At 63.4% G+C, this 112235-nt stretch carries 115 protein-coding genes, 1 tRNA gene and 2 pseudogenes (2 of these 118 running past the window's edge); 38 read left to right on the top strand and 80 right to left on the bottom strand.

Going from position 1 to position 112235, the window contains the following annotated elements; translation table 11 throughout:
* A protein-coding gene (moaC, locus tag LB535_RS10000) for a cyclic pyranopterin monophosphate synthase MoaC (protein ID WP_140696054.1) crosses the window boundary here: on the top strand, positions 1–258 show its 3' portion. The gene continues 222 nt to the left of window position 1, outside the view; only the last 258 of its 480 coding nucleotides appear in the window; the start codon falls outside the window, past its left edge; its stop codon occupies positions 256–258.
* On the top strand, positions 258–1463 hold the full coding sequence (glp, locus tag LB535_RS09995) for a gephyrin-like molybdotransferase Glp (protein WP_224632040.1): 1206 nt from the start codon (positions 258–260) through the stop codon (positions 1461–1463). Before moaC ends, glp begins: the two co-directional genes overlap by 1 nt.
* A 48-nt stretch (positions 1464–1511) precedes the next feature.
* Here the strand turns inward: glp and LB535_RS09990 are convergent, their stop codons facing one another.
* Together LB535_RS09990 and kynU are read right to left on the bottom strand one after the other, a co-directional pair.
* Positions 1512–2342: an alpha/beta hydrolase gene (locus LB535_RS09990; RefSeq protein ID WP_224632039.1), complete on the bottom strand. Its 831-nt coding sequence runs from the start codon at positions 2340–2342 to the stop codon at positions 1512–1514.
* A 47-nt stretch (positions 2343–2389) separates the two neighbouring features.
* Entirely contained in the window at positions 2390–3637 is a 1248-nt protein-coding gene (gene kynU / locus LB535_RS09985; RefSeq protein WP_224632038.1) for a kynureninase, read from the bottom strand.
* 432 nt (positions 3638–4069) lie between these two features.
* Here kynU and lexA point away from each other — a divergent pair, with 432 nt between their 5' ends.
* Positions 4070–4804, top strand: a complete 735-nt coding sequence (lexA, locus tag LB535_RS09980; protein WP_224632037.1) for a transcriptional repressor LexA — start codon at positions 4070–4072, stop codon at positions 4802–4804.
* Between the two features lie 36 nt (positions 4805–4840).
* Here the strand turns inward: lexA and LB535_RS09975 are convergent, their stop codons facing one another.
* Positions 4841–7306, bottom strand: a complete 2466-nt coding sequence (locus LB535_RS09975; protein WP_224632036.1) for a ComEC/Rec2 family competence protein — start codon at positions 7304–7306, stop codon at positions 4841–4843.
* A 102-nt stretch (positions 7307–7408) separates the two neighbouring features.
* Between LB535_RS09975 and gltX the strand changes: the two genes are divergently transcribed.
* Together gltX and gltA are read left to right on the top strand one after the other, a co-directional pair.
* The gene (gene gltX, locus LB535_RS09970) at positions 7409–8833 is read left to right on the top strand and encodes a glutamate--tRNA ligase (RefSeq protein ID WP_224632035.1); all 1425 of its coding nucleotides are present in this window, start codon (positions 7409–7411) and stop codon (positions 8831–8833) included.
* A gap of 178 nt (positions 8834–9011) precedes the next feature.
* Positions 9012–10340: a citrate synthase gene (gltA, locus tag LB535_RS09965; RefSeq protein WP_095765367.1), complete on the top strand. Its 1329-nt coding sequence runs from the start codon at positions 9012–9014 to the stop codon at positions 10338–10340.
* Between the two features lie 74 nt (positions 10341–10414).
* Here gltA and lpxB read toward each other — a convergent pair whose 3' ends face one another.
* The 13 genes from lpxB to LB535_RS09900 form a co-directional block, all read right to left on the bottom strand.
* Entirely contained in the window at positions 10415–11596 is a 1182-nt protein-coding gene (gene lpxB, locus LB535_RS09960) for a lipid-A-disaccharide synthase (RefSeq protein WP_224632034.1), read from the bottom strand.
* On the bottom strand, positions 11586–12503 hold the full coding sequence (locus LB535_RS09955; RefSeq protein WP_224632033.1) for an LpxI family protein: 918 nt from the start codon (positions 12501–12503) through the stop codon (positions 11586–11588). Before LB535_RS09955 ends, lpxB begins: the two co-directional genes overlap by 11 nt.
* Positions 12490–13326 (bottom strand): acyl-ACP--UDP-N-acetylglucosamine O-acyltransferase, encoded by an 837-nt coding sequence (gene lpxA / locus LB535_RS09950; protein ID WP_224632032.1) that lies wholly within the window; start codon positions 13324–13326, stop codon positions 12490–12492. Before lpxA ends, LB535_RS09955 begins: the two co-directional genes overlap by 14 nt.
* A 15-nt stretch (positions 13327–13341) precedes the next feature.
* Positions 13342–13803: a 3-hydroxyacyl-ACP dehydratase FabZ gene (gene fabZ, locus LB535_RS09945; protein ID WP_095765364.1), complete on the bottom strand. Its 462-nt coding sequence runs from the start codon at positions 13801–13803 to the stop codon at positions 13342–13344.
* Complete coding sequence (gene lpxD, locus LB535_RS09940) at positions 13796–14851, bottom strand: UDP-3-O-(3-hydroxymyristoyl)glucosamine N-acyltransferase (RefSeq protein WP_224632031.1); 1056 nt, start codon at positions 14849–14851, stop codon at positions 13796–13798. The genes fabZ and lpxD overlap by 8 nt, the downstream gene beginning before the upstream one ends.
* 78 nt (positions 14852–14929) lie before the next feature.
* Positions 14930–17287: an outer membrane protein assembly factor BamA gene (bamA, locus tag LB535_RS09935; protein ID WP_224632030.1), complete on the bottom strand. Its 2358-nt coding sequence runs from the start codon at positions 17285–17287 to the stop codon at positions 14930–14932.
* Between the two features lie 218 nt (positions 17288–17505).
* A complete protein-coding gene (gene rseP, locus LB535_RS09930; RefSeq protein WP_224605819.1) occupies positions 17506–18648 on the bottom strand; it encodes an RIP metalloprotease RseP in 1143 nt (380 codons plus the stop codon).
* A 103-nt stretch (positions 18649–18751) separates the two neighbouring features.
* Entirely contained in the window at positions 18752–19567 is an 816-nt protein-coding gene (locus LB535_RS09925; RefSeq protein WP_224632029.1) for a phosphatidate cytidylyltransferase, read from the bottom strand.
* Positions 19568–19579: 12 nt separating this feature from the next.
* Positions 19580–20299, bottom strand: coding sequence for an isoprenyl transferase (locus LB535_RS09920; RefSeq protein ID WP_140545922.1), 720 nt, complete (start codon positions 20297–20299; stop codon positions 19580–19582).
* 31 nt (positions 20300–20330) lie between these two features.
* The gene (gene frr / locus LB535_RS09915) at positions 20331–20885 is read right to left on the bottom strand and encodes a ribosome recycling factor (protein ID WP_095765618.1); all 555 of its coding nucleotides are present in this window, start codon (positions 20883–20885) and stop codon (positions 20331–20333) included.
* A gap of 84 nt (positions 20886–20969) precedes the next feature.
* Positions 20970–21692: a UMP kinase gene (gene pyrH / locus LB535_RS09910; RefSeq protein ID WP_095765617.1), complete on the bottom strand. Its 723-nt coding sequence runs from the start codon at positions 21690–21692 to the stop codon at positions 20970–20972.
* Positions 21693–21860: 168 nt separating this feature from the next.
* On the bottom strand, positions 21861–22970 hold the full coding sequence (locus LB535_RS09905; protein ID WP_224632028.1) for an aldo/keto reductase: 1110 nt from the start codon (positions 22968–22970) through the stop codon (positions 21861–21863).
* A gap of 36 nt (positions 22971–23006) precedes the next feature.
* Positions 23007–23534 carry a nuclear transport factor 2 family protein gene (locus LB535_RS09900; protein WP_224544469.1) on the bottom strand — a complete coding sequence of 176 codons (528 nt, stop codon included), beginning with the start codon at positions 23532–23534 and terminating at the stop codon, positions 23007–23009.
* A gap of 114 nt (positions 23535–23648) precedes the next feature.
* Between LB535_RS09900 and LB535_RS09895 the strand changes: the two genes are divergently transcribed.
* Positions 23649–24575, top strand: coding sequence for a LysR family transcriptional regulator (locus LB535_RS09895; RefSeq protein WP_224632027.1), 927 nt, complete (start codon positions 23649–23651; stop codon positions 24573–24575).
* 53 nt (positions 24576–24628) lie between these two features.
* Here the strand turns inward: LB535_RS09895 and tsf are convergent, their stop codons facing one another.
* From tsf to LB535_RS09870, 5 genes are all read right to left on the bottom strand, one after another.
* The gene (gene tsf, locus LB535_RS09890; protein WP_224632026.1) at positions 24629–25549 is read right to left on the bottom strand and encodes a translation elongation factor Ts; all 921 of its coding nucleotides are present in this window, start codon (positions 25547–25549) and stop codon (positions 24629–24631) included.
* A 121-nt stretch (positions 25550–25670) separates the two neighbouring features.
* Entirely contained in the window at positions 25671–26450 is a 780-nt protein-coding gene (rpsB, locus tag LB535_RS09885; protein WP_095765354.1) for a 30S ribosomal protein S2, read from the bottom strand.
* A 175-nt stretch (positions 26451–26625) separates the two neighbouring features.
* The gene (locus LB535_RS09880) at positions 26626–27237 is read right to left on the bottom strand and encodes a LysE family translocator (protein ID WP_224632025.1); all 612 of its coding nucleotides are present in this window, start codon (positions 27235–27237) and stop codon (positions 26626–26628) included.
* On the bottom strand, positions 27234–27512 hold the full coding sequence (locus tag LB535_RS09875) for a DUF4031 domain-containing protein (protein WP_140841277.1): 279 nt from the start codon (positions 27510–27512) through the stop codon (positions 27234–27236). Before LB535_RS09875 ends, LB535_RS09880 begins: the two co-directional genes overlap by 4 nt.
* Before the next feature lie 82 nt (positions 27513–27594).
* Positions 27595–28425, bottom strand: a complete 831-nt coding sequence (locus LB535_RS09870) for a cell envelope integrity EipB family protein (protein WP_095765616.1) — start codon at positions 28423–28425, stop codon at positions 27595–27597.
* 139 nt (positions 28426–28564) lie between these two features.
* Between LB535_RS09870 and LB535_RS09865 the strand changes: the two genes are divergently transcribed.
* The 4 genes from LB535_RS09865 (at position 28565) to LB535_RS09850 (ending at position 31637) form a co-directional block, all read left to right on the top strand.
* Positions 28565–29029, top strand: a complete 465-nt coding sequence (locus tag LB535_RS09865; protein WP_140627834.1) for a RidA family protein — start codon at positions 28565–28567, stop codon at positions 29027–29029.
* Between the two features lie 8 nt (positions 29030–29037).
* Positions 29038–29766, top strand: a complete 729-nt coding sequence (locus tag LB535_RS09860; protein WP_224632024.1) for a glycerophosphodiester phosphodiesterase — start codon at positions 29038–29040, stop codon at positions 29764–29766.
* A 55-nt stretch (positions 29767–29821) separates the two neighbouring features.
* On the top strand, positions 29822–31036 hold the full coding sequence (locus LB535_RS09855; protein ID WP_224632023.1) for a GNAT family N-acetyltransferase: 1215 nt from the start codon (positions 29822–29824) through the stop codon (positions 31034–31036).
* A 172-nt stretch (positions 31037–31208) separates the two neighbouring features.
* A complete protein-coding gene (locus tag LB535_RS09850; protein ID WP_140627829.1) occupies positions 31209–31637 on the top strand; it encodes an HIT family protein in 429 nt (142 codons plus the stop codon).
* Positions 31638–31728: 91 nt separating this feature from the next.
* On the opposite strand, the gene clpA is transcribed toward LB535_RS09850, so the two are convergent.
* The 3 genes from clpA to LB535_RS09835 all read right to left on the bottom strand — a co-directional run bounded on the left by clpA (position 31729) and on the right by LB535_RS09835 (position 35134).
* Entirely contained in the window at positions 31729–34194 is a 2466-nt protein-coding gene (gene clpA / locus LB535_RS09845) for an ATP-dependent Clp protease ATP-binding subunit ClpA (RefSeq protein ID WP_095765347.1), read from the bottom strand.
* 6 nt (positions 34195–34200) lie between these two features.
* A complete protein-coding gene (gene clpS, locus LB535_RS09840) occupies positions 34201–34527 on the bottom strand; it encodes an ATP-dependent Clp protease adapter ClpS (protein ID WP_036258315.1) in 327 nt (108 codons plus the stop codon).
* 277 nt (positions 34528–34804) lie between these two features.
* The gene (locus LB535_RS09835; protein ID WP_224632022.1) at positions 34805–35134 is read right to left on the bottom strand and encodes a phasin family protein; all 330 of its coding nucleotides are present in this window, start codon (positions 35132–35134) and stop codon (positions 34805–34807) included.
* A 288-nt stretch (positions 35135–35422) separates the two neighbouring features.
* Here LB535_RS09835 and LB535_RS09830 point away from each other — a divergent pair, with 288 nt between their 5' ends.
* Positions 35423–36847: an SPOR domain-containing protein gene (locus LB535_RS09830; protein WP_224632021.1), complete on the top strand. Its 1425-nt coding sequence runs from the start codon at positions 35423–35425 to the stop codon at positions 36845–36847.
* 43 nt (positions 36848–36890) lie between these two features.
* Here LB535_RS09830 and LB535_RS09825 read toward each other — a convergent pair whose 3' ends face one another.
* The 3 genes from LB535_RS09825 to LB535_RS09815 all read right to left on the bottom strand — a co-directional run bounded on the left by LB535_RS09825 (position 36891) and on the right by LB535_RS09815 (position 39639).
* Positions 36891–37589: a molecular chaperone DnaJ gene (locus tag LB535_RS09825; protein WP_224632020.1), complete on the bottom strand. Its 699-nt coding sequence runs from the start codon at positions 37587–37589 to the stop codon at positions 36891–36893.
* A 123-nt stretch (positions 37590–37712) separates the two neighbouring features.
* Positions 37713–38150: a DUF1489 family protein gene (locus tag LB535_RS09820; RefSeq protein WP_095765343.1), complete on the bottom strand. Its 438-nt coding sequence runs from the start codon at positions 38148–38150 to the stop codon at positions 37713–37715.
* Positions 38151–38235: 85 nt separating this feature from the next.
* Positions 38236–39639 carry an L-serine ammonia-lyase gene (locus tag LB535_RS09815; RefSeq protein ID WP_224632019.1) on the bottom strand — a complete coding sequence of 468 codons (1404 nt, stop codon included), beginning with the start codon at positions 39637–39639 and terminating at the stop codon, positions 38236–38238.
* A 169-nt stretch (positions 39640–39808) separates the two neighbouring features.
* Here LB535_RS09815 and LB535_RS09810 point away from each other — a divergent pair, with 169 nt between their 5' ends.
* Positions 39809–40528, top strand: a complete 720-nt coding sequence (locus LB535_RS09810) for a DUF599 domain-containing protein (protein WP_095765341.1) — start codon at positions 39809–39811, stop codon at positions 40526–40528.
* Here the strand turns inward: LB535_RS09810 and LB535_RS09805 are convergent.
* The 5 genes from LB535_RS09805 to LB535_RS09785 form a co-directional block, all read right to left on the bottom strand.
* Entirely contained in the window at positions 40501–41298 is a 798-nt protein-coding gene (locus LB535_RS09805) for a YdcF family protein (RefSeq protein ID WP_224632018.1), read from the bottom strand. The two genes, LB535_RS09810 and LB535_RS09805, sit on opposite strands and share 28 nt — an antisense overlap.
* A gap of 30 nt (positions 41299–41328) precedes the next feature.
* Positions 41329–42894: an amidase gene (locus LB535_RS09800; RefSeq protein ID WP_224632017.1), complete on the bottom strand. Its 1566-nt coding sequence runs from the start codon at positions 42892–42894 to the stop codon at positions 41329–41331.
* Positions 42894–43340 carry a GNAT family N-acetyltransferase gene (locus LB535_RS09795; protein ID WP_224632016.1) on the bottom strand — a complete coding sequence of 149 codons (447 nt, stop codon included), beginning with the start codon at positions 43338–43340 and terminating at the stop codon, positions 42894–42896. The genes LB535_RS09800 and LB535_RS09795 overlap by 1 nt, the downstream gene beginning before the upstream one ends.
* A 3-nt stretch (positions 43341–43343) precedes the next feature.
* Positions 43344–43631: an Asp-tRNA(Asn)/Glu-tRNA(Gln) amidotransferase subunit GatC gene (gene gatC / locus LB535_RS09790; RefSeq protein ID WP_095765337.1), complete on the bottom strand. Its 288-nt coding sequence runs from the start codon at positions 43629–43631 to the stop codon at positions 43344–43346.
* A 216-nt stretch (positions 43632–43847) separates the two neighbouring features.
* Positions 43848–44555 (bottom strand): metal-dependent hydrolase, encoded by a 708-nt coding sequence (locus tag LB535_RS09785; protein WP_224632015.1) that lies wholly within the window; start codon positions 44553–44555, stop codon positions 43848–43850.
* A 116-nt stretch (positions 44556–44671) separates the two neighbouring features.
* Between LB535_RS09785 and ruvX the strand changes: the two genes are divergently transcribed.
* Positions 44672–45154, top strand: coding sequence for a Holliday junction resolvase RuvX (ruvX, locus tag LB535_RS09780; protein ID WP_224632014.1), 483 nt, complete (start codon positions 44672–44674; stop codon positions 45152–45154).
* On the opposite strand, the gene LB535_RS09775 is transcribed toward ruvX, so the two are convergent.
* The 3 genes from LB535_RS09775 to LB535_RS09765 form a co-directional block, all read right to left on the bottom strand.
* Positions 45096–45437, bottom strand: coding sequence for a DUF6105 family protein (locus tag LB535_RS09775; protein ID WP_224632013.1), 342 nt, complete (start codon positions 45435–45437; stop codon positions 45096–45098). The genes ruvX and LB535_RS09775 overlap by 59 nt on opposite strands.
* Complete coding sequence (locus LB535_RS09770; RefSeq protein WP_318012280.1) at positions 45437–45985, bottom strand: hypothetical protein; 549 nt, start codon at positions 45983–45985, stop codon at positions 45437–45439. Before LB535_RS09770 ends, LB535_RS09775 begins: the two co-directional genes overlap by 1 nt.
* A 300-nt stretch (positions 45986–46285) precedes the next feature.
* Positions 46286–47914, bottom strand: a complete 1629-nt coding sequence (locus LB535_RS09765) for a DNA alkylation response protein (protein WP_224632012.1) — start codon at positions 47912–47914, stop codon at positions 46286–46288.
* 200 nt (positions 47915–48114) lie between these two features.
* Here LB535_RS09765 and LB535_RS09760 point away from each other — a divergent pair, with 200 nt between their 5' ends.
* From LB535_RS09760 to dprA, 4 genes are all read left to right on the top strand, one after another.
* Positions 48115–49080 carry an aspartate carbamoyltransferase catalytic subunit gene (locus tag LB535_RS09760; RefSeq protein WP_224632011.1) on the top strand — a complete coding sequence of 322 codons (966 nt, stop codon included), beginning with the start codon at positions 48115–48117 and terminating at the stop codon, positions 49078–49080.
* Positions 49077–50363: a dihydroorotase gene (locus LB535_RS09755; protein ID WP_224632010.1), complete on the top strand. Its 1287-nt coding sequence runs from the start codon at positions 49077–49079 to the stop codon at positions 50361–50363. The genes LB535_RS09760 and LB535_RS09755 overlap by 4 nt, the downstream gene beginning before the upstream one ends.
* Positions 50364–50549: 186 nt before the next feature.
* The gene (gene plsY, locus LB535_RS09750; protein WP_224632009.1) at positions 50550–51131 is read left to right on the top strand and encodes a glycerol-3-phosphate 1-O-acyltransferase PlsY; all 582 of its coding nucleotides are present in this window, start codon (positions 50550–50552) and stop codon (positions 51129–51131) included.
* Positions 51128–52255, top strand: a complete 1128-nt coding sequence (dprA, locus tag LB535_RS09745) for a DNA-processing protein DprA (protein ID WP_224632008.1) — start codon at positions 51128–51130, stop codon at positions 52253–52255. The genes plsY and dprA overlap by 4 nt, the downstream gene beginning before the upstream one ends.
* Before the next feature lie 31 nt (positions 52256–52286).
* Here the strand turns inward: dprA and LB535_RS09740 are convergent, their stop codons facing one another.
* The 3 genes from LB535_RS09740 to LB535_RS09730 all read right to left on the bottom strand — a co-directional run bounded on the left by LB535_RS09740 (position 52287) and on the right by LB535_RS09730 (position 53970).
* Positions 52287–53432 (bottom strand): hypothetical protein, encoded by a 1146-nt coding sequence (locus LB535_RS09740; RefSeq protein ID WP_224632007.1) that lies wholly within the window; start codon positions 53430–53432, stop codon positions 52287–52289.
* Between the two features lie 28 nt (positions 53433–53460).
* Positions 53461–53736 carry a hypothetical protein gene (locus tag LB535_RS09735; protein ID WP_224632006.1) on the bottom strand — a complete coding sequence of 92 codons (276 nt, stop codon included), beginning with the start codon at positions 53734–53736 and terminating at the stop codon, positions 53461–53463.
* A 158-nt stretch (positions 53737–53894) separates the two neighbouring features.
* A tRNA-Lys gene (locus LB535_RS09730) sits at positions 53895–53970 on the bottom strand.
* A gap of 292 nt (positions 53971–54262) precedes the next feature.
* Between LB535_RS09730 and LB535_RS09725 the strand changes: the two genes are divergently transcribed.
* The gene (locus LB535_RS09725; RefSeq protein ID WP_224632005.1) at positions 54263–54718 is read left to right on the top strand and encodes a BA14K family protein; all 456 of its coding nucleotides are present in this window, start codon (positions 54263–54265) and stop codon (positions 54716–54718) included.
* An 80-nt stretch (positions 54719–54798) separates the two neighbouring features.
* Here LB535_RS09725 and LB535_RS29050 read toward each other — a convergent pair.
* The 17 genes and pseudogenes from LB535_RS29050 to LB535_RS09640 all read right to left on the bottom strand — a co-directional run bounded on the left by LB535_RS29050 (position 54799) and on the right by LB535_RS09640 (position 71788).
* Positions 54799–55267, bottom strand: a pseudogene (locus tag LB535_RS29050) (DUF6882 domain-containing protein).
* 29 nt (positions 55268–55296) lie between these two features.
* The gene (glpK, locus tag LB535_RS09715) at positions 55297–56787 is read right to left on the bottom strand and encodes a glycerol kinase GlpK (RefSeq protein WP_224632003.1); all 1491 of its coding nucleotides are present in this window, start codon (positions 56785–56787) and stop codon (positions 55297–55299) included.
* Positions 56788–56879: 92 nt separating this feature from the next.
* Positions 56880–58610 (bottom strand): ABC transporter substrate-binding protein, encoded by a 1731-nt coding sequence (locus LB535_RS09710; RefSeq protein WP_095765319.1) that lies wholly within the window; start codon positions 58608–58610, stop codon positions 56880–56882.
* A gap of 76 nt (positions 58611–58686) precedes the next feature.
* Entirely contained in the window at positions 58687–58974 is a 288-nt protein-coding gene (locus tag LB535_RS09705) for a DUF2160 domain-containing protein (protein WP_224632002.1), read from the bottom strand.
* Positions 58975–58978: 4 nt separating this feature from the next.
* Positions 58979–59887, bottom strand: coding sequence for a carbohydrate ABC transporter permease (locus LB535_RS09700; protein ID WP_224632001.1), 909 nt, complete (start codon positions 59885–59887; stop codon positions 58979–58981).
* Between the two features lies 1 nt (position 59888).
* Entirely contained in the window at positions 59889–60755 is an 867-nt protein-coding gene (locus LB535_RS09695) for a carbohydrate ABC transporter permease (RefSeq protein ID WP_095765316.1), read from the bottom strand.
* A complete protein-coding gene (locus tag LB535_RS09690) occupies positions 60756–61823 on the bottom strand; it encodes an ABC transporter ATP-binding protein (RefSeq protein ID WP_224632000.1) in 1068 nt (355 codons plus the stop codon). It lies immediately after the preceding gene.
* A gap of 10 nt (positions 61824–61833) precedes the next feature.
* On the bottom strand, positions 61834–62913 hold the full coding sequence (locus LB535_RS09685) for an ABC transporter ATP-binding protein (protein WP_224631999.1): 1080 nt from the start codon (positions 62911–62913) through the stop codon (positions 61834–61836).
* A 39-nt stretch (positions 62914–62952) separates the two neighbouring features.
* Positions 62953–64479 (bottom strand): glycerol-3-phosphate dehydrogenase, encoded by a 1527-nt coding sequence (glpD, locus tag LB535_RS09680; protein WP_224631998.1) that lies wholly within the window; start codon positions 64477–64479, stop codon positions 62953–62955.
* Between the two features lie 128 nt (positions 64480–64607).
* Positions 64608–65375: a DeoR/GlpR family DNA-binding transcription regulator gene (locus tag LB535_RS09675; RefSeq protein WP_140545843.1), complete on the bottom strand. Its 768-nt coding sequence runs from the start codon at positions 65373–65375 to the stop codon at positions 64608–64610.
* 126 nt (positions 65376–65501) lie between these two features.
* Entirely contained in the window at positions 65502–66914 is a 1413-nt protein-coding gene (locus tag LB535_RS09670) for a pyridoxal phosphate-dependent decarboxylase family protein (protein ID WP_224631997.1), read from the bottom strand.
* 58 nt (positions 66915–66972) lie between these two features.
* Entirely contained in the window at positions 66973–67704 is a 732-nt protein-coding gene (locus LB535_RS09665; protein WP_224631996.1) for a peptidase, read from the bottom strand.
* 32 nt (positions 67705–67736) lie between these two features.
* A complete protein-coding gene (locus tag LB535_RS09660; protein WP_224631995.1) occupies positions 67737–68531 on the bottom strand; it encodes a transglutaminase domain-containing protein in 795 nt (264 codons plus the stop codon).
* A 20-nt stretch (positions 68532–68551) separates the two neighbouring features.
* Positions 68552–69493, bottom strand: coding sequence for an alpha-E domain-containing protein (locus tag LB535_RS09655; protein ID WP_095765309.1), 942 nt, complete (start codon positions 69491–69493; stop codon positions 68552–68554).
* A gap of 63 nt (positions 69494–69556) precedes the next feature.
* Positions 69557–69916 (bottom strand): four helix bundle protein, encoded by a 360-nt coding sequence (locus LB535_RS09650; protein ID WP_095765308.1) that lies wholly within the window; start codon positions 69914–69916, stop codon positions 69557–69559.
* A 53-nt stretch (positions 69917–69969) separates the two neighbouring features.
* A complete protein-coding gene (locus LB535_RS09645) occupies positions 69970–71382 on the bottom strand; it encodes a circularly permuted type 2 ATP-grasp protein (protein WP_224631994.1) in 1413 nt (470 codons plus the stop codon).
* Positions 71383–71551: 169 nt separating this feature from the next.
* A complete protein-coding gene (locus LB535_RS09640) occupies positions 71552–71788 on the bottom strand; it encodes an Lrp/AsnC family transcriptional regulator (protein WP_027166286.1) in 237 nt (78 codons plus the stop codon).
* Positions 71789–72000: 212 nt separating this feature from the next.
* Here LB535_RS09640 and LB535_RS09635 point away from each other — a divergent pair, with 212 nt between their 5' ends.
* Positions 72001–72420: a DUF4864 domain-containing protein gene (locus LB535_RS09635; protein ID WP_224631993.1), complete on the top strand. Its 420-nt coding sequence runs from the start codon at positions 72001–72003 to the stop codon at positions 72418–72420.
* 78 nt (positions 72421–72498) lie between these two features.
* On the opposite strand, the gene tgt is transcribed toward LB535_RS09635, so the two are convergent.
* From tgt to coaD, 7 genes are all read right to left on the bottom strand, one after another.
* Complete coding sequence (gene tgt, locus LB535_RS09630) at positions 72499–73629, bottom strand: tRNA guanosine(34) transglycosylase Tgt (RefSeq protein WP_224631992.1); 1131 nt, start codon at positions 73627–73629, stop codon at positions 72499–72501.
* Positions 73622–73891 carry a hypothetical protein gene (locus LB535_RS09625; RefSeq protein ID WP_224631991.1) on the bottom strand — a complete coding sequence of 90 codons (270 nt, stop codon included), beginning with the start codon at positions 73889–73891 and terminating at the stop codon, positions 73622–73624. Before LB535_RS09625 ends, tgt begins: the two co-directional genes overlap by 8 nt.
* Positions 73881–74969 carry a tRNA preQ1(34) S-adenosylmethionine ribosyltransferase-isomerase QueA gene (gene queA / locus LB535_RS09620; protein WP_224631990.1) on the bottom strand — a complete coding sequence of 363 codons (1089 nt, stop codon included), beginning with the start codon at positions 74967–74969 and terminating at the stop codon, positions 73881–73883. The genes LB535_RS09625 and queA overlap by 11 nt, the downstream gene beginning before the upstream one ends.
* 89 nt (positions 74970–75058) lie before the next feature.
* On the bottom strand, positions 75059–75508 hold the full coding sequence (locus LB535_RS09615; RefSeq protein ID WP_095765301.1) for a DMT family transporter: 450 nt from the start codon (positions 75506–75508) through the stop codon (positions 75059–75061).
* A gap of 10 nt (positions 75509–75518) precedes the next feature.
* Positions 75519–76031 carry a peptidylprolyl isomerase gene (locus LB535_RS09610; RefSeq protein ID WP_224631989.1) on the bottom strand — a complete coding sequence of 171 codons (513 nt, stop codon included), beginning with the start codon at positions 76029–76031 and terminating at the stop codon, positions 75519–75521.
* Positions 76032–76060: 29 nt separating this feature from the next.
* Positions 76061–76651 (bottom strand): peptidylprolyl isomerase, encoded by a 591-nt coding sequence (locus LB535_RS09605; RefSeq protein ID WP_411969551.1) that lies wholly within the window; start codon positions 76649–76651, stop codon positions 76061–76063.
* 18 nt (positions 76652–76669) lie between these two features.
* The gene (gene coaD / locus LB535_RS09600; protein WP_095765298.1) at positions 76670–77170 is read right to left on the bottom strand and encodes a pantetheine-phosphate adenylyltransferase; all 501 of its coding nucleotides are present in this window, start codon (positions 77168–77170) and stop codon (positions 76670–76672) included.
* A gap of 191 nt (positions 77171–77361) precedes the next feature.
* Between coaD and LB535_RS09595 the strand changes: the two genes are divergently transcribed.
* A complete protein-coding gene (locus tag LB535_RS09595; RefSeq protein ID WP_095765297.1) occupies positions 77362–77514 on the top strand; it encodes a hypothetical protein in 153 nt (50 codons plus the stop codon).
* Positions 77515–77555: 41 nt separating this feature from the next.
* Here LB535_RS09595 and gyrA read toward each other — a convergent pair whose 3' ends face one another.
* Both gyrA and LB535_RS09585 read right to left on the bottom strand, forming a co-directional pair.
* Positions 77556–80342 carry a DNA gyrase subunit A gene (gene gyrA / locus LB535_RS09590; protein ID WP_224544444.1) on the bottom strand — a complete coding sequence of 929 codons (2787 nt, stop codon included), beginning with the start codon at positions 80340–80342 and terminating at the stop codon, positions 77556–77558.
* 163 nt (positions 80343–80505) lie between these two features.
* On the bottom strand, positions 80506–81336 hold the full coding sequence (locus LB535_RS09585; RefSeq protein WP_224631988.1) for an AraC family transcriptional regulator: 831 nt from the start codon (positions 81334–81336) through the stop codon (positions 80506–80508).
* A gap of 85 nt (positions 81337–81421) precedes the next feature.
* Here LB535_RS09585 and LB535_RS09580 point away from each other — a divergent pair, with 85 nt between their 5' ends.
* Together LB535_RS09580 and LB535_RS09575 are read left to right on the top strand one after the other, a co-directional pair.
* Complete coding sequence (locus LB535_RS09580) at positions 81422–81955, top strand: hypothetical protein (protein ID WP_224631987.1); 534 nt, start codon at positions 81422–81424, stop codon at positions 81953–81955.
* Between the two features lie 148 nt (positions 81956–82103).
* Positions 82104–82733 carry a MarC family protein gene (locus LB535_RS09575; protein ID WP_140546758.1) on the top strand — a complete coding sequence of 210 codons (630 nt, stop codon included), beginning with the start codon at positions 82104–82106 and terminating at the stop codon, positions 82731–82733.
* A gap of 97 nt (positions 82734–82830) precedes the next feature.
* Here the strand turns inward: LB535_RS09575 and LB535_RS09570 are convergent, their stop codons facing one another.
* The 3 genes and pseudogenes from LB535_RS09570 to LB535_RS09560 form a co-directional block, all read right to left on the bottom strand.
* Positions 82831–83256 (bottom strand): OsmC family protein, encoded by a 426-nt coding sequence (locus tag LB535_RS09570; RefSeq protein WP_140841187.1) that lies wholly within the window; start codon positions 83254–83256, stop codon positions 82831–82833.
* Between the two features lie 83 nt (positions 83257–83339).
* Positions 83340–83737 (bottom strand): annotated as a pseudogene (locus tag LB535_RS09565) (DUF2306 domain-containing protein).
* A 34-nt stretch (positions 83738–83771) separates the two neighbouring features.
* Positions 83772–84293 (bottom strand): single-stranded DNA-binding protein, encoded by a 522-nt coding sequence (locus LB535_RS09560; protein WP_095765291.1) that lies wholly within the window; start codon positions 84291–84293, stop codon positions 83772–83774.
* 236 nt (positions 84294–84529) lie between these two features.
* Here LB535_RS09560 and LB535_RS09555 point away from each other — a divergent pair, with 236 nt between their 5' ends.
* From LB535_RS09555 to LB535_RS09515, 9 genes are all read left to right on the top strand, one after another.
* Positions 84530–84844 carry an ArsR/SmtB family transcription factor gene (locus LB535_RS09555; RefSeq protein WP_224602448.1) on the top strand — a complete coding sequence of 105 codons (315 nt, stop codon included), beginning with the start codon at positions 84530–84532 and terminating at the stop codon, positions 84842–84844.
* The gene (locus LB535_RS09550) at positions 84841–85317 is read left to right on the top strand and encodes an SRPBCC family protein (protein WP_224631986.1); all 477 of its coding nucleotides are present in this window, start codon (positions 84841–84843) and stop codon (positions 85315–85317) included. Before LB535_RS09555 ends, LB535_RS09550 begins: the two co-directional genes overlap by 4 nt.
* A gap of 27 nt (positions 85318–85344) precedes the next feature.
* On the top strand, positions 85345–85947 hold the full coding sequence (locus LB535_RS09545) for an ATP-dependent Clp protease proteolytic subunit (RefSeq protein ID WP_224601284.1): 603 nt from the start codon (positions 85345–85347) through the stop codon (positions 85945–85947).
* 75 nt (positions 85948–86022) lie between these two features.
* Positions 86023–86301, top strand: coding sequence for a hypothetical protein (locus LB535_RS09540; RefSeq protein ID WP_224544440.1), 279 nt, complete (start codon positions 86023–86025; stop codon positions 86299–86301).
* Positions 86302–87099: 798 nt separating this feature from the next.
* A complete protein-coding gene (gene uvrA, locus LB535_RS09535; protein WP_224631985.1) occupies positions 87100–90021 on the top strand; it encodes an excinuclease ABC subunit UvrA in 2922 nt (973 codons plus the stop codon).
* Between the two features lie 28 nt (positions 90022–90049).
* Positions 90050–90514 (top strand): GNAT family N-acetyltransferase, encoded by a 465-nt coding sequence (locus LB535_RS09530; RefSeq protein ID WP_224631984.1) that lies wholly within the window; start codon positions 90050–90052, stop codon positions 90512–90514.
* A gap of 26 nt (positions 90515–90540) precedes the next feature.
* Positions 90541–91344 (top strand): DUF72 domain-containing protein, encoded by an 804-nt coding sequence (locus tag LB535_RS09525; protein ID WP_263481426.1) that lies wholly within the window; start codon positions 90541–90543, stop codon positions 91342–91344.
* A gap of 141 nt (positions 91345–91485) precedes the next feature.
* Entirely contained in the window at positions 91486–91743 is a 258-nt protein-coding gene (locus LB535_RS09520) for a hypothetical protein (RefSeq protein ID WP_224602455.1), read from the top strand.
* Positions 91744–91858: 115 nt separating this feature from the next.
* On the top strand, positions 91859–93004 hold the full coding sequence (locus LB535_RS09515; protein WP_224631983.1) for a GGDEF domain-containing protein: 1146 nt from the start codon (positions 91859–91861) through the stop codon (positions 93002–93004).
* A 23-nt stretch (positions 93005–93027) separates the two neighbouring features.
* On the opposite strand, the gene LB535_RS09510 is transcribed toward LB535_RS09515, so the two are convergent.
* From LB535_RS09510 to urtA, 6 genes are all read right to left on the bottom strand, one after another.
* Positions 93028–93204 carry a hypothetical protein gene (locus LB535_RS09510; RefSeq protein WP_224631982.1) on the bottom strand — a complete coding sequence of 59 codons (177 nt, stop codon included), beginning with the start codon at positions 93202–93204 and terminating at the stop codon, positions 93028–93030.
* A 265-nt stretch (positions 93205–93469) separates the two neighbouring features.
* Positions 93470–94165 carry an urea ABC transporter ATP-binding subunit UrtE gene (gene urtE, locus LB535_RS09505; protein WP_224631981.1) on the bottom strand — a complete coding sequence of 232 codons (696 nt, stop codon included), beginning with the start codon at positions 94163–94165 and terminating at the stop codon, positions 93470–93472.
* 70 nt (positions 94166–94235) lie between these two features.
* Positions 94236–94982 (bottom strand): urea ABC transporter ATP-binding protein UrtD, encoded by a 747-nt coding sequence (urtD, locus tag LB535_RS09500; RefSeq protein ID WP_224532015.1) that lies wholly within the window; start codon positions 94980–94982, stop codon positions 94236–94238.
* Between the two features lie 6 nt (positions 94983–94988).
* A complete protein-coding gene (urtC, locus tag LB535_RS09495; protein WP_224631980.1) occupies positions 94989–96215 on the bottom strand; it encodes an urea ABC transporter permease subunit UrtC in 1227 nt (408 codons plus the stop codon).
* Positions 96212–97828, bottom strand: coding sequence for an urea ABC transporter permease subunit UrtB (urtB, locus tag LB535_RS09490; RefSeq protein WP_224631979.1), 1617 nt, complete (start codon positions 97826–97828; stop codon positions 96212–96214). The genes urtC and urtB overlap by 4 nt, the downstream gene beginning before the upstream one ends.
* Before the next feature lie 182 nt (positions 97829–98010).
* Positions 98011–99321 (bottom strand): urea ABC transporter substrate-binding protein, encoded by a 1311-nt coding sequence (urtA, locus tag LB535_RS09485; RefSeq protein ID WP_095765278.1) that lies wholly within the window; start codon positions 99319–99321, stop codon positions 98011–98013.
* A 307-nt stretch (positions 99322–99628) separates the two neighbouring features.
* Between urtA and LB535_RS09480 the strand changes: the two genes are divergently transcribed.
* Complete coding sequence (locus LB535_RS09480) at positions 99629–100018, top strand: hypothetical protein (protein WP_095765608.1); 390 nt, start codon at positions 99629–99631, stop codon at positions 100016–100018.
* Positions 100019–100076: 58 nt separating this feature from the next.
* On the opposite strand, the gene LB535_RS09475 is transcribed toward LB535_RS09480, so the two are convergent.
* The 3 genes from LB535_RS09475 to LB535_RS09465 form a co-directional block, all read right to left on the bottom strand.
* Positions 100077–101648, bottom strand: coding sequence for a GMC family oxidoreductase (locus tag LB535_RS09475; RefSeq protein ID WP_224631978.1), 1572 nt, complete (start codon positions 101646–101648; stop codon positions 100077–100079).
* A 48-nt stretch (positions 101649–101696) separates the two neighbouring features.
* Complete coding sequence (locus LB535_RS09470) at positions 101697–102245, bottom strand: Twin-arginine translocation pathway signal (RefSeq protein WP_095765276.1); 549 nt, start codon at positions 102243–102245, stop codon at positions 101697–101699.
* 74 nt (positions 102246–102319) lie between these two features.
* Complete coding sequence (locus tag LB535_RS09465; RefSeq protein WP_224601306.1) at positions 102320–102715, bottom strand: VOC family protein; 396 nt, start codon at positions 102713–102715, stop codon at positions 102320–102322.
* A gap of 239 nt (positions 102716–102954) precedes the next feature.
* Between LB535_RS09465 and LB535_RS09460 the strand changes: the two genes are divergently transcribed.
* A complete protein-coding gene (locus LB535_RS09460; protein ID WP_095765274.1) occupies positions 102955–103260 on the top strand; it encodes a ribbon-helix-helix domain-containing protein in 306 nt (101 codons plus the stop codon).
* Here LB535_RS09460 and LB535_RS09455 read toward each other — a convergent pair.
* Complete coding sequence (locus LB535_RS09455; protein WP_224631977.1) at positions 103257–103967, bottom strand: DeoD-type purine-nucleoside phosphorylase; 711 nt, start codon at positions 103965–103967, stop codon at positions 103257–103259. The two genes, LB535_RS09460 and LB535_RS09455, sit on opposite strands and share 4 nt — an antisense overlap.
* A gap of 104 nt (positions 103968–104071) precedes the next feature.
* Complete coding sequence (cckA, locus tag LB535_RS09450) at positions 104072–106657, bottom strand: cell cycle histidine kinase CckA (RefSeq protein WP_224631976.1); 2586 nt, start codon at positions 106655–106657, stop codon at positions 104072–104074.
* Positions 106658–106868: 211 nt separating this feature from the next.
* On the opposite strand from cckA, the gene LB535_RS09445 reads away from it, so the two are divergent.
* Entirely contained in the window at positions 106869–107588 is a 720-nt protein-coding gene (locus LB535_RS09445) for a flagellar biosynthetic protein FliO (protein ID WP_224631975.1), read from the top strand.
* Between the two features lie 117 nt (positions 107589–107705).
* On the opposite strand, the gene dksA is transcribed toward LB535_RS09445, so the two are convergent.
* On the bottom strand, positions 107706–108122 hold the full coding sequence (dksA, locus tag LB535_RS09440) for an RNA polymerase-binding protein DksA (RefSeq protein WP_095765270.1): 417 nt from the start codon (positions 108120–108122) through the stop codon (positions 107706–107708).
* Between the two features lie 246 nt (positions 108123–108368).
* On the opposite strand from dksA, the gene LB535_RS09435 reads away from it, so the two are divergent.
* From LB535_RS09435 to LB535_RS09420, 4 genes are all read left to right on the top strand, one after another.
* On the top strand, positions 108369–108872 hold the full coding sequence (locus LB535_RS09435) for a SixA phosphatase family protein (protein WP_224631974.1): 504 nt from the start codon (positions 108369–108371) through the stop codon (positions 108870–108872).
* Between the two features lie 63 nt (positions 108873–108935).
* On the top strand, positions 108936–110408 hold the full coding sequence (locus tag LB535_RS09430) for a YcjX family protein (RefSeq protein WP_224631973.1): 1473 nt from the start codon (positions 108936–108938) through the stop codon (positions 110406–110408).
* A complete protein-coding gene (locus tag LB535_RS09425) occupies positions 110405–111487 on the top strand; it encodes a YcjF family protein (protein WP_224631972.1) in 1083 nt (360 codons plus the stop codon). The genes LB535_RS09430 and LB535_RS09425 overlap by 4 nt, the downstream gene beginning before the upstream one ends.
* Before the next feature lie 99 nt (positions 111488–111586).
* Positions 111587–112141, top strand: a complete 555-nt coding sequence (locus tag LB535_RS09420; RefSeq protein ID WP_224601314.1) for a hypothetical protein — start codon at positions 111587–111589, stop codon at positions 112139–112141.
* Between the two features lie 47 nt (positions 112142–112188).
* On the opposite strand, the gene LB535_RS09415 is transcribed toward LB535_RS09420, so the two are convergent.
* Positions 112189–112235 carry the end of an ABC transporter ATP-binding protein gene (locus LB535_RS09415; RefSeq protein ID WP_224631971.1) on the bottom strand. The gene runs 943 nt beyond the window's last position, so only the last 47 of its 990 coding nucleotides appear in the window; its start codon lies beyond the right edge, outside the window; its stop codon occupies positions 112189–112191.

Below are 112235 nucleotides of genomic sequence, written 5' to 3'. Positions count from 1 at the left end.
CTCTGCCATCCGCTGCTTCTGACCAAAGTTGCCGTCGAGATCGAGCCGGACCATTCCTTGCCAGGTCTCAAGGTCACCGCGCTCGCCCGCGTCACCGGCAAGACGGGCGTGGAGATGGAGGCGCTGACCGCCGCTTCAGTCGCCTGCCTCACCATCTACGACATGGCCAAGGCAGCGGACCGCGGGATGGTGATTTCCGGCGTCCGGCTGGTCGAGAAGACCGGCGGCAAATCAGGCGACTACAAGGCAGGTTCATAATGGCCTTGCTCCCGGTCACCGAGGCGCTCGAACGCCTGCTCGACGGCGTGACGGCTCTGCCGGGCGAGCGCGTTCCGCTGGCTGACGCGGCGGGTCGCGTGCTGGCCGAGCCGGTGGTCGCGCTGCGCACGCAGCCACCTTTCGATGCCTCCGCGATGGACGGCTATGCCGCGCGTTTCTCCGATGTCGCCTCGGCCCCGGCGCTACTCGAGGTCATCGGCATGGCGCCTGCCGGGCGCGGTTTCTCCGGAACCGTCGAGGAAGGCCAGGCGGTGCGCATCTTCACCGGAGCGCCGTTGCCGGAGGGCGCCGACACGGTCGTCATCCAGGAAAACGTCCGCGATCTCGGCAATGGCAGGATCGAAGTGACGGAGCCGACCACGGAAGGACGCAATGTGCGTCGCCGCGGGCTCGACTTCGGCCAGGGCGACGTGCTGCTCGAAAAGGGCCGCGTGCTCGATGCAGCGGCCCTTTCGCTGGCGGCCTCGGCCAACCACCCAGCCCTGAACGTCGTGCGCCGGCCGCTGGTGGCGATCATCGCCACCGGCGACGAATTGCTGCCCCCGGGCAGCGCGCTCGGCCCCGACCAGATCATTTCGTCGAATGCCTACGGCGTTGGAGCCGCCGCCCAGTCGGTCGGCGCGCTCGCGCTCGATCTCGGCATCGCCGCCGACCGCCAGGAGGCGATTGCCGCGCTGATCCGGAAAGCGGTCGAGGCGGACGCCGATGTCATCGTCACGCTCGGCGGCGCCTCGGTCGGCGACCACGACCTCGTCCATAGCGTGCTGACCGGCGAAGGCATGCAGCTCGATTTCTGGAAAATCGCCATGCGCCCCGGCAAACCACTGATGTTTGGCCGGCTTGGCCATATCCGCTGCATCGGCCTGCCCGGCAATCCGGTGGCAAGCATTGTCTGCTCGCAACTCTTCCTGAAACCGCTGCTTGCCCGGCTCGGTGGCCGCGATCACCATCAGGATATGCGAACGGCCCGGCTTGGCACCGCGATGCGGGCCAACGACCTTAGGCAGGACTATGTGCGCGCCGTCGTGCGCGAGGACGCCGGCACCTTGGTCGCGATACCTTTCGGAATCCAGGACTCCTCGATGCTGCGGATGCTCGCCGACGCCAACGGCCTGATCGTGCGCGAGCCCTTTGCGCCGGCGGCGGAAGCCGGCGCTGAATGCAGCGTGCTCATGCTGCGCTAGGCGTCGACGAAGTCGATCCTGATACGTCGACGAAGTCGATCGTAACCCTTATTCGTCCACCAGCGTACGGGTCAGGGGATGATCCGGGTCGGCGAGGCCATCGACAATGTTGAAATGATGTCGGTCCGGCTCGACCACTGAACGGGTGGAGGCGCCGAGCCCGGTCCAGATGTTGGCGAGCAACGCGCTCTGGCGCAGGAATTCCGCACGCTCGCCGCCGCCGGCCCAGCAGGTGATGCAGGCTCCCTGTCGAGGCCGCAACAATGCCGGGCTTTCGCTCCGCGCTTCCGGCTCGTCGATGTTCAGGGTCTCGTTCAGCGCTGTGAACATCAGCGGCCGAAGGTCGTGCAGGCCTGAAATCGAAACCACTTGGCGTATGCGCCGCGCCAAATCGGATGATAGCGGTGAGGCCGTGGTCACCATCCGGCTGGCGAGATGCCCGCCGGCCGAGTGCCCGGTCAGCATCAACGGACCATCAACCATGGACGCCGTCTTCTCGATCGCTGCAGCGACCTCGCCGACTATGCCGCTGATCCTGGTCTGCGGGCACAGCGTGTAGGAGGGCATGGCGACGGCAAAGCCGCGGCCGATCGCGCCTCCAGCCAGATGCGACCAGGAGCTCTTGTCCGACTCCATCCAATAACCGCCGTGGATGAACACAACGAGCCCCTTTGGCGCCGCAGACGGGAGAAAAAGGTCGAAGCGATTGCGCGGCGCTTCGCCGTAGACAACATCGAGCCGCGCCCTGCCCTCTGACAGCAGCCTTTCGCGGAATGCCCGCGCCGGCCCATCCCACGCCGCCGGCCAGCGGTCGCCGCCCGCGATATTTGCGCCATTTGCGTAGGCGTCGTCCCAGTCGGCAATGCGATGTCCCAGCAACGGTGCCTCCGCGATCAGGTCGTTTGTTCGGCATCGCCGATTCAAAGTCAGGTAACGGTCGCTTTGACGGCAAAGCGCGCGTCTTGCCAGATGCCAGTGCGCAGGATGTCCTGCAGCACCTCGACCGCATTCCAGACATCGCGGTAACCGACATAGAGCGGCGTGAAGCCGAAACGAATGGTGGATGGCGCGCGGAAATCGCCAATCACGCCGCGCTCGATCAAGGCGCGCATCACCTGGTAGCCATTTGGATGGGCGAACGATACCTGGCTGCCGCGTTCTGCGCCTGAGCGCGGGCTCTCCAGCTCAAGACCGAAGCCGCCGCATTTGGCTTCGACAAGCCGGATGAACAGGTCCGTCAGCGCGACGCTTTTTCCCCGCACGGCCCTGATGTCGACATCGTTCCACATATCCAGCGCGCCTTTCAGCGCGCGCATCGACAGCACCGGCTGCGTTCCGCACAGGAACCGCCGGATGCCCGTGCCCGCGGCGTAGCCCTGCTCGAACGCGAAAGGCCGGGCATGGCCCCACCAGCCGCTGAGCGGCTGGCGAATGTCGCGGTGGTGGCGGTTCGCGGCGTAGATGAAGGCTGGCGAGCCCGGCCCGCCATTGAGATACTTGTAGGTGCAGCCAATGGCGAAATCGGCATTAGAGCCGTCGAGATCCACCGGCAGCGCACCCGCCGTGTGGCAGAGGTCCCAGACGATCAGCGCGCCGGCTTCATGAGCCTTGCGGGTGAGCGCCGCCATGTCGCGCAGCCGGCCGGATTTGTAGTTGACGTGGTTGACCAGGATGACCGCGACGCGATCGTCGACCAGTTCCTCAATCGTCGGGGCATCGGCGCCTTCGAGCCGCAGCACCGTGCCGGGCCGCGTCGATGCGACGCCTTCCGCCATGTAGAGGTCGGTCGGAAAGCTGTCGCCCTCGGCAACGATCACCGAACGCTCGGGCCGCATTGTAAGTGCCGCATGCAGGACCTTGTAGATGTTGATCGAAGTCGTGTCGCAAACGACCGTCTGGCCGGGTTTCGCGCCGATCAGCCGTCCTAGCTGGTCACCCAGCTCGATGGGCATATCGAACCAGCCGGCGGTGTTCCAGGCGCGAATGAGATCCCGCGCCCATTCCTGCCTCGCGGCAGTCTCGATCTCGCTGAAGGCGTCGATCGAAGCAGCGCCCAGCGAATTGCCGTCGAGGTATATGACGTCTTCCGGCAAGACGAAGCGATCGCGCATGGCGCGCAGCGGATCCGCGGCATCCATCGCCTCGACTTCGGCGAGATCAGGAATTCCCCTCATTGTGCTGCCCCCTCCGTTTCGATCTGGCCAAGGGGGTTGTCTCACCACCCTCGGCGACAGGGCAAGAACCTTTGGTCCTATGTTAGCTGGTCCATAGACGGCGAAGACTGCGGATCGGAACTTCGCCAAGGTTGGCATTTTGGATTCGTTTCGTTCACGGTGCGGCGCGCTTACGGAACGAGCCGACGTGATCCCATCCGCCGCTTCGTGATCGTGTCGGCTCTTGTTTCAGCTTAACGAAGCTCCAAAATCGAGCGGAATCAATGCCGCTGTCCTACAAGGGCGGCCAAGGCATCACCGGATGCGACATTGTTTCGGCAGCGTTAACAAATTCACTAAACTTTAAACGGTTGCGGAACACAACTGGAACAGATAGTGTTTGTTCTGGGTTTGTTTTTCTGATTCTGGTTTCAGAACCCGTGGGGGCCGCCGATGCTGACGCGCAAACAACATGAACTCCTGATGTTCATCCATGAACGCCTGAAGGAGAGCGGGATTCCTCCATCATTCGATGAGATGAAGGAGGCGCTCGACCTTGCCTCCAAGTCCGGCATCCACCGGCTGATCACGGCGCTGGAAGAACGCGGCTTCATTCGCCGGCTGCCGAACCGGGCGCGCGCGCTGGAAGTGCTGCGCCTGCCCGACTCGATCGCGCCTGGCCTGAATGCCGCGAAGAAGTTTTCGCCGAGCATCATCCAAGGCGGCCAAGGCAATCTCAGTCGCCAGGTCAAGCCAACGACGCCATCGCGCACCCCGACGCCAAGCAATGACGACGAGGCCGCGGCGGCCGTATCCATTCCGGTGATGGGCCGCATCGCCGCCGGCGTGCCGATTGACGCCATCCAGCACCAGACGCATTCGATCTCGGTGCCGCCGGACATGATCATGGGCGGCGAGTATTACGCGTTGGAGGTCAAGGGCGACTCGATGATCGAGGCCGGCATCTTCGATGGCGACACCGTCATCATCCGCAATGCCAACACCGCAAGCCCGGGTGAGATCGTGGTGGCGCTGGTCGACGATGAGGAGGCGACGCTTAAGCGTTTCCGCCGCAAGGGTGCCTCGATCGCGCTCGAGGCCGCCAACCCAGCCTATGAGACCCGGATCTTCGGACCGGACCGGGTCAAGGTTCAAGGCAAGCTCGTGGGACTCATCCGCCGCTACTGAGCAGAACTGGCCGGCCTTCTTCGCCCGAACGACAGTCTATTGGGCCGGTGCGGCGGCTGGTTTTTCCGGCTGCTTATAGGGCGCCAGTCCCCTCGCCTCGCGCGTGTATTTTCGCTGCTCGTGCCAGGGTCGGTATGGTTCTACGACCGCGTGGCGGACGGTTGGCCGCGCGGTTGCCGATTGCGGATCGAAGAAAACGGCGGCGCTGCCGTCGCGCGCCAGCTGCCGCTTGGTGACGACGAGCACACGCGGATCGCGGCATGGGTTATAGGCCGTGGCGTCGTTGATGACGATGAGGTCGGCGAAACCGCAGGCCGGCCGGGCGGCGTCGCGGGTCTCGGCGAGCGCGACGATCGCGCCGGAAGGATGCCGGCCGATGCAGAGATCGCCGCTGCAATAGAAGGGCGAGCCGGGCGGCAGGTCGACGGGATCGGCAATGTCCAGCGTATCTTTGGCGAACCTTTCCGGCGGCACGATCTCCTCGGCTTTCAGCGCCCGTTTCCAGTTGTCGGTGGTGAACTCGTTGGAGCGTTCGCGATTGACGGCAAGCTCGCCGCCGCCGATCGGCATCGCCACCAGATGCGCATCCTCCGAGATAAGCACGTCCGGTGTGCGGACATGCGGAATGGCCAGCAGCGCAGCGAGCGCGAAAGGTACGGCGGCAAGCCTCAGCCAGGTGGTGGCCATCGTCGCGATGACCAGCGCGACCGTCGCCAGCAGCACCGACTGGATTGAGATCAGCCCCACGGCGTCGACCGGTGAGCGCTCGGAAATCCATGCCGAAATGGCGATCATCGCCGTCAGGCCTTTGCCCATGACAAAGAGGAACGGACCGTCGAAGCCGAAGGGCATGGCCAGCGCGCTCAGCACGGCGAACGGGATGACGATCAGTGAGACGATCGGCATGACCGCCAGATTGGCCAGCAGGCTGAGCGGCGACACCCGCTGGAAGTGCCAGATGGCAAACAACAATGTCGCGCTGCCCGCGATGAGCGACGTCACGGCGGCGCCACCCGCTCCAATCGCCAGTTTTCGCGATAGGAACCCGAGAAACGAACGCTTTGCCGGCGGCGCGGTCGTTTTGCCGGCGCGATAGTCGGCGAAGCCGGCATAGGCGCCGACCAGGGCGGCGGTGGCAGCGAAGGACATCTGGAAGCTCGGGCCGACCACTTCGTGCGGCGAGACCAGGATGACGGCGATGGCAGAGATCGCCAGGTTGCGCATGGTCAGCGCTGCGCGGTCGAAAAGCACGGCGACCAGCATCACGCCAAGCATGATGAAGCTTCGCTCGGCCGCCACCACGATGCCGGAGATCACGAGATAGGCGGCGATCGACGCCAGCGCGATGCCAGCGGCATATTTCTTCACCGGCCGGCGCGACGAGAAATCCGGAAACAGCGCGAAGGCGCCGCGTAGCAGGACCATGATCGTGCCGGCGACCAGCGCCATGTGCAGGCCGGAGATCGAAATGATGTGGTAGATGCCGGTCCGTCGCATCGACTCGTTGATGGCTTCCGGAATGCCGGCACGAACGCCGACGATCAGCGCCGCCGCGATCTCGCCCTCGGAACCGCCGATGCTGCTCCTGATGTGGTCGGCAATCCCCTCGCGAGCATTTTCTATGGCCGATGCCACGCGCGCGCCAAACGGCACTTCCGTTGCCGCAGTCGGGGTCGACGCGACAAGTTTCGGATCGCCCAGGAAAAAGCCGCTGGCGCCGATGCCGGCAAAATAGCTGTCGAACGAAAAGTCGTAGCTGTCCGGCCTGACCGGACCTGTCGGCGGCAGCAGCTTGGCATAGCCGGTCAGCATCGACCCGGCTGTCATGTCGGACGGGATCCTGCGCGCCGACAGCCTGATGCGGTCCGGCGCGTAGCGCAGCTTCGGACGCTCCGTGGATATCAGATCTATGGTGAGCCGGACACGGCCGTTGGCCATCGCCTCGGCAGTGACGAGGCGGCCCGTCAGCCGTGTCTGGATTTCGGAACCTAGCATCGGGGTCGCCATCCGCCAGGTCTCGACCTTGGCCGCGAGAAAGCCCAAGGCGCAGAAAAACGCCGCCATGAAGACAAGGTGCGTTCTGTGCCGGGAACGCGAGACCGCCGCGCAGACCGCCATCAGGGCGACCGCCGCGAGCGGCCTGTAGAGGTCCGGCTCGGCGCTCAGCGAGAAGTAACAGATCACGCCGGCTGCCAGGAACACCGGCACCAGCAGAAAGCCGACGCCACGGTCGAGCTCGGTGGCGGCGGCGACCGCAACGCTTCGGCGCAGAGCAGGAAGCGAAACGCGGCCAAGCTGTCTGCGGATCCGGCCGTCGTTGGCTGTCGGCGAGGCTGGCGGTAACGTGTCGCCGCCAGTCGGCAGAAGCCCGGTTGGCGGACGCGGCGCCGGAAGCGAAAGCGGCGTTCCCTCTTCGAGCACGGCATGAGCAAACATCAGGCGTTCGCTGACGCCTGCTGTCGTTCCCCCGCTCTCCTCCGCGCCCCGGCCACGTCCAGCCATCGGGTCTGCCCCTTGCGCCCCAGACCGCCTATGCTACATGAACGCCGGTCGCGTGGAAGTCTGCGCGAAACATGCATTTTTCAGCGCTTCCTCGAGAGTTCCATGTCCGACAAGGTCGTCACCCGTTTTGCCCCCTCGCCTACAGGCTACCTGCATATCGGCGGGGCGCGCACGGCGCTGTTCAACTGGCTCTATGCCAAGCACACTGGCGGCACGATGCTGCTGCGCATCGAGGATACCGATCGCGAGCGCTCCACCGAAGCTGCCACGGCTGCCATTCTCGACGGGCTGACCTGGCTTGGCCTTTCCTGGGATGGCGACGCCGTCTCGCAGTTCGAGCGCGCGCCGCGTCATCGCGAGGTGGCGGAGCAGCTCGTGCGCATGGGCAAGGCCTATTACAGCTACGAGACGCCGGCGGAGCTGGAGGCGATGCGCGAGGCCGCACGTGCCAAGGGCCTGCCGCCGCGTTACAACGGCCATTGGCGCGACCGCGGCCCCTCCGAGGCGCCGGCAGGCGTCAAGGGCGCGATCCGCATCAAGGCGCCGACCGAGGGCGTGACGATCGTCAACGACCGTGTGCAGGGCGAGGTGCGCTTCCCCAACAAGGATCTCGACGACTTCATCATCCTGCGCTCCGATGGCGTCCCGACCTACATGCATGCCGTTGTCGTCGACGATCACGACATGGGCGTCACCCACATTATCCGCGGCGACGATCACCTGACCAATGCCGCGCGCCAGACGGTGATCTACAACGCCATGGGCTGGGATGTGCCGTCGATGTCGCACATCCCGCTGATCCACGGCGCCGACGGCGCCAAGCTGTCCAAGCGGCACGGCGCGCTCGGCGTCGAGGCATATCGCGCCATGGGCTACCTGCCCGAGGCTCTGCTCAACTATCTGGCCAGGCTCGGCTGGAGCCATGGCGACGACGAGGTGATGTCGATCGAGGACATGATCGCCTGGTTCGACATCGGCGACGTCAACAAGGGCGCGGCCCGCTTCGACTTCGCCAAGCTCGAGGCGCTGAACGGCGTCCATATGCGCAAGATGGACGACCGGGCGCTGTTCGACATCTTCGTCGCCACCTTGCCTTATCTCGAAGGCGGCCCGGCGCTCGCGGCAAAGCTCGATGACCGGCGCAAGGCGCAACTGCTTACCGCCATGCCCGGCCTTAAGGAGCGGGCAAAAACTCTTGTGGAACTGGTCGACGGCGCGGCGTTCTTGTTCGTCGAGCGGCCGTTGCCGTTGGACGAGAAGGCGGCGGGCTTGCTCAACGCGGATGCGCGCGCGATTCTGCGCGGCGCGCATGGTGCATTGTCTTCTGTTCAGGGCGACTGGAACGCCGCCTCGGCCGAGGCTTCGATCCGCGACTTCGCGCAGACCGGCGGGCACAAGCTGGGCGCGGTGGCGCAGCCCCTGAGAGCCGCGCTGACCGGCCGCAGCACCTCGCCAGGCGTGTTCGACGTGCTTGCCGTGCTGGGCCGCGAGGAAAGCCTTGCGCGCATTGGAGATCAAATCGATTAGGAGCGAGCTGGCCCAAGAAGATTGGCATTGAAAGGTGTGTTTCGCAGTGCAACATTGGGCTTGGCCCAATCTGGCACGCACCTCCTAAAATGCGGTGGCGAGTTCGCGCATTCCGGTGACTTCGACGTGTCGTTTGCAGGAATTGCCTTGCCGGCATGAGGAACAAAAGGAGTTGAGAATGAGCGAAGCTGCGACAAAACCGGAACCGGGCAGCAAAAAGCGCGAGTCGGCCGCCAGGCTCGAGCTCGCCGGCAAGACGCACGAATTAAAGGTGCGAAGCGGGACGGTCGGGCCGGACGTCATCGACATCGGCTCGCTCTACAGCACCACCGGCGCCTTCACCTACGATCCCGGTTTCACCTCAACCGCAAGCTGCGAATCGGGGATCACCTTCATCGACGGCGATGCCGGCATCCTGCTGCATCGCGGCTTCCCGATCGATCAGCTCGCCGAGCACGGCGACTTCCTCGAGGTCTGCTATCTGCTGCTCTACGGCGAGTTGCCGACCAAGGCGCAGAAGGACGACTTCGATTATCGCGTGACGCGCCACACGATGGTGCATGAGCAGATGTCGCGCTTCTTCACCGGCTTCCGCCGCGACGCGCATCCGATGGCGGTGATGTGCGGCGTGGTCGGCGCGCTGTCGGCCTTCTATCACGACTCGACCGACATCTCGGACCCGTATCAGCGCATGGTCGCCTCCATGCGCCTGATCGCCAAGATGCCGACGATCGCGGCGATGGCCTATAAGTACCATATCGGCCAACCCTTCATTTACCCGAAGAACGATCTCGGCTTCGCGGCCAACTTCCTGCACATGTGCTTTGCCGTGCCGTGCGAGGAATACAAGATCAATCCGGTGCTGGCGCGCGCCATGGACCGCATCTTCATCCTGCACGCCGACCACGAGCAGAACGCTTCGACCTCGACTGTGCGCCTGGCCGGCTCGTCGGGCGCCAACCCGTTCGCCTGCATCGCCGCCGGCATCGCCTGCCTGTGGGGTCCGGCGCATGGCGGCGCCAACGAAGCGGCCCTCAACATGCTGGGCGAGATCGGCCATGTCGACCATATCCCCGAGTTCATCGCCCGCGCCAAGGACAAGAACGACCCGTTCCGGCTGATGGGCTTCGGCCACCGCGTCTACAAGAACTACGATCCGCGCGCCAAGATCATGCAGAAGACCGCGCATGAGGTGCTGGGCGAGCTCGGCATCAAGGACGATCCTCTGCTCGACATCGCGATGGAGCTGGAAAAGATCGCGCTGACCGACGAGTATTTCATCGAAAAGAAGCTTTACCCGAATGTCGACTTCTATTCCGGCATCACGCTGAAGGCGCTGGGCTTCCCCACCACCATGTTCACCGTGCTGTTCGCGGTCGCCCGCACCGTCGGCTGGATCGCGCAGTGGAAGGAAATGATCGAGGATCCGCACCAGAAGATCGGCCGCCCGCGCCAGCTCTACACCGGCGCTACGGAACGCGATTACGTGCCGATTGCCAAAAGGTAATTGAGCGAATAGCGAAATAGCGAGTAGCGAATAGGGGAAACGGGCGAAGCCGACACAGCCCTATTCGCTATTCGCTACTCCCTATTCGCTCTCTTTATGCACCCCATCACCACCTCGGCGGCGATCTCGCCCGAGGGTCGCTCGGTCGCCATGCGCCGGGCAATCTCGGCAAAGCCCGCCTTTTGCCAGGCGCGCATGCCGGTGTCGGCAAACAGCGCTTCCAGCTGCCGCGCCAGGTTCTCCGGCCGGACATACTGATCGTAGAATTCCGGCACCAGCGCGCGATCGGATATCAAATTGGGCAGCAGCGCCGACCACGTCGTCACCATATGCTGCAGAAGCTGGCGCGCGATCGGGTCGAGCTTGTAGCAGGAAACCATCGGAACGCCCGCGAGCGCCAGTTCCAGCGAAACCGTCCCAGACGCGATCAACGCCGCGTCGGCCTTGCCGAAGGCCTGCCATTTGCGCTCCGGCTCGGTGATGATTTCCGGCTTGTCGTCCCAGCTCGCGACCGAGGCCTTCACCAGCTCGGCGACATGCGGCACCGTCGGCAACAGCAAGCGCAGGCGGTGGCCGCGCTGGCGCAGCGCCGACATCGCCTTGCCGAAGGGTTCGATCAGCCGCCGCACCTCGCCGCGGCGCGAGCCGGGCAGCACCAGCACCGTCTTGACGCGGTCGTCGGCGAGGTCGCGCGGCTGGCTCTGCGCCTTGGCGGCGCCAAGCACGCCCGGATCCTGCGTCAACCGGTGGCCGACATAAGTGCCCGGCGGTCCGCCAAGACGAGCGAGCGCCTTCACCTCGAACGGCAGGATGCAGAGGATGTGATCGACATACGGTTTCATCGCCACAGCCCTGCCCGGCCGCCAGGCCCATACGCTCGGGCAGACATAATGGACGATCGGAATGGCCGGCGCCGCTGCGCGGACCTTCTTCGCGACACGCAGAGAAAAATCCGGACTATCGATGGTAACCAGGCAGTCGGGCCGCTCGGCTGCGATCATCGCCGCCGTCTGGCTGATGCGGCGCATCAGCCGCGGCAGGTCGCGCAGCACCGCGCTGAAGCCCATCAGCGCGATCTCGCCGCCATCGAAGAGCGGGGTCAGCCCCAGTTGCTGCAGGTGACGGCCGCCAATGCCGACGAGCTGCACCTTGCGGCCCGTCGTGCGCTCGAGCGCCCGCACGATGTCGGCGCCAAGCAGATCGCCGGATTCCTCGCCGGCGACGATCGCGAGCTTGAGCGGCTTGTCAGCGACCATTAGCCGGCTCCCCATTGGACGCCTCCATGGCAGGCAGGCCGATGATGAACAGGCCGAGAGCATTAGCGCGCGCCAGCGTTTCCGGACCTTCGAGAATTAGGGCGTGGCCGGCTTCCAGCGCAATGCCGGCCAGCCCGGCGGCGTGTGCGGCTTCGATCGTCTGCGGGCCGATGGAGGGCAAGTCGGCGCGCAGCTCCTGCCCAGGCTTGGCGCATTTGACCAGTACGCCGCGCGCCTTGCCGGCCAGCCTGCCGTGGCTGCGCAATTCCCGCGTTCTGTCGAGCAGGCCGGCAGTGCCCTCGATGCCTTCCAGCGCGATGGCTCGACCTCCTATCGCAATCGCCGCCTGGCCGATATCGAGCGCGCCAATGGCTTTGGCGGCGGCGCGCCCGGCTTTGATGTCGCGCCAGTCGGATTGGTTTGGACGAGCCGCCGTCAACGTGCCTTCGCCGGCCGTCAGTTCGGGAACGACCTCATGCGCGCCGACCACCGCAATGCCCCGATCTTCAAGGCTTCGGGTCAACACCTTCAGCAAGCCGTCGTCGCCGCGTTTCAGCGCTCTGATCACGGAAGGTATTATGGCCAGCAAGCCAAGTGTCGGTCGAATCTCGCTCAAACGCGGCCTGCGCTTGATTTCGCCGGCAAGAACGAGATGCGTGATCCCATTGCGCTTCAACAAGGGAAGCAGCAGGCCGATATCTTCCAGTGCCAGCGTCTGCCGCTCGTAGGCGGAAAAGTCCGCCTCGCGGTCGACCTCACCCTCGGCGATGATCACGAAGGGCATAAAACCTTGCTTGAGCAGACCATCGGCAACCTCGACGGGCAGGCTGCCCCCACCGGCGATGATGCCGACCCTGGAGCCCGGCGCGAGTACGAGCCCTGCCTTGGCCGGCTCAGCCCTCGTCATCGCCGCTGTCGTCGTCGCCGTCGCCCTTGAGCGATGGGACGGCAAAGTGCCGTTTGCCGCGACTTGTGATGAAATCGATGATCTTCATGGCCGTTGGCGATCCGGCGAACTCGGCCTTGGCGAGTTCCACATTCTCACTGACGGTGCGGGAACGATCGAAGATCGTCCTATAAGCCTTGCGCAGCAGGTAGATTTCGGAACGCGGCAGGCCGGAGCGCTTGAGCCCTATGATGTTCAGGCCACGCAGCTTGGCGCGGTTGCCGGCGGCGATGGCATAAGGAATGACGTCGCCAACGACCGCCGCGCAGCCGCCGATGAACACATTGTCGCCGAGGCGCACGAATTGATGAACGGCGGTCAGGCCGCCGATATAGACGTTGTCGCCGATCTCGCAATGTCCGCCCAGCGTCGCGCCATTGGCGAAGGTGGCATTCTTGCCGACGACGCAATCGTGGGCGATGTGGGCGTAGGCGAGGAAGTTGCCGTTGTCGCCGACAGTCGTCTCGCCACGGCTGGTGTCGGTGCCGACATGCATTGTGACGCCTTCACGAATCGTGCAGTTCGCTCCGATGACCAGAGTGGTGCGACCGCCCTTGTGCTTGGTGTTTTGCGGCGGCGCGCCTAGCGTGGCCATTGGATAGACCTTTGTCCCGGCCCCGATGGACGTGGCGCCCATCACCGACACATGGCTGACCAGTTCGACGCGGTCGCCGATGATCGAATCGGCGCTGACATGGCAGAAGGGTCCGATGCGGACGCCTTCACCGAGCCTGGCTCCTTCTTCGACGACCGAGGAAGGATGAATGGATGTCGCGACTTTCATGAGCATTTCGAACCGTCAGCCGGTAACCATCATGGCCGAAACCTCGGCTTCGGCGGCTTTCGCGCCGTCAACCATCGCCTCGCAGGCAAATTTCAGCAGGTTACCGCGTTTTTTGATCTTCTTGACGTGGATCCTGAGCTGATCGCCTGGAACGACCGGCTTGCGGAATTTCGCGTTGTCGATGGTCATGAAATAAACCAGCGACGGCTTCTCGGTGTTGAGGCTGCGAATGCAGATCGCGCCCGCGGTCTGGGCCATCGCCTCGATGATGAGCACGCCGGGCATGACCGGCTGCTGGGGAAAGTGGCCCTGGAAATGCGGCTCGTTGATGGTCACGTTCTTGATGCCGACAGCGGACTCGTCGCCATCTATGTCGACGATGCGATCGATCAGCAGAAACGGATAGCGATGCGGCAGGAGCTTCATAAGCCCCATGATGTCGACCGCATCGAGTGAAGTTGCCACCGTATCAGCCATTTCCGTCGCCTTGCTTGCGCGTCCTGGCCATCCTGCGCAGCATCGCTATCTCACGCATGGCTTCCGCCATGGGTTGCGCCGGGTAACCTCCCCAGACCTCGCCTGCCGGCACGTTGTTCATGAATCCACTTCTCGCAGCAAGCTTGGCTCCTGGCCCGATGGTCAGATGATCGGCGAGGCCGACACCGCCGCCCATGGTGACGTTGTCGCCGACGACGACGGAACCGGAAATACCCGAAAGCCCGGCTATAATGCAATTGCGGCCGATGCGAACATTGTGGGCGATCTGCACCAGATTGTCGATCTTGGTGCCTTGGCCGATGACGGTGTCGGACATCGCGCCGCGGTCGACAGTCGAATTGGAGCCGATCTCGACATCGTCCTGAATGATGACGCGGCCGATCTGCGGCACGCGTTCAGGCCCTTTGGCGCCGCCAACGAAGCCGAAACCATCCTGGCCGATCCTGGCGCCGCCATGGATGATGACGCGGTTGCCGATAAGCGCATATTGAACGCTGACGCCGGGGCCGATGAAGCCGTCGCGGCCGATCTGGCAGGAACGGCCGACAACGGCGTGGGGCGCAACGACCGTGCCGCTGCCGATGGATACGCCGGGACCGATCACGGCGCCTGCCTCTACGATCGCCCCGTCCTCGATGTGCGCGGATGGATCGATAAACGCGTGGGGCGATATGCCGGTTTCTCCGGTCAATGGCCCCGGAGTGGCAGCCTGCGGAAACAATAGGCGCCCGACCATCGCGAAAGCTTGCTGCGGGCGCGGATGCATCAGCACCGCGATGCCCGGCGGCGCCTTGCTGGCGAAATCGGCGGGGCATAGCACCGCGGCCGCCCTGAGCGACGGCATCAACGCGAAATTGCGCTTGCCGTCGACAAAGACGAGCGCGCCGTTGCCACCCTCGTTGGCGGGAGCCAGCGCCTCGATGGCAATTTCGGCCTGATCGGAATCGAACAGGCTGGCGCCGGTCAGATTCGCGACCTCGCCAGCCGTGTACCGGCGTGAAGGCGCGAAGAACACCGGATCGGTCATTCCAGAAGTAATATCCAGCTGGGTTGGATCGGTCCACTCCGGGCCGTCATCCGGCCCGGAATCATCGCAACCACAAAGTTAGAAGCGGGTCGCGATACCGAAGTTGAATTCCTGCACGTCGTCGGTCGACTCTTTCTTGACCGGGATCGCATAGTCGATGCGGATCGGGCCGAACGGCGAAGCCCACATCAGGCCGATACCGACTGAGGCGCGTAGCTTCATGTCCGTCGATTCCTGCGCAACCGAAGTAATCTTGGTTCCGTAAAGCGTTGCCGCATCGGCAAACACGGCACCACGCAAGCCGAAGCTTTCTGGAATGACAGGCAGCGGGAACTGCGCTTCGGCCGACGCATTGAAATAGGTCGTGCCGCCGAGATGATCGCCCGTGAGCGGATCCACAGGGCCGATGCCGCCATACTCAAAGCCGCGGATCATGCGATCGTTGCTTTGGAACTGGTCGAAGATACGCAGACCGTTGTCGCCATAGCCCGCAATGTAGCCTGCGCCGCCAGAAACGAGGCCGACAAGGTCGAGCTGCTCCGACAACGTCTGATACACGCTTGCACGCCCGGTCACCTTTACCCACTTGGCATCGCCGCCAAGACCGGCAAACTCGGTGACACCGGTGACGAACAGACCCTCATGCGGGTTCTTCATATCGTCGATAGTGTTGTAGGTGAGACCCAAGCTGACCGACGACTTGAGCCATGAACCCTGATCGATCGCGTCTTTGATGGCCTGCGAAAGGTTGCAGTCGCCTTCAATACCATCGCCGTTACTGTCGCAGTTGTCGTACTTATATTTTTCCTGGGAGATATTGTACGCCAGCTGCGTCGAAATGTTGTCGGTGATCGGCAGGCCGAAGCGGATGGTCGCGCCCGTTGTGTCCGCATCATAGTGATCGTATTCGCGGGTCGACTTGTAAATATCGAAGCCCGCCGCAATACGCCGGCCGAGGAAGTAAGGCTCGGTGAACGAAATGGCATAGTCGCGCGAATGCCTGCCGCCGCCGGCCGACAGCTTGATGTACTGGCCGCGCCCGAGGAAGTTACGCTCGGTGATCGAGCCTTCGATCGACGGGCCGGGCGTGTCGCCGCCAGTGGAATAACCAGCGCCGACCGAGAACTCGCCTGTCGATTTTTCGACAACGGTGACCACGAGCACGACCTGGTCCGGCGCCGAGCCCGGAACCGTCGAGATGTCGACAGACTGGAAATAATCAAGGGCTTCCAGCCGCTTCTTCGCGCGCTGGATGAGAACCTGGTTGAAGGCATCGCCCTCGCTGACATCGAATTCGCGACGGATGACATAGTCGCGCGTGCGGTCGTTGCCGCGGATTTCGATGCGCTCGACATAGGCCTTGGTGCCCTGGTCGATGGTGTAGACGACCGAAATGGTGTGGTTCTCGAAATTGCGGTCGCCGCGCGGCGTCACCTGGGCGAAGGCGTAGCCCGAACCCGCGACCTTCTCGGTCAACGCGACGATCGAATCCTCGACATCCTTGGCGTTGTAGACGTCGCCCTTGTGGGTTTCGACCGCCGATTCCAGCGACTTCGAATCGACTTCAGGGATGGTGCTTTCCACGCTGACGTCGCCGAACGTATAGCGATCGCCTTCCTGCACGGTGATGGTGACCGTGTATTTGTTGGTGGCGTCGTCAAGCTCGCCGACGGCCGAGACGACCTGGAAGTCGGCATAGCCGTGATTGTAGTAGAAGCGGCGCAGCAGCTCCTGGTCGGCGCGCAGCTTGTCCTCGTCATAGACGTCGTCGCGCAGCACGAAGGACAGCCAGGACGAGCGCTTGGTGTTGATGACGTCCGACAGGCGGCGGCTGGAATAAGCGTGGTTGCCGACGAAGTTGATCGCCGCGATCTGGGTGCGGCCGCCTTCGTTGATGTTGAAGACAACGTTCACGCGATTGTCGCCGAGATCCATGACCTGCGTGGTCACGGCAGCGTCGTCGCGGCCAATGCGCTTGTAGGCCGTCTTGATCGCCTCGACATCGGCGTCCAGCGCCTGCTGCGAGAAGGTTGCACGCGGCTTCAGCTGGATACCCATCTGAAGCGCGTTGTCCTTGATCTTCTTGTTGCCCTGGAACAGGACCTGGTTGACGACCTTGTATTCGGAAACCTTGACGACCAGGCTCGAACCGACCTGGTTGATCTGAACGTCCGAGAACAGCCCCGTGCCGAACAGCGCCTTGACGGCATCGTCGATATCGGAACTGGAAAAAGGCTTGCCCGGCTTGATCGAAATGTAATTGCGGATGGTTTCCGCATCGACGCGCTGGTTGCCGCTGACCTCGACACGCGAGATGACCGCGGCCTCGGCCACCGACGTGGCGGCGAACTGCACTGCGAGCGCGCCTGGCACGACCAGAGCGGCGGACAAAGCCGCCGCGGAAGCGGCGCTCAGAAACTTGGATGCTGCCTTCATCGGGCTTTTGTACCTTTTTCTCGTAGTCCCCACGGCGAGAAAACCGGACGTGCGGTATTTTCCCTTACCGTATTAACCGGATTTTCCCTACACGCAAGGCTCCCGGTTAATTTGTATTTACTTAACCGTACCGCGTGGCTTTCGCGTCACGCATATCCCCACGCATGGTAAACGGCATCTCAATATGACCGAAGCTGAAGCCAAATTTCTTCATGATTTCAGCATCCAAACAGATCGTTCCAAAACACGAAGCCCATGAATCCGAGCACCAGGAACAACCCGGTCCGGTAGGCCATCTCCATCGTTCGCTCCGAAACGGGCCGCCTGATGACGGCCTCCACGCCGTAGAACAACAGGTGGCCGCCGTCGAGGGGGGGAATCGGCAGCAGATTGAGAAATCCTATTCCGACTGACAGAAATGCAACAAGCTGCACCAGCCACTCGAAGCCGAGCTTGGCTGCCTGGCCCGACATCTTCGCGATCTTGATCGGACCGCCCAACTGGCATTTGTCCTCGCGTCCAAGCGCAAAGCGCTGCAGGAACTGGCCGGTGCGCTCGATCACGTGCCCGGTTTCCTCGACCGCCGCCACCACGGCGCCGGCCGGCGTGTAGGAGATCAGGCGCGGCTGGCCGAGTTCGGCGTTGTTGACGACGCCGATGACCGCGACCTTGACCTTGTTGCCCAGCGCATCCTGCTGCTCCATGGGCTCCGGCGCGGCCGTAACGTCGATTTCCTTGCCGTCGCGCAACATGGTGAAGGTGATGGCGTCACCTGCCCGGCCGGAAACCAGCCGCTGCACGTCGGCAAAAGTCTCCACCTTGCTGCCGTCGACTTTGACGAATCGGTCGCCTGGCTGGATTCCGGCTTTTTCCGCCGGGCTGCCGGCGGTCACCTCGGCCACCATCGGCTCCAGGACCGGACGGCCATAGAGGGAAAACAGCACCGCAAACACGGCGATCGTCAGCAGGAAATTGAACAGCGGCCCGGCAACGACGGTAGCAGCGCGCTTCCAGATCGGTTGGGTGTGGAAGGCGACCTCGCGCTCGGCATCCGTCAGCGATTCGATCTCCTCCGTGCTCGGCTGGCTCGACGTCGCATTCATGTCGCCGACGAATTTGACGTAGCCGCCAAGCGGAATAGCGCAAAGCTTCCAGCGCGTGCCGCGGCGGTCGTAAAAGCCGAAGAGCTCGGGGCCGAAGCCGATGGAAAAAGCCTTCACGCCGATGCCGCACCAGCGGCCGATCAGATAGTGGCCCATCTCGTGGACGAACACGACGACGGTCAGCACGAACAAAAACGGCACGAGCGTGCCAAGGACGAAGCCTTGCGTGCTGAAAACCGCGTGAAAGATGTCGTTCAAGTCATGCCCTCAAATTGCCCGCACACGACATTCCACCGCGACTGTGGCATCAATCCGGGCGAATCGGTGGCGCGCGCCATTTTTCGCCTTACTGCTATGTCGTTCAGTTTGGAAAAAGCCCCAATGCCGGATGCTCGGCGCCCGCCGCGACCCAGCCCATGACGTACAGTGCGAACGCGGCCGCGACAAGCCCGTCCACCCTGTCCATGACCCCGCCATGGCCGGGAATGAGATTGCTGGAATCCTTGGCGCCGTGCCGGCGCTTGACCCATGATTCGAACAGGTCGCCGGCTTGCGAAACGATCGACAGAGCAAGCGCCACCAGGCCAAGCTGAACGAGATTGCCGGCGCCGGCTGCGATTGAGAGCAAAACTCCGGCGATAACGCCGCCGACGGCGCCGCCCAGCGCGCCGCTCTGCGTCTTGCCGGGCGAGATTGACGGCGCGAGCTTCGGGCCGCCGACCGCGCGGCCGACGAAATAGGCAGCTATGTCGGTTGCCCAGACCACGGCGAACAGGAAGAGAATCGCAATCAGCCCGGAATGATTGTCGTCACGGAGATAGGCGAGCGAAAAGCCGGATAGTGCTGCGTAGGCCACCCCCGAGGCTTCCCACGGCGCGGCCCCCTTGGTCCGAGCGACAATGGCCGCGACCGCCACCAGGATCGCGACGAGGAGCAGCAGCCACAAGGCCGGCAGGCCGGCGATCAGGGCGCCGACGAAGATCAGAATCAGTGCTTCCGGCAGGAAGCCGAGCGCCGCGCCGTTCCCGGCGCGCGCCATGCGCGTCCATTCATAGAAGATCAGCGCCGCTATTGCGGCGCAGAACAGCCGGAACGGCAATCCGCCGAGCCAGGTGAGCCCAAGCGTCAGAGCCGCCATCACGATTGCCGAGATGACGCGCTGCTGGAGGTTGCTCATGCGTGGCGGCGCCTAAAGCGCGACATCGCGGGCGGCGAGCCCGCCAAAGCGTCGTTCGCGGCCGGCAAAGTCGCGCAAGGCGTCGGCCAGGTGCTCGCGGCTGAAGTCCGGCCAATAGCAAGGCAGGAAAACGAGCTCGCTATAGGCAGCCTGCCAGAGAAGGAAGTTCGACAGCCTGAGCTCGCCGCTGGTCCTGATCACCAGCTCGGGATCGGGAATGCCCTTTGTGTCGAGCGATGCGGCAAAGCTTTCGGCCGTGATCGCCTCGCTCGCCATGTCGCCGCGCGCGACGGCCTCCGCCAGCTTGCGCGCTGTGCGCACGATCTCGTCGCGGCCGCCGTAATTGAAGGCGATGACCAGTGTCAGCGCCTCATTGCCGGCGGTCAGCGATTCGGCCTCCTGCAGCAGCCCCCGGATATCGGGCTGCAGCCCCTCTTTGTCGCCGATCACCCTCACCCGCACACCGTTCTGATGCAGTTCGGCAAGATCGCGGCGGATGAACAGCTTCAAAAGCCCCATGAGGTCGCTGACCTCGGATTTCGGCCGCGACCAGTTCTCGGAGGAAAAGGCGTAGACGGTCAGGTAGGAGATGCCGAGCTCGGGTGCGGCGCGCACCGTCTTGCGCAGGGCCTCGACGCCGGCGCGGTGTCCGGCAAGGCGCGGCAGGCCGCGCGCCTTGGCCCAGCGTCCGTTTCCATCCATGATGATCGCGACATGCGCGGGGGTTGCCATGGTCTCGCTTTCGAGCCGGAAAACCCCGACCCTAAACCTGCATGATTTCAGCTTCCTTATCGGAAAGCAGGTGATCGATGGTGCTGATCATCTCGTCGGTCAGCTTCTGGACCTGGTCGGACCGCTTGCGCTGATCGTCCTCGCTGATGGTGCCGTCCTTCTCAGCCTTCTTGAGGAAATCCATGCCGTCGCGGCGGACATGGCGCACCGCGACGCGTGCGTTCTCGGCATAGCCATGCGAGATCTTGACCAGTTCCTTGCGGCGCTGCTCATTGAGTTCCGGCAGCGGGATCCTGAGATTGGTGCCGTCGACGATCGGATTGAAGCCCAGATTGGCTTCGCGGATAGCGCGGTCGACCGCGCTGACCATCGACTTGTCCCAGACCGAGACCGAAATCATGCGCGGCTCCGGCACCGTCACGTTGGCCACCTGGTTGATCGGCATCGTCGTGCCGTAGGCCTGGACCTGGACGGCGTCGAGCAGGTTGCTGGAGGCTCGGCCGGTGCGCAGCGACGCCAGGTCGTGCTTGAAGGCGGCGATCGCCCCGTCCATGCGTCGCTTCAGGTCTTCGAACTCGCCACTCATGATCATCTCCTCGACCCGTTCGCCGGGTTCACTGCTTATGCCGTCGTGCCGTCCGCGGTACCGTTCAACGGATCCCGGCCTCGCCTATTTGTCCGCGACGACCGTGCAATGGCCGCCGCCCCTTAGAATATCGCCGAAACCACCTTTTTCGTGGATCGAATAGACGATTATCGGAATGTTGTTTTCACGCGCAAGTGCAATCGCGGCTGTGTCCATGATCGCGAGCCCGCGTTTGATGACTTCGGCGTGGCTGATGCGGTCGAAACGGACCGCGTTCGGGTCCTTCTTGGGGTCGGCTGAATAGACCCCGTCGACCTGCGTGCCTTTGAACAGCGCATCGGCGCCGATCTCGGCGGCGCGCAGGGCCGCGGCCGAATCGGTGGTGAAGAACGGATTGCCGGTGCCGCCGGCGAAAATGACCACCTTGCCCTGGTTCATATAGGCGGTCGCCTGGCGTTGGGAAAAACTCTCGCAAAGTTCCGGCATGGCGATCGCCGAAAGCACGACGGCATCGACGCCGATCTTGTTGAGCGAGGTGCGCAGTGCCAGCGAGTTGATGACGGTGGCGAGCATGCCCATGTGATCGCCGGTGACCCGGTCGCCGCCTTTGGAGGCCACAGCCACGCCGCGAAAAATATTGCCGCCGCCGATGACGACACCCACTTCGACGCCCAGCGCGCGCGCCTCGGCAATGTCGGCGGCGATGCGGTCGACAACGGAGACATCGATGCCGAAATGCTGCTCGCCCATCAACGCTTCGCCGGAAGCCTTCAGCACGACACGTCGATAGAGGGGCTTCACCGTCATCTCATTCCTCGAATATCTCGGCGCGGCAATTTTGGAGGCAAAACCGCCCCCGCTTCATCCGGCGATGCTGTCATGACGGGTTGACCCGATACACGAAGGGCGCGGCGATGTCACGCCGCGCCCTCGTGCAAAATTCCAGGCTTTTTCGGTCAGTTGCCGCCCTTTTGATCAACGGCTGGAGACGCTGACTGCCTCGCCTTCGATCATGACCGCGGGCGAATAACCGGCCGGCTTGTCGCCGGTCACGGCGCCGCCGGTCACCCGGACCTGGATCTCAGAGCCGAAATAGGAATGCGGGAACGGCGCCGGCATGGCGCTGACCTTTTCCAGCCGCGCGCGAAGCTCGGCGGGAATCGAAAAATCGAGCGCGCCGAGATTGTCCTGCAGCTGAGTGAGCTTCGTCGCTCCAAGGATGACGGAAGCGATGCCTGGCTGCGTCGCCACCCAGTTGAGCGCAACCTGGGCCATGCTGCGGCCGAGCTCGGCCGCCACCTTCTCGAGTTCCGCCACGATCGCCCAGTTGCGATCGCTGAACTTCTGGAAGCCGGGATGCGTGGTGTTGCGGAAACCGTCGAGCCGCCCGGCCCTTCCGGCTTGCGTCGGCTTGTATTTGCCGCTGAGGAGCCCGCTGGCCAAAGGGCTCCACACCATGATGCCGGCGCCATGACGGGTGCCGAAAGGCACATATTCATGTTCGATGGCGCGCTCGGCGAGCGAATATTCGAGCTGCAGCGCCGAGACCGGCTCGTAGCCGCGCAGTTCGGCGATCGCCTGGGCGCGGCCGGCATACCAGGCCGGCACGTCGGAGAGGCCGATATGGCGCACCTTGCCGGCGCGAACGAGGTCGTCCAGCGTGCGCAGCACCTCCTCGGCCGGAGTAATCCTGTCCCAGACATGCAGAAGATAAAGGTCGATATAGTCAGTGCCGAGCCGTTTCAGCGAGGCGTCCAGGGCCCGCATGATGTTCTTGCGGCCGTTGCCGCCGGCATTCGGATTGCCGGCCTCGGAATTCATGGTGAATTTTGTGGCGATCACAGCCTTGTCGCGCAGGCCGCGCTCGGCGACGAACTCGCCGAGCCAGGTCTCGGCGGTACCGCCGGTATAGAGGTCGGCCGTGTCGAAGAAGTTGCCGCCCGCTTCGACATAGGCATCGAACATCGCGCGAGCTGTGTCCCTGTCCGCGCCCCAGCCCCATTCGGTGCCGAAGGTCATGGTGCCGAGCGCCAGCCGGCTAACGCGCAGGCCGCTGTTGCCAATCGTGTAGTAGGTCATGGCCATGGGTGGTCTCCCGATTCTGAACTGAATTCCTGCCGGTCACTGGCCGGGGGTGGCCTTGACCCAGGGATTGCCGCGCTCATGCGTCATGCGGAAGGTGAAGCCGTCGACCTTCCAGCCGGAGGCCGAGCGTGTCAGGTGGTGCTCATAGGTGCCCCAGACTTCCCAGAGTGGATCGCCATTGCCTTCCATCCGGTTCCAGGCATAGCCATTGGAGCGGACAGTCGCGGCATCGGCTTCGAGCACGACCTGATGGTTGGTGCGCAGATGCAGGCTGGTCTTGCTGCCCTTGAGGTTGCCCGCCCAGGCGCCGATCAGGTCGTCGGACGCGATGTTGGCTGCGGGCTGGCCGGACAGGCTGCTGAAATCGGCGGTGACACGCTCGGCGAAATAGCTGCGCGCCAGCTTCCAGTCCTGTGCATCCACCGCGCGGTCGATGGCGTCGGCGATGCGGATGACGGCGCGCTCGTCGGCAAGGGCCTGCCAGCCGGCCGGTTCGGCACCGCCGGCATCGACCGGCGCCAGCACCATTCCTGCGGCAAAAGTTACATGTCTCAACGCGTTCATTTGGTCTCTCCTTGGCCATCAGCCCGCCGCCGATGTGTTGAAGCCAATATGAGCCGGCTCGGGGGCATCGATAAGATTGCATTGTTCGCAAAGACTGTGCGATATCATTCATGAATGGATCGCGATCTGCTCACACACCTTCCGGTCATTGTCGCCGTGGCCCGACGCGGCGGCTTCGCGCTTGCCGCGGCTGAGCTGGGCATGAGCCCGTCTGCCGTCAGCCATGCGGTGCGGCTGGTGGAGGAGCGTATCGGCCAGCCGCTCTTTGCGCGCACGACGCGCAGCGTCTCGCTGACCGAGGCAGGCAAAGCGCTGGTGGAGACTGCGGGCCCTGCCCTGCAGGACATCGCCGAGCGGATGGACCGCATTCGAGGCGTGAAGGGAAGGCCCGCCGGCCTGCTCAGGATCAACGCCTCCAACATAGCGATCCCCCTGGCGGTGACGCCGGTGGTCGCGGCGATGGCGGAACGCTATCCCGACGTGACGGTCGAGATCGTTGCCGATCAGGGACTTATCGATATCGTCGGGGAAGGGTTTGACGCCGGCATCCGGCTGGGTGAAATGATCGCGCAGGACATGGTCACCGTCAGGATGACGCCACCGTTCAAAGCCGTGATCGTTGCTTCTCCCGCCTATGTCGCAAAGCACGGCCGTCCGCGCGACGTGGCCGATCTCGCCAATCACAACTGCATCGGCTACCGGCTGGTTCGGTCAGGCGCGCTTTACCGCTGGGACCTGAACGACAACGGCAAGGATGTCGTTGTCGAGACGCGCGGCACGACCGTCGTCACGGATTCGCTTGGCGCCGTCGATCTGGCGCTGGCCGGCGTCGGGCTCGCCTACGTCTTCGAGCCGCTGGTGCGCGCCGACCTGGCAGCCGGCCGCCTCGTCCAGATCCTGCCGAAGACAGCGATCGAAGAGCCCGGGCTCTTCCTTTATTTCCCGCGCCGCGCGTCGATGGCGCCGAAGCTCAGGGCCTTTATCGATACCGCACAAGAAATCGGCCGGGCGTCCATGCGGACACCCGGCCGAGTCGCCTGAGCTCGTGAGCTCGTCACCTTAAGGAAACGCCGCGCGCTCCCCTCGGATCGGAGCTATTTCTTGACCGCGGCCGCGACTTCCGCCGCGAAATCGGTCGTTTCCTTCTCGATGCCTTCGCCGAGAGCAAAGCGCAGATAGGAGGTGATCTTCGCCGGAGCGCCGATCTCCTTCTCGGCATCCTTCAGCGCCCTCTCGACGGTGATGTCGGGATTGAGCACGAAGGCCTGCTTCAAAAGCACCACTTCTTCGTAGAACTTGCGCAGGCGGCCCTCGACCATCTTCTCGATGATGGCTTCCGGCTTGCCCGACTGGCGCGCCTGGTCGGAGAAGATCGCCTTCTCGCGCTCGATCAGCGCCGGGTCAACCTCTTCGGCCGTCAGCGCCACCGGGTTGGTGGCGGCGACGTGCATGGCAACCTGGCGGGCAAAGGCGTTCGCGGCATGCTCGTTGCCGGTGGTCTCGATCGCAACCAGCACGCCGAGCTTGCCCAGCCCATCGGCAACCGCATTGTGGACATAGGTCGCCACCACGCCCTGCGGCACGGTGAGCTTGGCCGAACGGCGGAAATTGATGTTCTCGCCGATGGTGCCGACCGCGTCCTTGACGGTCTCGGTGACCGTCTTGTCGGAGCCCGGATACTTGGCGGCGGCAACCGCTTCGGTTGCGCCATAGGCGAGCGCGACCTTCGCGACATTGCGGACCAGTTGCTGGAACTGCTCGTTGCGGGCGACGAAGTCGGTCTCGGAATTGACCTCGACGATGGCCGCTTCACGCAAGCCGGCGTCGACGCCGATCAGGCCCTCGGCGGCAGTGCGCCCGGCCTTCTTGTCGGCCTTGGAGATACCCTTCTTGCGCAGCCAGTCGACGGCCGCTTCCATGTCGCCGTTGGTCTCGTTCAACGCCGCCTTGCAGTCCATCATGCCCGCGCCGGTCAAGTCGCGGAGTTCTTTGACCTGTGCAGCCGAAATGCTCATTGTCGCCTCTTTGTCTCAAATGCGCCGACGCACCAACCGGGACCCGGATGATGCGCTCGGCAAAAGCGCTTTAGCGCGCCAACTTATTGGAAAGATGAAGGCCGGAATCCGGCCTCCCTTATCAAGCTTCCGGAGCTTCTGCAGCCGGAGCGTCGAGCGCCGGCTCGACCGGAGCCTCGGCCGAAGCGCCGATGTCGACGCCGAGCGCGCCCTGCTGACGGGCGATGCCGTCGATGGCGGCCTTGGCGATCAGATCGCAATAGAGCTGAATGGCGCGGGCCGCGTCGTCATTGCCGGGGATCGGGAAGTCGATCTTGTCCGGGTCGCAGTTCGAATCGATGATGGCCACGACCGGGATGCCGAGGCGCTTGGCCTCGAGGATGGCGATCGCTTCCTTGTTGGTGTCGATGACGAACATCAGGTCCGGCGTCGAGCCCATGTCCTTGATGCCGCCGAGAGCCTTGTTGAGCTTCTCGCGCTCGCGGTCGAGGTTCAGGCGCTCCTTCTTGGTGAGGCCCTGGGCCTCGCCGGAGAGCGTCTCGTCGAGCTTGCGCAGGCGCTGGATCGAGTTAGAGATCGTCTTCCAGTTGGTGAGCATGCCGCCCAGCCAACGCGAATTGACATAATACTGGGCCGAACGCTGCGCCGCGTCGGCGACGATGTCGGACGCCTGGCGCTTGGTGCCGACGAACAGCACGCGGCCGCCCTTGGCGACGGTGTCGGACACCTGCTTCAGGGCCTGGTGCAGCAGCGGCACCGTCTGCGACAGGTCGATGATGTGGATGTTGTTGCGGGCGCCGTAGATGTAGGGCGCCATCTTCGGGTTCCAGCGGTGGGTCTGGTGGCCGAAGTGAACACCAGCTTCCAAAAGCTGGCGCATGCTGAAATCTGGCAGAGCCATTCTTTAGTTCCTTTCCGGTTGGCCTCCACGGACACAGGCATTTCGGACTTATGTCCTGATGCCACCGGAGGTCTCAGCCGGATTTCTCCCGGGCAGACACCAAAGTCCGTGTGTGGAATGAGCGCGCATATAGAGGGGAAGCGTCACAAACGCAAGCCGGGTGTCACTTCGCGCATCAACGTGCGGCAATCGGCGCACCGGTGCCGATCATCGCGCCGCCAGCGAGCCTGTTCATGAGGCGCATGCGCTTCGGGGTCTTGAACCACCCGGCTGCCCGCCCCGCCATCGCGGCATAGAGGCCCATGGTGATGATATTGACGCTGACCACGACAAGGACCACGAGCAGGCCATCGGCGAAGGTCATAGTGTCAAGGTTGAGGATCAGCGGCATGATGGAGGCGTGGAACAGAATGGCCTTCGGATTGCCGAGCGCGATAGACGCGCCGAGAAAGAAGGACTGCGACAGCCGCGCCTGTGTCTGACGAGAGTCGTCCGGTTTCTGGGCGGCCGCCTGCCACATCCTGATGCCGAGAAAGACCAGGTAAGCGGCGCCGGCGTATTTCAGCAAAAGAAAAATCCACTCGAAGGTCTGGGCCAACGCCACCAACCCGAGCAACGCCAGAGTGACCAGGACGGCGTCGCCCGCGGCGACCCCCATGCCGGCTATGAAAGCGCGCAAGAACCCACGCGACAGACCATTGGTGATGACCGCGAACATCGCCGGTCCAGGCGTGGCGGCAGCCAATGAGATCGCGACGCAATAAGCCAGGAACGCCGTCACCGTCATCGTCTTACCTTCCCATTCGGAACCCGCACGCGGCGGAAGATCGCCACGATGTCCTCGCGGCTGCATTCGATCGCCCCAAGCCTGACCGCGCGATCACGCTCGAAGCCAGTGATATCGTAATGCGGCGCCGATGTCTTGGGTGGCCCCTGATAGGACGAACGCTTAAGGCCCAGCTCGGCTGCAAAGCGATGGAGTTCGTCGGTATTGTCGGCGAGCAGATGGCACCAGCGGTGGCCGGCCCATTTCCAGATCGCCGCATCGACATAGACTGCCATCAGGCCCACCGCATTCGGTGAGCCTCACGCATGGTATTCGGAGGCCAAGCCTGCAAGCCGGGCCGGCTGCCGTCAGCAATTGCTATTTCGACGCCGGGCAAGGCTTGGTCTGATCGAACAGCGACAGGTTCACCAGCTTGCCGGTCATCGAGAATTCGCCATAGTCCATGACGAGGTCGCGGGTGATGCCGTTCTCGTGCAGCTTGAAGCTGATCCGGTATTCCGGCACCTCTTCGCCTTTGTTGTCGGTATCGTCGAAATAGGCGATGTCGACCGGCCAGTATTTGTCGGTCGCGAGCTTGGCCAGCGCCGGCGCCTCCGGGTCGGATTTCTGGACATCGGTCTTCTTGCCGACGATGACGGTGGTGGTCATCACCTTGTTGGCGTCCTCAGAGCCGTCGAACAGATTGGTCTGGTAGAAATTCTCGCCCTTTTCGGCCTTGCCGATCAACTCGACCAGATGCTGGGTCGGGAACTGCGTCGCTGCAAGCTCGAGGCTGTTCTTCTCAGGCTTGTCGATCTCGACTTTGAGGCCCTTCTGCTCCCGGGTCGCGGTGCCTTTCACTTCCTTGTCGAGATTCTGGTCGGTGAAGGATTTCGTCACGAACGAAAACGTTTTGCCTTCGGCATCCTCGAACGTGGTCGTCTGCTGGTCCGTCAGCTTCGTGCCGTCGGCGGTGGCAATCTGAGTGACGAAGCGGAATTTCACCGTATAGCCTTCGCAGGCGGAACCATTGAACTCATAGACCATGCGGCCGGTGATGCCGGTAATGCCTGAGCGATCGGAGGCCTTGTTGAGCGTGAGATCGTAGACGGCGCGATGCGCCTGCAGCGCGGGCACCGCAAGGGCCGGCGCCATCGGGAGCATCGCCGAGAAACAGGCGGCGGCGAGAAAAAGGCGCGTTGCGCGCATGCGTTGCTCCGATCGTCGCGGCCGCGAGGCAGACCGCAGGGAAAGATAGTCCAGCTTAAAAAAAGTCATGGCGGAAGCGAGGCAAAAATAGCAATTTCGGCCCGGCCAACGCGGCGTCTTCCAGCAATAGGGAAAACCAATGAGCGAAACAATCGAAAAGCGGCTAAGCGATCTTGGCGTCACCCTCCCGGCCGCCGCCGCGCCCGCCGCCAACTACGTGCCCTATTGCCGCACCGGCAACACGCTGTTCACCGCCGGCCAGTTGCCGCTGAAGGACGGCAAGCTGCAGGCAAGCGGGCTGCTCGGCCGCGACATCGACACCGCTGCAGGCAAGGAAGGCGCGAAATTCTGCGCCATCAACCTCCTGGCGCAGGCCAAGGCCGCACTGGGCGATCTCGAAAAGATCCGGCGCCTGGTCAAGATCACCGTCTTCGTCGCCTCCGCGCCGGATTTCGTCGAGCAGCATCTTGTCGCCAACGGCGCCTCCGACTTCCTGGTCGCCGCACTCGGCGAGCGCGGCAAGCATGCCCGCTCCGCCGTCGGCACCGCCTCGCTGCCGCTCAACGCCGCGGTCGAGATCGAAGCGATCTTCGAAGTCGAGTGAGGCTCAACATGACCGATCTGTCCTGGCTGATTGCGCAGCCCGTCGCGCATCGCGGCTTCCACGACATGAACAAGACGCGCTGGGAAAACACGCTGTCGGCTTTCGCCGCGGCCGCCGAGCGCGGCTACGCCATCGAATGCGACGTGCATGTCTCGTCCGACGGCGTCCCGGTCATCATCCATGACGGCGAACTGAAACGCCTCACCGGCCAGGATGGCTTCGTGTGGCAACGCACCGCGGCCGAACTGGCGACGCTCAAGGTCGGCGGCACCAAGGACCACGTGCCGACGCTCGAGGAGGCGCTCGACCTGATCGACGGCCGTGTGCCGTTGGTGGTCGAGTTGAAAGGCGTTCCCGGCCATGATGCCGGGCTGGTGGCAAGCGTCGGCCGGCTGCTCAAGCGCTACAACGGCAAGGTGGCGATCATGTCGTTCGACCACTGGCTGATCCGCGACTTCGCCAAGGACGCCCCCGGCATCCCCGGCGGGCTGACCGCCTATGGCAGGGACAACCAGCTGATCGAGGCGCATTTCGCGATGCTCGCGCACGACCTCGCCTTCACCTCCTACGCTGCCGGCGACCTGCCCAACCCCTTCGTCAGCTTCGTGCGCGAAAAGCTGAAGATGCCGGTCATTACCTGGACCGTGCATGACCAGCCGGCGGTCGACCTCACCTTCAAATATGCCGACCAGATGACCTTCGAGGGTTTCGAGCCCGGCCTGGTGAGAGTTGGCTGAGCCGAGTGCCTCAAACGTGACTTGTAGCTGCCCCTGCGAAGCTTAAATAAGCCCCATGGATCAGGGCGACGAAGACGATGGACAGGCAGCGAACGCGGATTATGCGATCCGCATCGCGGCGGGCATCGGCGCCTTCACCTGCGAGGAATGGAACCGCTTTGTCGGAACCACGCGCGGCGACCAAGAAAACGGTTACAACCCGCTGGTTTCATTCGCTTTTTTAAGCGCACTGGAAGATTCCGGCTGCGCCGTCCGGCGCACTGGCTGGCAGGGTCATCACTTGCGGCTGGAAACCGCGCAAGGCAGGCTTCTCGGCGCCGTCCCTTGTTACCTCAAATCGCACAGCCAGGGCGAATATGTCTTCGACCACGGCTGGTCGGACGCCTTCGAGCGCGCCGGCGGCCGCTATTATCCCAAGTTGCAATGCTCGGTGCCGTTTTCACCAGTCACTGGCCCGCGCCTGCTGGTCGGCAAAGGCGAGAATGAAAGTGCGGTGAAGGCAGGACTGGCGGAAGGCCTGAAGCTGGTGACCGACAAGCTCGGCGTCTCGTCCGCGCATGTCACTTTCGCAACCGAGCCGGATGTGGCGACACTGGAAGCGGCGGGCTTCCTGCATCGCACCGACCAGCAGTTCCATTTCTTCAACGAAGGCTTTTCGACCTATGACGACTTCCTCGCCACGCTTGCCTCGCGCAAGCGCAAGGCAATGAAGAAGGAGCGCCGGGAAGCGGTTGCCGACGGCATCTCGATCGACTGGCTGACCGGCAAGGACATCACCGAAAGCGCCTGGGACGATTTCTTCGCCTTCTACATGGATACCGGCGGCAGGAAATGGGGCCGGCCCTATCTCAACCGACAGTTCTTCTCGCTGATCGGCGAGCGCATGGCCGACGACATCCTCCTGGTGATGGCAAAGCGGAACGGCCGCTACATTGCCGGCGCCATCAACTTCATCGGTTCCGACGCGCTCTACGGACGCAACTGGGGCTGCATCGAGGATCACCCCTTCCTGCATTTCGAGGTCTGTTACCATCAGGCGATCGATTTCGCGATCGAGCGCAAGCTGAAGGTGGTGGAGGCAGGCGCGCAGGGCGAGCACAAGCTGGCGCGCGGCTACCGGCCGGTGACCATGCATTCGGCGCACTACTTCTCGCATCCCGGCTTGCGCAACGCCGTCGCCGACTATCTCAGGCGTGAGCGACGCGAGGTCGAGCGCATGGCCGAATATCTCGAAGAGCACACGCCCTTCCGCAAGGATCTTGGGGAATAGCCGGCCTCACCGCGGGCCATGCCGCTGCGATGAAAACATGAAAACAGAGACTTAAAGCGCGTCGCCCGAATCCATTCCTTACGACGCGCTTCAGCGATCTCGCCCGAGCGCCTTGCCGCCCATCGGCGGCTTCGCTACACCGGACGGTGAATGCAATTGGGAGTGTCACCCCATGGCTGAAGCCTATGATCCCGGCAATATCTTTGCAAAAATCCTGCGCGGCGAGATTCCGTCGCACCGCGTCTACGAGGACGATGCGGTCGTCGCCTTCATGGATGTGATGCCGCAAGGCATGGGCCACACGCTGGTGATGCCCAAGGCGCCGTCCCGCAACATGCTCGACGCCGATCCGGCAACGCTCGGTCCGCTGTTCGCGGTCGTCCAGAAGGTGGCCGTGGCAGTGAAAAAGGCATTCGACGCCGACGGCGTCACCCTCATGCAGTTCAACGAATCGGCCTCCGGGCAGACCGTCTACCATCTCCATGTCCACGTCGTGCCGCGCTTCGAAGGCGTGCCGTTGAAGCCGCATTCCGGTCAGATGGAGAAGCCTGAGGTGCTGGCCGAGAACGCCGGCAAGATCCGGGCGGCGCTGGGAAGCTGACACAGCCTTCGACCCGGTGACTGCGCGCTGACCGCTCAAAAGAAAAGAGCCCCATTGCCGGGGGCTCTTTTGCATTTCACGTGAAGGCCGATCAGCCCTTGCGCGGCAGTTGCGGCACAAGGCTGCGTTTGTTGCCGTCCTTGCCCTTCGGCTCCGGCTTCTGCGCCACGGCCTTCTTGGGCGCCGGCTTCTTGGCCACCGCCTTCTTCGGCTTCGGCGAGTCTTCCGGCTCTTCCTTCTTCGGCTGCACGGGCGACTCGTCGGCGAGCGATTCGAGCTTCAGGCCGGACTCGCCGGTTTCCTTCTTCTCGACGGTGACGCGCACCGTGCCGCCCTTCTTGAGCTTGCCAAACAGCACCTCGTCGGCCAGGGGCTTCTTGATGTGCTCCTGGATGACGCGGCCGAGCGGACGCGCGCCCATGCGCTCGTCATAGCCCTTGTCGGCCAGCCAGGCGATCGCGTCCGGCGACAGGTCGAAGGTGACGCCCCGCTCGGAGAGCTGCGCCTCGAGCTGCATGACGAACTTCTGCACCACCTGATGGATGACCGGCACCGGCAGCGAACCGAACGGGATGATCGCGTCCAAGCGGTTGCGGAACTCCGGCGTGAACAGCCGGTTGATCGCCTCGACGTCGTCGCCCTCGCGCTTGGTAGAGCCGAAGCCGATTGCCGCGCGCTGCGCGTCCGAGGCGCCAGCATTGGTGGTCATGATCAGGATCACATTGCGGAAGTCGATCTGCTTGCCGTTGTGGTCGGTCAGCTTGCCGTGGTCCATCACCTGCAACAGGATGTTGAACAGGTCCGGATGCGCCTTCTCGACCTCGTCGAGCAGCAGCACGCAATGCGGGTGCTGGTCGACGCCGTCGGTGAGCAGGCCGCCCTGGTCGAAGCCGACATAGCCGGGAGGCGCGCCGATCAGCCGCGAGACGGTGTGGCGTTCCATGTATTCCGACATGTCGAAGCGGATCAGCTCGACGCCGAGCGAGGCGGCAAGCTGCTTGGCGACTTCCGTCTTGCCGACGCCGGTCGGGCCTGAGAACAGGTAGGAGCCGATCGGCTTCTCCGGTTCGCGCAGGCCGGCGCGCGCCAGCTTGATCGCCGAGGTCAGCGCGGTGATGGCCGTATCCTGGCCGTAGACGACGCGCTTCAGCTCGATATCGAGCCCCTGCAGCACCTTCTCATCATCTGCCGAGACCGTCTTCGGCGGGATGCGCGCCATAGTGGCGATCGTCGCCTCGATCTCCTTGATGCCGATCGTCTTCTTGCGCTTGGCTTCCGGCACCAGCATCTGCGAGGCGCCGGTTTCGTCGATCACGTCAATCGCCTTGTCCGGCAGCTTGCGATCGTTGATGTAGCGCGCCGACAGCTCGACCGAGGCCTTGATCGCTTCGCTCGTGTAGCGGACCTTGTGGAACTCCTCGAAATAGGGCTTCAGGCCCTTCATGATCTCGATGGCGTCCTCGATGGTCGGCTCGTTGACATCGATCTTCTGGAAGCGCCGCACCAGCGCGCGGTCCTTCTCGAAGAACTGGCGGAACTCCTTGTAGGTGGTCGAGCCGATGCAGCGGATGGCGCCGGACGACAGCGCCGGCTTCAGAAGGTTCGATGCATCCATGGCGCCGCCCGAGGTGGCGCCGGCCCCGATCACCGTGTGGATCTCGTCAATGAACAGCACCGCGCCCGGATAGTCCTCGAGTTCCTTGACGACCTGCTTCAGCCGCTCCTCGAAGTCGCCGCGATAGCGGGTGCCGGCCAACAGCGTGCCCATGTCGAGCGCGAAGATGGTGGCGTCCTGCAGCACTTCCGGCACATCGCCTTCGACGATGCGCTTGGCGAGGCCTTCGGCGATCGCCGTCTTGCCGACCCCCGGATCGCCGACATAGAGCGGGTTGTTCTTGGAACGGCGGCACAGCACCTGGATGGTGCGGTTGATCTCGCTGTCGCGGCCGATCAGCGGGTCGATCTTGCCGGCCCGCGCCTTGTTGTTGAGGTTGACGCAGTAGGCCGTCAGCGCGTCCTGCTGCTTCTTCTTGCCACCCTCTTCCTGCGGCTCGGCACCGTTCTGGCCGCCCTGCTCGTCCTCGGCGCCGCGCGGCGTGCGCGATTCCGAAGCGCCTGGGCGCTTGGCAATGCCATGCGAGATGTAATTGACCGCGTCGTAGCGGGTCATCTGCTGTTCCTGCAGGAAATAGGCAGCATGGCTCTCGCGCTCGGCGAAGATGGCGACGAGCACGTTGGCGCCGGACACTTCCTCGCGGCCGGACGACTGCACATGGATCACGGCGCGCTGAATGACGCGCTGGAAACCTGCCGTCGGCTTCGAATCCTCGTCATAACCGGTGACGAGGTTGTCGAGCTCGGTGTCGATATAGGTGAGAACCGTATGCTTGAGCTCGTCGAGATCGACGTTGCAGGCGCGCATGACGGCGGCCGCCTCGGTATCGTCGATCAGGGCGAGCAGCAAATGTTCGAGCGTTGCATACTCATGATGCCGCTCGTTGGCGAATGTCAGCGCCTGATGTAGCGCCTTTTCCAGGCCTTGGGAGAAAGCCGGCATGTTACCTCACTTCTTCTCCATCACGCATTGCAGCGGATGCTGATTCTGTCGGGCGAAATCCATGACCTGGGACACTTTGGTCTCGGCCACCTCGAATGTGTAGATGCCGCACTCGCCCACTCCATGATTGTGAACATGAAGCATGATGCGTGTGGCGGCTTCGCGGTCCTTTTGGAAAAATCGTTCCAGGACGTGAACGACGAACTCCATCGGGGTGTAGTCGTCGTTCAGAATGAGGACCCGGTAGAGACTGGGCTTCTTGGTCTTGGTTTTGGTGCGCGTGATGACAGCGGTGCCGCGACCGGGATCGTTGCGGTCTCCGTCACTTTGCATTCGCACCACGCCTGCCGTGGCAGTCAAACCGATCGTCACGTAGTCCAGCCTTTTCGAATCCTCATGCGAGTTCAACATGTAGGTTCTCGATGGACGATTTTAAGCCCTTCTGTTTAGCTGACAATATGGCTAGGTGGGCAAACCGCAGCGAATTTCTCAATCGTGAATGCGGCAAGGTGCGTCAGGTTGCGATCTCGCATGAAAAAACCCGGCCGCGTTTCCGCGACCGGGTCCTTTTGATTGGCCCGCTGGCCGTGTCCGGTGTGATCGGGCGAAATTACTTCGCCTTGGCGACCACCGATTCGAAGGGCTTGTACGCTTCCTTGGCGAGCTCGGCATAGAGATTGCCGATCTTGCTGGCCTCGGCCACGAAGCTCTCATAGCTCTGCTTGGCGTAATCGGTCTGGATCTCGACGGCCTTCTCGATCGACTTGGCCGCGAACAGCTTCTCGAAGGCGGCGGTGCCGGCTTCGAAGCTCTTCTTGGCGTATTCGCCGGCTTCGGTGGCGATCGCCTGCGCGCCCTTGGTGAGCGAGGCGAAGCTCTTCAGCCCGGTGTCGGCAAATTCCTTGCCGTATTTCGTGAAGTCCTCATAGGTCTGGGTCATTTCATACTTCCCTTTGGTTGAAACGCCCTTTTTGCCCCGGGCGCCCTTGTGCAATGCACCTCAATATATTGTGCGATGCACAAAAGTCAAGAATCCCTTGGTATGCAGGGGGTCCAGCGCCGGCGGCCGGTAAAATTCGATTAAAGAGAAGCTCGATTTGCCGAAAAATGGTGAACGCGGCGGTTACCATAAACGGATTGGTAACGCTGGGCGCGATAGCTTGGCTGGAAGTGAGGCCGGCACTCCCTTTGCCGCCTCCGGGGCAACGAAAATTCAGGGTAAGTAACGGTGCGTCAGGCGTTGTCGGGGCTAGTCTCCAAATCTTTCTCCCTCAAGGCAATCATGATCGCCGCGCTCGCGATGACGGTTGTCGTCGCCGACGTGGCGTCGGCAATGGCAGCGAGGGCCTCGGCCATCGTCGTGGACGCCAAGACCGGCAAGGTGCTCTACTCCGCTGACGCCAATGGCCGGCGCTATCCCGCCTCGCTTACCAAGATGATGACGCTCTACCTCACCTTCGAAGCGCTGGCGAAGGGCAGGATCAGCAAGAACACCCCGGTTCCGTTTTCCGCTCATGCCGCCGCCGAGGCGCCGACCAAGCTCGGAGTGCGCGCCGGCGGCTCGGTTTCGGTCGAGACCGCGATTCTGTCGATCGTGACGAAATCAGCCAATGACTCGGCGACCGCGCTTGGCGAGATGCTTGGCGGCAGCGAAGACAATTTCGCCCGCATGATGACGGCCAAGGCGCGCCAGCTCGGCATGAACGGCACCGTCTTCCGCAACGCCAACGGCTTGCCCGACCCGGGCCAGTTCACCACGGCTCGCGACATGGCGATGCTGGGCATCGCGCTCCGCGAGCATTATCCGCAATATTACGGTTATTTCTCGCAGCGCTCGTTTCTATATGGCCGTCAGCGCATCAACGGCCACAATCGTCTGCTCGGCCGCATCAAGGGCGTCGACGGCATCAAGACCGGCTACACCCGCGCTTCGGGCTACAACCTCGTCTCCTCCGTTGCCGATGGCGACCGCCGCCTCGTCGCGGTGGTGATGGGCGGCGCTTCCGGCCGCAGCCGCGACAACCAGATGGCCGCGCTTATCAACACCTATCTGCCGCGCGCCTCGACGCGCGGCGGCGGCGATCTCATCGCCAAGGGCAACGACAATCCGATCAAGACCTTGGCCAAGGTCTTTTTGCCCAAGCATGACGCGCCGACTCCGGACGCCAAGCCGGCTACGGATGACGCTGTCGTCGCCTCAGCCGACGATGACGCCCAGGATGACAACCAGCAGGTCGCCGAAGAGGCGAAACCGGTGATCCAGATCAAGAAGGTGAAGACGGTTGCCGTGGCCGCGATGGCGCCGCCCGCCAAAACCGAGGAAGCCTCGGCCCAGGTCGTCACCGCTTATGCCGACCCAGCGCCCGCAGCACCAGCGATCGATCCGGTCAAGACATCGTCAGTGCCCTCCGGCTGGGTCGTTCAGGTTGCATCGTCGCCGACGAAAACCGGAGCCCAGGCGCTGCTCGAAAAGACGAGCAAGCAGGCGCCGAGGGTCTTGGCGGACGCATCGGGCTTCACGGTCGCTTTCGACAAGGACGGCGCCACCTACTACCGCGCCCGTTTCGGCGGCTTCGGCTCGAAGGACGCCGCCTGGAAGGCCTGCGACGCCCTGAAGCGCAAGAAAATCTCGTGCTACGCCGTCGAGCAATAGGCGGCTGTTGAAATCTCCGGGAAAGTACCCGCGTCGAAGGAGACTAATCGTGATTGGAGAGCAGGACGTCCTTGGCTTCATTGATCCGCGCCGCCAGGACAGACGTGCCGCCGATATCGGCGTTCAGGCGCTGCATCAGGCGGCGGTGCGCCTTGCGGATATCCGCCGCGGCAGCCCCCGCTTCAAGACCAAGGACCTTGTAGGCCTCCTCCTTAGTCATGGGGCCCGCACCTGGCGCAACACCCAGCCCTTCGCCACCGTGCGGCTGCGCGTCCTTGCGCCAGACGGGAAAACGGCCGTCAAGATACGTCTCTAGGAGCTGGCGGCTCTCCATATCCGGGCTGAGCTCGCCGTGAAGCTGGCGCAGGTCCGTCAGCCCCATTGCGCCCAGCATCTTGCCTTCATAACGCCCGGCCAGGACGAGCCCCTCGAGCTTTCCGCTGTCGTGGTCGAGGTCCATTTCGAGCGCGGCAGTGCGCACCGTCGAATGTTTGGAAGCGGCGGCGCGCGCCGGAGGCCGCCTCGTGCGCATCCAGCCGACCCAGGCCAGCGCCGCGAGCAAAAGCAGTCCGCCGATAAGGCTGCGGCCGAAGACCAGCATGGGCGCCCCGACCAGTCCCAGAAAAGCCGGTCCAAGCGATCTCAGACTATCGGCCATCCTTGCGGGATCAGCGCGCACAAAGAGCATGGCGGCGCCGAAAAGCACCACAAGCACCGCTGCCAAAGCGAGGATCACACCCATCGATTAGCACCGCCATACGGATGACCGAGCATAACAAATAGGATGGGACCAAGGTCCGGCGCTTGCAAGTCCCACATCGGACGAGCCGAAGGGCCAGCGGTGGGTTTGCCGGCCGGCGCGGCGCTACAGCAGGCCGAGTTCGGCAAGTTCGAGCCTGAGCTTCGGCGGCATTTCGGCGAGTGCCGCCCTGCCCTTGCCGAGATCGGCCGGTGCGTCGGCGGGCTTCAGATAACGCCAGCCCTGGAAGGCGCGGCGCGGCTGCCAGTCGGTGCGCACCACCTCAGGATCGAGCACCAGATGACAACGGCCGATGCCCTCGCCGTCGACGAAGGGCCGGATCTCGGTGATCAGTTGCCGGCACTGCACGCTGCCCTTGATCACCCAATAGAGCGAGCCGCCGTCGGTGATCTCATCGCCGCGCGTCGGCACCATGCGGGTGGTGTGCCAGTGCTCGGCCGGCTCGCCCGCACGGCGCCGCTCGTCGAGGCGGAAGGCGATCCACTCTTCGAGGTCCTCGACGCTGTCGCAACCGACGCACAGTTTGATGAGATTGAGTGACATGCCCCAAGATTTAGCCGCAAGGGTTGACGCGTCAACGCCTTGAGCGACTTCTCCACAGGGCCAGCCTGGGGGTCTCGATAAGACCTCAGCACTCCACCACATTGACCGCGAGGCCGCCGAGGCTGGTTTCCTTGTATTTCTCGTTCATGTCGAGGCCGGTTTGGCGCATGGTCTCGATCGCGGCGTCGAGCGGCACGAAATGCGTGCCGTCGCCCTTGATGGCCAAGGAGGCCGCCGTCACTGCCTTCACCGCGCCCAGCGCATTGCGCTCGATGCAGGGCACCTGCACCAGGCCTCCGACAGGATCGCATGTCATGCCGAGATGATGCTCGAGCGCGATCTCGGCGGCGTTCTCCACCTGCTCGGGCGTGCCGCCCATGACGGCGCAAAGCCCGGCGGCGGCCATCGCCGAAGCGGAACCCACCTCGCCCTGGCAACCGACCTCGGCGCCCGAGATCGAGGCGTTGGACTTGATGATGCCGCCGACGGCGGCGGCCGTCAGCAGGAAGTCGCGGATGCTCGGCTGGTCGGCTTCGGGATGGAAATGCAGCCAGTAGCGCAGCACTGCCGGCAGCGTGCCGGCAGCGCCATTGGTCGGCGCCGTAACCACGCGACCGCCCGCGGCGTTCTCCTCGTTGACAGCCATGGCGTAGATCGAAAGCCAATCATTGGCGAGCAACGGATTTGGCCTGTTCTGCTGCCACTGTTCCTGCAATTTGTCGTGCAGCTGCCGCGCGCGGCGGCGCACCTTCAACCCACCCGGCATGATGCCGTCCTGCGACAAGCCGCGATCGATGCAGCCCTTCATCGCACCCCAGATCGCGTCGAGGCCTTCGTCAAGCTCCTCGCGCGACATATGCTTTTCCTCGTTGGCGCGCTTCATCTCGGCGATCGAAAGCCCGCTCTTGGCCGCCATCGCCAGCATTTCGGCGGCGTTCTTGAAGGGGTACGGCACGTTCTTGCCTTCGGTCGTCACCGAGCCCTTTGCCTTCATGCGCTGCAGCTCTTCCTCGGAAACGACGAAGCCGCCGCCGATCGAATAATAGATGCGTTTGAGCAGCAGCCGGTCGGACGCATCATAGGCATAGAAGGCCATGCCGTTGGCGTGGCCGGCCAGCGGCGTCTTGCGGTCGAGCACGAGGTCCTTGGCGGGATCGAAGCGATATGTCAGATGCCCGGGCGGCGAAACTCGCTTCTCCGCGCCGATACGGGCGACGATGGCGTCGGCCTCGTCCGGATCGACCGTCTGCGGTGTCTGGCCTGCCAGGCCCAGGATCACGGCACGGTCCGAGCCGTGGCCGATGCCGGTATAGGCAAGCGAGCCGTGCAGGCTGGCGCCGATGCGGTCAACCTTGACGCCGGCGGGCCGGGGCCAGTCGCCGGCCAGGATCTCGTCGAGGAAGCGGCGCGCGGCCGTCATCGGCCCCATGGTGTGCGAGCTCGATGGGCCGATGCCGATCTTGAACAGGTCGAAAACCGAAAGGAACACTGGGGCGTCGTCTCCTGAGGACCGCTCAAGGCTTACATATAGGAATTCCCCGCGATGTTTCCGCTGTTTTGCATGGCGCGGCGCTGCGGCTGCCGACCTTGTTTGCTCCGCCAGCGACATCGCTTGCCGCCTGTCGAAGTGCCGGCGCCGCTTGTGTTAAAAGCAGTGGATGGGCGACTCACTTCATCTTTCGACGGCCGATCTGGCGGCGCTGGCTTTCTTCCTGGTCGTCTGGGTTGCGCACACGCTCGCCTCGGACGGCAAGCTGGTCCGTCGCATGTCGCTGACCACGGCGATGAATGCCCAGCGCGAGGCCTGGATGCGCAATATGGCCGAGCGCGAGATCCGCATCGTCGACACCGCCATCATGGGCGGCCTGCAGCAAGGCACCGCCTTCTTCGCTTCTTCTTCTCTGATCGCGCTCGGCGGCTGCTTTGCCCTGCTCGGCGCCTCCGACCGCGTACTTGAGGTTCTGGCCGACCTGCCTTTCGGCGCGGCTTCGTCGCGCGAAGCCTTCCAGACCAAGGTGTTCGGCCTGGTGCTTGTCCTGGCCTTCGCCTTCTTCAAATTCGGCTGGGCCTACCGCCTGTTCAACTATTGCTCGATCCTGATCGGCGCGGTGCCGACTCCGCATGGCCCGGCTTCGCGCAACCCGGTCAGCGAAACGGCGGTGTGGCGGGCGACCCGCATGAACGTGCTTGCCGGCAAGCACTTCAACTCCGGACTGCGCGCCGTCTTCTTCTCGATCGGCTATCTCGGCTGGTTCGTCGACCCGGTCGTCTTCGTGATATCGACGCTGGTGCTTCTGGCGGTGCTGGTGCGGCGCCAGTTCTTCTCGGCGGCGCGGCAAGCCGTGCTCGGTCAGCCGCCCGGCCCGGGAAAGAACTGATCGATCTTGCCGGACAGCCTGTAGGCGAAAAGCCCGATCCATTCGCGCACTGCGATGGTGGTCGCCTGCACCGAATCGACCGGATTGTCGCGGTAGAGGCCGACGCCTTCCCTACCCGAGGTGCGATAGTCGACCGGCCACGGAACGGTCGCAAACCCCGCCTTTTCGAACAGCGCCTTGGCGCGCGGCATGTGGAAAGCCGAGGTTACCAGCAGCCAGGTCTCGCCCGGCTTCGGCTCGACCAGTTTTCGCGAGAACACCGCATTCTCGTAAGTGTTGCGGGATCTATCCTCTAGGATCAGGCGATCGGCGGAAACGCCTAAAGCGCCGAGCAGCCGCGGCGCCGTGTCGGCGTCGCCCTCGCCGTCGAGAAAAAGCGAGCCATTGCCGCCCGATACGACAATCTTTGCTTGCGGAAAGCGCTTCGCAAGGATCGCAGTCTCCACCATGCGGTCGCCGCTGCTGTTAAGCTCGTAACCGCCGCGCGCCAGATTGATGGCGCCCTCGAAGCCGCCGCCAAGCACGACGATGCCGTCGACCTTCTCGGGCAATGGCGGCTTGGGGAAGCGTTCTTCGAGAGGCGTCAGCATCATCGCGCCGACCGACGTCCAGGCCGAAAGGACCAGGATCGCGATGCCGAGCACGCTGCCCGTCGCCGCCAGCCGCCGGCGCCCAAACAGCGCTGCCAAAAGGCCGGCGAGCAGCAGGAAGATCGCCAGGTTGATCGGTTGGATGAAGAACCAGAGAATCTTGGAAAGATAGTAGAACATGCATCGCCCCTTGTCAGATGAGGGGCGACGCTACCACCACTTTTCCGGCTGGAACCTGCCCGCCGCCTGCTCGATGACGTTGGCCGTCTGGAACAGCGTTTCCTCGTCGAACGGGCGGCCGATCAGCTGCAGGCCGAGCGGCAGGCCTTTGCCGTCGAGGCCGGCCGGCACCGAAATGCCGGGAAGGCCGGCCATGTTCACCGTCACGGTGAAGATGTCGTTGAGATACATCTTGACCGGATCGGAGGCCATGTCCTCGTCGGCGATGCCGAAGGCGGCCGACGGCGTCGCCGGCGTCAAGATCACATCGACGCCGGCGGCAAAGACGTTCTCGAAGTCGCGCTTGATCAGCGTGCGCACCTTTTGCGCCTGCAGATAGTAGGCGTCGTAATAGCCCGCCGACAGCACATAGGTGCCGATCATGATGCGCCGCTTGACCTCGCGGCCGAAACCGGCGGCGCGCGTCTTCTCATACATGTCGACGATATCCTTGCCGGGCACGCGCAGGCCGTAGCGCACGCCGTCATAGCGGGCGAGGTTCGACGAAGCCTCGGCGGGCGCCACGATATAGTAGGCCGGCAAGGCATATTTGGTGTGCGGTAGCGAGATGTCGACGATTTCCGCGCCGGCGTCCTTCAGCCAGGCAATGCCTTGCTGCCAGAGCGCCTCGATGTCTTCCGGCATGCCGTCGACACGATACTCCTTCGGAATGCCGACCTTCATGCCCTTGATCGGCTTGCCGATCGCCGCCTCATAGTCCGGCACCGGACGGTCGACCGAGGTCGTGTCCTTCGGATCGACGGAGGCCATCGACTTCAGCAGGATCGCGGCGTCGCGCACATCGCGCGCAATCGGGCCGGCCTGGTCGAGCGAGGAAGCGAAGGCAACGATGCCCCAGCGCGAGCAGCGCCCGTAAGTCGGCTTGATGCCGACCGTCCCGGTCAAGGCGGCTGGCTGGCGGATCGAGCCGCCGGTATCGGTTGCGGTGGCGCCGGCGCAAAGGAAGGCGGCCACCGACGAAGCCGACCCGCCCGACGAGCCGCCCGGCACCAGCTGGGCGTTGTCCAAGGTCCGCGCCGTCTTCGTGCCGCCGGCGGACACAAAGCCGCCATCGCCCTGATGCGTCGTCGGCATGACGACCGTATCGACACGCGAGCGTCGCCACGGATTGATCACCGGGCCGTAATAGGAGGTCTCGTTGGACGAGCCCATGGCGAACTCGTCCATGTTGAGCTTGCCGAGCATGACGGCGCCGTCGGCCCACAGATTGGTCGTCACGGTCGACTCGTAGCGCGGCTTGAAGCCGTCCAGCACGTGGCTGCAGGCCTGGGTGTGGATGCCTTCGGTGGCGAACAGGTCCTTGATGCCGAGCGGAATGCCTTCCAGCGCGCCGCCCTCGCCCGTGGCCAACCTGGCATCGGAAGCCTTGGCCATGTCGCGCGCCTTGTCGGCGGTCACAGTCACATAGGCATTGAGCACGGGATTGGCGCGCTCGATCGCCGCGAGATAGGCCTCGGTGATCTCGGCCGCGGTGATCTCCTTGCCGCGCAGCTTGGCGCGGGCCTCGGAAATGGTGAGATGTGTGAGATCGGTCATCAGGCAAGGCTCTTTTCGTAAAACACCGACCACTCGGAATCGGGATAATCCAGCACCGGTCCGCAACGCGAGAATCCGGCGCGCTCATAGACGGTCCAGGCGGCGGGGTGCCGATCGCCGGTTTCGAGAACCAGGCGGGTCAACCCTTCCTGCTGGGCCAGCGCTTCGATCCGCCGGACGATCTCGGCGCCGATCTTGCGGCCGCGATGCGAAGGCCGCGTATACATGCGCTTGACCTCGCCGGTGGCATCGTCATGGCGCTTGAGCGCGCCGCAGCCGACAGCAAGGCCGTTGTCGCGAGCGATGAACACCGTCGTACCCTCGTCGGCCATCTGCTCGACGGTGAGATGATAGCAGTGCTCGGGCGGCGTCAGTTCGATGAGTTCGGCAACTAGCGCGCGCACGTCGTCCTGCAAAGGCGTCTCGACGGCGATCTCGATAGCCACGCTCTACTCCACCACCTTCGGAACGAGGAAGAAGTTCTCGTCCGTCGCCGGCGCGTTGGCGACGATGTCGGCGGCCTTGTTGCCGTCGGTGACGGCATCCTGGCGCTTCTTCATCTCCATCGGCGTGACCGAGGTCATCGGCTCGACGCCCGAAACATCGACCTCGTTCAACTGCTCGACGAAGCCGAGAATGGCGTTCAATTCGCCGGTCATGCGCTCGGCGTCCTCCTCGCTCACCGCTATGCGGGCAAGGTGCGCGACGCGCTTCACGGTCTGAAGATCAACGGACATGTTCTATCGCCTCGGGAAAACCAGTTCGGGCTATAGCGGCGCGGCGCTCAGCGTGCAACACGGATCATGCCGGTTCGATCGCCACGCGGTCGCTCCCCGGGCGCTTACGCGGCAATGCCACGCCCTCGCAGTGATAATGGCTGCCACGGTTTGCCGGCCTGTCTACAGCGTATCTTTTCCTGGCTTGCGAGCAGAGCTCTTCCGACGCAGAGAAACCTAGATCGTGATCGCCTTGCCAATGTCCGGCAGCGCCACCTTTACGCCCGAGCCTTCCATGCCGGCGACGAACTTGTCGGCGGTCTGGTCGATCATCGAGAAGGTGCCGAAATGGCAGGGAACGACCGTATCGAAGCCGAAGAAGCGGCGGCAGGCAAGGGCCGCCACGGCGCCGCACATGGTGAAGCGATCGCCGATCGGCACGATGCCGATCTTCGGTTCGTGCAATTCGTTGATCAGGCCCATGTCGGAAAAGATGTCGGTGTCACCCATGTGGTAGAGCGTCTTGTCTTCGGGGAAGTGCAGGACGAGCCCGCCCGGATTGCCGAGATAGGTGTTCGTGCCGCCTTCGCCGCCGAAGGAGGACGAATGCAGCGCCTGGACGAAGGTCGTGGTGAAAGGGCCGCAATCGACGGTGCCGCCAATATTGCCCGGATTGATCTTGTCGCCGCTGACGCCCTGGCCGACGAGATACATGCAGATCTCGAAATTGGCGACCAGCATGGCGCCGCTTTTCTTCAGCACTTCGACCGCGCCGCTGACATGGTCGTTGTGGCCATGAGTCAGGAGAACATGGGTCACGCCTTCCGCCGGCCCTTCCCAGCCGCCCGTCCACGATGGATTGCCGACCAGATAGGGGTCGATGAGAATGGTGGCGTCCTTGGTCTCAACGCGGAATGCCGAATGCCCGTACCAGGTCAGTTTCATGAACGCTTTCCTCGATTTCTCCGTTGCCGGAAGATAGAACGCTAGTAGCAAATTGAAAGTGGCGCCCTCCTCCTAAACGTCAAAAGGATGTGACGCCTGGATATCAGAGGAAGCCGTTGGGCATTATTTCAATCGAGGAACTGCCGGCGCGGCTTGCCGGCGGCAAGACGCTCGCCGGGCTCGATCTCGGTGACAAGACGATCGGCATGGCGGTCTCCGATCGCGGGCTTTCCTTCGCCCACCCGCGCCCGGTGATCCTGCGCAAGAAATTTTCGCTGGATGCCGCCCAACTGCTCGCACAGCTCGGGAAGGACAATGTCGGCGCCGTCGTGCTCGGCCTGCCGGTCAACATGGACGGCACGGAAGGGCCCCGTGCGCAAAAATCCCGCGCCTTCGTCCGCAACATGGCGCCGCTTTCCGACCTGCCCTTCGTGCTGTGGGACGAGCGGCTGTCGACCGTCGCGGCGGAACGGACACTGATCGAGATGGATTTCTCGCGCAAGAAGCGCGCCGGCAAGATCGATTCGGCGGCCGCCGCCTTTATTCTGCAGGGAGCGTTGGACCGGCTTCAGTCGCTCGGCCGAGCCGATCGGAACTGATATCGCCCTGCCGGCGCTGCCTGATCCATTCGCCGATGTTGTGCCGGCGGCGGAAGGCCCAAAGCCCCATGAGCAGGAAAAAGTCGAAAACGCAGGTCCGCGCCACCATGCCCGGAATGATCGCCGGATCGACGCCGAGCATCTGGCCGTAGAGCTGGAAAGCAAAATCGTGCACCTGTCGGCTCAGCATCGCATAGCCGAAATTCATGTCGTTGGCCGACAGGAAGAACCATCCCCAAAAGATGGCCATCGGAGCAGCCCAGAGCGTGAATATCGTGCGCATCAGCGCCTGCCTCCAGGCTTGTTTTCCGGGCGGCCGGATATGCGGGAAAGAAGCGAGCTGTGCGCGGCTCCCATCGCCATGCGCGAGGCGGCGCGGATATCACCCTCGGGCAAGTGCATTGCTGTAAGGGTGGAGCGGCGTTCAGCCAGCACGGCGATGTAGGAGGCAAGCAGTGCCGTCATCTGGATGGCGACGATCATGAACAGGCCGTCTACGCCTTGAACCACGCCGCCGATGAGGATCAGCGAAAGCAGGAAAGATGCCGAGATGAAGGCCATCCGCGCCACGCTCTCGCCCGCGTCCGGCCTTGCCGCCGCGTTCAGCAGCGTTTCGACGAAGGCCCAGCAGAACAACACCGCGACGATCAACAACGCGATCGAAAGCGGCGCGACCACGGCCGCATTTTCAAACTGCGGAAACCGGTTGCCCCGGACGGAAAGGCCGAGCACGCCGAGAGCCGTCGCTATGCCGCGGCTGCCGTCCATGCAGACATAGGCAAGCAGGGCGAAAACCACCGCCCAATGCAAGGCCAGAACTGAGCTCAACACGTGCCGCATACGTTTCCCGTTGGCGGAGTTCGGGGAGGTCATGGTTAACCCTTCCCTACTCCAGCAAAGTGGAGAGTGGGCTTTGCATCGGCTCGCTGCAACGGAAACCATTTGTTAAGGTTAACAGCTGTCCACAGATCAGCAATCTGCCTTTAATGCATGCATCACAACAATGACTTAAAGCGCGTCGCCCGAATCCGTTTCGGCGCGATGCGCTCTACGGAATGATGCCGAACAAGCGTGAAGCGGTTTTCGGATGACGTGATGCTCAATCTCTTGATTTAGAGATTTAGAGGCGGATCATGTCACCGGCGGATAGAGCGTGTCGATGATCATGCGCGCGTCGTGGCGCGAATCGAGCATGCCGTAGGTGGTGCGCCACTGGCCGCCCAGCCGCGTTTCGACGAAGGCGTCGGCGATCCGCCCTGCTCCCAGCCGGCGCAGCTCCGCCGCGGCGGCCGACAGCGCTAGCTGTTCGGTGAGCAGCCGCGCCGAGCCTTGGTCGGTCGCCGCCACCTGCATGGCCGCCTTCAGCACGCCGATGGTGCCGCGCCCGCCGGTGCCGAGATCGCGGTCGATGCCGGTCAGCACCTCCTCGAACAGGCCGGGCGCGCGGCCGAGCACGCGCAGCACGTCGAGCGCCATGACATTGCCAGAGCCCTCCCAGATCGCGTTGACCGGCGCCTCCCGGTAATAGCGGGCAAGCGGCGCTTCCTCGACATAGCCGTTGCCGCCAAGGCATTCCATCGCCTCGTAAAGCAGCTGCGGCGCGATCTTGCAGACCCAGTATTTGACGACTGGCGTCATGGCTCGGGCAAAGGCCGCCTCGCCGCGATCGCTTGCCGCCTCGTCGAAAGAGCGCGCCAGCCGGAACGACAGCGCCGTGGCCGCGGCGACGTCGAGCGCCATGTCGGCCAGAACCCGCTGCATCAGCGGCTGGTCAATCAGGTTGGAGCCGAACACCTGGCGATGGCGCGTGTGATGAACAGCCTCAGCGAGGCCCGCCCGCATCAGCGCCGACGAAGCGACCGCGCAGTCGAGCCTGGTCAGCGTCACCATGTCCATGATCGTCTTCACGCCTGCGCCCGGGTCGCCGACCATCTCGCCGATCGCGTTGACAAACTCCACCTCCGACGAGGCGTTCGAGCGGTTGCCGAGCTTGTCCTTCAGCCGCTGGAAACGGAACCCGTTGCCGGAGCCGTCGCCCAGGATGCGCGGCACGAGAAAGCAGGACAGCCCCTCCGGCACCTGGCCGAGCACCAGGAAGGCATCCGACATCGGCGCCGACATGAACCATTTGTGGCCGGTCAACCGGTAAAAACCACTGCCGGTGCGCTCCGCCCTGGTGGTGTTGGCGCGCACATCGGTGCCGCCCTGCTTCTCGGTCATGCCCATGCCGAGCGTCAGCCCGGTCTTTTGCACCGGCGGCTTCTGCGCCTGGTCGTATTTGCGCGTCGTCACGCGCGGCGCCCATTCGCGGAAAAGCTTCGGGCTTGCCATCAAGGCCGCCAGCGAAGCGCTGGTCATGGTAATGGGGCAAAGATGCCCCGTCTCGAGCTCAGCGGTCAGGTAGAAGCGTGCCGCCCTCACCTGATGGCGGCGGCCGATCTCGGCATCGCCGTTTTCCCATACCGAAGAATGCAGGCCGCCGGCGATCGCGCGGCGCATCAAGGCATGATAGGCCGGATGATATTCGATCAGGTCGAGGCGACGGCCCTGGCGGTCATGGGTGCGCAATTTCGGCGTGTCGGTGTTGGCAAGCCGGGCAAGCTCCTGCGCTTCCTGCGTCATCACGAACCGGCCAAGCCCGTCGAGATCCTTGCGCACGGGATCGGAAAAACGCTCGGCTAGCTGGATGAGCAACGGATCGCCCCGCCATGCATTGCCGCCTGCCAATGGCGGCGGCTGGTTGATCACCTCGTCGGTCACGCCCAATCCTTCAGTTGCCCAATCCTTCAGTTGGCCGAGAGGTTCTTACCATTTCCAAGCCCGCGGTCGCGAATCCGAAGCCACTGGGCCTTATAGCCCAAGCCACGGAAGGCGCGCGACGAAAATACCGGGGAGAACGCCCGCAATCCAAACCTGGCGCTTGCGGCAGGCCGGACCGCACCCTATAGCAGCGCCTTGAGATGACCGACGCTTCGTCCCTGCCGCTCTTCCCCCACCGCCATCTTCTGGGCATCCGCGATCTTTCCCCCGCCGATATCGAGCTGTTGCTCGATCGGGCCAACCAGGCCGTGGCAATCTCGCGGCAATCGGAAAAGAAGACCTCGACGCTGCGCGGCCGCACCCAAATCAACCTGTTCTACGAGGCATCGACTCGCACGCAGTCGTCCTTCGAGCTCGCCGGCAAGCGTCTCGGAGCCGACGTCATGAACATGTCGGTGGCAAGCTCCTCGGTGAAGAAGGGCGAGACGCTAATCGATACGGCCATAACCCTCAACGCCATGCGCCCCGACATCCTGATCATCCGCCACCAATCGGCTGGCGCGGCTGCCCTGCTCGCCCAGAAAGTCGGCTGCTCGGTGGTCAATGCCGGCGACGGAGCGCACGAGCACCCGACGCAGGCGCTGCTCGACGCGCTGACCATCCGCCGCGCCAAGGGGCCGCTGTCGAAGCTGATCGTGGCGATCTGCGGCGACATCCTGCATTCCCGCGTCGCCCGCTCCAACATCATGCTTCTGAACGCGCTTGGCGCGCAGGTGCGCGTCGTCGCGCCCTCGACATTGCTGCCATCCGGCATCGACAGGATGGGCGTGATCGTGTCGCGCTCGATGGCCGAAGGCCTGAAGGATGCCGACGTGGTCATGATGCTGCGCCTGCAGCGCGAGCGCATGGAAGGCGCTTTCGTGCCGTCGGTCCGCGAATATTTCCGCTATTTCGGCCTTGATGCCGAAAAGCTGAAAGCCGCCAAGGACGATGCGCTGGTCATGCATCCCGGGCCGATGAACCGCGGCGTCGAGATCGCCTCCGAGATCGCCGACGGACCGCAAAGCGTCATCCAGGAACAGGTGGAGATGGGGGTCGCCGTGCGAATGGCGGTGATGGAAGCGCTGCTTGATCCGCGCCGCAACCATGAGGGGCGCGGCGCATGAGCATGACCGTCTTCAGCAAGGCGCACATTGTCGATCCCTCGCGCGGCGTCGACGAGATCGGCAGCGTCATTGTCGACGGCCGCAGAATCGTCGCTGCCGGGAAAGCCGCGTTGAACCAGGGCGTGCCGGAAGGCGCCGCCGTCGTCGACTGCGCCGGCAAGACGATCATTCCAGGCCTTGTCGACGCACGCGTCTTCATCGGCGAACCAGGCGGCGAGCATCGCGAAACCATCGCTTCGGCAAGCGTCGCCGCGGCGGCGGGCGGCGTCACCTCCATCGTCATGATGCCGGACACCGATCCGGTGATCGACAATGTGGCGCTGGTCGAATTCGTGCTGCGCACGGCACGCGACACCGCTAGCGTCAACATCTTCCCGTCGGCAGCGATCACCAAGGGCCTCGAAGGCCGCGAGATGACCGAGTTCGGCCTGCTGCGCGAGGCTGGCGCCGTCGCCTACACCGATGGCCGCCACACGATCGCCAATGCGCTGGTGATGCGCCGCGCGCTGACCTACGCCCGCGATTTCGGCGGCGTCATCGCGCACGAAACGCAGGACGCCGATCTCGCCTCGTCCGGCGTGATGAACGAAGGGCTCTATGCGAGCTGGCTCGGCCTGTCGGGCATTCCGCGCGAAGCGGAGCTGATCCCGCTTGAACGCGACCTGGCGCTGGCCCGGCTGACCGGCGGCGCCTATCACGCGGCAAAAATCTCGTCGGCGATGGCGGCCGGCGCGGTGAACCGGGCAAAGACGGACGGCGCCAATGTCACGGCCGGGGTCGCCATCCATAATCTGTCGCTCAACGAGAACGACGTCGGCGAATACCGCACCTTCTTCCGGCTGACCCCGCCCTTGCGCGCCGAGGACGACCGGCTGGCGATGATCGAGGCGATCAAGGACGGCACGGTCGACATCATCGTCTCCTCGCACGACCCGCAGGACGTCGACACCAAGCGCCTGCCCTTCGCCGACGCCGCTGCCGGCGCCATCGGGCTGGAGACGCTGCTGGGCGCGGCGCTTCGGCTTTACCACAATGGCGACGTGCCGCTGTTGAGGCTGATCGAGACGCTGTCCACGGCGCCGGCCAGACTGTTCGGCCTGCCGGGCGGCACGCTGAAGCCGGGGGCGCCGGCCGATCTCGCGGTCGTCGATCTGGACGAGCCGTGGATCGTCAGCGAGAGCGGTCTGCGCTCACGCTCGAAGAACACATGTTTCGAGGGCGCGCGTCTGCAGGGCACGGTCCTGCAAACGGTGGTGGCGGGCCGCACGGTGTTTTCCGCATAAGCCACCGCATCGCTTGAGCCCTGCTCAGCCTGCCCGGCATAGACTTGCTTGGCGAACCCTCCCGACTCTACCATTATGATAAATTCACGCCCAAGCAGGGCCAGCACTTGCAAACTATGGTTGCATCGCGCACAGTGTATCAATCAATGGGCGAGCAACCGGGCAGCAGGAAATATGGGGGAAACAATGGGTTACGTGATCGCGCTCGTCTTCGGCTATCTGCTCGGCTCGATCCCGTTCGGGCTTCTGATCACCCGTGCGGCCGGGCTCGGCGATGTCCGCCAGATCGGCTCCGGCAACATCGGCGCGACCAATGTGCTGAGGACGGGTAACAAGGGCCTTGCTGCCGCAACACTGCTGCTCGATGCGCTGAAAGGCACTGCCGCGGTGCTGATCGCCGGACATTTTTCGCCGGACTTCGGACTGATGGCCGGCTTCGGTACCTTTCTCGGCCACCTCTTCCCGGTCTGGCTCGGCTTCAAGGGCGGCAAGGGTGTCGCCACCTATCTCGGCGTGCTGCTTGGCCTTGCCTGGCAAGGCATGCTTGTCTTCGCCGTTGTCTGGCTCGCGATGGCCTTCCTGTTCCGCTATTCTTCGCTGGCTGCGCTGGCGGCCGCGGTGGTCGTGCCGATCGCGCTCTATGTCACAAGCACGCCGCAGATCGCGGGCCTGTTCGCGCTGATGAGCCTGATCGTCATCGTCAAGCATCGAGCAAACATCTCGCGGCTGCTCGCCGGCACCGAGGGCAAGATCGGGGCGAAGGGATGAGCGCCCTGGCTGCCGGCCCGCGTCTCAGCGATCGGCAGCGGCTTGCCTGGCTTCGCCTGATCCGCACGCCCAATGTCGGCCCGGCCTCGTTTCGCGAGCTGATCAACCGCTTCGGCTCAGCCGAAGCCGCGCTTGAAATGCTGCCGGAGCTGATGATCTCCGGCGGCGCCAATCGCATCGTCCGCATCCCCTCCATCGCCGAAGCCGAAGCCGAGCTCGAGGCCGCGCGGCGCGCCGGCGCCCGCTTCGTCGGCATCGGCGAGGCCGATTATCCGCCCCTGCTGAAGACTCTCGACAACCCGCCGCCGCTGCTCGCGGTGAAAGGCGAAGGCGCGGTCTTCCGCTTGCCGGCGGTGGCGATTGTCGGCGCTCGCAATGCCTCGCTGGCCGGCATCAAGATGGCGCGCATGCTGGCGGCCGATCTCGGCCGAGACGGCTACGCCATCGTTTCCGGCCTGGCGCGCGGCATCGATACGGCCGCGCACAAAGGCAGCGTTTCGACCGGCACAGTCGGCGTGCTGGCCGGCGGGCTCGATGTCCCCTACCCGCCTGAAAATGCCGGCCTTTGCGATGAGATCGCCGATCGCGGCGGCGCCATCGTTTCCGAGATGCCCTTCGGGTGGCAGCCGCGCGCGCAGGATTTCCCACGCCGCAACCGCCTGGTCGCAGGGATGGCGCTTGGACTGGTGGTGGTTGAGGCGGCGCAGCGCTCCGGCTCGCTGATCAGCGCGCGCCTTGCCAACGAAATGGGCCGGCTGGTCTTCGCCGTGCCGGGCTCGCCGCTCGATCCGCGCGCCGCCGGCTGCAACGCGCTGCTCAAGGACGGCGTCACGCTCGTCACCGAGGCGGCCGACGTGCTCGGCGCGCTGGCGCCGCTTGCTGGCACCCGGCTTCCAAGAACCGCCCCACTTGCCGAGGCGCCTGACATATCAGCCATGCCGCCGCCAGGCGAAAACGACCGCGCCGATGTGCTGGAAGCGCTCGGGCCCACGCCGACAGGCATAGACGAGATCATCCGCCACACGGGACTGAGCGCCGCGCAGATTGCCATGGTGCTCCTGGAGCTCGACCTTGCCGGACGGCTCGAGCGCCACGCCGGCGGAAACGTGTCGCTGATCGCGTGACCGGGCGCGTCTGCCCGCAACGCTGATTTCCCTACCGGAACAAATATTTCGACACTTCCGGATTGCCGCGGCGCCACATCACATTGTCGAGGAAATAGTGGTGCACGTTGATGAAGATCAGCACGATGAAGAAGAACAGCGACGAACCGAGCACCTGCTCGTCGTAGGGAACCAGGGCAGTCAGCACGAACGGGATCAGCCAGAAGCCGAGATAGCCGAGCGCCCCACCCCCGATGATGAATCCCAGCACACGCAACCGATAGCGGGGCCCGAGCACGGATAGTATCTTCGGCTCCGGATCCCGGGCGGCATCCGAGACCTCACGCTCGACATTGGTTTGATAGCGCCACACCACGGCCAGATATTGCAGCGAATGCAGCGCCGGCACCACGAGCAGCCAGAGCGGGTTAATCCTGGCGATCAGGATCCAGAGATAGAGCGAGGCGACATAGGCCACGATGCCGTTGTAAGGCAGTCCGCCGCCACTCCTTCGCCAGCGGTTGACCAACATGAAAAGCGTGGCCGCCGTCGATCCGACGGCCGCCAGCACGGCAATGTCGATAACCCAGTACGGCGCCGCGAAGGTGTAATATTGAAGGCCGTAATATTGCCCCTGCGTCACGGCCGTATTCGTCTGCAGCCAGGCCAGGATCCACACCGCATAGCTGTTGACGAGCAGCACCTTCTTGTCCCGGTCGTCGAAGAATTTGCGCTTCAGGACGGCGTCGACCATCAGCATGCCGTAGCCTTGCTTGACGTAGTGCCAGCCGACGAAGAAGAACATTGCGTTGGCCGCGAAGCCGAGCAGCCGCGTGTTCGACGTCGCCGCGCCATAGGCAAAGAACAGGGCCATGACCACTGGCACGATGACGCCGGCGAAAATGTAGCGGAGCTGCAGGCTTCTGTCGTAGCCCTCGCCACGCGCCTTGCGGCCAAAATTGCGGTAGAAAAGCTGGTAGGAGTGGGCGAAGTGCGGATAGTTCACCAAATAGGCCACGACGACCATCGTCGCGGCTAGTGAGCCTTCATACTCGCGCGGCACCAGGAACAGCAGTGGCAGGATCAGAAACGCGCTGCCGCCGAGCATCAGGAAATCGGCGACCGGGCCGAAAAGATATCTGCCCGGCGGCGTCGCCGCCTTGGGCGCCTGCGCATCTACCGAAAGGTCAAGTGCCATCCTGGAGCCTCCCTCGGAGGCGCCGAGTTTAACCACGACCCCATCCAGGGACAAGGCAATGTGGCAGGATCTCTCTTGCCTTCGAGCAAGTCACCCCGTCACGCTGAGACGTCGAAGCGATCTTCATCAGGCGCTTTCTGGCCTCCGCCACTCGCTTCTGCTCCGACCTTATGCGGTCGCACAGCGCGAGATTGATCCCGACGCCACATTCTTCATCCAGCATTTCTTTTGCATGATTGAGCGAAGTTTCTGCGCGCTTGACGCGCAGCCTGGCCCTGGCCAGTTCCAAGTTCAGTACGTCCACTGTATCCGCATCCCAGATTGCGGTCCCTTCAACAGGGAAACAGCCGCGCGCAAGCTTTTGTTCCGATTGCCGGAGACGCAGACGACATGTCCCGCTTCGATCGCCCGGATATGGAAGCTCGGTAGGCTTGCTCTGGCATCTATTTGGTGTGGAAAATTTGGTGAGCGCGATGGGATTCGAACCCATGACCTACTGATTAAAAGTCAGTTGCTCTACCGGCTGAGCTACGCGCTCCCGTGGGCTCGGAACGCCGCCCTCGAAATTGCGCGGAACATAGGGAGAGTGCCGCGGCCGGTCAACCGGAAAAAGACGGGCTTCCAAGGCGGGTTTCTTGAACGGATTCGAAGGGGCGCCGAGGATGAACGGCTTTCGATGCCTGCGCCAACGGCCCGGCTTGGGGCTGCTTCAGAAAGCCCTACAATAACAATGGGCTGACACAATGGGCTGATGGTGGAACGGGAACCATTGCAATCCGGGCCCGTTTCGCAAAACAGGACGTCCCCATCAACCATCGAGGAGAAGATCAATGAACAAGATCGCATCCGGCCTGTTGGCAACCGCTCTCTCGGCGTCGTTCGTCGCGGCGGAGATGGTGCCGGTCAACGCTCAGCCAGCTTATGTACCGCAACCCCAGGGCCTGTCGTCAGATCTTCAGACCGTGCAGTATCGGGACTGGAGAAGGCACCGCAGCTTCAACCGGGATTTCTCGCGTCGTGGTGACGCCGTCTACTGGAACGGCCATCGCGGCTATCGTGAGTATCGCCGCGGCTATCGCCGGCATGGCGACTATTGGTTTCCGCTGGCAGCTTTCGCGACCGGCGCGCTGATCACCGGCGCCATCGTCAACAGCGAGAACAACCGCGTCTATCGCGGCAACGCGCACGTGCAGTGGTGCTACGACCGCTACCGCTCCTATCGCGCCTCGGACAACACCTTCCAGCCTAACAACGGCCCGCGTCAGCAGTGCGTTTCGCCCTACTGACAGCCTCCAGTCAGTACCCAGGGGCGTTGACTGAGCCCGTGCCGCAAGGCGCGGGCTCTCTCGTTGCCCTTCAGCCGAATTCAACTGGCCCAGCTAATGTTCTTCAAAATCAGATACAGACCTACGCCTTCATCAGAAGGAGAGCGATAGGCTCCGCAGGCGTTGCAAATCCGAGCCGCTGCCGAGGTCAATTCCCAACCGAGTGCATTAAGATCTTCGTCCGTCACATAGTCTTGAGTTAGCTCGCCGATGCTGTGCTTCTCACCGAGATCGAGCTGACTGGGCGTCAGTTATGAACTCCGAAGGCCAAATCGAATTGGCCCAAGCCCAGAGCCAATTGCCAGCCTTGGCGCTGGTAGAGCCCGCAACCTGGATTTCCGAAACGACCTTGACTCCACTCCGGTCGGAGAACAGCAGCTTTCCTGCCGTCAAGTCGTAGTCGTAACGCGACCAACTGCCGAGGCGGAAATCTTTCGCCAGGCGCGCATTCTTGGCGATGAGCTGTTCAAAGGCCTCATCGCGCCAGGCAGGATACCAATCCGGCTGCATTTCCCGTTCGCCCGGTCCCGTAAACCGCTTCACACACTCAGCGTCCTGCGCACCGCATCGCGCCATCCGGCCAGTTTCGCACCCCGCGTTGCGGCGTCCATCTCCGGCTTGAAGCGCCGCTCCAGCGCCCAGCTCTTGGCGAAGTCCTTCGCTTTCGGCCAGACACCCGCCCTCGACCCGGCAAGCCAGGCCGCGCCCAGTGCCGTCGTCTCCAGGATCGTCGGACGGTCGACCGGTGCGTCGAGAATGTCGGCGAGCCGCTGCATGGTCCAGTCGGATGCCACCATGCCGCCGTCGACCCGAAGCACCGTCTTGGCCGAGGCGCCTTTCCAGTCCTTGCGCATCGCGTCGAGCAGGTCGCGCGTCTGGAAGGCGACCGATTCGAGTGCCGCGCGGGCGAACTCGGCCGGGCCCGAATTGCGCGTCAACCCGAAGATCGCGCCGCGCGCATCCGCGTCCCAATGCGGCGCGCCGAGGCCGACGAAGGCCGGCACCAGATAGACCTGTTGCGCAGGGTCGGCGGCCGCAGCCAATACTCCGCTCTGCTCGGCCTTGCCGATCACCTTGATGCCGTCGCGCAGCCACTGCACGGCTGCGCCCGCGATGAAGATCGAGCCTTCCAGCGCGTAGGTTGTCTTGCCGTTGAGCCGATAGGCGATGGTGGTCAAAAGCCGGTTCTTCGAACGCACCAGATCGGCGCCGGTGTTGAGCAGCGCGAAGCAGCCGGTGCCATAGGTGGATTTCATCATGCCGGGCTCGAAGCAGGCCTGGCCGATGGTCGCCGCATGCTGGTCGCCGGCCACCCCGAGGATCCGCATCTCGGCCCCGAAAAGGCTCTTCTCGGTGACACCGAAGTCGTCGGCGCAGTCCTTCACCTGCGGCAGGATCGAGGCCGGGATCTTCAGGATCGAAAGCAGCTCGTCGTCCCAGATATTCTTCTCGATGTTGTAGACCAGCGTGCGCGAGGCATTTGTCGCGTCGGTGGCGTGCACTTGGCCGCCGGTCAGCCGCCAGATAAGAAAGCTGTCGATGGTGCCGGCAAGCAGTTCGCCCCTCTCGGCGCGCCTTCTGGCACCCTTCACCTTGTCCAGCATCCAGGCGATCTTGGTGCCGGAGAAATAGGGGTCGAGCAGCAGGCCGGTCTTCTTCGTGAATGTCTTCTCCAGCCCCTGCTTCTTCAGCTTCTGGCAGAGCGGCGCGGTGCGCCTGTCCTGCCAGACGATCGCGTTATGGATCGGCTTGCCGGTCGTCTTGTCCCAGATGACGACGGTCTCGCGCTGGTTGGTGATGCCGATCGCGGCCACATCCGATGCCGTGCGGCCGGCGGCCTTCAAAGCCGCTTTCGCCGTGGCGAGAACGCTTGCCCAGATGTCTTCCGGGTCATGTTCGACCCAGCCGGAAGCCGGATAATGCTGCGCGAATTCCTGCTGGCCGGTGCCGGCGACTTTCATCTTGTCGTCGAACAGTATCGCCCTGGTTGAGGTCGTTCCCTGATCGATGGCCAGCACAAAACCGCTCATTCCGCATCCCTCCGCTTCTCATGCAACAGGGGAGACGGCAAAGCCGCCTCCCCTGCACTTCCTACATGGGCAAGCACGCCCGCGTCATGCAGTTACTGCTGCTGCCAGCTCTTCACCAGTTCGTCGTAGTTGATGGTGACCGGCTTTTCCTTTTCGTTCTCGATCTTCAACTGAGGAGCGAGATTGCCTTTCTTGACCGCGTCGGCGTTCCAGTAGGCAAGATCGTGCTCTTCGGCCATCTTCGGGCCGATGTCGCCCTGGACGCCCGACTTCTCGATGCGGCTCATGACCTTTTCCTGCTCGGCGCAGAGCGAGTCCATCGCTTCCTGGGCCGACTTCGCGCCGGAAGAGGCATCGCCGATCGCTTGCCACCAGAGCTGCGCCAGCTTCGGATAATCAGGCACGTTGGTGCCGGTCGGCGACCACTGGACGCGGGCGGGCGAGCGATAGAACTCGATCAGGCCGCCGAGCTTCGGAGCGCGCTCGGTGAAGCTCTTGTCGTGGATCGTGCTCTCGCGGATGAAGGTCAAGCCGACATGGCTCTTCTTCACGTCGACCGTCTTCGAGGTGACGAACTGCGCGTAGAGCCAGGCGGCCTTGGCGCGATCGTCAGGCGTCGACTTCATCAGTGTCCAGGAACCCACGTCCTGGTAACCGAGCTTCATGCCGTCCTTCCAGTAGACGCCGTGCGGCGACGGCGCCATGCGCCACTTCGGCGTGCCGTCGTCGTTCAGCACCGCCTTGGCGCCGGCGTCGACCATCGAAGCGGTGAAGGCGGTGTACCAGAAGATCTGCTGCGCGACCCCGCCCTGCGCCGGCACCGGGCCGGATTCGGAGAAGGTCATGCCCTGGGCTTCCGCCGGAGCGTAGGCCTTCAGCCAGTCGAGATATTTCTGGATCGAGTAGACCGCGGCCGGGCCGTTGGTATCGCCGCCACGCGCCGTGCAGGAGCCGACAGGACGCGATTTCTCGTCGACCTTGATGCCCCATTCGTCGACGGGCAGGCCGTTCGGAATGCCCTTGTCGCCATTGCCGGCCATGGACAGCCAGGCGTCCGTGAACCGCCAGCCGAGTGACGGGTCCTTCTTGCCGTAGTCCATATGGCCGTAGACCTTCTTGCCGTCGATCTCGCGGCCGGTGAAGAACTGGGCGATGTCCTCATAAGCCGACCAGTTGACCGGAACGCCTAGGTCGTAGCCGTATTTGGCCTTGAAGTCGGCTTTGTTCTTCTCGTCGTTGAACCAGTCGTAGCGGAACCAGTAGAGGTTCGCGAACTGCTGGTCGGGGAGCTGATAGAGCTTCTTGTCGGGCGCCGTCGTGAACGAGGTGCCGATGAAGTCCTTCAGGTCGAGGTTCGGATTGGTGACGTCCTTGCCCTCATTCGCCATCCAGTCGGTCAGGTTGCGCACCTGCTGGTAGCGCCAATGCGTGCCGATCAGGTCGGAGTCGTTGACCCAGCCGTCATAGAGGTTCTGGCCGGTCTGCATCTGGGTCTGGATCTTCTCGACAACGTCGCCTTCCTGGATGACGTCATGTGTGACCTTGATGCCGGTGATGGCGGAGAAGGCCGGTGCCAGCACCTGTGACTCGTATTGGTGCGTGGCGATGGTTTCCGAAACGACTTTGATGTCCATGCCGGCGAACGGCTTGGCTGCGTCGATGAACCACTGCATTTCCTTTTCCTGGTCGGCGCGTGAAAGCGTCGACAGGTCGCCTATCTCCTTGTCGAGAAAGGCTTTTGCCTCGTCCATACCGGCATAGGCATGGCCCGCTCCCAGCAAAAGGACAAGGGCTGTCGTCGATGTTAGAAATTGCCGTCGCATGTGTCTCCTCCAGTCTTAAGTTGCAAGTGCGATCCGGGGCGGCCGCCAGCACGCGGCCGCTCCGGCTATTCCCCCTCTATACGTATCGGAACACGCCAACGGCGTAGACCACGGAGAGAGCGAGAGCCCACCACAGGTTGGATCCAACCAGACCCAGCCAAGCGAGATGGATAAATGCGCTGCCAAGCAGCGACAGGAACAAACGATCGCCGCGCGTCGTCTCGAAGCGCAGCACCCCGATGCGCGGATGACCGCCGGGCGAGGCATATTCCCAGACGCCCATGCCAAAGAGCATCAGCACGATGATGATGAAGAAGGCGGCCGTCGGCCACGTCCACGCCATCCAGGAGAAGTCGAGATTCATGGCTTTAGACCCTCCCCAGGGCAAAGCCCTTGGCGATATAATTTCGCACGAACCAGATAACCAAGGCGCCGGGGATCAGCGTCAGCACGCCGGCGGCGGCGAGCAGACCCCAATCCATGCCGGCGGCAGAGACCGTGCGGGTCATGGTGGCGGCGATCGGCTTGGCGTCCGTCGTGGTCAGCGTGCGCGCGATCAAGAGCTCCACCCACGAGAACATGAAGCAGAAGAAGCAGGCGACGCCAATGCCGCTCGCGATCAGCGGCATGAAAATCTTCAGAAAGAAGCGCGGGAAGGAATAGCCGTCGATATAGGCGGTCTCGTCTATCTCCTTCGGCACGCCGGACATGAAGCCTTCGAGGATCCACACCGCGAGCGGCACGTTGAACAAGCAGTGCGCCAGCGCCACGGCAATATGGGTGTCGATCAGGCCGAACGCCGAATAGAGCTGGAAGAACGGCAGCGCGAACACCGCGGGCGGCGCCATGCGGTTGGTCAAAAGCCAGAAGAACAAATGCTTGTCGCCGAGGAAGCGGTAACGCGAGAAGGCGTAGGCCGCCGGCAGCGCCACCGCCACCGATATCACCATGTTCATCACCACATAGGTGATCGAATTGATATAGCCCGAATACCACGAAGGGTCGGTGAAGATGGTGCGATAGTTCGCCAGTGTCGGATTATGCGGGAACAGCGTCAGCGACGACACGATCTCCGCATTGGTCTTGAAGCTCATGTTGATGAGCCAGTAGATCGGTAGCAGGATAATGATGATGTAGACCGTCGGCACGATCCACCACCAGCGCGATTCCTCGCCGCGGCGGCGCATCAGCTTCGCCACCTCGTCCTGCGACAGCGTGCTGCCCACTTCGGTGACCGCCGTCTCGCTCACGCGCGTCGTTTCGTTGGCACCCGCCATCTCAGCGCTCCGCGTCGTAGTTGGTCATCACGGTGTAGAACACCCACGATAACAACAGGATGATCAGGAAGTAGACCAGCGACATCGCCGCCGCCGGGCCGAGGTCGAACTGGCCGAGCGCCGTCTTGACCAGGTCAATCGACAGAAAGGTGGTCGAATTGCCGGGACCGCCGCCGGTGACGACGAAGGGCTCGGTATAGATCATGAAACTGTCCATAAAGCGCAACAGCACGGCGATCAGCAGCACGCGCTGCATCTTGGGCAGCTGGATGTAGCGGAACACAGCCCAGCGCGACGCGCCGTCGATCTTGGCAGCCTGGTAGAAGGCATCGGGAATCGAGACCAGGCCGGCATAGCAAAGCAGCACGACCAGGCTGGTCCAGTGCCAGACATCCATGATGATGACGGTTACCCAGGCATCGATCGGATCCTGGACGTAGTTGTAGTCGATGCCGAGCGCGTTGATGTAGTAGCCGAGCAGGCCGATGTCGTTGCGGCCGAAGACCTGCCAGATCGTGCCGACAACGTTCCACGGAATGAGCAGCGGCAGCGCCATCAGCACCAGGCAGACCGGCACGCCCCAGCCCTTCTTCGGCATGTTGAGCGCGATGAAGATGCCGAGCGGCACCTCGATTGCCAGGATGATGAAAGAGAAGATCAGGTTGCGCACCATCGCTTCCCAGAAGCGGTCGGAGTGCAGCAGGTCCTCGAACCATTCGGTGCCGGCCCAGAAGAAGACGTTGTTGCCGAACGTGTCCTGCACCGAATAGTTGACGACCGTCATCAGCGGGATGACGGCCGAGAACGCCACCAGCACCAGCACCGGCAGGACAAGGAACCAGGCCTTGTTGTTCCAGGTCTTGTCCATCTATGCCCCCATCTCGACGCGCCAGGAATCGGCATAGATGTTGATGCCGGCCGGATCGAAGCGGACTTTCGGTTCGGCCGGCACTTCGTCATCCTCGCCGATCACCGCGGCGATCTCCCTGCCCTCGAGATTGGCGCGAACCACCTTGTGGCGGCCGACGTCCTCGACCTTGCTGACCTGCACCGTCATGCCCTCGCGGCCGAGCCGCACATATTCGGGACGGATGCCGAGTTCGACGGCGCCGGCTTCAGCCTTGGGCACGCCCGGCAATTCGATGCGCTGGGCGCCGAACTTCGCCATCCTGCCTTCCAGCGCAACCGGCAGCACGTTCATGCCCGGCGAGCCGATGAAATAACCGACGAAGGTGTGGCGCGGACGCTCGAAAAGTTCGGCAGGCGTGCCGATCTGCACGATCTCGCCGTCATACATGACCACGACGCGGTCGGCGAAAGTCAGCGCTTCGGTCTGGTCATGTGTGACATAAACCATGGTGTAGCCGAAGCGGCGGTGCAGCTGCTTCAACTGCGAGCGCAGCACCCACTTCATATGCGGGTCGATGACCGTCAGCGGTTCGTCGAACAGAATGGCGTTGACGTCGGAGCGCACCAGGCCGCGTCCAAGCGAGATCTTCTGCTTCTGGTCCGCGGTGAGCCGGCGCGCCTTCCTGTTCGCCATCGAAGAGAGATCGATCATGTCGAGCGTCTCGCGCACCTTGCGGTCGACATCGGCTTCCGGCACGCGCCGGTTGCGCAGCGGGAAGGCCAGATTGTCGTAGACGGTCATGGTGTCGTAAATGACCGGGAACTGGAACACCTGCGCGATATTGCGCTCCTGCGTCGATAGCCTGGTCACGTCCCGGCCATTGAACAGCAACTTCCCATGCGAGGGGTGCAGCAGTCCCGAAATGATGTTGAGCAAGGTGGTCTTGCCGCAGCCCGAAGGCCCGAGCAGCGCGTAGGCGCCGCCATCCTCGAAAGTATGGTGCACTTCCTTCAGAGCGAAGTCGGAATCCTTCTGCGGGTTGGGCAGGTAGGAGTGGCGGATGTGGTTGACCTCGATGCGCGCCATCGTTTTCTCCTCAGGCCGCCAGCTTCGACGCCGTCACGGCGCGGCCGTTATGGTCGAATACCATGATGTGGCGCGGATCGATGAACACCTCGACCTCGTCGTCCGTCTCGAAATCGAGAATACCATGCGCAAGCATCACCCAGCGCGCATCGGCGAAATCGAGATGGACGAAGCTTTCCGAGCCGGTGATCTCCGTGATGGTGACCTTGGCCCGCACCGGCACGGCGCCGCCGTTCGGCCGCTCCAGCGACAGATGATGCGGCTGGAAGCCGATCGTGTAGCTGGCATCCGCAATGCCGGCGAGTTCCGTCGGCACCGGCAGCTTGACGCCGCCTTCGAGCAGGAAATCCGGCCCTTTCTTGGAGAGCACGATGGTGTTGAGCGGCGGATCCGCGAAGGTCCGGGCCGTCACCAGGTCGACGGGCTTGCGGAACACTTCGACCGTGGGGCCAAATTGCGTGACGCGGCCTTCCGAAAGCGTTGCCGTGTTGCCGCCGAGCAAAAGGGCCTCGTGCGGCTCGGTCGTCGCATAGACGAAGATCGTGCCGGCCGCGGCGAAGATCTTCGGCAATTCGGCCCGCAATTCCTCGCGCAGCTTGTAGTCGAGATTGGCCAAAGGCTCGTCGAGCAACACCAGGCTGGCATTCTTGACGATGGCGCGGGCAAGCGCGGTGCGTTGCTGCTGTCCGCCGGACAGGCTGAGCGGCGTGCGCTCGAGATAAGGCGTGAGCTTCAAGAGCGCCGCGGCGTTGCGCACCTCCTTGTCGATCATGGCCTGCTCGACGCCGGCGACCCGCAGCGGCGAGGCGATGTTCTCGTAGACGGTCATCGCCGGGTAGTTGATGAACTGCTGGTAGACCATGGCGACGTTGCGCTTCTGCACCTTCTGTCCGGTGACGTCCTTGCCGTCGAACCAGACCGAGCCGGAAGTCGGCGCGTCGAGGCCCGCCATCAGCCGCATCAGGCTGGTCTTGCCGGAGAGCGTCGGCCCAAGCAGGACGTTCAGCGAGCCGTGCTGAAGCGTCAGCGACACGTCGCGGATATGTTCCTGCGCGCCGACGGTCTTCGTCACGTTCCTCAATTCCAGCATCACGCCTCCTCCCAGGCCTTGCGCATCAGCGGTCGATCCTCATTCCGCCGCCGCGACATGACGGCTGCTCAGTCCGCGCATGAATTCTTCCAATGCCGCCGTCTGCTCGCGGCTGAAATGCAGGCCGCGCTTGGTGCGGCGCCACAACACGTCCTCGGCCGTGACCGCCCATTCGTTTTCGGCCAGATAGCGAACTTCCGCCTCGAAAAGGTCGGCGCCGAAATTGCGGCCGAGATCGGCATTCGACTTGGCGAGCCCGAGCAGCCTTTCCGCCCGCGTGCCGTAGAGCCGGGTGAAGCGGCGCGCTAGCCGCTGGTCGAGGAACGGATAGGCGCTCTTCAGCCTGGCAACCTGGGCATCGAAGCCGGTCGCGGCGAAATCGCCGCCGGGCAGCGGCGCGTCATGCGTCCACGGCCTGCCGCGCTTGCCGAGAAAACCTTCGATCTTCTCCAACATTGATTCGGCCAGCCGGCGGAAGGTGGTGATCTTGCCGCCGAAGGCGTTGAGCAAGGGGGCAGCACCCTCCCCGCCATCGGCCTTCAGCACATAGTCGCGCGTTGCTTCCTGCGCCTTCGAGGCGCCGTCGTCATAGAGCGGGCGCACCGCCGAATAGGTCCAGACGATATCGGACCGCTTCACCGGCTGCGCGAAATATTCGCTTGCCGCCGCGCACAGATAGTCGATCTCGGCGTCGGAGATCTTCACCTCATGCGGATCGCCCGGATAGTCGCGATCGGTGGTGCCGATCAGCGTGAATTCTTCCTCGTAAGGAATGGCGAAGATGATGCGGCCATCCTTGTTCTGGAAGAAATAGGCGCGCGGATCGTCGAACTTCTTTCCGACTACGATATGGCTGCCCTGGACGAGGCGGACATTGTGGACCTCGTTCTGGCCGACCGCGGTCGAGAGCACGTGATCGACCCAAGGGCCGGCTGCATTGACGAGAAGCCGCGCGCGGACCTCTTCGGTCTCCCCGGTAAGCACATTCTGCACCTTCACGGTCCAAAGCGCGCCGTCGCGCCGCGCGCTGACGACTTTTGTGCGGGTGCGGATAATGGCACCCCGGTCGGCGGCATCACGCGCGTTCAGCGCCACCAGGCGCGCGTCGTTGACCCAACCGTCCGAATACTCGAAAGCTTTGCGGAACAATGGCTTGAGCGGCTTGCCTGCCGGATCGCGGGTCATGTCCAGCGTCTTCGTCGCCGGCAGCAGCTTGCGCCCGCCGATATGATCGTAAAGGAACAATCCCAACCGGATCAGCCAGGCGGGCCTGAGGCCCTTGGCATAGGGCAGCACGAAGCGCATCGGCCAGATGATGTGCGGCGCGTTCTTCCACAGAACCTCGCGCTCCATCAGCGCTTCGCGCACCAGCCGGAATTCATAGAATTCGAGATAACGCAGGCCGCCATGGATGAGCTTGGTCGAACCGGAGGAGGTCCCGCTTGCGAGATCGTTCATCTCGGCGAGGTAAACTGAAAATCCGCGGCCAACAGCGTCGCGGGCGATGCCGCAGCCATTGATGCCGCCGCCGATGACGAAAATGTCATGGATCGGATATGCGTCCAAAGATTCCTCCAACGATTTCGCATTGCACCATTTTTGTGTTTTACGAAACCGTGACGGAATTATTTCGAACTCAAAGCGAATGTCAAACGAAATATCGCAATCGGCTGAGCAAGCCGTCGAGGCGTGCCTTATTCGAACGCTGTCTCGATCAGCCGGACTTCGGTTTCCTCGCAAATCCTGCGAATCGACGGGATCTCGCAACGATCGGTAATAAAGGTATTCACCTGCGAAAGATGGCCAATCCGGACCGGCGCGGTGCGTTCGAATTTCGTCCGGTCGGAAACCAGGATGACGTGGCGGGCATTTGCGATGATGGCCTGCGCAACCTTCACCTCGCGGAAATCGAAGTCCAGCAGCGCGCCGTCATGATCGATTGCCGAGGCGCCGATGACGGCGTAATCGACCTTGAACTGGCGGATGAAATCGACGGCTGCCTCGCCGACAATGCCGCCGTCGGAACCGCGCACAACGCCGCCGGCAATCACCACCTCGATTGTGGGGTAGATGCGCATCCTATTGGCAACATTGATATTATTGGTGATGACCATAAGCCCGTTATGGTCGAGCAGCGCCTTGCTGACGGCCTCGGTGGTGGTGCCGATATTGATGAACAGCGAGGCATTGTCAGGAATCAGCCGCGCCGCCGCGCTGCCGATCGCCTCCTTCTCGTCGGCGGCAATCTTGCGGCGTGCCTCGTACTCCATGTTCTCGATGCCGGACGGGAACAGCGCACCGCCATGGATACGGGTCAGCAGGCGCTGATCGCACAGGTCGTTGAGGTCCTTGCGGATAGTCTGCGGCGTCACGTTGAAATGCGTCGCTAGGTCATCGACCAGCACCCGGCCATGGTCTTTCGCCCTCTGGATGATCTCGGCATGGCGTGGCGAAAGAAACATTGCGCGTCCTCCATTTTCGTTTTTTCCCGTCTATATCGGAAAACGAAAGCGAAGAAAAGGTATAAGCCGGCTAACGAAAATCACCTGATTGAGAAAGGCAAACCAGTGTGGAACAGGTCTTCTGCCTCAGGATAAGCGCCGCGCAATCTCGGTTATGACGTCGAACGCCGCATCGACATCTGCGGCCGTCGACTCGAACTGCCCCGCCTGAAAGCGGATCGCCACGCGCCCATCGACCCGCGTTTGAGTCAGGTAAATGCGGCCGTCGGTATTGATGGCGTCGACGAGGCGGAGGTTGTGCTCGTCAGGGTCGGCGCCTGCCACCGTGCGGTGCCGGAACGAGAACAGCGAAAGCATTGGCTCGCTGACGAGCTCGAAATCCTCTTCCCCGGCAAGGCGCGCGGCAAGCCCTGCGCTCCAGGCGACATGGTTGCGGATCATGGTGCGCAGGCCCTCGAGGCCATGGGCGCGCAGCAGGAACCAAAGTTTCAGGGCGCGGAAGCGGCGGCCGAGTGGCACCGACCATTCCGAATAGTTGATGATGCCGTCATGACCCAGCGTCTTCAGAAACTCCGGCTTGATGGCCAGCGTGCGCACCAGATCTTCCGGCTGGCGCACGAACTGGATCGAGCAATCGAACTGCGCACCGAGCCACTTGTGCGGATTGAAGACGATGGAATCGGCGCCTTCGACGCCGGCCCAGAAATGCCGGTATTCCGGGCAGATCATCGCCGACCCTGCCCAGGCGGCGTCGACATGGAGGTAAAGCCCGTGCCGCTGAGCGACCGCGGCCACCGCCGCGATGTCGTCCGTGCCGCCGGTGCTGGTGCCGCCGACGCAGGCGATGATTCCGGCTGGCAGCAGGCCGGCCTTGCGATCGGCAACGATCGCGGCCTCGAGCGCGTGCGTATCCATGGCGCGAAAACGTCCGGCGACCGGGATGCGGACAAGGTTGTCCTCGCCGATGCCGGAGACCCAGATGGCTCGGTCGATCGAGGTATGGACCTGGTCGGAGGAATAGACGCGTAGCTTCGCCTGCCCGGCCAGCCCCTTTTTGTTGCCCTGCCAGTCAAGCGCCCGCTCGCGCATGGTGAGCACCGCCGCAAGCGTCGCCGAGGAAGCCGAATCCTGGATGACGCCGGAAAAGCCCTCGGGCAGGCCGAGCGCCTGGCGCATCCAGTCGACGACGCGCGTTTCGAGTTCGGTCGCCGCCGGCGAGGTCTGCCACAGCATGCATTGCGCGGCCATCGCCGAGACCAGATATTCGGCCACCACCGAAACCGGCGCTGCATTGGCGGGAAAATAGGCGAAGAAGCGCGGATGCTGCCAATGCGTCATGCCCGGCACGATCTTTTCTTCGAAGTCGGCGAAGATCCTGTCCATCGGCTCCGGCATTTCCGGCGGCGACGCCTCGATGCTTCTGAAAATCTCGCCCGGCGCGATCGCCGGCCGCACCGGACGGTCGCGCAGGTTGGCGCGATAGTCGGCGCCCCAGTCGGCGGCGCGCCTCGACCAGTCGCGGAATTCGTCGCTGTCCATATTTTCCCTCCCCAGCGGCCGTCGAAGATACCGGCCGGTCGAACCGCTCTCGCAAAGCCTATCCCGGAAAATCCGGCAGATTTGAAAAAGCGATTTTCAGCGCGTTGGACCAGCCGTCCGATATGGTTCGGTAGTAAGGATCATCATGGCCGATCCGTTGGTTCAGCCCCACACTGAGCGCATCCTGTTCCAGGAACAGCAGATCGAGCGGCAGCCCGACCGAGAGGTTGGATTTCAGCGTCGAATCGAACGACACCAGAAGCAGCTTCACCGTTTCGGCCAGGCTCATTGCCCGATCATAGGCACGGATGATGATCGGCTTGCCGTATTTCGTCTCGCCGATCTGGAAGAAAGGCGTGTCGTCGGTCGACTCGATGAAGTTGCCTTCCGGATAGATCATGAACAGTCTGGGCGGGCTGCCCTTGATCTGGCCGCCGAGGATGAAGGAGGCATTGAAGTAGGAATCCGCCTTGTCGCCATTCGGCGAGGCATGCTCTATCACTTCCTTCACTGTATCGCCGACCAGCCGCACCGTCTGGTACATGGAGGGAGTTTCGAGCAGCTTCGGATGACGGTCGCTGACCGCCTTGTTACGCTCGTCGAGCAGGCTGACAACGGCCTGCGTCGTGGCAAGGTTGCCCGCCGACATCAGCACGATGACGCGCTCGCCGGGCTGTTCCCACACATGCATCTTCTTGAAGGTCGAGATCGAATCCATGCCGGCATTGGTGCGCGTGTCCGACATGAACACGAGCCCGCTATCGATCTTGAGGCCGACGCAATAGGTCATGATTGCTCTTCTGCTAGCGATTCCGGCGCAGATTACTGCTCTACCGTAACGGTGACGGCAAGCTTCTCTTGCGCCTGCCCTAGCAGTATCCCCGACACCGGCGAGGCATCGCGATAGTCGCGCCCCGTCGCCACCCGCACATAGCGTTCGTCGGGAGAGATACCGTTCGCCGGGTCGAAGGCAACCCATCCGAGTCCCACGACATAGGCCTCGGCCCAGGCATGGCTTGCCGCCTGCTCGACGGCCGCATCCATCATCAGGTAGCCGCTGACATAGCGTGCGGGAAAGCCGAGGGCGACTGCGGCGGCGATGAAGATGTGGCTGTGGTCCTGGCAGACACCGGACTTCAACGCGAGCGCCTCCTCCGCCGGCGTCACGACGCTGGTCGTGCCAGGCCTGTAGGCGACGCGTTCGCCGATAGCGCCCATCAGCCGGTGCAGTCGCTCGATCTCGGTGCCCTGGCCCAGCGTGCCGGCCAGCTCGCGTATGCCCTCGCCGGCAGCGGTGAGCTGCGTCTGCTGTCCGAACAGCCAGAGCGGCGCAAAACCCTGATGCGGACCCGTCACGCCCGCCGTGTCATGCGTGGTCACGTCTCCGGCTGCCTCGACGGTGATCGAATTCTTGCCGCTCTCGGCGCTCACCAGCCGCGTCTCGTTGCCGAAATGGTCAGTGAAGCGCACCTCCTCGCGCGCGCCTTCGACCTTGACCGCCCAGGAGCCGACGGTCTGCGTGCGCCCGCTGGAAGGCCAAAGGCGCAGCCGCTGCAGCAGATACTGCACCGGCTGATCGTAGCGGTACTCGGTACGATGGGTGATCTTGAGCCGCATAACGCTCGCCTCGGCTGTGCTCAATAGAACCGGTAGTCCTGGGCGATCTCGTCGCCCAGCCTGGTGTTGTCGCGAATGAACTCGGCCAGGAACTCGTGCAGGCCATGATCGAATATGTCCTTGATCGAACCCCTTTTGAGCAGCGCCTGGATCTTCTCGGCCGTGCCATGGCAGGCATGGCGTTCACCGTAATCGTCAGCGAGGAATTTCAAATGCTCGCCGAGGAAGCGGTAGCAGAAAGTCAGCGAGCGCGGCATGCGCACGTTGAGGATCAGATAGTCGGCGATATTGGTCGGCTTGTAGTCGGCTTCATAAACCCAGCGATAGGAGCGATGCGCCGACACCGAGCGCAGGATCGACTCCCATTGGTAGTTGTCCAGCGTCGAGCCGACCCAGGAAAGAGAAGGCAGCAGCACGTAGTATTTCACGTCGAGGATGCGCGCCGTGTTGTCGGCGCGTTCGACATAGGTGCCGAGCTGCGAGAAATCGAAAATCTCGTTGCGCAGCATGGTGCCGTAGAACGAACCGCGGATCAGCGCCGTCTCGCGCTTGATGGCATCGAGCACCGTCGGCAGGTCGCGCTCGTCGATCGGCCTTGCCAGCATGCGCTTCAGCGACATCCAGGCTTCGTTGATGCTTTCCCAGGTCTCGCGCGTCAACGCCGTGCGCACCATGCGAGCATTGTTGCGCGCCGTCTCGATCGACGACATCGTGCTCGACGGGTTCGAGGTGTCGCGCAACAGGAAATCCGAGACGTTGGCGGCGGTATAATCCTGGTACTTCTGGCTGAAGGCGATGTCCGAGCCGGCGCTGAGCAGCACCGAGTTCCATTCCTCCGAAGCGCTCTGCGTGCGCGTCAGCGCCATGCGAAGACCGGCATCGACGAGACGCGCCATGTTTTCGGCCCGCTCGATATAGCGGTTCATCCAGTAGAGACCGTTTGCGGTGCGGCCCAAAAGCATATCAGCTTGCTCCGGTGTCGAGCGAATAGCGAATAGCGAGTAGCGAATAGGGAGAAAAAGACTTCATGACTTTTGCTGCAGGCTCCGGATCATCGAACGTAGCATCTTTCCGATTTCGTCAGTTTGGCCAAGCAAGCTGGCGACCTTCGCTTCGACCATCAGCCCAACCTCTCCACACAGGATGAGATGTGTCTCCAACTCTTTCAGAGAGCCCTGCGCTACCCGAAGAAATTGAATGAAAGCTCCCGTATTTTCTCTTCCGTGACCTTCCGCAACATTCGCTGCGATGGAAGCCGCCGAGCGTCGTATCTGAGAGGTCATTCCGTACGCTTCGCTGTTCGGAAAAGCTTTCGTGGCCGAATAGCAATCCACGGCCAACCTCAAAGCCGCCTTCCAAACAATCAGATCTCTGTAGGAATTGATTGCCGTCGTATCCCCCTTTTCCCTACTCGCTATTCGCTACTCTCTATTCGCTCTTAGTCATCCAGCACCCACGTATCCTTCGTCCCGCCCCCCTGTGAGGAATTGACCACCAGCGACCCTTGCTTGAGCGCGACGCGAGTCAAGCCGCCCGGCACGATCTGGATGCGGTCGGATACGAGCACATAAGGCCGAAGATCGACATGGCGCGGCGACAAGCCCTTCTCGGTCAGGATCGGGCAGGTCGACAGCGCCAGGGTCGGCTGGGCGATGTAGTTCGAGGGCTTCGCCTGCAGCTTTTTTGCAAAGTCCTGGCATTCCTTCTTGGTCGCCGCCGGGCCGACCAGCATGCCGTAGCCGCCGGAGCCGTGCACTTCCTTGATGACGAGCTCGTCGATGTGCTCGAGCACATATTTGAGGCTGTCCGGCTCCGAGCAGCGCCAGGTCGGGATGTTGCCGAGGATCGCCTTGCGGCCGGTGTAGAACTCGACGATCTCCGGCATGTAGGAATAGATCGCCTTGTCGTCGGCGATGCCGGTTCCCGGCGCGTTGGCGATGGTGACGTTGCCTGCGCGGTAGACATCCATGATGCCGGGCACGCCGAGCGCGGAATCCGGCCGAAAGGTCAGCGGATCGAGGAAGTTGTCGTCGACGCGCCGGTAGAGCACGTCGATCTGCTTGTAGCCTTCGGTCGTGCGCATCGCCACATGGCCGTCAACGACGCGCAGGTCCTGCCCTTCGACGAGCTGCACGCCCATCTGGTCGGCAAGGAACGCATGCTCGAAATAGGCCGAATTGTACGAACCCGGCGTCAGCACCGCGATGGTCGGCGCGCCCTTGCTGCTTTGCGGCCGCACTGCAGCCAGCGACTGGCGCAGGAGTTGCGGGTAGTTCTCGACCGGCCGCACCTTGATCTTCTGGAACAGCTCCGGAAAGAGCTGCATCATCGTCTCGCGGTTCTCCAGCATGTAGGAGACGCCAGACGGCGTGCGGGCATTGTCCTCCAGCACGTAGAACTCGTTCTCAGAGATGCGGACGATGTCGACGCCGATAATGTGGGTGTAGACGCCGGCCGGCGGCCTGACCCCGATCATCTCGGGCAGGAAGGCCTCGTTCTTCGCGACAAGCTCCCTAGGCACGCGCCCGGCGCGCAGGATCTCCTGACGGTGGTAGATGTCATCGAGAAAGGCGTTCAGCGCCTGCACGCGCTGCTCGATCCCTTGCGTCAGCCGGCGCCATTCCTGGCCGGAGAGGATGCGCGGGACGATGTCGAAAGGGATCAGCCGCTCGGAAGCTTCCTGCTCGCCATAGACGGCAAAGGTAATGCCGGTCTTGCGGAAGACGCGCTCGGCATCCTGCATTTTCTGGGTAAGCCTGGCTGGGTCCTGCTCCCTCAGCCAGCGATCGTAAGCCTCATAAGGTCTTCTCAATCCGGAAACTTCCGGAAGCATTTCGTCGAACGCTGCCAATCGCGTACTCCCCTCTGAGGCCATTTCACTGGCCCCGCCGGAGAAAATCAAGCGCAATCGGTGATTTAGGAAGCCGTGACGGCCACTCTATGCAAATTGCCTAAAATCAAGGCACGGACAGCAAGGCCGGGTCAGCTCCTGCTTCCCGGCGCGGCACAGACAGCCCCGGTCAGAACGCCCGGAAGGTCACAATGGTGAAGGTGTCCTTGATTCCAGGCAGAATCTGCACCCGCTCGTTGACGAAGTGGCCGACATCTTCCTCGTCGTCGACATAGAATTTGGCGAGCAGGTCGTAATTGCCGGCAGTCGAATAGATTTCCGAAGCGATTTCGGCATCGGCCAGCGCGCTGGCGACCTCATAGGCCTTGCCCAGGTCGCACTTGATCTGCACGAAAAATGCCTTCATTGCCCGGTCCTGCCAGCCTGCTTCATGAATAAGCGGCCCTTGTGGCAGACTGCTGCCCGGCTTTCAAGCTTCACGCGCCGCGCACCTCGAAGAGTACCTGATCCCGCTTCCCGACGCTGAAATGGCGAAATCTTCGCATCCCGGTGAAACCACGCCATGCCGCGACGCGTATGTTAGATTGCATTCGCCAAGTGAATTCCTGGAGGCAGGCCATGCGCCGCGCTTTGCTCGCACTTGCTCTTGTTCCGATGTTGATAGCCTCGCTTGCTTTTGCCGGCGACGCCGAGATCAAGGCCGCGCAAACGGTCATCGACAGCCAGTTGAAGGCCTTCGTCGCCGATGACGGCGCCACCGCCTACAGCTTTGCCGCGCCGAACGTGAAGCAGATCTTTCCGACCGTCGACACCTTCATGAACATGGTGACGAATGGCTACGCGCCAGTGCGCAAGCCCCGGTCCTATTCCTTCGGCAAGGTAGAGCAGACCGGACCCGGCTCGATCATCCAGCAGGTGCTGATCGTCGGGCCCGACGGCAAGGATTATGAGGCGGTCTATACGCTGCAGCAACAAGTGGACGGCAGCTTCAAGATCACCGGCTGCAGCCTGCACGCCTCGACTTCGGTCAGTACCTGAGCAGGAAAAATGTGAGCGGTTGGGCTCGGCGTCTTGGCCGTGGCCTTCCGTCCGGAATTGCGCCAGAACAACGCGGCGTCATAGCGCCCGAATATCGCCCCGCGCCCAGCCTTCGGTAATCTCGGCGGCGCGCGCTTCGAAAGCCTGCGCCTCGATGGCCGCCCGTACGTCCTGCATCAGACTCTGATAGTAGGATAGATTATTCCAGGTGAGCAGCATGGCGCCGAGCGCTTCCTGCGAGCGCACCAAGTGATGCAGGTAGGCGCGCGAATAATCGCGCGCGGCCGGGCAGTCGCTTTCCTCGTCGAGCGGGCGCGGATCGTCGGCATGGCGGGCGTTCCTGAGATTGACCTTGCCGCGGCGCGTGTAGGCAAGGCCATGGCGGCCGGCGCGGGTCGGCATCACGCAGTCGAACATGTCGATGCCGCGCGCCACCGATTTCAGGATATCGTCCGGCGTGCCGACGCCCATCAGGTAGCGCGGTCTGTCGGCCGGCAGCTCCGGGCAAGTGATGTCGAGCATCTCCAGCATCACCGGCTGCGGCTCGCCGACCGCCAGCCCGCCGACCGCATAGCCTTTCAGATTCATCGCTTTCAGCGCCTGGGCGGAGCGCACGCGCAAGGCTGCGCTGTCGCCGCCCTGGACGATGCCGAACATCGCCTTGCCCGGCTGGTCGCCGAACGCCGCCTTGCAGCGCTCTGCCCAGCGCAGCGACAATTCCATGGCGCGCTCGATCTCCTCGGGCTTGGCCGGCAGCGCCGTGCATTCGTCGAGCTGCATCTGGATGTCGGAATCGAGCAGTCCCTGGATTTCGATCGATCGCTCCGGCGACATCTCGTAGGGCGCGCCGTCGATATGCGAGCGGAACGTGACGCCCTGTTCGGTCAGCTTCCTGAGCTTCGACAGCGACATGACCTGGAAGCCGCCGCTGTCGGTCAGGATCGGATGCGGCCAGCGCGCGAACTCATGCAGGCCGCCAAGTCTGGCCACGCGCTCGGCGCCTGGTCGCAGCATCAGATGGTAGGTGTTGCCGAGGATGATGTCGGCGCCGACCCCGCGCACCTGGTCCATATACATGGTCTTGACGGTGCCGCCGGTGCCGACCGGCATGAAGGCCGGCGTGCGGATCTCGCCGCGCGGCATCGAGACCAGGCCGCGCCGCGCCTTGCCATCGGTGGCAAGCACCTCGAATGAAAAAGTCTCAGCCATTGAATTCCTTGTCGTGCTCCGGCGCGCCGGGCGCCTGCTCGTCGAGCGACTGTCGATAGCGGATGCAGCCGCGCATGAATTTCGGCCATGGCGGCACGGTGATCGCCGGCTCGGTCCTTTCCGGCAAAAGCTCCCAGAGGTCAGGATGATGCCAGCACAGATCATGCCCTGTCGCGTCGCGATGCGCGCGGATGCCGGCGCGCAGTTTCTTCACCTGCGCGATCAGCGTATCGCGGTTCATGCCCTCGAGGTCATCGTCCATCGCTCGTCTCCGATCGAAAAAGCAGGCTTGCGTCTCCATAGGAGTAGAACCTGTAGCGGCTCTCGATGGCATGCGCATAGGCCGAGCGCATCGCCTCCAGCCCGCTGAAGGCCGAGACCAGCATGAACAGCGTCGAGCGCGGCAGATGGAAATTGGTCATCAGCATGTCGGCCGTACGGAAGCGATAGCCGGGCGTGATGAAGATGTCGGTTGGTCCGGACCAGGGCTCGATCATGCCGTCGTCGCGTACCGCGCTCTCCAAGAGGCGCAGCGATGTCGTGCCGACGCAGATGATCCGCCCTCCCCGCGCCTTGGCCGCGTTGAGCGCCGCCGCCGTCTCCGGGCTTACCGAGCCGGTCTCGGCATGCATCTTGTGGTCGGTCGTGTCGTCGGCCTTCACCGGTAAAAAAGTGCCGGCGCCGACATGCAGCGTGACGAAGCGGCGCTCGATGCCCTTGGCGTCGAGCGCCGCGAACAGCTCCGGGGTGAAATGCAGGCCGGCGGTAGGCGCGGCCACCGCGCCTTCCTCGCGCGCATAGATCGTCTGATAATCGGCGCGGTCGCGCTCGTCGTCTTCGCGCTTCGACGCAATGTAGGGCGGCAGCGGGATATGCCCGACGGCATGCAGCGCCTCGTCGAGAAAGGCGCCCGACAGATCGAAGCGGAGCAGCGCTTCGCCGCCCTCGCCTTTTTCAAGCACCGTGGCGTCGAGCCGGCCCAGAAAGCAGGAATTGCCGTCATGGCCGAATTGGATGCGGTCGCCGGCGGCGATGCGCTTGCCCGGCCGCATGAAGGCCAGCCAGCGGTCGGGGCCGGTGCGCATGTGCAGCGTCGCCTCGACCTGCGCCGCCGCTTCGCCGCGCAGCCTGATGCCCTTCAATTGCGCCGGGATGACCTTGGTGTCGTTGAACACCAGCACGTCCCCGGCCTTGAGCAGCGCCGACAGGTCCCGGACCGTCCGGTCCTCGAAACCGGCACCCGGCCTCACCACCAGCAGCCGAGCGCTGTCGCGCGGCTCGGCCGGCCTGAGCGCGATGCGGTCTTCGGGAAGATCGAAATCGAAGAGGTCCACTTTCATGCCTGCGGCAATAACCCGATCGCCGCGCTCTCGCCACCGTCTTGTTGCCGCGCCTTGCGAGCAATTGCCGTCGACGAAACGGCTGACACTCAGGTCAGCCGCACCAGCAGCGCTCCGGCCAAGAGCAGCACAGCGCCGGCGACGCGGCCAAGCGAGATTTCGCGCACCGCCACGCCAAGGAAGCCGGCGCGGTCGATCAGCATGCCGGCGATCAGCTGACCGGCGACCAGGAAGGCCATCAGCGCCGCCGCGCCGATGCGTGGCGTGAGGATCGTCGACAGCGTCACATAGAAGCCGCCGAGCATGCCGCCGGCGACGAACAGCCAGGGCGCCGGCGCCTTCCAGTCGAGCGAGATGCCCTGCAGCTTCACCACCGAGATCGAGATGATGCCGAGCACGATGGCACCGGATAGGAAAGAAAAGGCGGCGGCCGCGACCGGAAGGCCGAGGCCCTTAGCCAATTGCGAATTGATCGGCGCCTGGATGGCGATGAAGGCGCCGGACAGGATGCCGAGCAGGGACCAGACAGCGCCCATCATAGTTCCGCCTTTACTTGACGTCTGCCGCGACTTTCAGCGACACGATCTTGTCGGGATCCTGCACCGGCTCGCCGCGCTTGATCTTATCGACATTCTCCATGCCTTCGATGACCTGGCCCCAAACCGTGTACTGGCGGTTGAGGAAGGCGGCGTCGTCGAAGCAGATGAAGAACTGCGAGTTCGCCGAGTTCGGGTTCTGGGCCCTAGCCATCGAGCAGGCGCCGCGGCCGTGATTGGCGTTGGAGAACTCGGCCTTGAGGTCCGGCTTGTCGGAGCCGCCCATGCCCGCGCGCGACGGCGCATAAGTGGGCTTGCTCGAATTGCCGAACTTGACGTCGCCGGTCTGCGCCATGAAGCCGTCGATGACGCGGTGGAACACCACGCCGTCATAGGCGCCTTCGCGCGCCAGCTCCTTGATGCGGGCGACGTGCCCGGGCGCCAGCTCGGGATACATTTCGATGACGACCAGGCCCTTGGTCGTTTCCATGATGAGCGCGTTCTCGCGGTCCTTGATCTCAGCCATGTCGGAAAATCCTTTGAAAATTGAGGGAGTTACTTGCTATCGGCGGCGATGCGGACCTTGATCATTCGGTCGGGGTCGGTGACCGTGCCGTTGTCGGCCTCATCGCCCTTCTTGATCTCATCGACGAGATCCATGCCGCCGACCACCTTGCCGACGATGGTGTACTGGCCGTCGAGGTTCGGCGCCGGCGCGAACATGATGAAGAATTGCGAGTTGGCCGAGTTCGGGTCCTGCGAGCGGGCCATGCCGACCACGCCGCGCGCGAACTGCTCGCTCTGCGAAAACTCGGCCGGCAGGTCGGGAAGATCGGAGCCGCCGGTGCCGACGGCTTCGGGGTTGAACCCCTTCTTCATGTTGCCGAATTTGACGTCGCCCGTCTGCGCCATGAAGCCGTCGATGACGCGGTGGAAGGCGACGTTGTCATAGGCGCCGTCGCGCACCAGCTTCTTGATCTGCGCGACATGCTTGGGCGCCAGATCGGGACGCAACGCGATGGTCACGTCGCCGTCCTTGAGCGTGATGATCATTGTGTTTTCCTTGTCGGCGGCGACGGCCTGCAAGGACGCCGCGAAAAGGCCGGCAACCACGACAAGGAACGAAGCGAGCTTCTTCAGCTGCATGGGTATCTCCGGGAAAACCTATTTGGTGAACTTGGCGGCGAGCGCGCCGGCAACGGCCGCAGGCACGAACGGGCGGATATCGCCGCCCATCGACGCAATCTGGCGCACAAGTGTGGCGGTAATGGTGCGCACCGAAGGGCTGGCGGGCAGAAAAACCGTCTGCAATTCCGGCGCCATCGTCTCGTTCATGCCGGCCATCTGCATTTCGTAATCGAGGTCGGTGCCGTCGCGCAAGCCGCGGATCATGATCGAGGCGCCGTGCTTGCGGGCCGCGTCGATGACCAGCCCGTCGAAGGACACGACCTTGATACGATCGCTGTCGCGACCGAATTCGACCTTGGTTGCGGCCTCGATCAACTCAACGCGTTCCTCGAAGGAAAACAACGGCTTCTTGCCCGGATGAATGCCGATCGCCGCGTAGACGGTGTCGGCCACCGCCAGCGACGCTTTCAGCACATCGAGATGGCCATTGGTCAGCGGGTCGAAAGAGCCGGCGTAAAGGGCGGTGCGTTCCGTCATGGCAGGCTTCTAGCGAGCCTCTCGGACAAAGGCAAATCTCATTAATTGCATTGCCGTGAACCTTTTCGCGCCGATGAACGACAGATGAATGCGGCAATCACGAACATTTCACGCAGCGTTCACTAGGTTGCCGCTTCAAGAGGTGAAACCAAATCCCCACCTCATCGTTGTACGCCCAGGAGAACACGCAAATGCTGATCTACATGCTTGCCACTGCAATGACCATTGTGATGCTGATCGCGACTGCATTCGGGTTGCATCAGGAAGCAGCGCGGGTGCGCGTCAAGGCCAATACCAAGCGGCTCGATGGTTTCGCCCATCGCAACGTCTACCGTCGCCACTGATCATGATCGCACCGGCCCAGAGAGGCCGGTGAAGCTTGAACCTATTCGCCTTCGCCCATGTCGTCGGTGCCGGTCTCGCTTGAAGCCACGTCTTCGGCCTCTTCGTCCGACTGCGGTTCCGAAATCCGCTCCACCGATACAACCTTCTCGCCTTCGGCCGTGTTGAAGATCGTCACGCCCTTAGTGGCCCGGCTGGCGAAGCGTATGCCGTTGACCGGCACGCGGATGACCGTGCCGCCGTCCGAAACCAGCATGATCTGATCGTCATTGCCGACCGGGAAAGTCGCGACCAGCCGGCCGATCTCGGCTACCTTCGACACATCGGTGGCGCGGATACCTTTGCCGCCGCGGCCCGTCAGCCGGAAATCGTAGGACGACGAGCGCTTGCCGTAGCCATATTCGGTCACTGTGAGCACAAGCTTCTCATGCGCCTTGAGGAACTCGTAGCGCTCCTCGGAAAGCTCGGCTTCCTCGCCGATTTCCTCATTGGTGAGCGCGATCTCCTCCTCCTCGCCGGCTCCGCCGGCGGCAAGCCTGCGCTCCGCCGCGGCGCGCTTCAGATAGGCTGCGCGCTCTGCGGGCGACGCATCGACGTTCTCGATGATGGACATCGAGATGATGCGGTCGGTCTCGGCCATGGTTATGCCGCGCACGCCGACGGAATTGCGGCTCTGGAACACACGCACATCGGAGACCCGGAAACGGATGCACTGGCCGGAATTCGCGGTCAGAAGCACATCGTCATTGTCGGTGCAGGTCTCGACGCCAAGGATCTCGTCGCCCTCTTCCTCCAGCTTCATGGCGATCTTGCCGTTGCGGTTGACCTGGACGAAGTCGGACAGCTTATTGCGGCGCACGGTGCCGCGCGTGGTCGCGAACATCACATCGAGCTCGCCCCAGCTGGTTTCGTCCTCCGGCAGCGGCATGATCGTCGTGATGCGCTCGCCCTGCTCGAGCGGCAGCATGTTGATCAGCGCCTTGCCGCGCGATTGCGGGTTGCCGATCGGCAGCCGCCAGACCTTTTCCTTGTAGACGATGCCGCGCGATGAGAAGAACAGCACCGGCGTGTGCGTGTTGGCGACGAACAGGCGGGTGACGAAATCCTCTTCCTTGGTCGACATGCCGGAGCGGCCTTTGCCGCCACGGCGCTGCGCCCGGTAGAGTGAAAGCGGCACGCGCTTGATGTAGCCGGAATGGCTGACGGTCACGACCATGTCCTCGCGCTGGATCAGGTCCTCGTCTTCCATATCCGAACCGCCGTCGGTCAGCTCGGTGCGGCGCGGTGTGCCGAACTCGTCGCGGACCGCGACCAGCTCGTCCTTGACGATCTGCTGGATGCGCGCGCGCGATGACAAAATATCAAGGAAATCGACGATTTCAGCGCCGATCTGGTTCAATTCGTCGGCGATCTCGTCGCGGCCGAGCGCGGTCAGGCGCTGCAGGCGCAGGTCAAGAATGGCGCGCGCCTGTTCCTCGGACAGATTATAGGTGCCGTCCTCGTTGATGCGATGGCGCGGATCATCGATCAGCTGGATCAGCGGAGCGACATCGTGTGACGGCCAGCGCCGCTCCATCAATTGCTCGCGCGCCGTCTGCGGATCCGGCGCGGTGCGGATCAGCTTGATCACCTCGTCGATATTGGCGACCGCAATCGCCAGACCGACCAACACATGCGCCCGCTCGCGCGCCTTGCGCAGCAGATATTTCGTGCGACGGCTGACGACTTCCTCGCGGAAGCCGACAAAGGCCTTCAGCATGTCGATCAGCGTCAGCACTTCCGGCTTGCCGCCGTTGAGCGCCACCATATTGGCGCCGAACGAGGTTTGCAGCGGCGTGAAACGGTAGAGCTGGTTGAGGACAACGTCGGCTACGGCGTCGCGCTTCAACTCCACGACGACGCGGTAGCCCTGGCGGTCGCTCTCGTCGCGGATGTCGGAAATGCCCTCGATGCGCTTGTCGCGCACCAGCTCGGCCATCTTCTCGATCATCGAGGCCTTGTTCACCTGATAGGGAATCTCGGTGACGACGATGGATTCGCGGTCATTGCCGCGCTGCTCGATCTCGACGCGGCCGCGCATGACGATCGAGCCGCGGCCCGTCGAATAGGCATTGTAGATGCCCGAACGGCCAAGCACGATGCCGCCGGTTGGGAAATCCGGACCGGGCACGATCTCCATCAGCGCCGTCAGGTCGATCGCCGGATTGTCGATGAGAGCGATGGCGCCGTTGCAGACCTCGACGAGATTGTGCGGTGGGATGTTGGTGGCCATGCCGACGGCGATACCGCCGGAGCCATTGACCAGAAGGTTCGGGAAACGGGCCGGCAGTACCTTGGGCTCGCTGCCGGACGCATCGTAAGTATCCTGGAAATCGACGGTTTCCTTGTCGATGTCCTCCAAGAGCTCATGCGCGACCTTGGTCAGCCTGGACTCGGTGTAGCGCATCGCCGCCGGCGGATCGCCGTCGATCGAGCCGAAATTGCCCTGACCGTCGATCAGCGGCACGCGCAGCGACCAGTCCTGCGCCATGCGCACCAGCGCGTCATAGATCGAGGCGTCGCCATGCGGATGGTATTTACCCATCACGTCGGCGACCGGGCGGGCCGATTTCACATATTTGCGGTTCCAGTGGTAGCCGCTCTCATGCGAGGCATAGAGGATGCGGCGATGCACCGGCTTCAGGCCGTCGCGCACGTCGGGCAGCGCACGGCTGACGATCACGCTCATGGCGTAATCGAGATAGGAGCGCTGCATCTCCTCGATGATCGAAATCGGCTCGATGCCGGTGGGGCCGCCGTCCGGCCCGCGCGGTGTCTTCTGGTCGGTCAAATCAGGTCACAATCCAGTCGGGAATCACTCACCGCTTATATAGGAAGCCTCGCCGAAACTCCAATGTCGGCCGCACTTTTCCAGAGACAATTTTGATGGCAATTTCAAATGGATATCGCTGATTGCGACGATATGGCCAAGGTCGATTTCGCTTCAGCCGGCGTTAGCGCCCTCTGGGCCGTCTGGCGCGATACGCGCCGGGAGCTTGTCCCATCTCGCGCCGGAACCGGCGGTTGAAGGTCGACAGATCGTTAAAGCCGGCATCGAAGGCGATCGTCGAGATCGCCGCGCCCGAGCTGCGCAGACGCACCGCGGCGCGGTGCAGCCTCGTCCTCAGCAGGAACTGATAGGGCGTCATGCCGGCAACCTGCCGGAACGTGCGCAGGAAGTGAAACGGGCTTGTCGCCACGCCGGCGGCGAGCTTGGCAAGCGACAATGGTCGATCGGCGTTGAGCTCGATCAGCCGCACCGCCTCGGCAACGCGCTTCTGGTCGCGGCGGCTGGGCGCCCGGCCAGCTGTGGAAGTGTCGGCCGCAGCCGTGGCGACCGCCCCGGCCATGCGCAGGCCGAGTTCCTCGAATGCGTCGCCGTCGCCCGCTTCCCGCGCCGCTTCCGCCTCGGCCAGCAGAGGCGCCAGCGCCGGCAAGGGCGGCAGGCGTGGATGGGTAAAGCCGAGCCGTTTCACATCCGGCAGGTCGGCCAGGACGCGCTCCAGATAGGCCGGCGAAAAATGGAAGGAGAGGCAGCGGTCGCCGGCGCCGTGCTCATGCCCGCATTCATAGCAGGCGCCGGGATTGCCGAGCAGAATGGCGCCCGGCGCCAGCATCGCCGTCCCCTGGCGCGTGCGATAGCGGAACGCGCCCCTGGTCACGGCGGCGACGCAAAAGCTGCAATGCTCTTCCTCGAATGGCTTGTCGCCGGCGATGGCCGTGCACACCACGTCGGACACCTGCCAGCCATGTCCGGAAGCCAGAGTCTTCTGCGCGGTCGTCATGGCTGAAAGATAGCAATTTTTCCCAAGCGCAGAACCCTGCCATACCGCTATTGCTGGCCCTCTCCTGACAAACGAGGCAGCAACAATGACCGATCCCTTTGCCGAGGCCCTGCACAGCGACGGCCCAAAACCGGACCTTGCCGAAAAGCTGAAGCTCTATGGCCGCTTCATCGGCGCATGGACGTTCGATGCCACACGCATTCTCGAGGATGGCACAAAGCTCACGGGTCGCGGCGAAGTGCATTTCGGCTGGGTTCTCGAAGGCCGCGCCGTGCAGGACGTCTGGATCTTGCCCGCGCGGAACACCGGGGCCCAGACGTCGCTCGGAGCATGGACCTTCTACGGCACCACCTTGCGTGTCTACGATCCGGGCGCCGACGCCTGGCACATCTTCTGGAGCGATCCGCGGAACCAGTATTACAGCCGCCAACTCGGCCGCGCCGAGGACGGCACGATCGTCCAGGTCGGTGCCGACGGCACCGGCGCGTCTGTGCGCTGGAGCTTTTCACGCATCACCGAAAACTCGTTTCGCTGGCTCGGCGAGCGCTCGCATGATGGCGGCGCGACCTGGCGCATGGAGGTCGAGTTTCTGGCTCGTCGCCTAAATGAACCTCGATAGCGGTCGAAAAGCCGCAAGGAATTGAAAGTAGCGATCCTTCGCGCCTGCTTTCGCAGCTTCGCACACCATTTCCTTCCGCTTTCCAGCGCCGCGGCTTTGCTCTACCAATTGCAAAACCTGGGCTTCGCCCGGCGGGAGGGGACCAGCGATGCCGAGTTTCGACAGCCTGTTCAACGCCTTCGTCACCATCCTGGTGACCATCGACCCGCCGGGACTGGCGCCGCTGTTCCTTGCCGTGACGCGCGGCATGAATCGTGACGAGCGCCAGCAGGTTTCGGTCCGCGCCTCGGTGATCGGCTTCCTGGTCATGGCGTTGTTTGCGATTGCCGGCGCCTCGATCCTGTCGGTGTTCGGCATAACGCTGCCGGCCTTTCGCGTCGCCGGCGGCTTCCTCTTGTTCTTCATCGCCTTCGAAATGGTGTTCGAGCGCCGCCAGGACCGCAAAGAGAAGATCGGCGACGTCGCCATCACCAAGGACATGATTCACAACATCGCCGCCTTCCCGCTGGCAATCCCGCTGATCGCCGGTCCGGGCGCCATCTCGGCAACCGTGCTGCTGTCGGGCTCCTTCCAGGGTTTTGGCGCACAGGCGGCGCTGGTCGGCATCATAGCGATCTGCCTGGTGATCACCTTTCTGGTTTTCGTGCTGTCCGAGCGTATCGACCGCATCCTCGGCCAGACCGGCCGCTCGATCCTGACCCGTCTGCTCGGCGTCATCCTCGCGGCGCTTGCCGTGCAGTTCGTGGCGGACGGCATCAAGGCGCTGATGGCCGCTTGAACGGTATCCTACTGCCTACTGCCTACTGCCTACTGCCTACTGCCTACTGCCTACTGCCTACTGCCTACTGCCTACTGCCTACTGCCTACCTACTGCCTTACTTCGCCGCCGTCTCGACCACCTCGAAATCATGCGTGATGGTCGCCGTCTTGGCCATCATGGCTGAAGCCGAGCAGTATTTTTCGATCGACAGATCGATCGCGCGTTTCACCTTGTCGTGCGACAGGGCTCTGCCCTTGACGATGAAATGCATGTGGATGCGGGTGAACACCTTTGGATCGGCTTCGGCTCGGTCGGCGTCGAGCTCGACCACGCAATCCTCGACCGCCTCCCGGCCCTTCTCGAGGATGTGCACGACATCATAGGCCGAGCAGCCGCCGGTGCCGATCAGCACCAGTTCCATCGGGCTCGGTCCCGGCGTCTTGCCTTCCGGCCTGTGCGCCGTGCCCAGCACGACCTTGTGGCCGCTGCCGGACTCGCCGACGAAGGTGCGTTCCTCGACCCATTTGATGCGTGCTTTCACGTTGACCTTCCTTGAGAAATTGCCGTCCGCCAAGGCGTGTTGATATTCAGGTCAGGCCGGCCTCACCTGAATATCAACACGCCTTACTGGCCGAACACAACGGCGTGCATGATCCGGCCGGCAGCAGCGTGAAGATGCCGGCGCCGACCAGCGCGAACAGATAGAGCTTGATCATGGCGCCGCGATGCGCGGTTACCTTATGCGTGTGCGCATACCAGGCCGCCAGCGGCATGGTGACCAGCACCAGGATCGACAACAGATGGATCGGGCTGAACGGAGCGACGAGCCGGATCTGCTGGATCCAGAAACTCGATATGGCGATGACCAGCATCAACGCCACGCAGCTGTAGCCCAGCACACGATGACGCACAGTACCTTTCGGCAGCGCCAACTGGGCGCCGCCGATGGCCAAAGCGGCGAAGGCCGCGAATGCATGCCACGGAATGGGAGGCGACGCCGACAGAAGCGGTCCGAGCGACATCACGCCTTCCCCTCAGACGGCCGTTTCGAGACGCTTAGAACGGGATCTCGTCGTCCAGCTCGCGTGACGAGCCGCCGCCACCGCCGCCCCTGGAGCCGCCACTGCCGCGGTTGAAGCTTTCATTCGGGCTGGACTGGCCGAAATCCGATCCTCGGCTGTTGCCGCCGCCGGAATAATTGCCGACCTGGCCGCCGCCGCCCTCGCCGCGCGCGTCGAGCATCTGCAACTCGCCTCGGAATTTCTGCAGCACGACCTCGGTGGTGTATTTGTCGGCACCGGTCTGGTCCTGCCATTTGCGGGTCTGCAGCTGACCCTCGACATAGACCTTCATGCCCTTCTTCAAATACTGCTCGGCCACCTTGGCGAGCTGGTCGTTGAAAATGACGACGTTATGCCACTCGGTCTTTTCCTTACGCTCGCCCGAGTTCTTGTCGCGCCAGCTTTCGGACGTGGCGATGCGAATGTTGACGACCGGATCACCGGAATTCAGGCGTCGGATTTCAGGATCCGCTCCGAGATTGCCGACCAGAATGACCTTGTTGACGCTACCCGCCATCTTACTTCTCCGCGCTCATCCGAAACAAATTTCAAGTCGCTCACCTTATAGCCTGCGGGTCGTCGCCGCCCGCAAAAGGCTGGCTTTTCCCACAAGGTTTTTGTTCTCTTTTCGTTCTAGTCATAGCTGCACTTTCTGTCAAGGAATGTCAGCAAAGGCAGGAGTGGACGTGCATTCTGATATGGCGATCAAATAGAAGCTTGCCAAATCGATAAGTATCGACTTATGCTTCTGCCATGATCGAAGCAGAGATTTTCCGCGCTCTCGCCGACCCGACACGACGCGCGGTTTACGAGCGGCTGGCCGCTGGCGAGATGAGCGTGAGCGAGCTACGCGCCGGCATGAGCGTGTCCCAGCCGGCGGTCTCGCAGCACCTTGCCGTGCTGCGCGGCGCCGGCCTGGTGGTCGAGCGGCGTGCCGGCCGTAACGCCTATTACCGCGCCGATCCGCAAGGGCTCGACCCGCTGCTCGGCTGGATCGAACGCTACCGCGCCTTCTGGCCGGAACGCATCGAGAAGTTGAAGACGGTTCTGAAGGGAATGGACCAATGACCAAAGCAGGGAAGCCGACGGCGACCGACGCAGCGCTCAACTTCGAATGCGAGCTTCCCGAGCCGCCGGAAAAAGTCTGGCGGGCATTGACCGAGCCGGAACTGCTGGCGGCCTGGATGATGCCGAACGACATGAAGGCGGAAGCCGGCGCCCGCTTTGCCTTTGCCGGACCGGATGAATCGATCGAATGCGAGGTGATCGAGGCCGAGCCCGGCAAGCTGCTGCGCTATTCCTGGCATCAGCGGCCCGACGCGAACGACCGCGACCGGTTTCCGGCCTTCGACAGCATCGTCACCTTCACGCTGGCGCGCACCGCCTCAGGCGGCACGCATCTCAGCATCGTCCATGACGGCTTCGTGCCGGTGGCGGAATCTGTCCTCGCCATTGCCGGCGCCAGCTGCGGGCTCTCGCTTCACGCGCGCAAGAACCCGATCGCCGCCAACGCGCCCTGCATGATGCTGCGCGCGGCCTGATCAAAAAGAGGACCGAGGAAACCCGTCATGAGCATTGCCAATCTGGTGCCGATGGTCATCGAGCAATCGAGCCGTGGCGAGCGTTCCTTCGACATTTTTTCGCGGCTGCTGCGCGAGCGCATCGTCTTCATCAACGGCGAGATCAACGACAACGTCTCGGCGCTGGTCTGCGCGCAGCTTCTGTCGCTGGAGTCCGACCACCCCGACAAGGAAATCTCGATCTACATCAACTCGCCGGGCGGCATGGTGACCAGCGGCTTCGCCATCTACGACACGATGCAGTACATCTCCTGCCCGGTGTCGACGGTCTGCATGGGCTTTGCCGCCTCGATGGGCTCCTTCCTGCTGATGGCGGGCGCGCCGGGGCGGCGGATCGCGCTGCCCAACACAAGGATCGTGCTGCATCAGCCGCTGGGCGGCTTTCAGGGCCAGGCCTCAGACATCCAGCGCCATGCCGAGGACATCGTGCGTACCAAGCAGCATATGACCGAGCTCTACGCCAAGCATTGCGGCCGGACCTACGAGGAGGTCGAGCGCACGCTCGATCGCGATTACTTCATGAGCGCCGCGGAAGCCAAGACTTGGGGCCTTGTCGACCACGTCTACGACACGCGCAAGAAAGCGGCCTGACGTTGCGGGAAGGCGCGCGGCAAATTGATCGCCGCGCGTCTGGCATTGCCCTAGCCGCGTCCCTATAGTCCGCGCATGATCGATCCGTTCCAATCCAGGCACTTGTGCGTTGCCCTCGCCGCGCTTGCCGGCGCGCTGGTGGCCGGCGCCGCCCTTGCCGACGACAGTTCGGCGCAGAAACTGCCTGGCGTCAGCGGCGACTACCGCATCGCCAAGCCGGCGCCGCAGCCGGAACCAGACGCGCTACCGGCCGGCAGCGACGGTTCCTTCAAGATCGGCGACACCGATGTCAGGATCGGTGGCAGCATAACGATCGATATGGCCACGGGCGGCGCTCGGATCCCGAACCATTGATTGCGAGCGGGTCAAACGCGAACACCACAAAATGTAAGCCCCGCCACTGCTTCCGCAGGTGGACGGGGCTTTCATGGATCTGATAATCCAATTTAGCCGGGAGTGGACTGCCGGCGTTCTGTTTCGGATGCAACGCGGCGTTCAGCCGACGATCCGACTATCGTCTCTGATTGTTAAGAATCGGCAAGTCACGGTTTGTCGGGCCGGCGTTTCAAGTCTGCCCTGGCACTTATGCCCGCCGCGGCTCCATCTCAGTGTGGAGCCTCAAGGGACTGTCCGGTGGCGTCATGCTCCGCTCCTGGGTCCGTTGCGACAATGTCGTTCGAAGCGCAAATCGCTGTCGCCTGCGGCGTCTCGCAGACCGCCTATTGGGCGGCGAGGCCATCGATAGACGGCCGGCTTCGTTGACGCGTTTGAGACTGCTCCCCTGGGCCCGGGACGTCAACCGTTGAATAGTCGGTTACCAAAAAATGTGATCGCCTGGAGGTTACGTGCAGGTAAGTCGAGTGCTTCGACACACCCAACGGCGCGGTATCTCGGCCGCGATTGTTTCCACAACGCGTGGGCGATTGTTCTCACAACGTTTGAGCGATTGTTTCCACAACGCTTTGTCAGGAGCGTGTTCGACCTTTGTTCTTTCCGCTTGCCCGGTCGCGCGAAAGACGGTTAAACCCATGATCGGCTTGTCCCGTCGAGATTGTGGCGTCTCTCGACGTGGCGGTGAAAATACCTACATAGGGGATGGCCGGGACAATCCCGCCAATCCAGCAAATTCCAGATCTGAGGCGGCGACCGGCGATGGCCGACCATAAATACCTTTCCATTCGCGGGGCGCGCGAACACAATCTCAAGAACGTCGATCTCGACCTGCCGCGCGACAGCCTGATCGTCATGACCGGATTGTCGGGATCCGGCAAGTCGTCGCTTGCCTTCGACACCATCTATGCCGAGGGCCAGCGCCGCTATGTCGAAAGCCTGTCGGCCTATGCCCGCCAGTTCCTCGAGATGATGCAGAAGCCGGATGTCGACCAGATCGACGGCCTGTCGCCCGCCATCTCGATCGAGCAGAAGACCACCTCGCGCAACCCGCGCTCGACCGTCGGCACCGTCACGGAAATCTACGACTACATGCGCCTGCTGTTCGCGCGTGTCGGCATCCCCTATTCGCCGGCCACCGGCCTGCCGATCGAAAGCCAGACGGTTTCGCAGATGGTCGACCGCGTGCTGGCGCTGGACGAGGGCACGCGCCTGTTCCTGCTGGCGCCGATCGTGCGCGGCCGCAAGGGCGAGTACCGCAAGGAACTGCTGGAACTGCAGAAGAAGGGCTTCCAGCGCGTCAAGGTCGACGGCGTCTTCTACGAGATCGCCGACGTGCCGGCGCTCGACAAGAAATACAAGCACGACATCGACGTCGTCGTCGACCGCATCGTCGTGCGCGGCGACCTGGCCACGCGGCTCGCGGACTCGATCGAGACCGCGCTGAAGCTTGCCGAAGGTCTTGCCGTGGCCGAATTCGCCGACAAGCCGCTCGACGCCAGCCAGACCGGCGAGGATTCGGTCAACAAGTCGAAAAACGAGACGCATGAGCGCATCCTGTTCTCGGAGAAATTCGCCTGCCCGGTGTCTGGCTTCACCATTCCGGAGATCGAGCCCAGGCTGTTCTCCTTCAACAACCCGTTCGGCGCCTGCCCGACCTGCGACGGCCTCGGCAGCCAGCGCGCCATCGATCCCAACCTCGTCGTGCCGGACGAGAACGTGTCGCTGCGCGACGGCGCCATCAGCCCGTGGGCGAAATCGACCTCGCCCTATTACGCGCAGACGCTGGAAGCGCTGGGCAAGGTCTATGGTTTCAAGCTCGGCGACAAGTTCAAGGATTTGAGCGCCGAGGCCAAAGAAGCCGTGTTGCGCGGCACGGGCGAGCGCGAGATCACCTTCCAGTATGATGACGGCCTGCGCTCCTACAAGACGACCAAGACCTTCGAGGGCGTCATCCCCAATCTCGACCGGCGCTGGAAGGAAACTGAATCCGCCTGGATGCGCGAGGAGATCGAGCGCTTCATGTCGGCCACCCCCTGCCCCGCCTGCAACGGCTACCGCCTGAAGCCGGAAGCGCTGGCGGTGAAGATCGGCGGCAAGCATATCGGTGAAGTCACGGAGATGTCGATCCGCAAGGCCGACCAGTGGTTCACCGACCTGCCGGCGCAGTTGAACGACAAGCAGAACGAGATCGCGGTCCGCGTGCTGAAGGAAATCCGCGAGCGGCTGCGCTTCCTCAACGATGTCGGCCTCGACTATCTGACCTTGTCGCGCAATTCCGGCACGCTGTCGGGCGGCGAGAGCCAGCGCATCCGGCTCGCTTCGCAGATCGGCTCCGGCCTCACCGGCGTGCTCTATGTGCTGGACGAGCCGTCGATCGGCCTGCATCAGCGCGACAATGCGCGCCTGCTCGATACGCTCAAGCACCTGCGCGACATCGGCAACACGGTGATCGTCGTCGAGCATGACGAGGACGCCATCCTGCATGCCGACTATGTCGTCGACATCGGCCCGGCGGCCGGCATCCATGGCGGCCAGATCATCGCGCAAGGCACGCCGCAGCAGATCATGGCCACACCTGCCTCGATCACCGGCAAATATTTGTCGGGCGAGCTCGAAGTGGCAACGCCCGCAGTGCGGCGCGAGGCGAAGAAGAACCGGCGCATCAAGGTGGTCGGCGCGCGCGGCAACAATCTGAAGAATGTGACGGCGGAAATCCCGCTTGGCACCTTCACCGCGGTCACCGGCGTGTCCGGCGGCGGCAAGTCGACCTTCCTGATCGAGACGCTGTTCAAGGCGGCCTCGCGCCGCATCATGGGCTCGCGCGAGCATCCGGCCGAGCACGACCGCATCGAGGGCCTGGAATTCCTCGACAAGGTCATCGACATCGACCAGTCGCCGATCGGCCGTACGCCGCGCTCCAACCCCGCGACCTATACCGGCGCCTTCACGCCGATCCGCGACTGGTTTGCAGGGTTGCCCGAAGCCAAGGTGCGCGGCTATCAGCCGGGCCGCTTCTCCTTCAACGTCAAGGGCGGCCGCTGCGAGGCCTGCCAGGGCGACGGCGTCATCAAGATCGAGATGCATTTCCTGCCCGATGTCTATGTCACCTGCGACGTGTGCCACGGCAAGCGCTACAACCGCGAGACGCTCGACGTGCTGTTCAAGGGCAAGTCGATCGCCGACGTGCTCGACATGACGGTCGAGGAAGGCGTCGACTTCTTCTCGGCGGTGCCGGGCGTGCGCGACAAGCTGGAGACGCTGAAGCAGGTCGGCCTCGGCTATATCCATATCGGCCAGCAGGCGACGACGCTCTCGGGCGGCGAGGCGCAGCGCATCAAGCTTGCCAAGGAACTGTCGCGCAAGGCGACCGGCAAGACGCTCTACATCCTCGACGAGCCGACCACCGGCCTGCATTTCCACGACGTCGCCAAGCTGCTCGAAGTGCTGCACGAGCTGGTCGACCAGGGCAACACGGTGGTGGTGATCGAGCACAATCTCGAAGTGATCAAGACCGCCGACTGGGTGCTGGACCTCGGCCCCGAAGGCGGCGACGGCGGCGGCGAGCTGGTGGCGTCCGGCACGCCGGAAGCGATCGTGCGCGAGAAGCGCAGCTACACCGGCCAGTTCCTCAAGGAGCTGCTGGAGCGGCGCCCCGGGGGCAAACGCGAAGCGGCGGAGTGAGCGCGCATTTCGTCGGAAGGGCGCTTGAATGACAATTAGAAGAGCGCTTTCCGGTGATCTTCCGGCCGTTGCCGCGGTGACGACGGCCGCCTATGCGCCCTACACCGCTCTGTTCAGCGCCCCGCCGATTCCGGTGACGGAAGACTACGCGCCGCGCATCGAGCGCGGCGAGGTCTGGCTGCTCGAAGAGGACGGAGGACTGGCCGGGCTGATCGTCCTCGAACGGCATCCCGACCACGCCATGATCTTCAGCGTCGCCGTCGCGCCGGCCTTCCAAGGTAAAAAACTCGGCATCAAACTGCTCAACTTCGCCGACGAGCAGGCGCGGTTGTGGGCCGTGCCGGAGGTGCGGCTTTACACCAATTCGCGGATGGAGCGGAACATCGCGCTCTATTCCGCCTACGGCTATCGGGAAACGGGTCGCCGCGCCAACCCACACCGGCCAGGATGGACCCTGGTCGACATGATGAAGTCGGTCGACCGAGCCGCCTGATCACATTTGAACAGAGGAGGACGATAATGAGCCAAGGAAAAATCCGCTCCGGCATGGGCGGCTGGACTTTCGAGCCTTGGGACACCTCCTTCTACCCGGACAAGCTCGCCAAGGCCAAGCAACTCCACTACGCCAGCCGGCAGGTCCCGACCATCGAGGTCAACGGCACTTATTATTCCAGCTTCAAGGAACCGACTTTCGCCAAGTGGGCCAACGAAGCGCCGGAGGGTTTCGTCTTCTCGCTCAAAGGCAACCGCTTCGTGACCAACCGGAGGGTGCTCGGCGAGGCCGGCGAATCGATGATGCGCTTCCTGGGCTCCGGCGTTGCCGCGCTCGGCGAGAAGCTCGGCCCCATTCTGTGGCAGTTCGCGCCGACCAAGAAATTCGACGCGGACGATTTCGAAGCTTTCCTGAAACTGCTGCCCGAGAAGCAGGACGGCGTGCCGCTGCGTCACGCGGTCGAAGTGCGGCACGACAGTTTTGTTGTGCCCGAATTCCCGGCGCTCGCCCGAAAATACAACGCGGCGATCGTCTATGCCGACCACGCAAAATATCCGGCGATCGCCGATGTAACCGGCGACTTCGTCTATGCGCGGCTGCAGACCGGCAGCGACGACAACCCCGACTGCTACACGCCGAAAGGCCTGGACGAATGGGCGGGACGCGTGAAGACCTGGGCGCAAGGCAAGCAGCCCGCCGACCTGCCGCGCGCCGATCCCAAGACCGATGCGCCGGTCAAGCCGCGCGACGTGTTCGTCTACTTCATCACCGAGGGCAAGGTGCGCGCGCCGTTCGGCGCCATGGCACTGATGAAGCGGGTGACCGATTGAAGGGGCGAGTTCCGCCGGAACTTACGGGGCATCTCGACCGTTTTGCCTTTCTCGCCGGGAGCGGGTTTCCATAGCGGTTGAGCGTCGCGGAACAATGGCCCGGGCTCCGGCATCGGGAGAGCCCTAAGAAAGCGAGGTGATATGGCTGTCATCCTCATCGGGGCATTGCTCATCGTCGCCGGCATCGTGTACATGGCCGGCGCGGTCCTCAGGCGCGGGAAACTTAGCGATCCGGCACCTGCAGCCTCGAATCGCCCGGTGCCAAACCTCACAACGCCTGGCCCGACGCTTGAGCCACGCCGGCGCGGCCTCGGTTTCCTCGGCCTGTCGCAGAATTGGCCGGGTCTGCTGATGATGGGGGTCGGCATCATCCTGCTGTTGTTGGTGGCGGTCCTCTGACGCCGCGGAATTATGGCATCTTCACTGCCTATCGTAACGTAATCGATACTTCCTTGCTGCACTAATGGACCTACGTCAGGTTGCGGAAGCCCGGCGCGCCGGCAAGGACGGGTGCATGCTGCTCGACTACAACTCATTGCTTCTGGCCGTCGGCTTCTCCGCAGCCTGCCTCAGCCTCACTCTGTTCGGGACCTGGCTGACCGCCCGTTCCGACAGGTTCCTGCTGACCTGGGCAACCAGCGTGCTGGTGGTGGTGGCGGAGGTTTTTGTCTATGACGCCTATATCAATGCGCCCGGAACAGTCCTCGGCATCCTGGCGCTGGCGCTGCTGCTGTTCGGCTTCTCGGTGATGTTGGGCGCCGCCCACCAGTTCCGGACCGGCCGCTCGCCGCTGCCGCGCATCACGCTTGGCACCGCCATCTCCTTTGCGCTGGCGTTACCGCCAATGGCGCTCGGCTATGACGGTCTGGGCTTCATGCTTGAGAATTTCCTTGCCGCGCTGCTCCTATTCGGCACCGCGCATGAATATTGGAAGGGTCGCGAGGAGGCACCGGCGCAACTCGTGGGCGTGGCGCTGCTCTATTCATTGACCGCTGTTTCCTTCGTGCTTTGCGCGGCCGTGCTGGCTTGGGACGGCAAGCTCATCCTCGGCCACGCGCCGAGCAACTGGGCGGAGGATCTGAGCTTGGTCATCGTCATCGCCTCGATGACCGGCATCGGCGCGCTGTCGCTGGCGCTCAACCAGGGGCGGCTCGCGCGCCACCACAAGCATGAGGCCGAGACCGACGTGCTGACCGGGCTGCTCAACCGCCGCGCGTTGTTCGACCTGCACGGCAAGACGCCCGTCAGCGCTTTCACGGCGGTGGTGGTGTTCGACCTCGACGGCTTCAAGGCGATCAACGACCAATTCGGCCACGCCGCCGGCGACGAGGTGCTCAAGGTCTTTGCCCAAGTGCTTTCTGCCGACCTTCGCCCGAACGACTCTGTCGCGCGCATGGGTGGCGAGGAATTTGCCATGGTGTTGAAGCGCACTTTGCCCGAGACAGCCGAGGCGACGGCCGAACGCGTCCGGGCCGCGTTCGCCGCGCGCACGGTCGAGACCGAGACCGGACCGCTGCGCTGCACGGTCAGCGCGGGCTTCGCATTTGGCAGCAGGGATGGCATGAGCTTCGACAAGGTGCTCAGCGCCGCCGACAAGGCGCTCTATGCCGCCAAGCGCGGCGGCCGCAACCGCGTCCTGGATTTTCGCCGCGCCGGCTGAGTTTTAGCGCCGCGTGCAAACTCTCAATGGTGTGAGATTATTTCGTTGAAGGCGTCGAGATCGACGTAGAAAACCTTGGTGATCTCATCCAGGAGATGATCTTCGTCATAGCCTTGCGACATCAGGATGTTGATCGCGGTCATGATGTCGACGCGCTCGGTGAGGCGCCGCTTTTGGTAGTCCTCGACAAAACGTTCCATCGCCATCCCCTGGCAAGATTCTTTTTGGACGCATTGACCGACAATCACTGCGGGGAAAGCTAGGTGGATTGGCTTGCGTGGAACTTGCGGACGGAGTCCGCGCCTTCCCCCTCATTTGCAACTGATACGGAAAGCGGCCGACTCACCAGGGCCAAGAAAAGACTAGCATGCGGTATTCAACGCGCCAGAGCTCGGCCTGGCCAGCGGAGAGAAATACTGGGATTGCTGCCGCCTCGCGATGTCGACCGAAGTCGAGCAAACGATTCTAGACTGTCAGAAACTTCCGCACATCCGCCCGGTCGAGGTCTTCTGCAGGACCGGTATGCACGATCTGGCCCCGATCCATGATGTTGACCTCGTCGGCAAGTTCCCGGCAGAAGTCGAGATATTGCTCGACCAGAAGCACGGCAATCCCCGCCTGGTCGCGCAGATAGCGGATGGCGCGGCCGATATCCTTGATGATCGAGGGCTGGATGCCTTCGGTCGGCTCGTCGAGCACCAGGAGCTTGGGTCGCATCACCAGCGCTCGCCCAATGGCAAGTTGCTGCTGCTGGCCGCCGGAGAGATCGCCGCCGCGGCGGCCGAGCATCTGCTTCAAAACCGGAAACAGCTCGAAGACATAGGCCGGAATGTTGCGGTCGGATCGCCGCAGCGGCGCGAAGCCGGACTCCAGATTTTCGCGCACCGTGAGCAGCGGAAAGACTTCCCTGCCCTGCGGCACGAATGCGACGCCCGACCGGGCGCGATCATACGCCGCGCTCCGGTCGAGCGCCTTCCCCTCGAAGGCAACGCTTCCGCTCGTCAGCCGGTGATGGCCAACAATCGATCTCATCAAACTTGTTTTGCCGACGCCGTTGCGGCCGAGCACGCAAGTGATCTTGCCGGCACCCGCCTTTAGCGAAACGCCGCGCAGCGCCTGGGCGGCGCCGTAATGCAGGGTGGCATTGGAGACCTCGAGCATGATCAGCCCCTTCTCCAGCGCTTCAGGAAAGCGAAATCGAAACGGTGGAAGGGAACCCGCCAGACCATGCTCACCGCCCCAGATAGACTTCGACGACGCGCTCGTCGGCCGAAACGAAATCGAGCGTGCCTTCCGACAGCACCGAGCCCTCGTGCAGGCAGGTGACCTTGACGCCGAGCTCGCGCACGAAATGCATGTCGTGCTCGACGACGATCACCGAATGGTCGCGGGCGATGTCCTTGAGCAGACGCGCGGTCTCCTCGGTTTCCGCATCGGTCATGCCGGCGACAGGCTCGTCGACGAGCAAAAGCTTTGGGTCCTGCGCCAGGAGCATGCCGATCTCCAGCCACTGCTTCTGGCCATGGCTGAGATTGGCGGCGAGCTCACCGCGCTTGTCGCCGAGACGGATGATGCCGAGGATATCGTCGATGCGCCGCGTCTCGGCCGCCGAACGGCGATGGAACAGCGCGGGAAAGATCGAGCGCGGCCCTTTTAGCGCCAGCATGAGATTGTCCTCGACGCTGTGGCTCTCGAAGACGGTCGGCTTTTGGAACTTGCGGCCAATGCCCATCATGGCGATCTCGGCCTCGTCATGCCGCGTGAGATCCACCTCGCCGTCGAAGAACACCTCGCCCTCGTCCGGCCGCGTCTTGCCGGTGACGATGTCCATCATCGTTGTCTTGCCGGCGCCGTTGGGCCCGATGATCGCGCGCATTTCGCCCTTGTCGAGCACCAGCGACAGCTTGTTGATAGCGCGAAAGCCATCGAAGGAAACCGAGACGCCGTCGAGATAAAGGATGGTGTTCGACTTGCTCATGATCGCTCACTCCGCCGGCTGCGGCTCGGCGCCGGTGGCAGACCAGGCGCCGGGCGTCGTCGCCGCCGAGCGCATGATCTTCAGCTGCGGCGGCTCCTCGGGATCGAAGCCGGCTTCCGCCGCAAGCGAAGCTGAGCGCCGCGCCTTGGCCTGGCTGCGCCAGGCATCCCACATGCCGACGATGCCTTTGGGCAAAAGCAGCGTGACGGCGACGAACAGGCCACCCAGGGCGAACAGCCAGAATTCCGGCAGCACGCCGGTGAACCAGGATTTGCCGGCGTTGACCAGCAGCGCGCCGAGGATCGGGCCGACAATGGTGCCGCGCCCGCCGACAGCGGTCCAGATCACCACCTCGATCGAGTTGGACGGCTCGAATTCGCCGGGATTGATGATGCCGACCTGCGGCACGTAAAGCGCGCCGGCGATGCCGGCCATGATAGCCGAGACCGTGAAGGCGAACAGCTTGACGTTCTCCGCCCGCCAGCCGAGGAAACGGGTGCGGCTTTCGGCGTCGCGCACCGCCATCAGAAGCTTGCCATATTTGGAGCGCACGATCGCAGCGGTAACGAAGACGGCGAGCGCCAGCGTAACGGCGCTGGCCGCAAACAGCGCCGAGCGCGTGGCGTCGGCCTGGACGCTGAAGCCGAGTATATCCTTGAAATCGGTCAGGCCGTTGTTGCCGCCGAAGCCCATGTCGTTGCGGAAGAAGGCGAGCAGCAGCGCATAGGTCATCGCCTGGGTGATGATCGAAAGATAGACGCCGGTGACACGGCTGCGGAAGGCGAACCAGCCGAAGACGAAGGCGAGCAGGCCCGGTACCGCCAGCACCATGAGCGCCGCGAACCAGAAATGATCGAAGCCGTACCAGAACCAGGGCAGTTGCTTGTAGTTCAGGAACACCATGAAGTCCGGCAGGATGGGATTGCCGTAGACGCCGCGCGAGCCGATCTGGCGCATCAGATACATGCCCATCGCATAGCCGCCAAGCGCGAAGAAGGCGCCGTGGCCGAGCGAAAGGATGCCGCAATAGCCCCAGACCAGGTCGAGCGCCAGCGCCAGCAGCGCGTAGCAGAGATATTTGCCAATCAGCGCCACGATGTAAGGCGGGATGTAGAAGGCGCTTTGCGGCGAGACCGCCAGGTCGAGCAGGGGCACGATGATGGCGGCGGCCAGCAGGACGAAGATGGCAATGCCGATGCGGCGATCGGCGGAAAGGAAGCGCTGCGCGATCATGCTTCCACCGCCCTGCCCTTCAGCGCGAACAGGCCGCGCGGGCGCTTCTGGATGAACAGGATGATCAGCACCAGAACGACGATCTTGCCGAGCACCGCGCCGGCATAGGGCTCGAGGAACTTGTTGACGATACCGAGCGAGAAGGCGCCGACCAGCGTCCCCCACAGATTGCCGACGCCGCCGAAGACCACCACCATGAAACTGTCGATGATGTAGCCGCGGCCGAGATTGGGCGAGACATTGTCGATCTGGCTGAGCGCCACGCCCGCGATCCCGGCGATGCCCGAGCCCAACGCAAAGGTCAGCGCGTCGACCCATGGCGTCCTGATGCCCATCGAGGCGGCCATGCGGCGGTTGGCGGTGACGGCGCGCATCTGCAGCCCCCAGGGCGTGCGCTTCATGACGTAGAGCAGCACACCGAACACGGCGAGCGCGAACGCCAGGATCCACAGCCGGTTCCAGGTGATGGCCAACTGGCCGACATCGAACGAACCCGACATCCAGGACGGATTGCCGACCTCCTGGTTGGTCGGCCCGAAGATGGTGCGCACCGCCTGCTGCAGGACCAGCGAGACGCCCCAGGTGGCCAGAAGCGTTTCCAGCGGGCGGCCATAGAGGAAGCGGATGATGCCGCGTTCGATTGCAAGGCCGACCAGCCCCGCGACAAGGAAGGCGAGCGGCAGCGCGATCACCAGCGACCAGTCGAACAGGCCCGGAAACGAGGTGCGGATGGCTTGCTGGACGACAAAGGTGGTGTAGGCGCCGAGCATCACCATCTCGCCATGGGCCATGTTGATGACGCCCATGACGCCGAAGGTGATGGCAAGCCCGATCGCTGCAAGCAGCAGCACCGATCCCAGCGAAATGCCGTACCAGATGTTCTGACCCGCATCCCACAAAGCCAGCTTGGAGTTGATTTTGCCGATCGCGGCGGCTGCCGCCTCCTTGACCGCGCCCTGGGCGTTCGCCTCAACTGAGGTGAGCAGCGAGAGCGCGTCGCGATCACCACGCGCGGCGACGACCGAGATCGTCGCGAGCTTATCGGCTTCGGGCTTGTCGGAAACCAGAACCGATGCCGCGCGCGCCTGCTCGAACAGGGCCTTGACGCCGGGATCGATTTCGGCGGCGATTGCGGCATCCAGCGGCCCGATGTTCGCCGCATCGGGCGTCTTGAACATCGTCATTGCCGCGGCAAGACGCACGCTTGCGTCCCTGGCGCGCAAGGTCAGCGTGCCCAGCGCGTCGCGGATGACACGACGCAGCCCGTTATTGACCTTGATCTTGGTGAGGTCGGCCTTGGCCGCTTCGGCGGCGTTCTCGCCGCTCAGCGGATCGAGCAGCTCGATGCTGTCGCCGCTCTCCTTGCCGACAAAAACCTGGGAATCGGCCTTGCGGATGTAGAGATTGCCGTCGGCCAGCGCCGAAAGCGGCCGCTCTACCGCCGGATCGCCGCTCGCGGCAAGCTCGCGCACGACGGCCTCGGTAGCCGAGAAGCCGGTTGCAGCTGCGAATTTGCCGATCGATGCGCGAAGGTCGGCCTCAGCCGCCTTCGACGGCGTTAGTCCAGCCATCGTCAGCAGCAACATCAGACCAATTGCGCGCAGCAGCAGCATTGTCGTCTTCAAGCAGCTTTCTCAAGCAATTCCAGGAAAAGTGTGAAGCGGTTTTCCGTCCGGAATTGCGCAAAACTAGGTTTCAGGGATCTTGCCCGGGCGGGTCAGGAACCTGCCCGGGCCGCGGTCTCGGATCGCGGGGCCACTCCGCGATCCGACAGACCTGTGATCACGGACCGGGATCAGTTGGTGCCCTTGCCGCCGCACTTTCCGGTAGCGACGTTGAAGTTGCCGCAGGACAGAGGCGCGCGCCAGTCCGAGATCAGGTCCTTGGAATCCGGCAGGTAGTCGGACCATTCGTCGCCCATGACGAGGCCGGGCGTTTGCGAGACGGTCTCGAACTGGCCGTCGGCCTGGATCTCGCCGATCAGCACCGGCTTGGTGATGTGGTGGTTGGGCATCATCGTCGAATAGCCGCCGGTCAGGTTCGGCACCGAAACGCCGACCATGGCGTCGATGACCTTGTCCGGATCGGTGGTGCCGGCCTTCTCGACCGCCTTCACCCACATGTTGAAGCCGATATAGTGGGCTTCCATCGGGTCGTTGGTGGTGCGCTTGTCGTTCTTGATGAACTTGTGCCAGTCGTCGATGAACTTCTTGTTCGCCGGCGTGTCGATGCTTTCGAAGTAGTTCCAGGCGGCGAGATGGCCGACCAGCGGCCCGGTGTCGAGACCGGCCAATTCTTCCTCGCCGACCGAGAAGGCCATGACCGGAATGTCCTCGGCCTTGACGCCCTGGTTGCCGAGCTCCTTGTAGAACGGCACGTTGGCGTCGCCGTTGACGGTCGACACCACGGCCGTCTTCTTGCCGGCCGAGCCGAATTTCTTAATCGCCGAGACCTCGGTCTGCCAGTCGGAGAAGCCGAACGGCGTGTAGTTGACCATGATGTCCTCGGCCGGCACGCCCTTCGATTTGAGATAGGCTTCGAGGATCTTGTTGGTGGTGCGCGGATAGACATAGTCGGTGCCTTCAAGCACCCAGCGCTTCACCGAGCCGCCGTCGGCGCTCATCAGGTAATCGACGGCCGGAATGGCCTGCTGGTTCGGCGCCGCACCGGTGTAAAAGACGTTGCGCTCGCTCTCCTCGCCCTCATACTGGACGGGATAGAACAGGATATTGTCGAGTTCCGAGAACACCGGTAGCACCGATTTGCGCGACACCGAGGTCCAGCAGCCGAACACGGCCGCGACCTTGTCCTTGGAAATCAGCTCGCGCGCCTTTTCGGCGAAGAGCGGCCAGTTGGACGCCGGATCGACCACCACGGCTTCCAGTTTCTTGCCGAGCAGGCCGCCCTTGGCGTTTTGCTCGTCGATCAGCATCAGCATGACGTCTTTCAGCGTCGTCTCCGAAATTGCCATGGTCCCCGACAGCGAATGGAGAATACCGACCTTGATCGTGTCTTCAGCCGCCTTGGCGGACGCTGAAGCCAGCAGACCAGCCGCGACGACGCCGGCGGACAGGATTTTTGTTATTTTCGCGAAGTTACCCCTCATATGACACGCTCCCAAGCTGGTTGTTTTACATCGCAATATTAGCGGTGCAAGCGACGTGCCAGATAGGAATGCGCTGAACTGGTTTTCGTGATAATGCAGTGATTACAGTCGGTTACATGAGAGCCGCGCAACTGTCGCCTCTACTGCAACGCGGCAGGATTGAGAAAAGTTTACGCACCTCTGCCTAGATTTTGCCCAAATTGTGAAAATGCCTATGATTTCACCACAAAGGCAAGGATAGCTTTGTCGGCCCTGTTGCGGGCTCATGGCGAAATGGGGCAAGGTCGCCGTGCAAACGAGCGACGTCATGGCCCTGCGAACAATCCTGGCTTTCCTGCTTCTCGTGTCCGCCGCCGGCGGCGCCCGCGCCGATTTTGCCGACGGCAAGCTGCCGGACGGCGTCTATCACTGCGAGGTCTACCTGCTCGGCCTGTTCCTCAACCTGGGCGACATCACCATCAAGGGCAGCCTCTATAGCGGCCCGGTGACCTTCGGCGCCGCGCCGCCGCCTTACAATTACCAGATGAATCCCAATGGCGAGATCACCTGGCTCGGTCCGCTCGGCGGCTACACCAGCGGCGGCAATTCGGTCTCGATGACCCAGGCGACCTTGGATGACCCGAGCGGTCCCTCGTTCGACATCATCATGAAACAGCAGGACGGCGCCTTCACAGCCTCGACCTGCACCAAAAGATAGCCCGCATAAAAAAGGCGCGGAACCCGTTTGGGTCCCGCGCCAGCAGGCAGTCGGGAGGTCAGATCGTTTTCGCCGACATCTGGGCGGCGATGTAGTCAGCCTGGCGGATCGCCAGCGTCACGATGGTCAGCGTCGGGTTCTCCGCCGCACCCGTGGTGAACTGGCTGCCGTCTGAGATGAACAGGTTCTTGATATCGTGCGACTGGCCGTGCTTGTTGACGACGCCGTCCTCCGGCTTTTCGCTCATCCGGTTGGTGCCGAGATTGTGGGTCGAAGGATAAGGCGGCGTCGGGAAGGTCCGCGTCGCGCCGACCGCGGCGTAGAGCGCCTGGCCTTGGCTGTAGGCATGGTTGCGCATGGCCTCGTCGTTCGGATGGTCATCGAAATGGACGTCGGCGATCGGCATGCCGTGCTCGTCCTTCTCGTCCTTGTGCAGCGTGATGCGGTTCTCTTCGCGCGGCATGTCCTCGCCGACGATCCACAGGCCTGCCATATGGTCGTAATGGTCGAGCGCCGTGGTGAAGGAGCGGCCCCAGCCGCCGGGGTTGAGAAAGGCCGCCATGAACGGCAGGCCGAGCGACAGCGTCTCCATCTCATAGCCGCCGACGAAGCCCCGCGACGGATCGTGGCGCGCCTCGTCGCGGATGATGCCGGCCATGGTGGTGCCGCGATACATATGCACCGGCTTGTCGAAGATGGCATAGACCGAGCCGGTGGTGTGGCGCATGTAGTTCTTGCCTACCTGTCCCGACGAGTTAGCGAGCCCGTGCGGGAATTTCGATGAGTCCGAGTTGAGCAGCAGGCGCGGACTCTCGATCGAATTGCCGGCGACGGCGACGATGCGGGCTTTCTGCTCCTGCAGCTTGCCGTCCTTGTCGGCATAGACGACGCCGGTCACCTTGCCTGAAGCGTCATGATTGATCTTGATTGCCATCGAGTTCGGCCGCACCTCCAGATGCCCGGTCGCCTCGCCCTTCGGGATCTCGGTGTAGAGCGTCGACCATTTGGCGCCCCATTTGCAGCCCTGGAAGCAGAAGCCGGTCTGCTGGCAGGAATTGCGGTCGTCGCGCTCCACCGAATTGATGGCCATGTTGCCGGTGTGGCATTCCTTGTAGCCGAGCTTGTCGGCGCCGGCCTTGAGCACCTTGAAATTGTTGTTGCCCGGCAGCCGCGGCCAATTGTTGGTGCCGGTGACACCCATCTTGGCTTCGGCCTTGGCGTAATAGGGTGCCATCTCGGCCAGCGTCACCGGCCAGTCGAGGAGGTTGGCGCCCTTGACCTTGCCGTAGGTCGTAGCCGCCTTGAACTCATGCTCCTGGAAGCGCAGCGAGGCGCCGGCCCAGTGCGTGGTCGAGCCGCCGACCGACTTGACGATCCAGGCCGGCAGGTTCGGAAAATCCTTGGCCACGCGCCAGTCGCCAGAAGTGGTGCGCTTATCCTTCCAGGCGAGCTGGGCGAACGACTCCCACTCGTCGTTGATGAAGTCCTCATATTCGTGGCGTGCGCCCGCCTCGAGGATGACGACGTCGATGCCTTTCTGGGCGAGCTCGTTTCCGAGCGTGCCGCCGCCCGCGCCCGAGCCGATGATGACGACCACGCCGTCATTGTTGAGATCAAATTGTGCTGCCATGGTTTCCTCCCATGAAATCTGTCGAAAAGCGGTTCGTGACAGAGCGGCTCAGAGCCACTCGATGTCGTTGAAGCCGCGCGCGATATAGCCGCCCTTGGAGTAGGACTCGCCTTCGTAACCGAAGATCGGCCACACCTCCTTCTGGTTATAGAGGCTGACCACAAGCCCGCCGCGCACCGCCTGGAAGAACGGCGTCTTCTCGATACCGGTGAGGAGCGCCACCCGCTGCTCTTCCCAGCCAAGCCCGCGATAGCCTCCCTTGCCAGCCTTCTTATCGAGCTCGGCGATGCCTTTCTCGATCAGCTCCTTGTGGGCAGGATCCTTGGCGGCCGTCTCGTCATGGCCCTTGACGGCAATGGCGTAATATTTGTCCGGCACCTGGTCGTGCGGGTAGATGTCGCGCGCCACCTGGATCAGCGTCGCCATCGTTTCGGGCTTCAGCGCCGAGGTTTCGAGACCCCAGGCGTGTTCGGGGCTGATGACGGCGCTGCCGGAGATGATGAGCAGCGCGCCCGCGCCGCCACGTTTCAGAAGCTCGCGCCTAGATAGTCCGGCCTTTCTCTCATAACCCGGTTTCTTCTCGTAGACTGTAACCATGATTTTCCTCCCTGCTTGCTGTTCGCACCCCTGAGAGTGCCGTTGCTGGCGCCGCGCCTCTCCGCGGCGTATCCTTATTGGAAGCGCCCTCCCCGCTGCAGGACCTCGATCTTGTAGCCGTCGGGATCCTCGATGAAGAAGAAGCGGGCGATCAGCGCCCCGTCGTGATTGAACTCGACAATCTTCTTCGGGTTGAGACCGAGCGCGCCGATCCGGTCGTGTTCGCTGTCGAGATCGGCGACCGAGACGGCGAGATGGCCGTAGCCGTCGCCAAGCGCGTAGGGCTCGGTACGTCCCTTGTTGACGGTCAGCTCCACCTCGAAGGGCGAACTGGCATTGCTGAGATAGACGAGCGTGAAGGTCTCGAAATCGAGCCGCTGGGCGACCTCGAGGCCGAAGGCCTTGTTGTAGAAGTCGACGGAGCGCGCTTCGTCGAGAACCCTGATCATGGAATGGATCGTCTTCGCCAAATCGGACTCCGTGAGCTCTCATGCTTTCGAAGCCGATTATGCGCGCCGGCGAAAAATGGTGGTGGCAGCCGATTACCACGCGTGGAGCAGGAAAACGGCTAGTGTCGCTCCAATTTTAAGGACGAAAGTCCGATTGCCGTCGGCGGCTATCGGATCGAAAATGACCAACGCAGGCAGTGTTCAAAAAGGCGCCAGCCAACCCAATCGGCGCCCAAGACAAACAACAACGGGAGGTACCGATGTGCAGAGTCTTCGCCGGGCAGGACCCGGAAGGCTACCGGCAGATCAACAGGTCGATCCGCATCGACGGCCATTCGACCAGCATCCAGCTCGAAGCGACATTCTGGGGTCTTCTTGACGAGATCGCCGACAGCCAGGGACTGACGACGCCGAAATTCATCTCGAAGCTCTATGACGAGGCGATCGAGATCAACGGCCAGATCCCGAACTTCGCTTCCATGCTGCGCACGACCTGCGCGCTCTATTTGCGCGGCCATCGGCCCAGCGCCGAAGACCAGGCCGCATTGAAGCAGGAAGCCGCCTAACTGCTCTCGACTGCGACTTCGAGCGCCAGCCGGGTCATGTCGGTGAAAAGCGCCTGGCGCTCCGAATCGTCGATCAGCTCGCCGGTGGCGACGTGGTCGACGACGGTCAGCAGCGACAGCGCTCGAGCGCCGAACTGTGCCGCAATCCGATAGAGGGCGCTGGTTTCCATATCGACGGCCAACGCCCCCAGCGCCATCGGCTCGTCAAACCGAGCGCGGCCATCGGGATGGTGGAAGACGTCGCTGCAGATCGTCAGTCCGGCGCTGCAGGCGATACCGAGATCGGCGGCGCATTGCAGCGCCCGCGCATGCAGCGCCGGGTCCGGCCCCGCCGGCTGGTAAAGCCCGAACACTTGCCCGCTGATTGCACTCTCGGCCCGCACCTCGCTGGAGATGACGACGCCGCGCAAAGGCACGTCTTCCGACAAGCCGCCGCATGTGCCGGTGCGGATCAGCGTTTTGACGCCGTAATACTCCATCAGCTCAAAGCCATAAATCAGGAAAGACGACGCCCCTATCCCGGTCGCCTGGATGCTGACCGGCTTGCCGCGGAACCGGCCGGTGAAGCCCAGCGCGCCCCTTCGGCGGTTCACGCAGCGCGGCGCCTCGAGAAACATCTCCGCCATCCATTGCGCGCGCTCGGGATCGCCCGGCAACAGCACCGTTTCGGCATAGTCCCCCCGGCCCGCCTCGATATGCGGCGTCACGCGCTACCACCCCTGATAGACCCATCCGGCGACCATCATGGCAGGACTGCCGCAATGCGCAAGCTCTGGCTTATTTAGAGCAATCCAAGGAAGCGCTGAACGCCCTAGGATTCCAGCACGTCCTTGACGATCGTCGCCAGTTGCTTGAGCGAGAACGGTTTCGGCAGGAAGCCGAAATGCGCCTCGGCCGGCAGGTTCTTCGCAAACGCGTCCTCGGCATAGCCCGAAACGAACACGAACTTGATGTCCGGCTGGCGTTTGCGCAGCTCGCCGAGCAATGTCGGCCCGTCCATCTCCGGCATCACCACGTCGGACACGACGATATCGACCTTGCCGCCGAGCGCCTCGAACACTTCAAGCGCCTCGACGCCGGACGACGCCTCGTGCACGGTATAGCCGCGCGAGGTCAGCGCCCTGACGCCGCCCATGCGCACGGCGTCTTCGTCCTCGACCAGAAGCACCGTGGCGGAGCCGGAAAGATCTTTTGCGGTATCGGCGGTCTTGGCCGGAGCAGTCGCCGCTGTCGACGGCGCCTCGCCAGGCTCGGCCTGCTTCTTCACCTCGGCGATGTGGCGCGGCAGGAAGATACGGAACACCGTGCCCTTGCCGACTTCGGAATCGCAGAAGATGAAGCCGCCGGTCTGCTTGATGATGCCGTAGACCATCGACAGGCCGAGGCCGGTGCCCTTGCCCACTTCTTTGGTTGTGAAGAAGGGCTCGAAGATCTTTTTCAGCACCTCGGGCTCAATGCCGCTGCCGGTGTCCTCGACGTCGACGAGCACATAGTCGGCCGGCGTCAATTCGCGGTAGGCGAAGGATTTGCACTCGTCGGCGGTGACGTTGCGGGTGCGCACGGTGAGATCGCCGCCGCTCGGCATGGCATCGCGCGCATTGACGGCGAGATTGACCACCACCTGCTCGAACTGGCCGATATCGACCTTGACCGGCCACAGGTCGCGGCCGTGGTCGATCTTCAGCTTGATGTCGTTGCCGACGAGGCGCGCGAGCAGCATCCTGAGATCGGCCAGAACATCGGTCAGGTTGAGCACTTCCGGCCGCAGCGTCTGCTTGCGCGAGAAGGCGAGCAATTGCCGCACGAGCGAGGCCGCCCGGTTGGCGTTCTGCTTGATGTTCATGATGTCGGGGAAGGACGGGTCCGACGGCCGGTGGTTGGTCAAGAGAAGGTCGGACGCCATGATGATGGCGGTCAGCACGTTGTTGAAGTCGTGCGCGATACCGCCGGCGAGCTGGCCGACCGCCTGCATCTTCTGGCTCTGCGCCATCTGGCCCTCGAGCGCCTTCTGCTCGGTGGTCTCGACCGCGTAGACGATCGCCGCCTCCTCGGCGCCTTCGCTGCCCGCGCTGTCGGCGACGGCATTAACGTAGAAGCGGATGTGGCGCTCCTCATTGCCGGGCAGGACGGAATCGATCGGCTCGATATTGGCCTGCCGCTGCCGGGCCTTCTCGAAGGCGGCGGCGAATGCCGGCCGGTCGCGCTCGTGGACTATGGTCTCGAACCGCACCCGCCGGTCGACGGCGTCGCGGTCGACCACGGACGAAAACAGCTGCAGGAACGGCGCGTTGGTGCGCAGGATGCGTCCGCTCGCATCGACGCCGGCAATGGCCATCGGCGTCGAGTTGAAGAAGCGGGTGAAGCGAACCTCGGAGGCCCGCAGCTCCGCGGAAGCGTCCTCGCCCTGGGTGCGGTTGAGCACGATCGTGCGGGTCGGGCCGTTCACGCCTTCGCGGCTTGCCGAAACCCGGTGCATGAAGCGCACCGGCAGCGCCTGGCCGCTCATCGTGGTGAGGTCGAGGTCGATGACGGCGTTGCGCGTGGTGCCGGGATCGGCCTTGACCGAGCGGACCAGCGCCATGCCGTCGCCGGCGATGATTTCCGGCAGCGTGATGGCGCCCGGCGTGAAGGAGGCGAGGTCGATGCCAAGCCACTCGGCGAGCGTGGCATTGATATAGGTGACGCGCCCCTCCTGATCGGCCGAGAAGAACCCGGCCGGCGCATGGTCGAGATGGTCGATGGCCTTTTGCAGGTCCAGGAAGAAACGTTCCTGCTCCGCCCGTTCCTGCGAGATGTCGGCTAGCTGCCAGGCCAGCATCGGCAATCTTTGCCCGGGCATGCTGAAGGCGCGGGCGCGGGCGCGGTACCAGCGCGCGCCGGGCTCGGCGCCGGGCTTGATCGATTGCGCCAACCGGAACTCGCCGTCGCCCGCCTGGCCGTCGCGCAGACCGGACGCCAGCCGGTAGATCGTCATCGAGGCTTCGGGAACATCCGACAACAGCCCTTCCACGGTCTTGAGATCGGCGGCCGAGGCAGCGCCCGTCATGTCTGCATAGGCGCGGTTGGCGTAGACGACGCGGCCCTTGGTGTCGGTGACCAGCAGGCCCTGCGACATGGAGTCGACGAAGGCCTTTGACAATTCGTCGCCGGTCGACCGCGGTGCGATCTGGACGAAGCCGATCGCGGTCGCGAACAGGAAACCGACGCCGATCATGGCGAGCACGCCGAGCATGCCGAGCAGGAAAGGATCGCCGAGGCGCTCGCGGAAAAGTCCGAAGACGATCGCGGCGCCGGTCAAGACGACGATGAAGACGATGAGCCTGGTGACGGCGCCCGGACGCGTGTTCTGGTCGACGATCGGTACCGGATAGAAATCGCCGCGCGCTTCCTTGGCCATGTTCCCCCTGCTCGTGATTCCCGTGTCCGACGGGCACGGACGGCCGGTTGAATCACATTCTCCTGTAGCGGAAAAGGCCTCGGCGGCAAATGTCCGATAAAATCAACGATTCATGTTTCAAACTGTTCACGATGGGTGATGTGAACTTGCGGTCGCTGGCCCCAACGGTCTAGTGTTCCCTGACTTCAAAGATGGCGATTGGGGTGCACCGATGCAGTGGCTGGATAATGTAGCGGGCCCGAGTTATGTCGCTGCAATCCTGTGGACGGTAGCGGCTCTCATCATGCTGGTTGTCGTCCTGCTCGCCATCAAGGTGGTCCGCAACCTGACGTTCGGCACCTTCGTCGCCGGCGGCAGGAACCGCAAGACGCGGCTTGCGGTGATGGATGCCACCGCTGTCGACAGCCATCGCCGGCTTGTCCTGGTGCGCCGCGACGACATCGAGCATCTGATCCTGATCGGCGGGCCGACCGATGTCGTGGTCGAGCGCGACATCAGGCTGGCGGCGCTGCGCCGCCCGGCATTGACGGGCGACACCGGTCAGCAGCAGACAGGAGTTGCGCAACGCCCGCGCGCGCCGCAACCGGCACCCGCACCCGCCCTCGCCAGGCCGACGCCGCCGCCTGCCGCCCAGCCGGCTGCCGTCGCACGTCCGCGCGCGCCGGCGCCCGCACCCGCGCCCAAGCCGGCGGCGCCAAGCCAGCCGACGGCGAAGGTTATGCCGCTGCCGGGCTACGGAACGACGAACGGCAGCACCCGATATGCGCCGCCGCCCCCGAACGATTCCATCGACGACACGCTGATGCACGAGCTCGAGACCTCTCTCGACGAGACGCATTCCCAGCCGGCACCCAGCAAGCCCGCGGCCAAGCCTTCGCTCGATGACGAGATGACCAAGCTGCTTGGCGAGTTGGGCAGCCACAAGCGCTGACCGGCCACCGGCGCAAGCGAGCCTTTCGCGCCTTTGTCGGCAAAGACAATGGGAGCGCTGAAAACAAAAATGGCCGGAATTCCGGCCATTTTTGATCTTCCTGCCTGTTGGATCGCGTCAGTCGTCGCGATAGACCTTCTCGCGGCGTTCATGACGCTCCTGCGCCTCGATCGACAACGTCGCGATCGGACGCGCATCAAGCCGCTTCAGCGCGATCGGCTCCCCGGTCTCCTCGCAATAGCCGTAGGTGCCTTCGTCGATGCGCTGGAGCGCGGAGTCGATTTTCGAGATGAGCTTGCGTTGGCGATCGCGGGCGCGTAATTCGATGGCACGGTCTGTTTCGGAGGAGGCGCGATCGGCTAGGTCGGGATGATTGGCGTTTTCCTGCTGCAGGATTTCTAGGGTTTCGCGCGCTTCGCGCAGAATGTCGTTCTTCCAGGTGATAAGCTTTTGACGGAAGTACGATTTTTGCCGTTCGTTCATGAACGGCTCGTCTTCGGAGGGTACGTAATTGGCGGTAACGATATCGTTCATTCGACTCACCCAACAACCCCAAAATTTGGCGCCTATATATTCGGGGAAAAGAGCCTGCACAAGCGCTATCGGCGACAGTTTCACGCAATTGTTAGTCTTGCATCGGCAACTCCGGCGACGACGTTGTTCAACGGCAGAAAACGAATTCGCACATGATTCGTTGCAGTTGCCGGCCGACCATTGTGCATGACATCGTTCTGGTGACTAATCGCGCTCTGTCACGAAGGCAGCGTCATGGGGGTCCGGTTGAGCAGACTTTATCTGTTGCGGCATGCCAAAGCCGGCTGGGCGCTGCCCGGCATGCGCGATTTCGACCGCCCGCTCGACGAATGGGGCATGGCCGATGCCGAAGCGATCGGAGAGGCCATGCGGGCCCGCAACTATGTGCCGGACGTCACCCTTTGCTCCAGCGCCAAGCGGGCCAGGCAAACGCTGGAAGGCCTGGCGGGGCGCACCGACACCGGCCGGGTGCTGTTCTTCGACACGCTCTACAGCGAGGATGCGGCCGGCTATCTGGAGATCATCCGCAAAAATCGGGACGCCGGCCAGCTTCTGGTGATCGGCCACAACCCCATGACCGAAGATCTGGCCGTGGCAGTGTCCGGAGATGGCGAGCAGGCGGCGCGCGGCATGATGAATCATGGTTTTCCGACCTCCGGCCTTGCCGTGGTGCGCTTTCCCGGCAACCTTGCCGAAGCGGCCCAGGGCAACGGCTATCTCGAAGCCTTTCTCACGCCGGCCGACCTCTGAGGCCATTTCAAACGCGCGGTCCAGGGCCTATATCGGGCGCTGACGCGCAACCAGAGGCCTGATTTGGCATCATCGCTGACCAGTTTTACCGACGAGGCGAGGATTGCGCTCGACACGTTGTCGGGCCGCGCCGCCGGGCTCTTCTCTCCGTCAATGCGCCTTGGCGTCACCGGCCTGTCGCGCGCCGGCAAGACGGTGTTCATCTCCGCCCTCGTCCACAATCTCATCCATGGCGGTCGCCTGCCGCTGTTCGAGGCGCAGAAATCCGGCCGCATCGCCCGCGCCTTCCTCGAGGAGCAGCCGGACGATGCCGTTCCGCGGTTCCAATATGAGGATCATGTCGCGGCTTTGGTGAACGAGCGCGTCTGGCCGGACTCGACCCGCGCTATCTCCGAGCTCCGGCTCACCATCGAATATGAGTCGGCTTCCGGCTGGAATCGTCTGTTTTCCGCCGGAAAACTGTCGGTCGACATCGTCGATTATCCCGGCGAATGGCTGCTCGACCTGCCGCTGCTCGGCAAATCCTTCGCCGATTTTTCGCGCGAGGCGGTCGAGTTGGCCGCCCTGCCCGTCCGCTGCGACCTATCGCGGGCCTGGCGTGAGTTGGCCTCCACCATCGATCCCGATGCCGAAGCCGACGAGATGACCGCCCGGCGATTGGCCGAAGGCTTTGCCGCCTATCTCAAGGCGTGCAAGCTCGACGACCGCGCGCTGTCGACGCTGCCGCCAGGCCGTTTCCTGATGCCGGGCGATCTCGAAGGCTCGCCGGCGCTCACCTTCGCGCCGCTGATGACGCTGTCGCAAGGCCGGCCGCGCTCCGGATCCCTGCGGGCGATGATGGAGCGCCGCTACGAGGCCTATAAGAGGCATGTCGTCAAACCGTTCTTTCGCGAGCACATCGCCCGCCTCGACCGGCAGATCGTGCTGATCGACACCATGCAGGCGCTCAATGCCGGCCCGGCCGCGATGGCCGATCTGGAGCGCGCGGTGACCGAGATCCTGTCCTGCTTCCGGCCCGGACGGGGCAATTTCCTGACCGACTTCTTCTCGCGCCGCATCGACCGCATCCTCGTGGCCGCGACCAAGGCGGACCATTTGCACCACGAAAGCCATGACCGGCTGCAGGCGATCGTGCGCCGGCTGACCGACCGGGCCGTCGCGCGGGCGAATTTCAGCGGTGCCGCCGTCGATGTCGTCGCCATGGCGGCGGTTCGCTCGACCCGCGAAGGCACGGTGAAGCGGGGGCGAGAGACACTCCCCGTCATCATCGGCACGCCGCTGAAAAGCGAGACGATCAACGGCGAGACATTCGACGGAAAGGCCGAAACCGCCATTTTCCCGGGCGATTTGCCGGAAAAGGTGGATGCCGTCTTCGACGTTTCCGGATCGCAGGTGGACAGCGCCGAACCGGCGATCCGCTTCGTGCGTTTCCGCCCGCCGAAACTTGAACGCACCGCCGAAGGCGTCACGCTGTCCTTGCCGCATATCCGGCTCGACCGCGCGCTGCAGTTCCTGATCGGAGATCATCTGGCATGACCGCGCCCCGCAACCCGGCGGCCTTCCGCATCGAGCCTGAGACCGAGGCGCCGCCGCAACCACAGCGAAACAGCGCCGCCGAGGAGCCGCCGGCGCGCAGACCACGTGCCGCGAGGGCCGATGTAGCGGTCGTGATCCCCTCAGAAGTCGACGTCTTCGACGAGCCGGATATCGAGGCCGCGGTCCCGCCGCCGGCGACAGCGCCGAGAAAGCGCTCGCTATTGTCCCGGCTGTTCTTCGGCGCTCTCGGCGTGCTCGTCTCGCTGGCGGTCGGCCTGTGGGCCGACCAGCTGATCCGCGACCTGTTCGCACGAGCCGAATGGCTCGGCTGGCTGGCGGCCGGCATGGCGGCGATCGCGCTGCTCTCGCTGCTCGTCATCCTGATCCGCGAATTCCTCGCCATCGCCCGCCTTGCCGAAGTCGAAAAGATGCAGAAACGGGCCCTGGATGCCGTGGCGCGCGACGACCCCAAGGCAGCGCGCGCCTTGGTCGACGAGCTCTCAGCTTTTGTCGCCGCCAAACCCGAGACCGCCGCCGGCCGCCGTTCGCTGGCCGAATTGCGCGGCGAGATCATCGATGGCGCCAATCTGGTGCGGCTGGCCGAGACCGAGATCCTGTCGCCTCTCGATGACCGCGCCAAAGTCATGATTCTGGAGGCGGCGAAACGCGTGTCCCTCATAACGGCGGTCAGCCCGCGCGCGCTGGTCGACATCGCCTATGTCGTGTTCGAGGCCGGGCGGCTGATCCGGCGCCTGTCCGAGCTCTATGGCGGCCGCCCAGGCACGCTCGGCTTCTTCCGGCTGGCGCGCGGCGTGCTCGCGCATCTGGCGGTGACCGGCTCGATCGCGGTTGGCGACAGTTTCGTGCAGCAGATCGTCGGCCATGGGCTTGCCGCAAAACTCTCGGCAAAACTCGGCGAAGGCGTCGTCAACGGCATGATGACGGCGCGCATCGGCATCGCCGCGATGGAAACCGCCCGCCCCTTGCCGTTCATCGCCGTGAAGCGCCCGGGCCTCGGTGATTTCCTCTCGGCGCTGACGTCGTTCGCGGCACGAAAGAACAGCCAGGACGATCGATAAGGTAAACGCGCGACCCGCCGCGGGTGACGAAGCATTAACCAATCTTCTGCATGGTCGGTCCGGTCCCAAGAATAGACTCTTTCGTGCCGGGTGTCGTCGATGAGAAGCGTGATCCTGTCCTGCGTCCTGCCTGCCGCCATTGCGATTGCCGCGCCGCTCGGCCTCGTCGAAAAGGCCCTTGGCGCAGAGCCGGACAAGCAGTTTTTCCGCTCCGTCGAAGGCAGATGGGTCGGCCCTGGCGAGATCATCGCCGGCAAATACAAAGGCACCAAATTCACCTGCGATTTCAATGGCTCGACGCCCGCCAGCAAGCTCGGCATGACACTTGACGGCGGCTGCAGGGTCGGCGTGTTCACGCAAAAGATGTCGGCCAGCGTCGAGCGCAAGGGCCGCGATGGTTACAGGGGCACCTTCATGGGCGGCTCGACCGAAAGCGGCATGGATATTGTCGGCGGCAATGTCGTCGACGCTCAGAAGGTCGTTTTCACCATCAACCGCAAGCAGTTGAACGGCGTCATGCAGGCGCGTGTCCCCGACGGCAATTCGATGACCGTGACGGTGGCCGTGCGCGTCGACAATCAGCTGGTCCCGGTGATCGGCATGAGCCTGAAGCGGGTCGATTCGGTCGAAGTCGGCGCCATCGCCAAGAACTGATCCGGCGCGTTCCGGCAGTCCGCGTCCGCCACCCGCTACAAGACGGTTCAGGTCAAAGTCGGGAAGTGGCAGGCCACTTTGCGACCCGGACGAT

Origin of the sequence: Mesorhizobium sp. CA10 (genome assembly GCF_020165285.1) — a bacterium.
Lineage (GTDB): Bacteria > Pseudomonadota > Alphaproteobacteria > Rhizobiales > Rhizobiaceae > Mesorhizobium.
The sequence above is the reverse complement of the archived record's forward strand: the minus strand, read 5'-3'. Positions and strand labels throughout refer to the sequence as shown.

Coding starts and splice junctions, on each gene's coding strand:
- glp (WP_224632040.1), top strand. CDS start 258: ATGGCCTTGCTCCCGGTCACCGAGGCGCTCGAACGCCTGCTCGACGGC.
- kynU (WP_224632038.1), bottom strand. CDS start 3,637: ATGAGGGGAATTCCTGATCTCGCCGAAGTCGAGGCGATGGATGCCGCG.
- lexA (WP_224632037.1), top strand. CDS start 4,070: ATGCTGACGCGCAAACAACATGAACTCCTGATGTTCATCCATGAACGC.
- LB535_RS09975 (WP_224632036.1), bottom strand. CDS start 7,306: ATGGCTGGACGTGGCCGGGGCGCGGAGGAGAGCGGGGGAACGACAGCA.
- gltX (WP_224632035.1), top strand. CDS start 7,409: ATGTCCGACAAGGTCGTCACCCGTTTTGCCCCCTCGCCTACAGGCTAC.
- gltA (WP_095765367.1), top strand. CDS start 9,012: ATGAGCGAAGCTGCGACAAAACCGGAACCGGGCAGCAAAAAGCGCGAG.
- lpxB (WP_224632034.1), bottom strand. CDS start 11,596: ATGGTCGCTGACAAGCCGCTCAAGCTCGCGATCGTCGCCGGCGAGGAA.
- LB535_RS09955 (WP_224632033.1), bottom strand. CDS start 12,503: ATGACGAGGGCTGAGCCGGCCAAGGCAGGGCTCGTACTCGCGCCGGGC.
- lpxA (WP_224632032.1), bottom strand. CDS start 13,326: ATGAAAGTCGCGACATCCATTCATCCTTCCTCGGTCGTCGAAGAAGGA.
- fabZ (WP_095765364.1), bottom strand. CDS start 13,803: ATGGCTGATACGGTGGCAACTTCACTCGATGCGGTCGACATCATGGGG.
- lpxD (WP_224632031.1), bottom strand. CDS start 14,851: ATGACCGATCCGGTGTTCTTCGCGCCTTCACGCCGGTACACGGCTGGC.
- bamA (WP_224632030.1), bottom strand. CDS start 17,287: ATGAAGGCAGCATCCAAGTTTCTGAGCGCCGCTTCCGCGGCGGCTTTG.
- LB535_RS09925 (WP_224632029.1), bottom strand. CDS start 19,567: ATGAGCAACCTCCAGCAGCGCGTCATCTCGGCAATCGTGATGGCGGCT.
- LB535_RS09920 (WP_140545922.1), bottom strand. CDS start 20,299: ATGGCAACCCCCGCGCATGTCGCGATCATCATGGATGGAAACGGACGC.
- frr (WP_095765618.1), bottom strand. CDS start 20,885: ATGAGTGGCGAGTTCGAAGACCTGAAGCGACGCATGGACGGGGCGATC.
- pyrH (WP_095765617.1), bottom strand. CDS start 21,692: ATGACGGTGAAGCCCCTCTATCGACGTGTCGTGCTGAAGGCTTCCGGC.
- LB535_RS09905 (WP_224632028.1), bottom strand. CDS start 22,970: ATGGCCATGACCTACTACACGATTGGCAACAGCGGCCTGCGCGTTAGC.
- LB535_RS09900 (WP_224544469.1), bottom strand. CDS start 23,534: ATGAACGCGTTGAGACATGTAACTTTTGCCGCAGGAATGGTGCTGGCG.
- LB535_RS09895 (WP_224632027.1), top strand. CDS start 23,649: ATGGATCGCGATCTGCTCACACACCTTCCGGTCATTGTCGCCGTGGCC.
- tsf (WP_224632026.1), bottom strand. CDS start 25,549: ATGAGCATTTCGGCTGCACAGGTCAAAGAACTCCGCGACTTGACCGGC.
- rpsB (WP_095765354.1), bottom strand. CDS start 26,450: ATGGCTCTGCCAGATTTCAGCATGCGCCAGCTTTTGGAAGCTGGTGTT.
- LB535_RS09880 (WP_224632025.1), bottom strand. CDS start 27,237: ATGACGGTGACGGCGTTCCTGGCTTATTGCGTCGCGATCTCATTGGCT.
- LB535_RS09875 (WP_140841277.1), bottom strand. CDS start 27,512: ATGGCAGTCTATGTCGATGCGGCGATCTGGAAATGGGCCGGCCACCGC.
- LB535_RS09870 (WP_095765616.1), bottom strand. CDS start 28,425: ATGCGCGCAACGCGCCTTTTTCTCGCCGCCGCCTGTTTCTCGGCGATG.
- LB535_RS09865 (WP_140627834.1), top strand. CDS start 28,565: ATGAGCGAAACAATCGAAAAGCGGCTAAGCGATCTTGGCGTCACCCTC.
- LB535_RS09860 (WP_224632024.1), top strand. CDS start 29,038: ATGACCGATCTGTCCTGGCTGATTGCGCAGCCCGTCGCGCATCGCGGC.
- LB535_RS09855 (WP_224632023.1), top strand. CDS start 29,822: ATGGATCAGGGCGACGAAGACGATGGACAGGCAGCGAACGCGGATTAT.
- LB535_RS09850 (WP_140627829.1), top strand. CDS start 31,209: ATGGCTGAAGCCTATGATCCCGGCAATATCTTTGCAAAAATCCTGCGC.
- clpA (WP_095765347.1), bottom strand. CDS start 34,194: ATGCCGGCTTTCTCCCAAGGCCTGGAAAAGGCGCTACATCAGGCGCTG.
- clpS (WP_036258315.1), bottom strand. CDS start 34,527: ATGCAAAGTGACGGAGACCGCAACGATCCCGGTCGCGGCACCGCTGTC.
- LB535_RS09835 (WP_224632022.1), bottom strand. CDS start 35,134: ATGACCCAGACCTATGAGGACTTCACGAAATACGGCAAGGAATTTGCC.
- LB535_RS09825 (WP_224632020.1), bottom strand. CDS start 37,589: ATGGGTGTGATCCTCGCTTTGGCAGCGGTGCTTGTGGTGCTTTTCGGC.
- LB535_RS09820 (WP_095765343.1), bottom strand. CDS start 38,150: ATGTCACTCAATCTCATCAAACTGTGCGTCGGTTGCGACAGCGTCGAG.
- LB535_RS09810 (WP_095765341.1), top strand. CDS start 39,809: ATGGGCGACTCACTTCATCTTTCGACGGCCGATCTGGCGGCGCTGGCT.
- LB535_RS09805 (WP_224632018.1), bottom strand. CDS start 41,298: ATGTTCTACTATCTTTCCAAGATTCTCTGGTTCTTCATCCAACCGATC.
- LB535_RS09800 (WP_224632017.1), bottom strand. CDS start 42,894: ATGACCGATCTCACACATCTCACCATTTCCGAGGCCCGCGCCAAGCTG.
- gatC (WP_095765337.1), bottom strand. CDS start 43,631: ATGTCCGTTGATCTTCAGACCGTGAAGCGCGTCGCGCACCTTGCCCGC.
- LB535_RS09785 (WP_224632015.1), bottom strand. CDS start 44,555: ATGAAACTGACCTGGTACGGGCATTCGGCATTCCGCGTTGAGACCAAG.
- LB535_RS09775 (WP_224632013.1), bottom strand. CDS start 45,437: ATGCGCACGATATTCACGCTCTGGGCTGCTCCGATGGCCATCTTTTGG.
- LB535_RS09760 (WP_224632011.1), top strand. CDS start 48,115: ATGACCGACGCTTCGTCCCTGCCGCTCTTCCCCCACCGCCATCTTCTG.
- LB535_RS09755 (WP_224632010.1), top strand. CDS start 49,077: ATGAGCATGACCGTCTTCAGCAAGGCGCACATTGTCGATCCCTCGCGC.
- plsY (WP_224632009.1), top strand. CDS start 50,550: ATGGGTTACGTGATCGCGCTCGTCTTCGGCTATCTGCTCGGCTCGATC.
- dprA (WP_224632008.1), top strand. CDS start 51,128: ATGAGCGCCCTGGCTGCCGGCCCGCGTCTCAGCGATCGGCAGCGGCTT.
- LB535_RS09740 (WP_224632007.1), bottom strand. CDS start 53,432: ATGGCACTTGACCTTTCGGTAGATGCGCAGGCGCCCAAGGCGGCGACG.
- LB535_RS09725 (WP_224632005.1), top strand. CDS start 54,263: ATGAACAAGATCGCATCCGGCCTGTTGGCAACCGCTCTCTCGGCGTCG.
- glpK (WP_224632003.1), bottom strand. CDS start 56,787: ATGAGCGGTTTTGTGCTGGCCATCGATCAGGGAACGACCTCAACCAGG.
- LB535_RS09710 (WP_095765319.1), bottom strand. CDS start 58,610: ATGCGACGGCAATTTCTAACATCGACGACAGCCCTTGTCCTTTTGCTG.
- LB535_RS09705 (WP_224632002.1), bottom strand. CDS start 58,974: ATGAATCTCGACTTCTCCTGGATGGCGTGGACGTGGCCGACGGCCGCC.
- LB535_RS09700 (WP_224632001.1), bottom strand. CDS start 59,887: ATGGCGGGTGCCAACGAAACGACGCGCGTGAGCGAGACGGCGGTCACC.
- LB535_RS09695 (WP_095765316.1), bottom strand. CDS start 60,755: ATGGACAAGACCTGGAACAACAAGGCCTGGTTCCTTGTCCTGCCGGTG.
- LB535_RS09690 (WP_224632000.1), bottom strand. CDS start 61,823: ATGGCGCGCATCGAGGTCAACCACATCCGCCACTCCTACCTGCCCAAC.
- LB535_RS09685 (WP_224631999.1), bottom strand. CDS start 62,913: ATGCTGGAATTGAGGAACGTGACGAAGACCGTCGGCGCGCAGGAACAT.
- LB535_RS09675 (WP_140545843.1), bottom strand. CDS start 65,375: ATGTTTCTTTCGCCACGCCATGCCGAGATCATCCAGAGGGCGAAAGAC.
- LB535_RS09670 (WP_224631997.1), bottom strand. CDS start 66,914: ATGGACAGCGACGAATTCCGCGACTGGTCGAGGCGCGCCGCCGACTGG.
- LB535_RS09665 (WP_224631996.1), bottom strand. CDS start 67,704: ATGACCTATTGCGTCGGCCTCAAGATCGATAGCGGGCTCGTGTTCATG.
- LB535_RS09660 (WP_224631995.1), bottom strand. CDS start 68,531: ATGCGGCTCAAGATCACCCATCGTACCGAGTACCGCTACGATCAGCCG.
- LB535_RS09655 (WP_095765309.1), bottom strand. CDS start 69,493: ATGCTTTTGGGCCGCACCGCAAACGGTCTCTACTGGATGAACCGCTAT.
- LB535_RS09640 (WP_027166286.1), bottom strand. CDS start 71,788: ATGAAGGCATTTTTCGTGCAGATCAAGTGCGACCTGGGCAAGGCCTAT.
- LB535_RS09635 (WP_224631993.1), top strand. CDS start 72,001: ATGCGCCGCGCTTTGCTCGCACTTGCTCTTGTTCCGATGTTGATAGCC.
- tgt (WP_224631992.1), bottom strand. CDS start 73,629: ATGGCTGAGACTTTTTCATTCGAGGTGCTTGCCACCGATGGCAAGGCG.
- LB535_RS09625 (WP_224631991.1), bottom strand. CDS start 73,891: ATGGACGATGACCTCGAGGGCATGAACCGCGATACGCTGATCGCGCAG.
- queA (WP_224631990.1), bottom strand. CDS start 74,969: ATGAAAGTGGACCTCTTCGATTTCGATCTTCCCGAAGACCGCATCGCG.
- LB535_RS09615 (WP_095765301.1), bottom strand. CDS start 75,508: ATGATGGGCGCTGTCTGGTCCCTGCTCGGCATCCTGTCCGGCGCCTTC.
- LB535_RS09610 (WP_224631989.1), bottom strand. CDS start 76,031: ATGGCTGAGATCAAGGACCGCGAGAACGCGCTCATCATGGAAACGACC.
- LB535_RS09605 (WP_411969551.1), bottom strand. CDS start 76,651: ATGCAGCTGAAGAAGCTCGCTTCGTTCCTTGTCGTGGTTGCCGGCCTT.
- coaD (WP_095765298.1), bottom strand. CDS start 77,170: ATGACGGAACGCACCGCCCTTTACGCCGGCTCTTTCGACCCGCTGACC.
- LB535_RS09595 (WP_095765297.1), top strand. CDS start 77,362: ATGCTGATCTACATGCTTGCCACTGCAATGACCATTGTGATGCTGATC.
- LB535_RS09585 (WP_224631988.1), bottom strand. CDS start 81,336: ATGACGACCGCGCAGAAGACTCTGGCTTCCGGACATGGCTGGCAGGTG.
- LB535_RS09580 (WP_224631987.1), top strand. CDS start 81,422: ATGACCGATCCCTTTGCCGAGGCCCTGCACAGCGACGGCCCAAAACCG.
- LB535_RS09575 (WP_140546758.1), top strand. CDS start 82,104: ATGCCGAGTTTCGACAGCCTGTTCAACGCCTTCGTCACCATCCTGGTG.
- LB535_RS09560 (WP_095765291.1), bottom strand. CDS start 84,293: ATGGCGGGTAGCGTCAACAAGGTCATTCTGGTCGGCAATCTCGGAGCG.
- LB535_RS09555 (WP_224602448.1), top strand. CDS start 84,530: ATGATCGAAGCAGAGATTTTCCGCGCTCTCGCCGACCCGACACGACGC.
- LB535_RS09550 (WP_224631986.1), top strand. CDS start 84,841: ATGACCAAAGCAGGGAAGCCGACGGCGACCGACGCAGCGCTCAACTTC.
- LB535_RS09545 (WP_224601284.1), top strand. CDS start 85,345: ATGAGCATTGCCAATCTGGTGCCGATGGTCATCGAGCAATCGAGCCGT.
- LB535_RS09540 (WP_224544440.1), top strand. CDS start 86,023: ATGATCGATCCGTTCCAATCCAGGCACTTGTGCGTTGCCCTCGCCGCG.
- uvrA (WP_224631985.1), top strand. CDS start 87,100: ATGGCCGACCATAAATACCTTTCCATTCGCGGGGCGCGCGAACACAAT.
- LB535_RS09530 (WP_224631984.1), top strand. CDS start 90,050: ATGACAATTAGAAGAGCGCTTTCCGGTGATCTTCCGGCCGTTGCCGCG.
- LB535_RS09525 (WP_263481426.1), top strand. CDS start 90,541: ATGAGCCAAGGAAAAATCCGCTCCGGCATGGGCGGCTGGACTTTCGAG.
- LB535_RS09520 (WP_224602455.1), top strand. CDS start 91,486: ATGGCTGTCATCCTCATCGGGGCATTGCTCATCGTCGCCGGCATCGTG.
- LB535_RS09515 (WP_224631983.1), top strand. CDS start 91,859: ATGCTGCTCGACTACAACTCATTGCTTCTGGCCGTCGGCTTCTCCGCA.
- LB535_RS09510 (WP_224631982.1), bottom strand. CDS start 93,204: ATGGAACGTTTTGTCGAGGACTACCAAAAGCGGCGCCTCACCGAGCGC.
- urtE (WP_224631981.1), bottom strand. CDS start 94,165: ATGCTCGAGGTCTCCAATGCCACCCTGCATTACGGCGCCGCCCAGGCG.
- urtD (WP_224532015.1), bottom strand. CDS start 94,982: ATGAGCAAGTCGAACACCATCCTTTATCTCGACGGCGTCTCGGTTTCC.
- urtC (WP_224631980.1), bottom strand. CDS start 96,215: ATGATCGCGCAGCGCTTCCTTTCCGCCGATCGCCGCATCGGCATTGCC.
- urtB (WP_224631979.1), bottom strand. CDS start 97,828: ATGCTGCTGCTGCGCGCAATTGGTCTGATGTTGCTGCTGACGATGGCT.
- urtA (WP_095765278.1), bottom strand. CDS start 99,321: ATGAGGGGTAACTTCGCGAAAATAACAAAAATCCTGTCCGCCGGCGTC.
- LB535_RS09480 (WP_095765608.1), top strand. CDS start 99,629: ATGGCCCTGCGAACAATCCTGGCTTTCCTGCTTCTCGTGTCCGCCGCC.
- LB535_RS09475 (WP_224631978.1), bottom strand. CDS start 101,648: ATGGCAGCACAATTTGATCTCAACAATGACGGCGTGGTCGTCATCATC.
- LB535_RS09470 (WP_095765276.1), bottom strand. CDS start 102,245: ATGGTTACAGTCTACGAGAAGAAACCGGGTTATGAGAGAAAGGCCGGA.
- LB535_RS09460 (WP_095765274.1), top strand. CDS start 102,955: ATGTGCAGAGTCTTCGCCGGGCAGGACCCGGAAGGCTACCGGCAGATC.
- cckA (WP_224631976.1), bottom strand. CDS start 106,657: ATGGCCAAGGAAGCGCGCGGCGATTTCTATCCGGTACCGATCGTCGAC.
- LB535_RS09445 (WP_224631975.1), top strand. CDS start 106,869: ATGCAGTGGCTGGATAATGTAGCGGGCCCGAGTTATGTCGCTGCAATC.
- dksA (WP_095765270.1), bottom strand. CDS start 108,122: ATGAACGATATCGTTACCGCCAATTACGTACCCTCCGAAGACGAGCCG.
- LB535_RS09425 (WP_224631972.1), top strand. CDS start 110,405: ATGACCGCGCCCCGCAACCCGGCGGCCTTCCGCATCGAGCCTGAGACC.
- LB535_RS09420 (WP_224601314.1), top strand. CDS start 111,587: ATGAGAAGCGTGATCCTGTCCTGCGTCCTGCCTGCCGCCATTGCGATT.